This is a genomic window from Marinomonas communis (assembly GCF_004363305.1).
GTDB classification, from domain to species: domain Bacteria; phylum Pseudomonadota; class Gammaproteobacteria; order Pseudomonadales; family Marinomonadaceae; genus Marinomonas; species Marinomonas communis.
In genome coordinates, this window is sequence record NZ_SNZA01000004.1 from 230,687 (window position 1) to 346,029 (window position 115,343).

Genomic DNA, 115,343 nt, shown 5'->3' on the forward strand with positions numbered 1-115,343 from the left:
TGTGTGGTCGCTCGCCCATCAATCCCATGATGACCGCATGGTCTGTGCCATGCCCTTTTCCAGTCGCGCTTAATGAACCATATAGCTCTACCAATACACGAGCGGTGTCTTCCGTGAGTTTTCGCTCTAACAACGCTTGGGTAAAATCGGCTGCAGCGGCCATGGGTCCCACGGTATGGGAGCTAGAAGGGCCAATGCCAATTTTAAAAAGATCAAATACGCTGATAGACATAACGCCTCCAGAAAGTTTCCAATTGGAAACAAGATTAACAATAAGAAACAAATACAGATTTTTTAATGTAATTACAAGTATTTGTACGCCTTATTCAGTTTCGCAAGTTGCAAAACTGGTGTGAGCGAGAACGGGAAGGATGTGCGGAGTGGAAATTAGAAGTTGGATAGCGCCATAGCGCTATCCAAGTACGTACTTATCGTCCAAAAACAACCGTTCGCTTGCCATTCAAGAAGACACGTTTTTCAACGTGGCATTTGATCGCATTAAACAATGTTATACGTTCGATATCTTGCCCTTTTGCGACCAAATCTTCTGGATAATGCGCATGATCCACTGTTTGGATACCTTGGGCGATGATTGGGCCTTCATCAAGATCATCGTTTACATAGTGAGCCGTTGCGCCAACCATCTTCACGCCCTTTTCCCATGCTTGGTGATAAGGACGAGCACCTTTAAAGCCTGGTAACAATGAGTGGTGAATGTTGATCGCACGACCATCTAAGTACTGACACATCTCCGATGAAAGTACCTGCATGTAACGAGCTAATACCACTAGCTCAGCATCATACTCTTCGATTAACTCACGTACCTTAGCCTCTTGCTCAGGCTTGGTATCGGCCGTAATAGGCAAATGGTAGTAAGGAATGTTATGCCACTGTGCCAACGACTCTAGATCTGGGTGATTGGAAATGATCACGGGCACTTCGATGTTTAACTGCCCGGTACGGTAGCGGTACAACAAGTCATTCAGACAGTGGTCGTACTTAGACACCATAATCGCTACACGTGGACGATGGTTCGGTGCTGTCAGCTCCCACTCCATTTCGAATTGCTTAGCGCGGGCAGAAAACTCCGCAGTAAACTCTTCTGGAGTAAAGTCAGCTGATTGCGGGAAAAACTCTACTCGAATGAAAAAGCGATTCGCTTCACGGTCATCGAACGAATGAATCTCTTCCACGTAGTTCCCAGCTTCCGCCATAAAACGAGTGACCACATCAACGGTACCAATCACACTTGGGCAGTTTGCAGTAAAGATCCATGGTTTTGTTGTTGCTTTCATAGGATGTTCTCTCTAGAAGAAGCCGATCCGCATGGCGAATCGGCTGGTATGGAGGGGAAGGAATTACGCTTCAACCACTAAGCCGTATTCGCGGCTAGCATCTTGAATCCATAACCATAGGTAGTCAGAGAAGCTACGACGAATCACTAGCTCAAACGTCTCTTCACCGGAGCGGCGAATCACAGCAGAGCTTTTCGCAAAAACAGACGTGACAACCTTACCTACTGGAAATTCACTTGGGTGAAGATCGATCGGCGAAGATTTTTTGATGACATCTTTCGCATGCTTACCAGACAAAGTCACCAATGTCTGACCGCCACTCACGTTAACCACTTGGTAGTGGCCAATCATGTTCTGCTGGAACGCCGTTTCGATGTCAAATGCCTGCAAACCTGGCACTGTGATCAACCATTCGTCTGGAGAAATCCAACGTACTACAACATCGCCTTGACTAACGGATGTCAGCGGTTGGGTTGGCAAAGCCACACCCAACACTTTCTCAACGACGGACATTTGCTCTGCGTTGTCAGCATTCATACGCAGTGTGATATGTCCCAGCAACGCTTCTTCTTTGAAACTAACACCACCAGTGTTTGGGCCTTTCTTAGCGATGGTTGCTAAATCAGCGTGAAACAACGGTGATTGACCCACAATGGATGCATCAGGTAGCTGGTTCATGACTGATACCGTTGCTGTTTCATTTTTTACATCAGACATTTTGACGCTCCCCTTTTGGATCTAGGAAAATTGGGCTACAAATTTCGGCTTCAACGACACGACCATCAACTAATGGGTAGTACACTTTTTCGCCCATTTTTTCTAAACCGCCTTTTACAAAGCCCATCGCAATCGAGCGGCCTAAGTTAGCAGACCAGTAGCTAGACGTTACGTGACCCACCATCGGCATTGGAATTGGAGCGGTCGGATCGAATACACCTTGTGCACCTTCTGGCAACACAATGTTCGGATCAACAGTTTTCAAACCCACTAATTGCTTACGATCAGCACGGACACAGTCTTCACGTTTCATGCCACGCTTACCGATAAAGCTGAATGGCTTATTCATGGAAACCGCCCAACCCATACCTAAATCGTAAGGGTGAACAGAGCCATCAGTATCTTGACCAGCGATAATGAAGCCTTTCTCTGCACGAAGGATGTGCATGGTTTCCGTACCGTATGGTGTCAGGTTGTACTTAGCGCCATGTTCAAACAGTTTTTCCCAAACATGCAGACCGTAGTTTGCTTGAACGTTGATCTCAAAAGACAGCTCACCCGTGAACGAGATTCGGAACACACGCGCTGGAACGCCGGCAACAGTCATCGGTTTCCAGTCCATGAAACCAAAGTTATCTTTCGACACATCCGCATCCGTTAGCTCTTCTAGAAGCTTACGGCTGTTCGGACCAGAAATCGTCATAGTTGCCCAATGGTCCGTAACGGAAGTGAAGTACACTTCTAGTTCAGGCCACTCTGTTTGATGGTAAAGCTCTAACCAAGTTAGAACACCTGCTGCACCACCAGTAGTTGTGGTCATCAAGAAGTGGTTTTCACCAAGACAAGATGTCACACCGTCATCGAATACCATGCCGTCTTCTTTCAGCATTAAGCCGTAACGACATTTACCGACTGGCAATTTCGCCCACGCGTTTGAGTAAACACGACCTAGGAATTCACGTGCGTCTTTACCTTGGATGTCGATTTTACCCAGTGTAGATGCGTCCAAAATACCAACCGATTCACGTGTTGCTAGACACTCACGATTCAAGGCTTCTTGCATTGACTCGCCCGCTTTCGGGAAGTACCAAGGACGTTTCCATTGACCCACATCCTCGAACTTAGCACCTTGCTCTAGATGCCACTTATGCATCGCACTGTAACGCTCAGGATCAAACAACTCTTTGCAATCACGGCCTACGATCGCACCGAATGTGATCGGCGTGTAGTTAGGACGGAAGATGGTTGTTCCTGTATCAGGAATGGTTTGGTTCAATGCGCTGGCTGCGATTGCCATACCATTGATGTTACCCAACTTACCTTGGTCAGTACCAAAGCCCATCGCCGTGTAACGTTTCACGTGCTCGATCGACTCAAAGCCTTCGCGACACGCAAGCTCAATGCCCGCTGCAGTCACATCGTTTTGGTAATCAACAAACTGCTTAGGCGCTTGTGATGTCGGTTTAGTGTGTGGAATATGGTAAAGCGCCATGGCTTTTGATTCAGACACTTGTGCAGACTCAGGCAATGCCACTTCAGCTTTTGCTAGGCCAAGCTTTTCTAACGCGTCTTGACCAGCTTGCAGACCTTCAGACAAGGCATCAGCGGTTGTGTAGTGTCCGTTGATCGCACCCGCAGTCAGTTGCTGCTGTACGGTTTTACCTGGAACAAAACCAATCGCAGAGTCATCCCAAACTGGGCGAGAACCCGTGTGACAAGATAGGTGCACAACTGGACTCCAACCACCTGAAGAAGCAACAGTGTCTGCGCTTAGCTTCTTAACAGAGCCAGTCACTTTAGAACCGTCTTCACTGATAGAGGCAACCGATACACCGGATACGCGTTTGCTGCCTTGAACGTCAATCACTGCAGAGCCAGCCATCACAGTGATACCACGCTCACGAGCTGCATCCACTAGAGGGCCAGTTGGGTTCTTACGAGTGTCCACAATGGCTTGTACCTTGCGACCCGCATCATGCCAATCCAATGCCGCATGGTAAGCATTGTCATTGGTTGTCATCAGCACCAACTCATTACCTGGCACAACGCCGTAACGGTTAATGTAAGTGGAAACCGCATTCGCAACCATGACACCTGGTACGTCGTTGTTTGCAAACACCAATGGACGTTCGTGAGCACCGGTTGCTAGCACTACCCATTTTGCGCGCACACGGTGGTAACGAGCACGAACCTGACCATTCGGCGCACGGTCCGCTAGATGCTCCGTCATGCGTTGGTGAATCGTTAGGAAGTTATGATCGTGGTAACCATTCACAGTAGAGCGAGGTAGCACCAAAACATTTTCGTTGGCTTCTAACTCTTTCGTGACGCTCGCCACCCATGCTGAGCCCGCTTTACCGTCAACCGTTTCTTTGCTGCTTAGTAGACTGCCACCAAACTCGTTTTGTTCGTCAGCGATGATAACGCGAGCGCCACCACGTGCCGCCGCCAAGGCAGCCATTAGACCCGCAGGGCCTGCACCGACAACCATCACATCACAGTGCTGGTTCATCTTGTCGTAGATATCTGGATCGTATTCTTTAGGAGAACGACCTAGACCCGCCGCTTGGCGAATAACTTTTTCATAGGTTTCCCACATAGACTGTGGGTACATGAAGGTTTTGTAGTAGAAACCTGGTGGCATCATTTTACCACCTACTTTTCCTACTAATCCCATCAAGTCCATTTCAACATTTGGCCAACCATTGGTTGAACCTGCAACCAACCCAGAGAACAACTCTTGCTGCGTTGCACGAACGTTCGGCACCTGAGTGGCTTCAGTCGCGCCCAATTGCATGATGGCGTTTGGCTCTTCTGCACCCGCTGCCACAATACCGCGAGGACGGCTGTATTTGAAACTACGACCAACCAGATCAACACCGTTTGCCAACAATGCTGACGCTAGGGTATCCCCAGCAAAACCTTTAAATTGCTTACCGTTATAGGTAAATGTCAGTGGCTTAGAACGGTCAATTCGGCCACCGCTTTGTAGACGATTTTTTTGAGACATGATCCGCTCCCTTTACTCAACCACTTTTGGCTGCTCGCCGATTTTGTAGACTTCTTTAATTTCATACGTTGCTGTATTACGAGTAACGTTGAAAAACTTACGGCAACCAGCCGCATGAACCCACAGTTCATGATGCAGGCCTTTCGGGTTCTTACGGAAGAACATGTAGTTACCCCATTCTTCATCAGTACAAGAATCAGGATCTAGTGGACGAGCGATATGCGCCTGACCGTGATTGTGGAACTCTTCTTCTTCACGGTGCTCACCACAATGCGGGCAATAAATAAGAAACATGTAATAACTCTCCCGTTAGTGTGCTACGCCAGCAGCGCCGTGCTCATCGATAAGCGCGCCGTTGTGGAATCGGAACATAGAGAATGGCTTCGCCAATTCGTGCATTTCGCCTTTCGCAAGAGACGCCGCAAAAACGTTGCCTGACCCTGGTGTGGCTTTGAAACCACCCGTACCCCAACCACAGTTGAAGAAAAGGTTTTTAACTGGGGTTTCCGAAATGATCGGACAAGCATCAGGACATGTATCCACGATACCGCCCCATTGACGGTTCATGCGCACACGGCTAAAGATCGGGAACATTTCAACAATCGCTTGAATCGTGTGTTCGATCGTAGAGTAAGAACCGCGCTGGCCGTAACCTGTGTAACCATCAATACCCGCACCGATCACCAAGTCACCTTTGTCTGACTGAGACGCGTAACCGTGTACATGGTTAGACATAACCACTGTGTCTAGGATTGGCTTGATTGGCTCAGATACCAAGGCTTGCAATGGGTGAGATTCCAGCGGTAATTCGAAACCTGCCTTAGCAGCCATCACGCCAGAGTGACCCGCTGTGACACAACCTACGCGATCGGCTTTGATATCGCCGTAACGATCGGTTTTAACACCCACAACCGTGCCATCTTCAATAATGAAATCGACTACTTCTGTTTGCTGGATTAAATCCACACCGCGCATGTCTGCACCACGAGCAAAGCCCCATGCCACAGCATCGTGACGAGCAACACCCGCACGTGGTTGCCAAGACGCCCCCATGACTGGGTAACGAGCATTGTCAGAGCAATCAAGGATCGGCACGATCTCATTCACTTGTTTCGCGTCCAAGACTTCGCCGTCAATACCGTTTAGACGGTTCGCATTTACACGGCGTTCGATATCGCGCATGTCTTGCAGTGTGTGACCTAAGTTCAGACAGCCACGCTGAGAGAACATCACGTTGTAGTTAAGATCTTGAGATAGACCTTCCCACAACTTCATCGCGTGCTCGTATAAATGCGCCGCTTCGTCCCAAAGGTAGTTTGAACGAACGATTGTCGTATTACGTGCTGTATTACCGCCACCTAAGTAGCCTTTCTCGATCACCGCAACATTCGTGATGTTATGCTCTTTTGCAAGATAATAAGCTGTGGCTAGACCGTGACCACCGCCGCCGACGATGATGACATCGTACTTTTTCTTCGGTGTCGGGTTGCGCCAAACCCGTTGCCAATTTTCATGATGGCTTAGACTGTGCTTTAACAAGCCAAATCCGGAATACTGCTGCATTGTGTCAGCTCCTTATCATGGCAGACCTTCTTGGGACTGCATTACAAAGTGGTAATACTAGCGATAGACTGGGTAGTCGGCGCAAAGCGCGTTTACTTGCTCTGTCACTGCGTTGATCGTATGAAACTTATGTTCAGTCGATTCTGGAAAGCGGAAGACAATCATCACTTCAACGTAACTCACGCGCATTGACACAATGCTTGAGTACTTACAACAGAAAGAACCAGCGGAAGACCAGTAGTGAATAAGGAGACGTTGAAGCACTCCTGCCAAACCAGAAAAACCAACCTACGCCACCTATACTATGAAACCCCCTCAGCGGTAACTTTTTTGATTGCGTCAAATAGATGGTTATTTACGACACCTAAAATAAACGTCGTAAAACGACATAAAAGCAGTATTTTTGAGCGCCCTTGAGTCAGTCTTTTCATAGAGTTATGCGTTTGAGCCTTACCTTAGTGCTCGCTTTCACATACACTTGCACAATTGCTGCAACACTATTCGTACAGGAACCCTCGTTCACCATGACGCAATCTGTTCAAAAAAAGCACTTTAGCCCCTCTCATGCAGACCACAATCATGCTCATGTGATCACGCCTGACCAGGATAAAGCTCCGATCATGATTGGCTTTGTGCTACTGGAGCATTTCTCTATGGTGGCTTTTACAGGCGCTGTCGATGCCTTGGTAACGGCGAACTTAGTACAAACGGAAAAGCTGTTTGACTACGCGACCCTAAGCCTTACAGGATCGTCAGTTGTCAGTGATTTGGGGATTGAAATTGCGACAGGCAGCAGTGTTGAAAAGGCTCTTAACGCATCAAGTCAGTTGTTCGATGTATTAATCGTATGTGGTGGTTATCGTTGTCAATTGGCTGAGCAACCAGCGTTAACGGAGTACCTTAAAAATCATCAAAAGAATGACGCGTACTTGGGCGGATTATGGAATGGCTCCATTGCCTTGGCCCATGCTGGTTTAACTCAAGGACGACGTATCGCCGTTCACCCTGACAATCACCCTTATGTGAAAGAGCATTTCCAAGACACTGCTATAGCCAAAGAAACATCCATCATTGACGGGTCGATTTTAAGCTGCTCTGGACCTGTGAGCGCTCTAGGAATGATGCTTTCTTTGGTCGAAGACATGCAGGGGAATCGTATTGCACGAGCGGTGAAAGAGATCCTGACCTGTGATCAGCTCGCGGAAAGTCCCATCACCCCGATCCCACAACCGACCGATGAAGCTAAGTACCCAGATGCGCTTAAGAAAGTATTAGAGCTGATGCGTAGCAACATCGAAGAACCTTTAACTCTTGAAGAGCTATTACATTACGCTAGCGTTTCACGTCGTCAGCTTGAGCGCTTGTTTCAGAACCATCTCGAAACCAGCCCATCACGTTATTATCTTGAACTGCGCATCACCTACGCTCGTCGTTTGCTGCAACAGACCAACAAGCCAATTATTGAAGTCGCCATTGCCAGTGGCTTTGTCAGCTCTAGCCATTTTAGTAACTGCTTCAAAGACTACTTTGGCGTTGCACCCAGTAACTTCCGCAAGAAAACCAGCCAAGCGTAACGCTTATTTACCAATAAAAATGGCCTCGAGTAGAGGCCATTTTCACATCTAAAGTAAGTGATGACTTACTCTACTTCAATCACTTCGTAGCTATGAACAATGTTCACACCACCACGCTCAAGCATAAGAGATGCTGAGCAGTACTCTTCCGCAGACAGTTTTACCGCACGCGCCACATGACTTTCTTTGATCTTGCGACCCGTTACGACAAAGTGCACACGAATTTCAGTAAATACAGAAGGCACTGTGTCTGCACGATCCGCATCAATCTGCGCCACACAAGACACAACATCTTGGCGCGCTTTTTTCAGGATATTGACCACATCGTAGGAAGTACAACCGCCTAAACCGGCAAGGATAAGTTCCATCGGGCGAGGGCCTGCTGTTTGATTGCCATCGATCTCTACTTTAAAGCCAGAGCCCGTTTCAGCAGTAAAATGTACGTCTTCTTGCCAAGCTACACTTGTTTTCATAGCGTTCTTCTCTCAAATCTTATTTAAACAATTCCGCCAGTTTTTCGCCCGGATTGTCTGCTTTCATAAAGGCTTCGCCCACTAAGAAAGCATGAATATTGTTTTCACGCATCGCCGCTACATCGTCTTGAGTATGAATGCCACTTTCAGTCACGATCAAACGATCTTTTGGCACATCATTCATCAATTCAAATGTATGCTGCAAACTCAGTTCAAAAGTATGCAAGTCACGGTTGTTAATACCTAACAACTCAGTCTCAGTGTACTCTAATGCCAGCTCTAACTCAGCGCGATTATGCACTTCTACTAAGACATCCATAGATAGGTCACGAGCCATCTGATCTAGTTCACGTAGTTCTTTGCCAGATAGGCAAGCAGCAATCAACAAAATACAGTCGGCGCCAATCGAACGCGCTTCCATCACTTGGTAAGGGTCAACAATAAAATCCTTACGAATCACAGGTAGTGAACAGGCATTGCGTGCTTCTACTAGGTAATCTTCGTGACCTTGAAAAAAGTCTTGGTCGGTCAATACAGACAAACACGCTGCGCCGCCCTTTTCATAGGACACAGCAATATCTTTTGGAGAAAACGGATCGCGCAAAATACCTTTACTTGGAGAGGCTTTTTTCACTTCCGCAATCACCCCCGCTTTACCCAAAGCAATTTTGCTGCGTAGGGCTGCGGCAAATCCACGAGTTGGATTGTGAGCGTTGGCCGCTGCAGCAGCGATTTCAAGATTAGCAAACGGTGTACGAGCTTGTCGTTCAGCGATTTCCTCGTACTTACGCGCCACGATCTTTTTTAAAATTGTTGGAGTCTCGACTTGCATAATAGCTCTCTATTTTAGTTCGCTGTTTCTGTTGTATCAGGCATGTAGCAACGGGAAAAACTCGCTAATTCTTGCAGTTTGATCTTAGCTAAGCCACCACAGATCACATCTTCTGCAATCGCAACACCTTCTGCTAACGAGTCCGCTACACCCGATACATAAATCGCGGCACCTGCGTTTAGGGACACAATATCGCGCGGTGCATTTTCTTTGCCCTTACCTTCCAGTGCCGATTTCAGCATTTCAAAGCTTGCATCAGCATCCTCTGCCTGTACTAGAGATAAAGGCTGACGCGCCAACCCAAAGTCTTCCGGAGTGATCTCGTACTCTGAGATTTCACCATCTTTTAGCTCTGCCACGTAAGTTTTGTCAGAAATACTAATTTCATCCAACCCGTCCGCAGAATGCACCACCAATACATGGCTGCTGCCCAGCGCCTTTAAGGCCTCAGCAATAGGACGTACCCACTCTTTGGCGAACACCCCCATCACTTGACGTTTTGCACCAGCAGGGTTGGTCAACGGCCCTAATAAATTGAAGATGGTACGGGTGGCCATTTCTTTGCGAGGTGCGATCGCGTACTGCATTGCAGAGTGATAGTTTGGCGCAAACATAAAGCCTAGACCCAGCTCTTGTACGCTGCGTTTCACTTGCTCACTGTTCAAGCCTAGGTAAACGCCAGCCTTTTCTAACACATCGGCACTACCAGATTTAGACGATACAGAGCGACCACCGTGTTTCGCAACGTGTGCTCCAGCACCCGCTGCAACAAACGACGCTGCGGTAGATACGTTAAACAAATTGCCTCCATCGCCACCGGTACCACAGGTATCAACGATTTCATCACCACCTAGGTCAACCTTAGTGGACAGTTCACGCATCACTTGAGCGGCGGCAATAATCTCTTCTACCGTCTCACCTTTCATGCGTAAGCCAATTAAAAACCCGCCAATCTGTGCATCGGTTGTTTGGCATGTCATGATACTCATCATCACATCACGCATTTCATCGCCAGTTAGGTCTTGTTTATTAACCACCTTGGCAATCGCTTGTTTAATATCCACCAGCCAACTCCTAATGTTTGAAAAAGTTGTCTAACAGAGCGTGACCATGCTCTGTCAAAATCGACTCAGGGTGAAACTGCACCCCTTCAATGTTCATACTTGTGTGTCGTAAGCCCATGATCTCATCCAACTCGCCTTGATCATTTTGCGTCCACGCCGTTACCTCTAGACAAGCAGGTAAGGTCTCTTGCTTCACTACCAAGGAATGGTAACGTGTCGCATTATAAGGATTAGGCAAATCACGGAACACACCAATCCCCTTATGGTACACCTTTGAGGTTTTGCCGTGCATTACTGTTTTGGCTCGAATCACATCGCCACCAAATACTTGGGCAATACTCTGATGCCCCAAACAGATACCTAACACTGGAATGCTGCCAGCAAAGTGCTCAATTGCTTGCAAGGAAATGCCCGCTTCATTTGGCGTACATGGCCCTGGAGAAATGACAATATGACTCGGCGCAAGCGCCTCAATATCTGCAATCGTTAAGGTATCGTTACGACGAACATCCACCTCATAACCCAACTCACGAATGTACTGCACCAAGTTGTAGGTGAAGGAATCGTAGTTGTCTATCATCAGAACCATAAATCACTTAAACCACTGATAAGTAAAGCTTTTAAAAAAATCGGCTCAATGGTTTCCGGTGCTAAATGAAGCACACCTAATATGGAGGGAATTTGAGCTCGGACAATACTACATGATTGTCAGAATGAGCGCTATTTTGTGGCGCGACAAGAACATTAGAGAAAGCGCCAGACCTAAACCCAGCGCTTTTGAATGATCGTTTAATCGAAGCTTATAAGTCCAATTCGATCAGACCGCCGGCCTCTTTAGCACGGGAGCAGCAGGTCAGCATTTGTTTGCCTTCGGCTTTTTCTTGTTTGCTTAGAAAGACATCACGATGATCTATCTCTCCACTGATAACATCAGTTAAGCAAGTTCCACAAACGCCTTCACAGCAAGACACTGGAACAAAGATAGCGTTCTCGTCTAGCACATCGGTAATGGACTGATTCGCAGCCACATCTAGCACTTGCCCAGTGCTGGCCAGCTTGATTTGGAAGGCATGATTGTCCCCATGATCCACATCCATAGCAGGCGCAGCGAAGAATTCACGATGCACTTTCTCTTCCGGCCAGCCTAACGCTTCTGCATGTTCCAGCACACTGGCAATAAACTCTGCAGGACCACAGACATAGAGATCCGAGTCGGCCACATGCTGACTCAATACCGATTTAATATCCATGCGGCCCGAGCTTTGGGGTTCACTACTGAAATGGAAATGCATTTTATCAGCAAACGATGCTTGCTTAAGCGTTTCACTGAAAGCGGCCGTACGCGGTGATTTGCCACAGTAATGAAACTCAAATGGCGTGCCTGCGCATTGCAGGGTTTGCGCCATTGGCAATAGCGGCGTCACGCCAATACCACCGGCGATCAACAAAGATTTGGCTTCTTTATTGCGTAGCGGAAAGTGGTTCTTTGGCTCGCTAATCTGCACCACATCACCGATGTTTAAGCCATGCACTTCTTCTGAGCCACCACGGGATTGCGGGTCTTTTAGCACCGCGATCTCGTAATAACGAGGATCCGACTGCAAACGACACAAAGAATACTGACGCAATAATCCACTTGGTAATTTGATATCAATGTGTGCCCCAGCCTCGAATGGCGGTAACGCTGCCTCATTGGCTTTACCTAGCACCAGACGCACCACAGCAGCGGCTTCGTCGACTTTATTTAAAACTACGACTTCTATCATGACGTCACCTTAGAATGAGATCGTTTGCAGAGGAGCGTCTTTGGATGTCATCTGAACCGCAGTTTCCGCTTTGATAATACGTTCGATCACGCGGCGGGATTGCACGCCTCCGGCGTCGATATTGAGTTTTAACAAGTCGTAATCAGGGAAGGCTTTTAGGTTGGCTTGCTGACGCTCTAACACTTCTAAGTCTTCTTGGAAGATACTACCCTGACCTTCACGGATTTTATCGGTCAGCGCCGCATCGTCGGCTTTGAAGTTACGCGCCATGCCCCAGAAGTACCACATGGTGTCTTCGGTTTCCGGAGTAATAAAGTCCACTACGATGCTGCTGGCTTTTTTATCTTTTGGCGCATCAAAACCACCATGACCTTCTAGGGCGACACCCACATCGATCATGACATGAGAAGGCGGTGTAAAGCGACAACGCTGCCAACGATCCACTGGCGCGTCTTTGGGTAAGCCATTAGCTTCTAGCGCCAATTGCCAGAATGGCGGTGCGGTGATGTTTTCCATAGTGCGGCTGGTAATCACTTCATCGCCATTTACTTTCGTATCCACTGGCGATTCATCGATTTCTTTCTGACCGATACTGGACGCATGCACGTAGGTTTCGTGAGTAAGATCCATTAAGTTATCGATCATCAAGCGGTAATCCGCGTGAATGTGGTAAAGACCACCACCGTAGGCCCAGTCATCACTGATGGCCCATTCTTGCACAGGAATCAAACTTGCATCCGCTAATTCTTGGTCACCAGGCCATACCCAGATAAAGCCATAACGCTCTTCCACTGCGAATGACTTCATACATGGAAAACCTTGTACTCGTTGTAGAGGCATTTCTTTGGTTTTGCCATCAGCGCCCATTTTCAAACCATGGTAACCACAAACCAGTAAGCCATCCTCCACATAACCTAACGACATGGCGGCACCACGGTGCGGACAAAAGTCCCTCACTGCGGCAATTTCATTTTCCGATGGACGATAAAAAGCAATGCTTTCGCCACATATTTTGCGGCCTAATGGCTTCTCGGTGCCAATCTCTTCCGACATGGCGGCCACATACCAAGTGTTCTTTGGAAACGTTTGCTGGCTCATGGATTTCTCCTAATTGTGTTATTTTTGTTCTTTAATGGATCCAATATAGCCTAGCAAGGCCCATTTATCTCATTAAAAAAACACATAATGGATCCAATAAATAGATTTTAAGCTAAAATCCGGTTATTAAACTCATTATATAGCCACTAATGGATCCAATAAGGCGAGTCGGCATCTATGAAGAAAAACCAAACCAATGTCTTGAGTGAGCTGCGTCAGATGATTTTAGAAGGCGCTTTAAGCGCAGGGAGTCGTATCGCAGAAGTTCCTACCGCTGAAATGCTAGGGGTTTCACGCACACCGGTTCGGATCGCATTTCGAGCATTAGAGCAAGAAGGTCTACTCACCAAACTGGCTGGACGCGGCTACGAAGTGCGCTCCATTTCTGTTGAAGAAATTATGGGGGCGGTAGAAGTACGCGGAGTACTGGAGGGACTGGCAGCACGCCAAGCCGCTGAGCGCGGCTTGTCTCTAGAGCATCAGCAAGCGTTAGCATCGTTGCTCGAAGAAGGCGATCAAATTCTAGATGTTGAATCTCTGCAAGAGGCAGATCTTGAACGCTATCAACAAATGAACAAGCGCTTTCACGATATTGTCATTGAAGCGGCGCATAATCCCGCTATCCAAGCTGCACTGAGCCGTAATGAACACTTGCCGTTTGCCTCTTCCAGCGCCCTGGCCTTCGACAAAAAGCATATGCAGCGTGAAGCTAGGCGATTCCAGTTTGCACATCAACAGCATCACCATGTTTACCATGCCATTGTGAACGGACTCGGCACGCGAGCGGAAGGCATTATGAGAGAACATGCCAATGCCACACTGGGTTATGTACACCAACCTAAAGATTCTGACAGCTTAACTGTGATTACTGAGCGCAAACTTTAAATTAAGCCATAATTTTCTCTGGTTAAGCTCTGTTTGTCGCTCTTAGTTCATTGATTATAAAGACGAATTCACTCACACTGAAGCAACTATCTAAGACGTATAAGGGGCTCAATTGTGTCCAACCCAATTGCAGAATTGATTGAGTTATTAACTCAAGAAAATATTTCTAACCAAGACATCAACCAAGCAATCAGTTCAATGCCCCCTGATGATGTGGCCTTGGCCTTAGAGTCGATTCCAGTTTCTCAACGTCGCTTTGTTTGGGACAGCATCAAACAAACCAACCGCCTTGATATTTTGGTTGAGATGCGTGGTGAATCCCGCCTGCTACTTCTTAAAGAGCTAAACGACCTCGAAATTGCCGAGTTATTTTCTGATGTGGATGCAGAAGATCTGTTGGAAATTGCCGACTCTCTGCCAGATCCAATGATCGAAATCGCGCTGCAAAAGATGGATGCCAAACAGCGCGAATACTACCAACAAGGTGTGACTTACGAAGAGGACGAAGCCGGTCGTTGGGTTGATCATGAATTAATTGTCGCAGCTCAAACAATACGCGTATCAGAAGCCATGCGTTTATTCCGTCGCGTGTCTGCGCCCTACTCTGACACCCTTTATTTGGTAAACCGAACGGGACGCTGGGTCGGCTGTGTCCATCTTCGCTCTATTCTAAATGCTCAGCCACATGAGCCAGTCTCTGGATTTATGGAAGAAGAATACCCATTTATCGACGCGCAAACGGATGTAGTCAAAGCAGCAGACCTATTGGAGAAAAGTGAAGTGTCTGCACTTCCTGTACTCGATAGCAACCAATTGCTGGTCGGCCGCTTCCATGCGGGGCACGCTCTTGAAGCGCGCCGCTTAGAACAAGAAGCCGTACAAATGTCCAACACCGGTTTGGATGAAGACTCGGATCTATTCTCACCTGTACGTCGCAGTGCCGCATCCCGTGGTTTTTGGTTGGGCATTAACCTACTGACAGCGTTTATGGCTTCGGCATTTATTGGCCTCTTTGAAGCAACCCTAGAACAAGTGGTGGCACTGGCCGTATTAATGCCAATCGTTGCTTCCATGGGGGGTATCGCTGGAAGCCAAACTTTAACCCTGATAGTTCGTGGTTTGGCCCTAGGCCAGATTACCAGAGCCAACTTTAGTTCACTGCTAAAGAAGGAGCTTCAAGTGGGTGGTTTAAACGGTATTGTCTGGTCACTGTGTATCGGTGCTGCGGTGTTGTTCTGGTTCCAAAGCCCGATGCTCGGTTTCACAATTGCGATGGCTATCGTTATTAATATCTTAATGGCTGCACTTTCTGGCGTCATAATTCCAGTCGTTTTAGATAAGCTTAAAATCGATCCGGCCTTGTCAGGTTCCGTGATATTGACCACGGTGACAGACATCGCCGGGTACATTGCATTCTTAGGCTTAGGCACACTGCTACTACTGTAAACAAGGATTCAATACATGACTTGGGAAACCATTCAGCCTTACCTCGGTCTGGGCGACAATCAAATGCACTGGATCGTAAAAATCTTTATCGTCGTTTTTGCGACACTATTAATCAACTTTGTTGTTAACCGTATTTTGATGCGTGTAGATGACAAACTACAGCGCACACGCAACCCTTGGGACAACATGATCGTAGAAGCCGCCATGCCGCCACTGCGATTATTTATTTGGTTGATTGGTTTAAGCATTGCAGCCGAAATATCAGACACCCAACTGGATGAAAACTTCGCAGCGATTGTTCTTAAGATCAGAGAAATAGGTGTTATTGCCATTATTGCTTGGTTCTTGCTGCGTTGCGTCAAAGGCATTGAAAATGCCATGACATCAGGCCGCGCTACCAAACAACCTGTTGACTATACGACTGCCAGTGCGATCAGTAAGTTACTTCGCGCAGCGGTCATTATTACTTCCGTGCTCGTTATTCTACAAAACATGGGCTACAGCATCTCCGGTGTCCTCGCTTTTGGTGGTATCGGTGGTATTGCCGTGGGTTTTGCCGCGAAAGACTTACTGGCCAATTTCTTTGGCGGTTTGATGGTATATTTGGACCGTCCTTTCAAGGTCGGCGACTGGATTCGCTCTCCGGATCAGAACATCGAGGGTACCGTGGAGCACATTGGCTGGCGCCAGACTCGAATTCGTACCTTTGATAAGCGCCCTCTATATGTGCCAAACGCAACCTTCTCGACCATTTCCGTAGAAAACCCATCACGCATGTCACACCGTCGAATCAATGAAACAGTTGGCGTGCGTTACAGCGACTTTAGTAAGCTGTCTGAGATTCTAAGTGAAATCAAAGACATGGTTGGTCAGCATGAAGAAATCGACAGTGACGAGATCTACATGGTGAACTTCAACCAGTTCGGCCCATCTTCTCTAGACTTCTTTATCTATGCCTACACACGCACCACAAACTGGGCGAAGTACCACGAAGTCAAACAGGATGTTCTGTTCCAAGCGATGCAGATCATCGAAAAACACGGTGCCGAAGTGGCCTTCCCAACTCGTACTCTGCACTTATTCAATGAGAATGCACCAACATCAGAGTTTGAAGACCTAGATGGTCAAAGCGAGAACGCTGCACCGAAAACTGAGAAATCTTAACGAAAACTAAATGCTTAAAAACGCCTGCTTCGAATGATCGAAACAGGCGTTTTTTATGGAAATAATTCAATCTGGTGCAAGCCACAGCGCGCCATTGACGACTTTACTGGCCACCTTGGTCAGCGAATCCCCTTCGCAAGGCCCTCGGTGACAAAAGCCCGATTGAATATCAAACAAAGCGCTATGTTGACTGCATTGAATATTTTGCCGTTTGCTATCCAAAAAGGCATCCGGCATCCATTCTAATGCCACACCAAAATGTGGGCACTGATTCACATAGACATACACATCGTCTTCATCAGCAATACAGAAATAACGCATACCCTGAAACCGAAACCCTAGGCCTGTTTCACGAATCCGCAACACATCGATATTGGTGGGCAGATATTGCACCATACTCAAGCACTCCAAGTAGCCCCTAATCCCATAGAATTAATGTCGTACAATAAAGATCTATACTCGACCCACAGATCATTACGGACCTAAAAAAGCCCGATCCTATGTCTACATAAGATCGGGCAAGTAACATAGTCATCTCGAGTGGAATGCTATGAAAAAACATTTTCAGACAGGTCTGTTCCGGTCACAGACCTGACTGATAGCCTCTTAGTTGCGGGCAGCGTATTGCGCTAAGTTAGCAGGCGTTACTAATTCAAACGGCACCCACACTTTCTGCTCCACCTTCTCACCATTCATCAGCTTTTGCAGTGTTTCTACCGCCCCGCGACCTTGTGCAGCGGCATTCTGGAAGACAGTGACATCCAGTTCGCCTGCTTGCATAGCCGCCAGTGCATCCGCGGTAGCATCAATACCTGCTACGACAACTTTATCCATATCCATACCAAAAGCCTTCATGGCTTGAATCGCACCGATAGCCATTTCATCGTTATTAGCAATCACCGCATCAAACTCAATGCCAGCGGTTAGCCAGTTGGTCATCAGATCGTTGCCTTTCGTTCGCATAAAGTCAGCAGATTGCTCCACGACAATCTCCAAACCTGAACAAGCGGGTGTTTCCAACACATCATGGATGTCTTTAGTTCGTTGCTGAGCTGCGTTATCCCCTAATGTGCCCATCATCACGGCGACCTTGCCTTTACCATCTAGCAAACGACATACTTCTTCTGTTTGAAGGGTGCCAGACTCAAGTTCATTTGAGGCGACAAAGGCTTGGTTTTCAGGCAAGAAGTCAACATTAATAGGACGGCGACCAACATATACTAACGGGATGCCAGCTTCTTCAGCATAGTCTGTCATCGCCTGAGTCGCATCCGAATCCACAGTATCAACGATAATGCCGTCTACCCCTGAAGCGATAAAGTTTTGAATTTGGTTCAACTGCATACCAATTTCATTCTTAGCATCCTCCATTTGCACCTCAAAGCCCGATTCATTGGCCGATTTTTCCAAACTGTTGCGCAGCACAGAGAGAAACAAATCATCAAAACTGAACAGGGTCACGCCAACCCGAGGCGCATCAGCCGCCATCACGGAGCCAGAGATCAGAGAAGCAAAGACAGCACTTAAAAGTGTTTTTTTCATTTTTATTTTCCTTTATAGCATTGTTTTCAAAATTATCAGCTGTTGCTGAATCAGGGGTAAAACACAATATTCTGAGCCGCCTTAGCGGCTTAATGTCGCTTTCAAAGCATCGATGGATGTCTCAATCCCAGCGTCAACGGACATGGTCAAATCTTCCATTTCAAGAGACACCCAATCGTTGTATCCCATCATGCGCACTACTGAGAAAAACTCTTTCCACCATTGCATATCTTGACCACAACCGACGGCGACGTAGTTCCAAGCACGGTTAGCAGTATCTTCCACCACTTTGGTTTCCAATAAGCCATTCACATCCGCTAGACCTCGCTCAATACGTGCATCTTTACCATGCACATGATGAATGGCATCACCGAGAGCACGGGCGGCCGCAATCGGATCCGCGCCCATAAAAATCAAATGACTTGGGTCGAGGTTCAGACCAATGATCGGACCTACTGCATTACGTAAGCGAAACAAGGTTTCAGGATTCCAGACCAACATGGAGGAAAAGTTTTCTAGGGCGATTTTTTCTACCCCATGTTGTTGCGCGTGTGCTGCCAGCTCTTTCCAAAATGGAATCGCCACATCGTTCCATTGATAATCTAAGCGCTGTTGTAAAATCGGTGGCCAGCTAACTGTGTAGGTAATCCAATTAGGCACTGTATCTTCAGGGCTGGCGGGTGGTAGGCCACTCATCATGACGATTTTTTTCACCCCCAAAAGCCCCGCTAGTACCATGGTGTCAAACGCGGCTTTTTTGTGAGCCTGTCCCATTGGACTTGGATCTAACGGATTACCCGAGACATTGAGCGCAGCAATGTTCAGTCCGCGTGAATGAATAGCACTTAAAAAGGCTTCGCGCTTTGCTTCACTGGCAATTAATTCATCCATACGCACATGCGGTGCAGGAGACCAGCCGCCGGTGGTCATTTCCACCCCTTCGACTCCCAGTTCAACCAGACGATCCAGCATGGCTTCGAATGGTAGATTCCCCAAACTATCAGTACAAAAAGAAAGCTTCATAAAACACCCCTCTCAATTAACGGTAAAATACTGGACGCTCTGGAATATTGATTGGCTCGATGTTGCCAGAATGCTTCGCCGCTACACAGGCATCGGCCGTGACGGCTACAATAAAGCCATCCCAAGCACTCGGACCATCCACACGCCCAACACTGGTGGCATCAATCCATTCTTGTAACTCCACATCAAATGCTTCAATAAAGCGCAGCTGCCAATCCACAATGATGTTCCGTGTGAACTTGCCATCGTGGCGCAACATGACATCACTTGGCTCAGGTAACGCAGCAGTACCAGATTCACACACCACATGGCATTGAATGTCATAGCCATATTGGGCATTTACGAAGCTTTCGATATTGATCAAGACGCCCTGCTTGGTTCGAAGCAAGACAACATGAGGATCTTGTAGACTGTCATCACACAGACGAGTTTTTCGAGGAAGGATCACTTGCGCTGACACATAGTCATCGTTCAATAACCACTTCAGCACATCAAATTCATGCACTAGGGAATCGCTGATCGCCATGTCCCCAGCAAACCCTGGTGCGGCTGGCGCTCGGTGGGCACAATTCAAAATGAGTGGGTAACCTAGTTGTTCACTGTCTAGAACACTTTTTAGTTGGCGATAGCTTTTATCAAAGCGGCGCATAAACCCCACTTGAACCAGCTGCTTTCCATGCATCATCTCTGCTTCAACAATCGCTCTACAGCCTGAAGCCGTGACCGCTAACGGCTTTTCGCAGAACACATATTTACCGGCTGCAATGGATGCCAACACAAACTCTTCGTGGGTCGGTCCCCAAGAAGTAACTAGGATCGCATCCACATCTTGCGCACGAATCAGCTCAATACCACTTTCATAAAATTTTGCCGAAAGATTGTGTTGCGCGAGAAAGGCTTCGGTATGTTCACGATTGACATCGTTGACCGCGACGACTTTAGCGCGGCTAAGCTTCTTTTCAATTCGCAGAGTGTGCTCTTTACCGATGGCACCAATACCAATGACGCCGAGACGAAGTCCCATAGTTTCACCTACCTATGATGTATTTGATTTATTATCTATCATAAATTGATATTAATTAGGCGCTTCAAAATAGCAGGAGGAGGGACACCGAACGATGCGATAAAACAGAATGCAAGGATTCAGACTGACGCATTTTTCCGGATTAAAGCTACACATAGCGGTAACTTAATGCCTTTTACTCTTGTTATTTTTAGGCTCTGATGGAATATTTGTTCCAAAGCAGTGGAATGCAGTATCGAAGAAAGCAGCAATAACACAAAGAAAACAGCATGATCTAATATCAAAAACATCATAAGTCGAGCTGAGAAATGATAGAAACCATCAAAAATAATAACAGCAAGGTGACTCTTCAGGATATCGCAAACGAAGCCGGTGTCGGCGTAGCGACGGTGGATCGGGTCATTAATGGCCGCGCCAAAGTCAGTGAAAAGACCATGAAAAAAGTCCTCCAAGCCTCACAAGCTCTGGGATACCACGGCCATAACCTAATCAAACAACGGGTAGGACAAGATCTTGAGGAGCTGACGTTAGGATTTATCTTGCAGCGCCGCGAGAGCTACTTTTATCGTGAGCTGGCGGCAGAAATCGAGCGAGGTTGCGAGGCCATCAAACATAAAAAAATCTCCGCTAAAATCGAGTTCTTAGATGACTTAACCCCCCGATCACTGGCTCAAACGATTGAAAAACTCGGTGCACAGGTTAATGCTCTGGGGATTGTGGCAGCGGATCATGCCAAAGTGAATATTGCCGTTGAGAGTTTACAAGCCACAGGCAAGCCTGTATTTACGTTATTGAGTGACATAACCGCCAGCAGTCGCGCCGGCTATGTTGGCATTGATAATCGTGCGGCAGGACGCACGGCAGCCTGGGCCATTACGAAACTGGCAAAACAGCAAGGCAAGATTGGCATCATTATGGGAAGCCACCGCTACCTATGCCAGGAACTGTGTGAAATCAGCTTCCGCTCCTATTGCCGTGAAAACGCCCCACAGTTTCAAATCGTTGAATCCGTTGTCAGCTTAGAAAATAAAAGCCTAGCGGAAGATGCCACCCTTGAGCTATTAAAACAAAATCCTGATCTCGTCGGGCTGTACTGCGCTGGTGGAGGTGTGGAAGGTGTACTTGATGCGCTGGAAGGCATGCCTCTCGCAAAAGACATGATCGTGGTCGCCAACGAGTTAACCCACGCCACCAAAGTCGCCTTGATGGATGGCATTCTCAATATGGTGATCTCTCACCCACGAGATCGACTCGTGAAAGCGTTAGTCGAACAAATGATTGCCGATACGCCCAACCTTTCCGGTCGCCCACAAGCGGTGCTGTTACCTTTTGATATCCATATTTCTGAGAATATCTAGCTTCTACTCTTTAGTTAACCATCGTAAAGGCTCATATAGGGCATTCCGCCTTGCCCTATATGAGTATCCACTAGTCAGTCCATCACGGCATTGCTGAGGGACATATTATGGCGGCCTTCCCTCATCCGGTGCAGCGCATCTCGGAAGAGTTGATCGACGTCATGCTGACCTTGGTTCAAGGCCATAACCCAATCGGTATACAGCAACGTTTAGTCCCTTTTGAAGTCATTACGCCTGAGAGTATTTGGAATTAAGCAAAGACAACACAAATGAAATAAATATTCCAAAATTTAATTGTTATAGAATATCCGATAGTTTAAGGTTAGTGGTAGCAAACACATTCTTCATATACGACAAAAATAAATGACTAGGGATGCCAGCATGCCAAATCTTCTATCCAAAAAAACGCTGTCTTCTGATAGCACCATGACACAACACATCACCCCAGAATCCGCCAACTGGCAATACGTAGGTTTTCAGGCACACACCCTAAAAGCGGGCCAAACGTTTGCCATGGAAACTCAGGATAACGAAGTCTGTGTCGTACTACTAAGCGGTAAAGCAAATGCGGCAACCGCTGATCAGAGTTGGGAAAACATCGGCGAGCGTGAATCAGTATTTGATCAAAAAGCTCCTTACGCTGTGTACGCCCCAGCACAAGATCGCATTGAATACACAGCACTGACGGATATTGAGTTAGCCGTTTGCCAAGCACCAGGCAAAGGCAATTACCAAGCGCGTTTAATCACGCCTGCTGATTGCCAATTTGAAACCCGAGGTGTGGGTACCAATACTCGCCATGTGTGTAATGTGTTATTTGGCAACTTGGCTGCTGACAGTTTGTTGGTATGTGAAGTCATCACTCCAAGCGGAAACTGGTCAAGCTATCCGCCACATAAGCACGATCAGGACGCGGCGCCAGCGGAAACACAGCTGGAAGAAACCTACTACCACCGAATCGATCCACCGCAAGGGTTTGTGTTCCAACGAGTCTACACGGATGATCGCAGCCTAGATGAAACCATGTCTGTAGAAGACGGGGATGTGGTGATGGTGCCAGAAGGTTACCATCCTGTCGGCGTACCGCACGGTTATCAGTCTTATTATCTGAACGTGATGGCGGGACCATCGAGAAACTGGATTTTCCACAACGATAAAGATCACGAGTGGATCATCGAGCGAGATAAAGAGGTTTTGGCCAAGCAAAAAAGTGCCTAAAACGTTACGCTAAGTAGACTCAACTCCAAATAGCATTACTCTGATAAAAGTTACCCTGATAAAAAATGCCAACCATGTAAACGTGGTTGGCATTTTTATTGTTTACTCCATAGCGCTGCCGCTTAACTCTTTAGGGGCAACTGCTCGCGTTTTTCTAGTTCGTGGGCCAGACCAATTGATAACGCTTGAGCTAATACTAACGATGAAGACAACGAGCGAAACGAGTCGATTTCAGCTTCTTTTACCACAAAGGATACCGTCGCTATCGACGCAAGTGGGCTGATTTGGTTATCAGTAATCACGATCAAAGGAACGCCTTTTTCAGCGGCCGCCTTGGCCACCACCTGAGTTTCTTCAGCGTAGGGGTGGAAACTTACCGCAATCAGAACATCGTTTTCGTCTAATGTACTGGCTTGCTCCTTATACATTCCCCCAACGCCATCCACCAAATATGCCTTGCGATCAATATGACGAAGTGCATAAGCGAAATAGCTCGCTACCACAAAAGCTCGACGCACCCCAACGATGTGAGCGGCATGGGCGTTGGCTAACACATCAATCGCACGCTCTAGCTCTTCAGTAGAAATAATCTCGGCTAAATGTTGCAGCGCCAACACATTGGCGTCAGAAAAGCGCTTTAACAGTCGGTAAGGAGATTGATCAGAATCATTCGTTCCTAAAGCATCCCGTGCCATACGGATGCGATCTTGATAGTTTGGCGACTCTTCCATCAGGTTCTGCTGAAACAGCTTTTGCATCTCGGTAAAGCCACTGAAGCCAAATGAGTTGGCAAAACGAACCCATGTAGATGGATGCACGCCAGCTTGTTCGGAAAGCACCGCGACCGTACCAAATGCCACATCACTTGGGGAATCAATCACAAACTCAGCCACTTGGCGTAAACGCTTACTTAAATTAGGATGCTCACGTTTAATGGTTTCTTTGAGCTCTGATAAAGACTTTGGCGTAAGATCTGACATAGGACACTCACTTTATTATCATTATTAGAGTCACCTGATCAGGGGCTTCAGATGGTACTCTAGTCCGTTTCGAACAACGGAAATGAATGGGTTGCATTTTTAGAATAAAAATTCTAACTTACTTCTCTATACCGTGTCTATTTTGTTGCAGACTAAGTACTCACTTATCTTATAGTACCGTTGAAGCAACAGCTTTGTGCGTGTGTGTCAATTTAAATAACAATAGGAATCACAACGTGAACGATGCCGAACAGAACTTTTTCCGTCCCAAATGGCGACGTGTCGCTATAACTATTTTTTGTGCTGGTTGGAGCGCGTTAGAATGGCTCACTGGCAACCCTTTTTGGGGCGTTATTTTTACCGCCATGTTTTTCTACTGCCTATGGAAGTATTGGTATACCTTCGACGAAAACTCCTCTGCAGAATAACCAACTCCTGCTCTACTGTTCACCTTTCAACTAGGCTTGGTGTATGTCAAATCGCCCCACTATTGAAGATTTAGCGGCTGCGGCGGGTGTTAGCACAGCCACCGTGGATCGAGTACTGAATAAACGCTCAAAAGTCAGAGAAGTGACCGCTCAGCGTGTCTTATTAGCTGCTGAAGATATCGGTTATCATGCCGCTGGCTTGCTAAAACAGCGCGTCCGAGAGTCCAAACCCAGAAAGCGCCTTTCTATTCTGTTGCAACGCAGCAATGATGAATTCTATGTCGCATTAGGCAAAGCCATTGAAGCAGCCTGCAGCCGTGCAACCGACTTTGTTTTTGAAACAACGATCCGCTTTATGGATGAGGTGTCACCGGAATACATCACCGAACAGCTGGAGCGAGAAAGCCAGCACGCTGATGCGATGGCTGTCGTCGCCCTCGATCACTTGCTTCTCAATCAAGAAGTGGAACGTATTACGGGGCAAAACATTCCCGTACTGACACTGCTCTCGCCGTTGTCTACCTCTACTTGCACACGCCATATCGGCGTCGATAACCGCAAAGCGGGGCGTACTGCCGCGTGGGCAATCAATCGCTTAGCAAAACCTGGGGACGTGGGCATTTTGCTCGGCAGCCACAGCTACTTAAATCAGGACATTGCGGAGATCAGCTTTATCAGTTATTTCCGCGAAATTCAGCATGACTTCAACTTGTTAGCGCCCCAAGTCAATCTAGACGATAACCAGCTCGCCTATCAAGCCACCAAAGACTTGATCGCACAAGCTCCAAACATCAGCGCGATTTACAGTGCTGGAGGCGGAGTGGAAGGTATTATTAAAGCCATTCGTGAAGCGCAAAAAGCCCAAAGCATTACTTTAATTTGTAACGAACTGATGAGTAGCACACGCCTTGCCCTAAGTGATGGCTGTATCGATATGATCATTGCCACACCAGTCTCCAAGATCGCTCAAGCAGTGGTTGAGACCTTTACGCAAGCCCTCTCTCAAAAACACATCACGCCTCAGCCAGCGCTTCAACTTACCGTTGAGTTGCACGTCGCTGAAAATTTATAAGCGTTTATCTAGCTCCCCTACTCCAAACCTAACATTTGTGATGACTCCATAAAAAAGGCCAATCGCTCAGAGCGATTGGCCTTTAAAAGGATGCCTGGATGGAGCATCGCTAAGTGGATTTCTTCAGTTTACCCTGACGATGTTGGTCAACGATTACTGCAACAACGATGATGGCACCCTTGATGATATCTTGGTAGTAAGCATCGATTCGTAGGAAAGTGAAGCCTGACAGCATCACACCTAGAATCAAGGCACCAATCACGGTTCCCGCGATGCGACCACGACCACCAGACAAAGACACACCACCGATAACGGCAGCCGCAATGGCATCTAGCTCGTACATCAAACCCATACCAGCTTGTGCTGTTTTGATACGGGCAATGGCAACCATCGCAGCCAAACCTGTTAGCAAACCGGCAATGGTGTAGACCTTGATAAGGTGCATGTCGATGTTGATACCCGATACACGAGCGGCTTGTGGGTTAGCACCAATGGCGTAGGTGAATTTACCAAAGCGGGTGTAGCGCATCACGATGTGGAAAATAACCGCTACTGCAAGGAAGATTACAACAGGCATCCAGCGATCTAGAGCATTACCCAGTGCAGCGAAATCTTTTGTGAAACCCGATACAGGGCTACCATCTGTGTACCAGCGAGCGATACCACGAGCCGACACCATCATCCCAAGTGTTGCAATAAATGGTGGTATTTTCGTCTTGGTAATCAACCACCCGTTGATAAAGCCTGCCAACGCACCAGCACCTAGACCAACGATTAACGGCACAACAAATGGCAAGTCAGTCAGTGTTGGAAAGATCACCTTTGGCCAAGCACTGGTCTGGGCAAAGGTGGCAGCGATCATGGCGGTCATAGCAACAACGGAGCCAGAGGATAAGTCGATCCCCCCGGTAATGATGACCATGGTGACACCAATGGCAATAATACCGATTACGGAAACCTGCAATACGATGATTTGGATTCGGCTCATGTTCATTAGGAAGCTTTGTCCAACAAACATCCAGCCCAAAATTTCAAACATAACTGAGATACCCACCAATACGGCGAGGATACTCAATTCTGGTGGAAGTGGTTTTTTCTGCTTTTCTGCCCCAGTGTCTACCGCGGCAGGCTTAACTGTGTTGTCTAAAGTAGTCATATCAATCTCTTATTCTTGTCATTAAAAACTATTTCGCAGCCAGACTCATGACGGACACTTGGTCCGCTTCATCACGATCAAGGATCCCAGTACAGCGACCTTCATGCATAACCAGCACTCGGTCACTCATTCCCAATACCTCAGGTAGCTCAGATGAAATCATGATCACAGCCACACCTTTATGGGCTAATTGAGAGATCAAGGCGTGAATTTCAGATTTCGCCCCCACATCGATACCGCGGGTAGGTTCATCCAAAATCAGAATTCTTGGGTGGGTTAGCAACCAACGAGCAATCAATACTTTTTGCTGATTACCACCGGATAAGTTTTCGATCACCTCGTGCATACTTGGCGTTTTCACACGAAGCTTTTTACACAACTCAGCAGACTCTTTTTCCAAAGCCGCATGATCGACAAAACCGTTATTCACATAGTTATCGTGTAACACGGCTGACTGAACGTTTTCTTGAATATCTAACGGCAAGAAACACCCTGTTTCCTTGCGGTCTTCCGTTAAGAATGCCATGCCCTGTCTGATCGCATCGTGCGGGTTCTTGATATTAACTTCTTCACCTTCAATGAAGATCTGGCCAGACGTCGCAGGTGTCACACCAAAAATCGTTTCGGCAACATTTGAGCGCCCTGCGCCAACCAATCCTGCCAATCCAAGAATCTCGCCTTTGCGAACATCAAAGGAAATGTCATGAAAGACGCCTTCTAGGCTAAGGTTTTTAACGGACAATAAGACATCGCCAATCTCAACTTCTTCCTTCGGAAACATTTGTGAGACTTCTCGGCCCACCATCATTTTGATGATGTCATCACGGGTCACTTCAGAGGAAAGGTGCGTACCAATGTATTTGCCATCACGGAACACTGAAAACTCGTCCGCAATTTCAAACAACTCGTTCATTTTGTGGGTGATGTAAACGATACCAATGCCGCGTTTGCGTAGGTCACGAATAATCTCGAAAAGGTGCGCTACCTCGGTTTCAGTGATCGCTGATGTTGGCTCATCCATGATGAGTACGTCAGAGTTAAATGAAACCGCTTTCGCAATTTCAACCATCTGACGGTTCGCCACCGACAATGTTGAGATTTCAGCATCAGGGTTTAAGCGGATGTTAAGTCGATCAAACAGTTCGACCGTCATGCCACGCATTCGATCATGGTCAATCAGGCCAAAACTGTTGCGAGGTTCACGACGGATCCAGATGTTTTCCGAAACCGTCATGGAGTTCATCAATAACAGCTCTTGGTGAATCATGGCGACACCAGATTCTTGAGCTTTAAGAGGAGTTTCCAAGGTGACCGGCTCACCACGAAGGCGCACCTCTCCTTGGTCGGGTTGATAAATACCAGCGATTACCTTCATCAAGGTTGATTTACCCGCACCGTTCTCACCCATTAGAGCGTGAACCGTACCAGGCCGAATCTTTAACTGGACATTATCGAGTGCTAATACCCCAGGAAACTCTTTGCGCACGTCTACGACTTCTAGGACGTACTCTGAGCTTTGTGCCTGGGGACTTACGCCACTCGTAGGCATGGCTTCCACCACTGCTGCGCTACTCATAACGCAATCCCTCCTCTTGTTATTTTATTTTTACATCGGGTTAAACAATTACTTTAAGTAATTGTTTAGATTTTCAGGTGTTACAAGCTCAAACGGAACCCATACTTTCTGGTCCACATCTTCGCCTTTAGCAAGTTTCACTGCCGCATCAACCGATCCTCGACCCTGACCTTCAGCGCTTTGGAAAACCGTCACATCTAAGTCACCTGCTTTCATCGCTGCTAGAGCATCAGTTGTCGCATCGATACCTGCAACAATTACATCGTCCATTGAACGACCATCTGCTTTAAGTGCTTGAATCGCACCTATGGCCATTTCATCATTATTTGAGATCACTGCATCAAATTGGATGCCTGCAGAAATCCAGTTCGTCATCAAGTCGCTACCCAGAGTGCGCGACCACATACCTGTTTGCTGCTCTACCACCTTAAGGCCAGAACATTCAGGTGTTGCAATCACATCATGGATATCTTGCGTGCGTTGCAAGGCCGCCTGGTTAGTTAACTCACCCATCATGACAACAACGTTACCTTTACCGCCCATCAAGCGACAAACCTCTTGTGTTTGCAAGGTACCGGAGACTCGCTCATCGGATGCGACGAACGCTTGGTTATCAGGAAGTAAATCAACGTTGATTGGTTGGCGGTTAACGTAGATAAGTGGAATGCCAGCCGCTTGTGCGTCATCAGAGATGGAAATGGTGGCATCCGTATCCACAGGGTTAACGATGATGGCATCAACGCCAGAAGCGATGAAGTTTTGAATTTGGTTTAGCTGTGTACCGACTTCGTTCTTGGCATCTTCGATTTGAACATCAACGCCCTGCTCTTCTGCAGCGGATTGAATACCGTTACGAAGGGTCGTCAAAAAGTTGTCATCAAAAAGTGCCATAGACACACCGATGGTTAAGTCCGCTGCGTGAACAGAAGACATCATCATGCCAGATGCTAAAGCCGTAAGAGCTAGTTTTTTCATTGTGCGATTTCCTCGAAAAATGAACACTGAGTGTTCTATTTGTTTTTATTGTTTCCGGTAAAACGCGTCTAAGCATGTTGCTTAAACAGACGAAATGTTTGTTTACATTTCGAATACGATCGTTCTAAAAAAATTACCATTTAGAACATATGTTCCAATTTGGACTGATTCAGGATTTTTGTCAAGGGATTGGAACAATCATTTAACGTGTTTTTTTCGCAAATACGTTTTTGATGTTTTTTGATAGAAATTGATGTTATCACGACATCATTAGATTGACGTTAAAAAATCATCCTCGCTAGTATCAATCACGAAAAATAATTCTAAAAACCACTTTGCGTAAAACATGATCAGTCGAAACATGGTTTACGCGCCTTTATCTAGAGGTGAACAATATGTCTATGCAACCACGCTTTGGCTTAAACCACATGGTCTGCCCATCTTTTACTGTGTCTGAGTTTCTTGACCTATCAGGCAAACTCAAAGCACAGACAGTTGAGTTTCGAAACGACGTGGGTGACAACAGCCTGACGGACCTAGACACCGCCCTCAAAGCAGGCCAACAAGCCAAAGAGCTAGGTATTCGCGTCCTTTCTATCAACGCCCTTTACCCTTTCAATGTTTGGAATGACGAACGCGAAGCTCAAACTCGCGAGTTGGCTAAGCTTGCTCAAGCCGCTAACGCAGAAGGCCTAGTCTGCTGCCCACTCAACGACGGCACAGCCGTCAGTTACGAAGATCTCAAATACGCTCTTACTGAGCTTGCCAAAGTATTGAAAGAATTTGATTTACACGGCTTTATCGAGCCACTTGGCTTCCCTATCTCATCTCTTCGTTCTAAGCGCCTTGCACTGCAAGCTATTGATGAAATCGGTGAAAGCGAGCGTTTCTCACTGGTACACGACACCTTCCACCACAAAGGTGCAGGAGAAGACGAGTTTTTCCCTGAACGTACTGGCCTAGTTCATATCTCTGGTCTTGAAGACGACATCACCTTTGAAGACATGCTTGATGGAGATCGAGTTCTAGTGGGTGAAAAAGATCGCCTTAGCAATGTAGAACAACTTCGCACTCTGCTTGATGCAGGCTTTGACGGCCCTGTTTCATTTGAACCGTTCTCTGAAAAAGTGTGGAACTTGCAAGACATCGAAGGTGCCGTGCAAGACAGCATTCAATACGTGAACAAAGCGCTGGCGTAAGCGTCTCTGTGGAGGAAGTCTGATGAAAATTGCACTAGATCCGTATATGCACCGCCACTTGTCTTTGGAACAGCTGTGCCGTGCGACCAAAGAAATGGGGTTTGACTACATTGAAATGTCACCACGAGATGACTTTGTTAAATGGTGGACCCGCCCACGAGTTTACCCAGAACGCTTGGCCAGTTTCAAAAAAGCCATGAAGGAATACGATGTTGGCTTGGCCACCATTCAACCCATGTACCGCTGGTCGAGCCCTTACGAGGACGAGCGCCAAGTGGCCATGGATAACTGGAAACGCATGATTGAAATTGCAGTGGAGTTAGACAATCCATTGTTAATTTCTGAATTTGGTCGTGGTGGTTCACCAGAGCGTTCTAACGTGGACCGTCAAGGCATCCACACACCAGAAGCCTGTGAAAATGCGTTCTGGCGCTCCATGGATGAATTGGTGCCGATTCTTGAGCGTGAAGGCTTGGTGTTAAGTGTTGAGCCACATCCAGAGGATTGGGTGGAAGAAATGAGTCCCGCCATCGAGATCATCAAAACCATCAATTCGCCAGCGTTAAAAGCGTCTTACATCGCGCCGCACTCGTTTTACTACGGGGACGATTTGGCTGAGACCATTAGCATGACCCAAGGTGAACTCGTGCACGTTCGTGTGGCCGACACCTTTAACCATAAAGGTTCGTCACAGCTGCGCTACATCGTCAACCCACCAGGCTCAAACGCCCGAGTGCATCAGCATTTGGACATGGGCGAAGGGGAAATCGATTGGGATGTGTTCTTCAAAACCCTGCATGAGATTGGCTTTGACGGTGTGCTATCCAGCTGCGTCTTCGCCTGGGAAGAACGCGCCGATGACTCCGCCCGTTTTATGCGTGATCGAATGCAACATTACATCAATAAATACTGGGGCTAAGGCACCACTTACCTTAAATAAACAAGAACAATTACAGAGGATACATTCATGACTATTAAAATCGGTGTCATTGGAACAGGCGCTATTGGCGCGGACCACACTCGTCGCATCACCCAAACATTAGTTGGTGCAGAAGTGATTGCCCTAACCGATGTCAACGCAGACAGCGCACACAAAGTAAAATCCGACCTTGGCCTAAACGCTGAAGTGTACGCAGATGGACATGAGTTAATTGCCAACAGCGGTGTTGATGCGGTACTCGTTACTTGCTGGGGGCCAGCGCATGAAGAATTCGTAGTTGCAGCAATCAAAGCAGGCAAATACGTATTCTGTGAAAAGCCGTTAGCGACCACAGCCGCAGGCTGTCGCAATATTGTTGAGGCCGAAATGGCCGCGGGCAAGAAACTGGTTCAAGTGGGCTTTATGCGTCCATACGATTCGGGTTACAAGCTATTAAAAGAAGCCATTGATGCAGGCGAAATCGGCGCACCACTGATGATTCACGCAGCTCACCGTAACCCAACTGTGCCTGAGCAATACATCACGCCAATGGCCATTCATGACACGCTTATTCACGAGCTTGATGTGTTCCGTTGGTTGCTGGATGACGACTACGTCTCCGCACAAGTGGTTTTCCCACGTAAGTCAAAACATGCCCACGACCAAGTTGCCGACCCACAAATTGTCATGCTGGAAACTAAAAAAGGCATCCGTATTGACGTAGAGATTTTCGTTAACTGTCAATACGGCTACGACATCCAGTGTTCAGTAGTCGGTGAAGAAGGCATCGCCAACTTACCAGAACCGCAGGCATTGACTCTGCGTAAGAACGCACAACTAGGCCAAAGCATCTTAACCGACTGGAAAGATCGCTTTATCGCAGCCTACGATGTTGAGCTACAGGACTTTATCGATGGTGTGGCAACTCAAAACTTAACCGGACCAAACTCTTGGAGCGGCCTTGCTGCAGCAGTCTCAGCGGACGCCTGCGTGAAAGCTCAAGAGTCAGGCTTGATTGAGCCTATTGAGATGCCAGAAACTCCAGAGTTTTATCGTTAATATTACCCACTGGAATGTTATTTGTTCTAAAGGCTGCTTTCGAGCAGCCTTTTTTTGGAATAAATATTCCGTTCCATTTCATAAAGAAATACTGTCGGCACAAACAAAAACAATTAAGACATTGATTTAATTGAAAAAAATAAACAAATAAGTCTATAAACAAAACCTGAAAAAATATTTTCCAAACAATTGAAAAAATAGAATTTTTATTCTAATCTAGACAACATACTTACTAACAATAACAAATGATCACACTGTCTTACTCAATGGGCAGTTCAAGGATCAGACAATTTAGCTGACACGGGAGAATGAGCACCATGCCCAGCGATAAAAACTTAGATCTAATCTGTCTTGGTCGCGCTGCAGTCGATATTTATGCAGAGCAAATTGGCAGTCGCCTAGAAGACGTTTCAAGCTTTGCTAAATACCTAGGTGGTTCCTCTGGAAACATTGCTTATGGAACAGCTCGCTTGGGTCTAAAAAGTGCCATGCTAACTCGTGTGGGCAATGAACACATGGGCCGCTTCGTAAAAGAAGAACTGGATCGTGTGGGTTGTGATACCAGCCATGTTGTTACCGACGAACAACGTCTTACCGGTTTAGTTCTCCTAGGTATCAAAGACCAAGACACTTTCCCTCTTATTTTTTATCGCAACGATTGTGCAGACATGGCGGTTAGCCCAGAAGACTTCGATGCCGACTTCATTGGGTCAGCCAAAGCTCTTGTGATTACCGGCACCCATTTCTCAACTGAGAGCACTTACGCCACCAGTAAACAAGCTATTCAATACGCTAAAGAACGCCAAACTAAGTGCGTGTTGGATATCGACTACCGCCCTGTTCTTTGGGGATTAACCAACCCTGGCGATGGCGAAACACGTTTTATTTCGAATGAAGCGGTCACCACACACCTACAAGGTATTCTGGGCGATTTCGACCTTATCGTTGGCACAGAAGAAGAAGTTCACATTGCAGGTGGCAGTACCGACACGATTACAGCATTGAAGAAAATTCGCGAGCTGAGCAACGCAACGATTGTTCTTAAGCTTGGCGCGCAGGGCTGTACCGTAATAGAAGGCAGCATCCCTGCTAATGAAGATGACTTTGTGGTTCACACTGGCGTACGCGTCGATGTACTCAATGTTCTAGGCGCAGGCGATGCCTTTATGAGTGGTTTTCTTCGCGGTTGGATTCGTGGCGAAACACCAGAACAATGCTGCAACTACGCCAATGCCTGCGGTGCTTTGGTTGTTTCTCGTCATGGTTGCGCTCCGGCTATCCCAAGTGCAGAAGAGCTGGATTACTACCTAGAGCATGCTCACGAGATCCCACGTCCAGACCTGGATACAGAGCTGAATCACTTGCACCGAGTTACCACTGAACGTTTGCCATACGACTGGCAAGACCTATGCATTTTTGCCTTTGACCATCGTAAACAACTGTTCGATATGGCCAAAGAAGAAGGCGTTGATCCAGCGAAAATCAAAACACTTAAACGACTATTAGTAAAAGCTCTTGAAGCGGGCGTTAAAGAAATAGGCAGCAGTCAATACGGCGTTCTCATTGATGGCACCTACGGTCAAGATGCTTTGAATGATGTCACAGGCAAAGGTATGTGGATTGGTCGTCCAGTAGAACTACCAAGTTCTCGTCCTATCGAACTAGAAGGCGGTCGAAGCATCGGCTCACGTTTGAAGTCTTGGCCAAAAGAGCACATCGTCAAATGTTTAGTGTTTTACCACAACCAAGACGAAGCAGAACTGCGCGCAACACAGGAACGCCAAGTGATTGAGCTTTACCAAGCCTGCTGCGCGTCGGGACATGAATTGTTATTAGAAATCATTGCTCCACGTGACAAAGAACACGACGAATCCGTGTACACCGAATCTGTACAGCGTTTTTACAACCTAGGTGTGAGGCCAGACTGGTGGAAGCTACCGCCACAATCACCAAGTAACTGGACGTCCCTCACTCAGATTATTCAGCAATTCGACGCTCATTGCCGAGGCGTAGTGATGTTGGGGCTTGATGCGCCAATGGACGAGCTGAAACAAGGCTTTGCTAACAGCGCAGGCTTCGACATTGTAAAAGGCTTTGCCGTTGGTCGCTCTATCTTTGGCGCGCCTAGCCGCGAGTGGTTAGCTGGACGCTTTAATGACGAGCAGCTAATCGAAGCATGTGTATCAAATTATTTAGAGTTGGTTTCCTACTGGAAAGACCGCCACTAACAGGAATGGCATAAAGGAATCATGATGAACACGATTAAATTGACCATGGCGCAAGCGGTAATTCGCTACTTAATGGCGCAAAAAGTAGAAACTGACGAAGGCATCAAACCAATGTTTGCCGGTGTGTGGGCGATCTTCGGTCACGGCAACGTAACAGGCATAGGTGAAGCGCTTTACCACGTAAAAGATCAGCTACCAACTTACCGAGCGCATAATGAACAAGCGATGGCTCACGCTGCCATCGCCTTCGCTAAAACTAAAAACCGTCAACAAATGATGGCTTGCACCGCTTCAGCTGGACCTGGTGCAGTCAACATGGTGACCGCTGCGGCGGTGGCTCATGTAAACCGTATTCCTGTGTTGTTCTTGCCAGGTGATACATTCGCTACGCGCATGCCAGATCCAGTGTTGCAACAAGTGGAAAATTTCCATGATCACACACTGACGTCTAATGATTGCTTCCGTCCTGTAAGCCGCTTCTTTGATCGTATTACACGCCCAGAGCAGCTTTTGACTTCATTGCCACAAGCCATGCGTGTTTTAACTGATCCGGTTGAATGTGGCCCTGTGACACTTGGTATGCCGCAAGATGTACAAACGATGGCGTTTGATTTCCCAGAGTCGTTCTTCGAAGAGAAAGTACACCGTTTGCGCCGCCAAGGACCAGATGCCTTCGAATTGGCTCAAGCCATTGAGCTAATCAAACAAGCCAAAAACCCAGTTGTGATTGCAGGCGGTGGCATTCATTACTCTGGTGCTCTTAGTGAGTTTGATGAGTTTGTCAGCGCCCTGAAATTACCTGTGGGTGAAACACAAGCGGGTAAAGGTGCTCTACCTTGGGATCATCAGCAAAACATGGGCTCAATCGGTGTCACCGGTGCGGGATCCACAAACCGTCTATGCGCTGAAACCGATTTGATCATTGCTGTTGGCACACGCCTTGGCGACTTTGCTTCGGGCTCTCGTTCTCTGATCAACCCAGAAGCGAAGTTGTTATCTCTGAACGTTGCTTCGTTTGATGCAGTCAAACACAAAGCCGTCTCTTTGGTCGGCGATGCTAAGTTGACCTTGCCGATGCTGACTCAGGCACTTTCAGGCTATGAAGCGGCCGGCGCTTGGGTAGACCGTGCAGAAACAGAACGTCTGGCATGGCATGCAGCGGTTGAAGATGCCACTCGCGATCGCGGCACTTCCCTTCCGAGTGATGGCGAAGTCGTTGGTGCAGTGAACCGCTCGGCTGGTGAACAAGACATCGTCGTGTGTGCTGCTGGTGGCTTACCAGGTGAGTTGCAAAAACTATGGCGTACTCGATACAGCCGTGGTTACCACATGGAATACGGCTACTCTTGCATGGGTTATGAGATCGCTGGTGGCGTTGGTACCAAAATGGCCGCCCCCGATTCCGAAGTCTATGTCATGGTGGGCGATGGTTCTTACCTGATGATGAACTCAGAAATTGCCACATCGGTGATGTTAGGTTTGAAAGTCATCTTCGTGGTGCTCGATAACCGCGGTTACGGCTGTATCCATCGCCTACAACAGTTCTGTGGTGGACCAGGCTTCAACAACATGCTGGAAGACTGCTTAACCACAGAAGAAGGCGCACCGAAAACCGATTTCGTGGCCCATGGCAAAGCCCTTGGTGCTAACGGTGAGAAAGTCACCACCATCGAAGAACTTGAGGCGGCTCTGGTTCGCGCCAAAGCCTCTCCTATTAGCTATTTGATTGAGATCGACACAGATCCAACCATCGTCACGCACAGCGGTGGTCACTGGTGGGATGTCGCCGTTGCGGAAGTGTCTGAACGTGAACAAGTTCGAGACGCACGCAAAGTCTACGAAGAGCATAAAGCTCGCCAATTTAAAAACCTTTAATGCCAACACTTTTTTGAGCGGAGAATAACAATGAGCGTTCGTATCGGTATTAACCCACTTACATGGACCAATGACGACCTACCTACTTTAGGGGCAGACACGTCACTCGAAACCTGCCTAACAGAAGGCAAACAAGCAGGATTTAGTGGTTTTGAATTGGGTCAAAAATTCCCACGTGATCCAGAAGTGCTTGGTCCAATCCTGAAAAGCCATGGTCTAGATCTAGTCTCTGGCTGGTTCAGTGGTGAGCTACTTTCGCGCAGTGTCGAAGAGGAAATTGAGGCCATCAAACCTCATTTACACCTACTAAAAACACTTGGCGCAAAAGCCATGGTGTACTGTGAAATCACAGATTGCATCCATGGGCAGATCGATACTCCACTATCACATCGCCCACGCTTAACCGAAGCGCAAATCGCAGACCTAGGTAAGAAGCTTACACTGGTAGCTGATTTTACTCTTTCTGAAGGAGTTCAAATCGCCTACCACCACCATATGGGTACAGTGATTCAAACCGAAGAAGAAGTTGCGCTGCTAATGAAATACACCGGCCCATCGGTAGGTCTGCTATTAGATACCGGCCATATGACCTTTGCCGGAGGTGATCCGTACGCAGTTCAAGAGCGCCATGCTGATCGTATCGTTCATGTGCATTGTAAAGACATGCGCAAAGAGATTTTAGCGGATGCGCTAAACCGCGACCTTCCATTCTTACGTGCCATGCTGAACGGCGCGTTCACGGTACCAAGTGATGGTTTTATCGATTACGGCCGTTTGTTTAAACAGTTGAAAGCAAGCAATTACTCTGGCTGGTTAGTGGTGGAAGCGGAACAAGACCCTGCGGTTGCACACCCTCTGACTTACGCCACCAAAGGCGCCGAAGGCTTAAAACGATACTGTGAAGAAGCTGGCTTAGATCTAATCGACTAATTTCGTGAAGGTCGCCTGTCGAGTCAGGCGACAACAACAAAAAGGTAATGCAATGAATACGTTAGGAAACTTTATCAATGGCCAGCATGTGGCTAGCCAAAGCGGCCGTGTTGGCCCTGTTTACAACCCAGCAACTGGCGAACAGAGCTTAAACGTTGCCCTTTCCAGTGCAGACGAAACTCGTGACGCGATTGCAGTGGCACAAACTGCCTTTGAAACTTGGCGTAAAGTTACGCCACTTAACCGTGCCCGTGTTCTTTTTAAATACAAAGCACTGCTTGAGCAACACGCAGATGAAATTGCTGAAATGATCACTAAAGAGCACGGTAAGGTGTTCTCTGATGCGAAAGGTGAGCTAACTCGTGGCCTTGAAGTGGTTGAGTTTGCTTGTGGCATTCCTCACCTTCAAAAAGGCGAGCACAGCCTAAACGTTGGTCGTGGTGTAGACAGTATGTCTTTGATGCAACCACTTGGCGTTTGTGCCGGTATCGCTCCGTTTAACTTCCCTGCCATGGTACCAATGTGGATGTTCCCTGTTGCCATCGCATGCGGAAACACATTTGTTATGAAGCCTTCTGAAAAAGACCCTTCTGTGCCACTACGTTTGGCTGAGCTACTTACTGAAGCAGGTCTTCCTGATGGCGTATTCAACGTGGTTAACGGTGATAAAGAATCTGTCGACGTTCTATTAACTGACGAACGTGTACAAGCAGTGAGCTTTGTCGGCTCGACCCCAATCGCAGAATATATCTACGCAACGGCATCAGCTCATGGCAAACGTGTTCAAGCTTTAGGCGGTGCGAAAAACCATATGATCGTTATGCCTGATGCCGATCCATCTCAAGTCGTTGGCTCACTAATGGGTGCTGCTTACGGTTCTGCTGGTGAGCGTTGTATGGCCATTTCAGTTGCGGTGTGTGTTGGTGACGAAGTAGCAGACAACTTGATCAGCAGCCTAAGCCAAGAAATCGATAATATGCGCGTTGGCCCAGGCCTTGGTCTGCCAGAAGAAGCACACATGGGCCCTGTGATTTCGAAAGAGCATTGCGCAAAAATCAAAGACTACATCGGTGTGGGTATTGAAGAAGGCGCCACCATCGTGCGTGATGGCCGTGACTTTATCTACCCAGGCCATGAGAACGGCTACTTCGTAGGCCCAACGTTATTCGATAACGTGAAAAAAGGCATGCGCATTTACGAAGAAGAAATCTTCGGCCCTGTGCTATGTGTGGTACGCGCTAACAGCTACGCGGAAGCGGTTGAAATGATCAACTCCCACGAATACGGCAATGGTACCTCTATCTTCACCCGTGATGGCGATACAGCACGTCAATTCTGTGAAGAAATCCAAGTGGGCATGGTCGGTGTTAACGTGCCAATCCCTGTACCCATGGCATTCCACAGCTTCGGTGGTTGGAAGCGCTCACTGTTTGGCCCACTGCACATGCATGGACCAGACGGCGTACGCTTCTACACTCGCATGAAAACCGTGACAGCTCGCTGGCCAACAGGTCTTCGCGCTGGCGCTGAATTCTCAATGCCAACCATGAAGTAATACCCACTAGCAGCACTCATTGCGAGTGCTGCACAATTTCTGTGAAGCACTATCAAGTAACCTGATCTCTGGCCGAGATGCTCCGTCGCACGCTAGTTAACCGTCACTCTCTGCTGGTTAGCGACTCTTGCCCACCGCCCCCGGTGGGCTTTTTTATCCCAGCGCTAAGACCTGTTATCTTACATTAGCAATTCAGCAAGATCGTCGATCAGCACGTCGGCTTCTAGTTCTTTGAGGTCGACACCGTGGTTGTAACCGTAAGTGACTAAGGCGCATTTGAAACCCGCCGCTTTCGCCGCACGGTAGTCCGCCAGTGAATCCCCTACCATCAAGCACTTCTCAGGAGCCGCTTCGATGTCTTCCATACAATGCAATAGCGGCAATGGCGACGGTTTTTTCTCTGCCAATGAGTCACCGCCTAACATCCAACTAAAGTAAGTCGAAATGCCAAAATGATCCAACAAGGGCTTGATAAACAGGCTCGGCTTATTCGTAATCAAGGCCACAGGCACTTTCTGATATTTAAACGCTTTTAGGATAGATTCCACATTGGCATACAGCGTTGAGCTACCAGCTAAGTTGTCAAAGTACTCTTTTAAAAACAACTTATAGCCTTCTTCAATACGCTCTGCTGGCAGGTTAGCCCACTCCATAGCTTGTTGCACAAGCTTGGCAGAGCCATAACCTACCCAGCCTCGAACACGCTCCTCACCTGCTGGAGAAGCGCCCATAGCAACTAGGCTTTTATCCATCGCTGCTGCGATATCAGGCACGCTATCCACTAACGTGCCATCCAGGTCAAAGCAAACTAACTCAGGCCAACCTTCGAATAAGCGCTTTAAGTGTTTCGGCGTTTTCATCGCTTCACACCAGCGAGCTCAGCACGCATCTGATCGATCACCGCTTTGTAGTCTGGTTTACCGAAAATCGCAGACCCTGCCACGAAAGTATCGGCACCGGCTGCTGCACACTCGGCAATATTTTTCTCGCTCACACCGCCATCGACTTCCAGACGAATATCGTAACCGCTTTCATCGATCAGGCGACGCGCTTCGCGAAGTTTATCAAGCGTGCCAGGAATAAACTTCTGGCCACCGAAACCAGGGTTCACAGACATCAGTAGAATCATATCGACCTTATCCATGACATATTTCAGATCATCCAGAGGCGTCGCTGGGTTAAACACAAGGCCAGATTTACAGCCACCATCACGGATCATCTGTAATGAACGATCAATGTGTTCGCTACCTTGTGGGTGGAAAGTAATGTAGCTGGCGCCCGCTTCAATGAAGTCACCAATCAAACGATCAACGGGTTTCACCATTAAATGAACATCAATGTCCGCTGTCACACCATGTTTACGCAGCGCCTGACACACCATCGGCCCAATGGTTAGGTTTGGAACATAATGGTTGTCCATAACATCAAAGTGAACGATGTCCGCTCCGGCTTCCAGTACGTTGTCTACTTCTTCTCCTAAGCGCGCAAAATCAGCCGCTAAAATAGACGGTGCAATAAGAAAGTCTTTCATATTTGTCTCCGGCAGTGACAGAATGTTGTTTGCGCAATATTCTAACAAGGCCCATTGCATAAGTATTGGATTCAATGAAGAAAATAACGCTAACCACTTGTTTGCTCATACTGACGTTGCAGAACGTTTGGGCAGAAGGTGAAGAGGAAACCAGTAGCACCGCTCCCGCCGTCACGCAAAGCGATGTACCGCGGGTAATGCCAACGCCGCAGCAAACGAGAATTGCGGGGTTGATTGAGCGCCTAAGTACTAACCATGCCCATGAGATAGAAACCTTAGAAGCGGATGGTGAGTCTTTCCTTGGGTTATTTCGCGAAGCGGAAACAGCAGATCCCCAAGGTTGCTTAATCCTATTACATGGGGATCATGGCCACCCTGATTGGCCACAAGTGGTGTCCCCCCTTCGCGAAACGTTACCACGACATAGCTGGTGTACATTAGCCATTGAAATACCAGATATGGGTGGTCGAGCCACCCCCGTACAAGTCGCCCAAACAACTAGCGAGGGGACCAGTGACACTGATGAGAGCATTGCCAATGCAGACGCATCGACATCAGCTGAACTACCGAATGAGGCGCAAGTGTTCGCACGCATCGATGCCGCCATAGCTTTAACTCAAGAAAAGGGCTATAACCAAGTGGCTTATTTAGGCTACCGCAGTGGTGCCGCCTATGCGCTGCGCTACGCTGCCGAGCGAGGCACCACTAGTCAGGCACTTGTTTTAATTGAACCTAGAAGCACCACAGCCCTCAGCGGTTTCCAGTTGGCCCAAAACATTGAACGCTTAAGGCTTCCGACGTTGGACTATTATTTTGATCGAACCAATGTCGATGCGCGTTTTGCACGCCAACGACTGGCCGCAGCTAATAAGCGCGGCAATCAAAGAGCCCCTTATATACAAATTGATGCACTGCCCGATGCCCGCTTTGATCCCACAGGTAACAAGCGTCTGACACAACGGGTGTGGGGCTTTTTAAAGCAAAACACCCTCCAGTCCAATCAGCGCAAAACCTTACCTGAATTCGAAAAATCTCTTTTCTATGAAAGCCCTTTGGACTAAAAAAATGGGGAGCCGATTGGCTCCCCATTTTCTTTTACCCATGCTGACTTAGGCAGTCTTACTTACGGGATTTCTTAATCATTTCATAAGCCGACTGAATTTCTTGCGTACGCTCTTTTGCAAGTTCAATCATTTCTTCTGGTAGACCTTGCGAGCTCAGTTTATCAGGATGGTTCTGGCTCATCAGGCGACGATACGCTTTCTTAATTTCCGCATCGCTCATACTCTCATTGACTTCAAGGACTTCATAAGCCGCCTTCAAAAGATCGGGAGAAGATTGTCCAGATGCTTGTTGCTGATAACCTTGATGGAAGTGTGCCTGACGCTTAATTTGCTCATGAATACTGTTGTACTCTGCCTCGGACATGCCTAGTTGAGCACAGATCTGTCCCAGCAAAGATTTCTCTTCAAGCGATAAATAGCCATCTGCATAAGCCGATAACAGCAATACTTCAAGCAATGAACGGCGCAACATGCCAGCGCCCACAACACGGCTAAAACGTTGTAACGCAGCATCAACATTAAAGTCTGGCGCTTTACCTTGATTAAACAGTTCTTGAGCTTGACGCTGCGCATCGGGTGATAGACGTAGACGCTGCATCACAGCTTTAGCTAGCTCAATCTCTTCTTTAGAAACTTGCCCGTCAGACTTTGCCAAACGCCCCATAAGTTGGAACAGTGTTTGGAAAAATACTTGCTGTTGTTCGAATAAAGACGCTCCAGTTCTGCGCCCGCCCATTTGATTTCCTTTGGCTCGATCGATCAACAAACCTACGAAAAAACCGCCGACTAATCCAAAAAAGCCCGCGAACAACAAACCAACGATCGCCCCAACCCATTTCCACATAAAGATATTTCTCCAGAATCGGTAGCCCCTTAGGGGCCGCATAGATTATTATTTGTCGCCAATATGGACCGACATGTGCCGCGCCTATGTTCGCGCTAGCACGTAATAGAGATTTAGTATACTCCGCATGCCAAAGCATTTACGCTCTTACGCGCTATTATTTCAAAGTCTTTTCATCTTGCCTATGGCTGAGGCAAATGAATGGGACTGGGTACCAAAAGAATCGCTTAGCCCTTCTCAGCAAGCGACGTTAAGTCAATACTGTCGCGGTGCTTACATCGACGGCTGGCAAGCAATAGATGATGAAAACACCCATTTGCTAGCAGACATGATTTATCGCGATGAGCAAGGCACTTTGTATATGGAAGGGGCTGCAACCCTTCGACAGCCTCTCTCGGAACTGAATGCAGATCTAATTGAAGGTGTGCAAAATGAGTATTACCAAGCAACAGGGGATGTTTCCCTTCGAGCTAGCGGTCAGCTGATTCGCAGCGACAGCGCCTATATGAGTACAGCCAAAGGCAATCAAAGTGCTCAGTTTGAAAATGCCAAGTTCCTTGCGCACGACAGCCGCATTCGTGGTGAAGCCAGTGAAATCGCTCGTTCAAAAGACGGTCTCATTTTTATTAAAGAAGGCTTTTACACGACCTGTGAGCCAGGGCAAGACAGCTGGACTCTTTACGGTTCCAGCATTGAATTGAACCCTGATAGTGGCTTTGGTACTGCCAAGCATGTGCAGATTCGTGTTCGTGATATCCCGGTATTTTATTTCCCGTGGTTGCGTTTCCCGCTAGACGATCGTCGTCAATCCGGTTTCTTATTTCCAAGTTTTGGCTTTAGCGGCAAAAGCATAACCCTCTCAACGCCTTACTACCTGAACCTAGCTCCAGATTACGATGCTACCGTGACCCCAAATTTGGTCATCCCTGTCGCTGGATCGGATGAGGCAGATAAAGATCAGTACGGCCAAGGCCTAGATATCGAAATTCGACACCTAAGCCAATATGGTACAACTGTCTTCGAACAATCAACGTTCTACGATGAAAATGGCGATGAAGGCACCTTACGGGCATTACGCAGCAACCAGCAGCTGACTGAGAATCTAAATGTTGGCGTTAACCTTGAAGATAACCCTACGGAAAACCGTGAGCCAGAAGTTAACAATACCTCGATTCAAGAAAAAGATAACTACGAGCGCAGCACCTATGCTCGCTACGATTTGGGGAACTTTAGTTCCAACGTACAAGTTCGACGCTATCAAACCCCTGACCCAACCGTTGATCAACCTTTAGAATGGATGCCTCGGGTAAGTGCTTCCTATCGTTATGCGGATACGCGTTATAGCTATCAACCTGATGTAGAATTCACTGACTTCTACGAGCCAGATGAAACCGGTGAAGATGGACAGCGTTTGGCCCTGAACCAAGACTTTAACGTGCAATTCGGTAATGCTTGGGGTGACATCACTGCAGGTATGCTGCATCAATACCGCAACTATTCACTGCACGACTACGATAGTCGTCAAGACAGTGATGCCGAAGTAAATCATCTAACCTATTACCTAGATACCAGTGTGGTATTTGATCGTTCGTTGGAAAATCAGTGGCGTCAAACATTGGAGCCAAGGGTGCAATACCTTAATGCGCCTTATCAAGATCAGTCAGACATCCCTGACTTCGATGCAAATGAGATGGACATGACCTACGCTCAAGCTTTTTCTCATCGTCGCTTCAGTGGTAACGACCGCATCGGTGATACCGAGCAAATTGCACTCGGTCTTGAGAGCCGCTTCTACGATAGCAACAATGTTAATCGCTGGACTCTACAAGGTGGCCAGGTGTTCTACTTGGCAGATCGTAAAGTTGGCCTAGAGGGAGATACTGGCTCAGTTGTGGATGACAGCAGCCACAGCGCCGTACTTTCTAGTGCCACTTACAATGGTGACCGTTTTACGTTAGCCAACCACTTAAACTATGATTTTGATGACAATCGTGTAGATCTTGCGCAAACCGCACTGAAATACAAGCCAGACAGTGGCATTGTTTTCAATCTTAGTTTTTCATATCTATACGATGAAGATGAGACCGACATGACCAAACAGTCTGGTTTCGGTGCCATTATCCCGATTAACGATAATTGGCATTTCTTCCATCAACAATCCTACGACTGGGTCGAGCGAGAACACACCGCTCAAGTAGCAGGATTAGGCTATGAAAACTGCTGTATAAAAACCTCCTTCAGTTATCAACGCTGGCGCGATGATGATGGTATTTTTGACGAAGGAGTATTCATACAATTTATTTTACGCAGTCTCAGCGGCGTAGATCAGACGAATTCTGATCTAACTACCATTGCTGATGACTATTGGAACCAAGGCAAGGTCGGATATTAATGATGTATAAAAAGCTTATTTGTTCACTGTTAGTGACGTCTGCAGCATGGTCTGTAGCACCTGTTTCGGCAGAGCCTGTAAAAATTGACGGTCTAGCGGCAGTAGTTGATTCACGCCCTATTCTAGACAGTGATGTCACCGCCCGCTTCCAAGTGGTAAAAGACCGCGTACCTGGCGGCGTGCTGACTGACAGCGTTCACCGTCAGATTGTAAACCAGTTAGTCGAAGAAGCATTACAAGTGAACTATGCGCGTAAGCAAGGCATTCGTGCTAGCACCCAAGAAGTAGATAAAGCAATCTTGACGGTTGCCGGCAACTTCAATACTGACCTAGCTGGATTACGAAGCATCCTAGCAAACCAAGGCGTTGACTATGGTCGTTACCGTCAACAAATTGAGAACGAGCTGCTTATCAGCAAAGCTCGTCAGCAGGTTGTACAGTCGCGTATTACAGTCACTGAGCAAGAAATCGATGACTTCTTACAGAATCAACAAAGTAGTGGTCAAAACCAAGCTGAATTCCGCTTACGTCACATTGTGATTAGAGCCAGCGATGTCGCACAAGCTCGTACTAAGATCGAAGACATTGCGAGCAAAATCTACACTGAAAAAGACTTTATCGATCAAGCGATTGCTCAGTCAGAAGGTCAGTTCGCGATCCAAGGTGGTGATTTAGGGTGGCGTAAAGCAAATGAGCTACCACGACTATTCACTCAAGCGATCAATAAACAAACTCAGGATGGCCTAGTAGGACCGCTACAAAGTAATGCTGGCTTCCACCTACTTTGGGTAGTTGATAAACGCTCACAAGACGTGGCATACCAGCAAGAAACCAAGGTTAGCCATTTGCTACTGCGTCCAAATGAAATCCGCGATGATGAGCAAACTCGTGCTTTAGCTGAGCAGCTTTATCAACGCCTTGAGCAAGGTGCTGACTTTGCTGACATTGCAAAACAATACAGCGAAGATCAAGGCTCTACCTTGCAAGGTGGTGACCTTGGCTGGGTCACACCAGGAACCATGGTGCCTGAGTTTGAGGACATGATGAATAAAACGGAAGTTGGCGATATTAGCGCACCTTTCCGCTCTCAGTTCGGCTGGCATATTCTAGAAGTGGATGGCCGTCGTCAAAACGACATCAGTGATAAAGTGAAACGTCGTAATGCTGAGCGTGCCATCATGGCGCAAAAACAAGATTTCGTCTTGGACACATGGTTATCTGAACTACGTGCCGATGCCTTCATCGACCGTAAAGACGACTAAATTTAGGAGTATTACGTGAGCCCTCGCATTGCCATCACATCTGGCGAACCGGCTGGTATTGGCCCAGATATTATTCTGAGCGCGTTGCAAGACAACTTTGCTGCGCAATTGGTCGTCGTCGGAGATCCAGAGCTCTTTCGGCAACGAGCACAACAGCTTGGCTTAGAGTTGGAGATTAAAGTTTGCAGCGATCTCACTCAGATCACTGATCATCAAGCTGGGCAAGTGCAAATTCTGCCAACCTTGCTGGGCTCAAACGTGGAATGCGGCAAGCTCGATGTAGCAAACGCTCCTTATGTACTAGAGACGTTACGAATCACTGGTCAAGGTTGCCTAGATGGCGACTTTGATGCAGTGGTAACACCGCCTGTACACAAAGGTGTGTTGTGCGAAACAGGAGTACACTTTTCGGGACACACCGAGTTTTTCCAAGACCTTTGTGACAGCCCGCAAGTCGTAATGATGCTTGCCAGTCAAGCTATGCGTGTTGCATTGGTGACGACTCACCTTCCCCTAAAAGACATTCCAGCAGCCATCACGCCTGATACTATTAGAACCGTTACACGTGCTTTGCATCAGGATTTAAAAACACGTTTCGGCTGCGACCAACCACGTATCTTGGTATGTGGTTTAAACCCTCATGCTGGTGAAGACGGCCACCTTGGCCGTGAAGAGATAGAGATCATCACTCCAACGCTCAACGAGCTACGCGAAGAGGGAATGAATTTGATCGGCCCACTGCCTGCTGACACCTTGTTCCAGAACAAGTACCTTGAACAAGCAGACTGTGTGCTGGCCATGTATCACGATCAAGGCTTACCTGTGTTAAAGTACTCAGGATTTGGCAATGCGGTGAACATCACCCTTGGCCTACCGATTATCCGAACTTCCGTTGATCACGGAACGGCTCTCGATCTTGCGGGAACCGGACAAGCAAGTGATGGCAGCTTGAAGGTTGCCATTGAAAACGCCATTACCATGGCAACTAACGCCCAAAAAAGACATTAAATGAGTAAATCACATCCCCATAAAGCCCGTAAGCGCTTTGGCCAAAACTTCCTTCATGATGTCGGCATTATCCGCCGTATCGTCGCTTGTATTGCACCTAAAGAGGGCCAGCGCGTTGTTGAAATCGGCCCAGGTAAAGGTGCACTGACGGAAGGTATCATCAGTGCTACGAAACGCATGGATGTGGTGGAACTAGACCGCGATTTGATCCCTATTTTGCGCGTCAATTTATTCCGTTACCCAGACCTAAATGTGCATGAAGCCGATGCCATGAAATTCGACTTTTCCAGTCTGGCGCAGGACGGCAACATTCGCGTAGTGGGTAACCTACCGTACAACATTTCAACGCCACTGATCTTCCACTTACTCAGTTTTGCCGAGCAAATCGATGACATGCATTTTATGTTGCAAAAAGAAGTGGTCGACCGCCTTGCGGCACGCCCAGGTGACAACCTATACGGTCGTTTAAGTGTGATGGCGCAGTACTATTGTCGCGTAGAGTCTCTGTTTATTGTTGGACCTGAGTCTTTTGACCCGCCACCAAAAGTAGATTCGGCAATCGTTCGTATGGTGCCTCATAAAACGCTACCTTGTGTCGCTCAAGACCTAAAAATGCTTGAAGACATGGTACGAATTGGCTTCCAACAGCGCCGTAAAACGCTTCGCAACAACTACAAAGGGGTCCTCAATGACGAGGAGTTTGCAGCCTTAGACATCGATCCAAGCTTACGCCCAGAACGTTTGGATGTAGACGACTTCGTCCGTATTGCCAACCTTGTGAGCAAAAGAGGCTAATCATGCTGCCTGAGCAAGACATTATCGTCACAGTCCGTACGGAATACTTATCAGAGCAATCCGTGCCTGAAGATGACCGCTATGTATTTGCCTACCACATTACCATGACCAACTGTGGTACTGAGAGCGCTAAACTTTTATCACGCCATTGGATTATCACCAATGGTGATGAGAAGGTTCAAGAGGTCAAAGGTGCCGGCGTAATCGGTGAATACCCTCTGTTAGCGCCTGGCGAATCCTATGATTACACGAGTGGCACAGTTATTGATACGGTAGTAGGTGTAATGCATGGTAGCTACCGTTTTCAAAGTGAGGACGGTAGCGAATTTGATGCACCGATCCCACCGTTCACGTTAGCGGTACCCAATAAAGTTCACTAAGGCGAAATATGGCAACTTACGTCATCGGAGACTTGCAGGGTTGTTTTACTCCCCTCCTGAAACTCCTTGAACAAATCCAGTATGACGATCAGAACGATACTCTTTGGTTTGCAGGCGACTTAATAAATCGCGGCAAAGAGTGTCTACAAACGTTGCGCTTTGTTAGCTCTCTAGGGGAGAAAAGCAAAGTTGTGCTGGGTAATCACGATCTACATTTGTTAGCCGTTGCCCATGGTTTTGCTACGTTAAAGCGTGGTGATACCTTAATGAACATCCTGCAAGCCAGCGATCGTGACGAACTGATGACGTGGCTAAGGCAGCAGCCTCTGGCTCACTATGATCCTGATTTTAATGTGCTGATGACCCATGCTGGGGTTCCGCCATGCTGGGATATAGAAGACGTTCTTCGCTACAGCCATGAGGTTGAAACCGTATTGCGTTCAGAGCAACTGGAGGAATTTCTTCAGGTCATGTATGGTAATAAACCGGATACATGGTCAGAGTCACTTAACGGTATGGATCGCTTAAGAGCCATCACCAACTACCTGACCCGTATGCGTTTTTGTCGTGCTGACAGCAAGCTAGATCTAAAATCCAAAGAAGGGCCGGAGAGCGCCCGTCAAGGGTACCAGCCCTGGTTCACCTTCCCTAACCGACTACCACAAGACACACGTGTCGTATTCGGTCACTGGGCAGCATTAGAAGGCATAACTCAAACGCCTAATGTCCATGCATTGGATACTGGTTGCGTTTGGGGTGGAGCCCTGACAGCTTTACGACTGGATGATAACCAGCGTTTCAGCACTCCTTGTAACATTAATTGAGAGAACCATGAGCACCTATTCTTGTATCGATATCAATGATGCCCTTCCCCTACTAGAAAACAATGCCATCGTCGTCGACATCCGCGATGCGGTGAGTTTTCAAACCAGCCATATGAACACTGCTATCAACCTGAACAACGATAACGTTCAAGCGTTTATTGAAGAAAGCAATAAAAGCCAAGCTGTGATTGTCTGCTGCTACCATGGCAACAGTAGCAAAGGCGCAGCGGAATTCTTAGCCAGCCAAGGCTTCGAAGAAGTTTACTCATTAAATGGCGGCTTTAGCCAATGGAGCGCCATGTTCCCTGAGCAGTGCGAGCAAGGTTAATGCTGCCAAAAGCAACGGTCTACCTCGTTGGTGGCGCAGTTCGAGACGAGTTACTTGGCCTACCAGTGAAAGACAAAGACTGGGTTGTGACGGGCACCACCCCAGACCATATGTTGCAGCAAGGTTTCCAACAAGTTGGTAAGCAGTTTCCAGTCTTTCTTCACCCTAAAACCAAAGAAGAATACGCTCTGGCTCGCAAAGAGCGTAAGCAAGGTATTGGCTACACAGGTTTTGTGTGCGACTTTGCCCCTGATATTCGCCTAGAAGAAGACCTCGAGCGCCGGGATCTAACCATCAACGCCATTGCCAAAACAGATGATGGTGTCTTAATTGATCCTTTTCATGGCCGACAAGATCTTGAAAAACGGGTGCTACGTCATGTATCGGATGCCTTCATTGAAGACCCGCTTCGAGTACTGCGCGTGGCACGATTTATGGCGCGCTTCGCGAGTTTTGGCTTTCACATTGCACCGGAAACAAAAGCTCTGATGGCAGCCATCGCAGAATCAGGTGAGCTCAACAGTTTGACACCTGAGCGTGTTTGGCGTGAAACCGAAAATGCCCTACAAAGCGACCATGCCCAAGTATATTTTGACGTTTTGCAAGAAGTCGGTGCACTTGAGCACCTGTTCCCTAAACTGGCATACCATACAAAGCAACTTGCAAAACAATGGGACAAGCATGCTCGCTGGAGCTTAATCACCGCTGAGACACCTGTCGCAGCGCTGACCGAGCTTAACGCCTATTTACGAGCACCTAACCAATTCAGCTGGTTCAGCGAACAAAGCCGATTGTTTATTGAAACCAATACATTGCCATTGGATAGCGTGACTTGGGAAGCTTGGTTAAGCAGTGTTGCAGCGATCAAGAAGCCCCAGCCATTTGAAAAACTCATCAGCATTTTGGCCCATTTGACCGAAACGGAAGCAAAACATTGGCTAGCCCTTCGCGCCAGCATCGCGAAAGTTAATGCACAAACTTTAATGAAGCAGGGATTTTCTGGGGCAGAATTGGGACAAGCATTAAAACAAGCACGGATTGAAGCCATTGCAAAGCTTAACAATCCGCTCCTGTTAAAAGTCTAACTAGGCGCTACGGCGAATCTTTACACCAACGGCGCGGGCAGCAGGCACCGCGCCAGGTTTGCGCAATGTCATAGTGATTGAGGTAAGACCGAATCGATCAATCAGGAGCGCACACAAGCGTTCAGCTAACGTTTCAATCAACTCAAATTGGTGCTCTTTACAAAAGCCAGTGATGGCATTTGAAATCGCTTCATAATCCAATGTCTTGTTAATATCGTCATTGGCGGCGGGCACACGATTGTCGTGCTCCATCTCCACGTCAAATACCAAATCTTGCCAGATTACCTTTTCCCAATCGTACACACCGATAACCGCCTTGGTGTGTAGACCTTCAATAAATACAATGTCTTGCATGATTAAACTTCCTCAGTAATATCAGGCAAATCTGACAATGGCCAGCGAGCGCGAATCGATAAATTCAATGGGGAGCTCTGCCCTGCCAATAATCGCTGAGCGCCGGCATAAGCAATCATGGCACCGTTATCAGTACAAAACTCAGGACGGGCATAAAAAACACTTGAGTTAATTTTCGCCAATTGAGTTTCCAACTGACTTTGTAATCGCTTATTCGCGCTTACGCCACCAGCAATAATCAGTTGCGTCAGACCTTCTTGCTCAAGTGCTCGACGACACTTAATCACTAAGGTATCAACGATGGCTTGCTCAAATGCCAAAGCGATGTCTGCTTGGAATTGATCATTGAAACCATCACGATCCAAAGCATCGTGCACAGCGGTTAGAAAGGCTGTTTTTAAGCCACTAAAGCTAAAATCCAAACCTGGACGGTCTGTCATCGGGCGCGGAAACTTAATCCCTGCATCCGGATTACCAGTCTGAGCCAGCTTCGCAATGTAAGGGCCGCCCGGATAGGGCAAGCCAATCATCTTCGCGGCTTTATCGAATGCTTCACCAGCCGCATCGTCTAAAGACTGACCTAAGAGCTTGTATTGGCCAATCGAATCAACGCGCACTAATTGCGTATGACCACCCGACACCAACAAGGCAATAAATGGCATTTTAGGCTGTTTTTCTTCCAGCATCGGCGCCAGCAAGTGGCCTTCCATGTGGTGAACACCTAGAGCCGGAATGCCTAAGGAATATGCCATAGAACGACCGATAGTCGCCCCCGCCATCAGCGCCCCTACCAAGCCAGGACCAGAGGTGTAAGCCACTGCGTCCAGATCAGACTTTTTCAGGTTAGCGTCCGCCAACACTTCATCGATCAAAGGTAAGGTTTTGCGCACGTGATCACGTGAAGCTAATTCCGGCACGACACCGCCGTACTCCGCATGCTGTGCAATTTGAGTGTAGATCTTATGGGTCAGAAGACCTTTATCAGTATCGTAAATGGCGATACCGGTCTCGTCACAAGACGTCTCTAAGCCTAAAACTTTCATGGTATTCCTACGCTGTTCGCTAATGCAGTCATTGTACCTCAAACTGCGTAGACAACGTAGAGAGTATTGCTGTAGATAACAAAGCAAGTAAGGAAAGCATTAGACAATGGCAGGGCAATTACTGTACAATGCCGCCCGATTTGATCGTTTAATTAAAAGGCAGGTGATTTTTTCCCGTCCCTCTCCCTATTAAGACTCTATAATCAGAGCTAGGGATCACTAAGTTTAGGGGCACCCAAAGAAAATTTTTGTACAACATTTGGGTACACACACTGTGAAAGCCGCACATTACGGCTCGTACCATTTTATTTTATGTTGAAAAATCGGTATGATTCGCGCCGTTTTGTGTATACAAACGACTAAATTTTTTATAGGTAAATAGATATGCCAGCAGTTAAAGTTAAAGATAACGAACCATTTGACATTGCACTACGTCGCTTCAAGCGTTCTTGCGAAAAAGCAGGTATCCTAGCTGAAGTTCGTCGCCGTGAGTGCTACGAAAAACCAACTACTCTACGTAAGCGCGCAGCAGCTGCAGCTGTTAAGCGTCACGCTAAGAAAGTATCTCGCGAACAGAAGAAATTCCAACGCCTGTACTAAGCAATTGTTCATTGCTTAATTTTAAGCAATACCGATTGCAGTAGAGTTGAAAAGCTTTACGATAAGAAATCGGCTAGTTCTATAACTAGCCGATTTTTTTTGTTTCAATAACACGATTGCCCATTCCTGAGGAAGACAACCATGTCAGAATTGAAAAAATTGATCTCCGATACTCTTAAAACATCTATGCGTGCCAAAGAAAAAGAGCGCGTTACCATCATTCGTTCTATCCAAGCTGAAATCAAACGTGTAGAAGTTGATGAACGTATCGAAGTGGAAGATGATCGCGTATTGGCAATTCTGGATAAGATGGTTAAACAGCGTAAAGACTCTTTCCAACAGTTCACTGACGGTGGCCGTGAAGATCTAGCGGAAATCGAAAAGAAAGAGATGGACGTTATTGCAGAATTCTTACCGCAACAACTTACCGAGGAAGAAGTAACCGACATCGTCAAAGCAGCCATTGCTGAAACAGGCGCCACCAGCATGCAGCAAATGGGAGCTGTAATGGCAATTGTTAAACCACAGGTTCAAGGCCGTGGTGACATGTCAGTTGTTAGCAAACAAGTTAAAGCGCTACTAGGTTAATACCAAGACCATGGCGGGACGCATACCGGATCAATTCATTGATGAGCTATTGGCTCGCACCGACATCACAGATGTGGTTGCGTCTCGTATCACCTTAAAAAAGACCGGCCAAAACTACTCCGCTCTTTGTCCGTTTCATAACGAAAAATCCCCTTCTTTTAGCCTTAATCCAAATAAGCAGTTTTACTACTGCTTTGGTTGTGGTGCGGGTGGCAATGCCATCTCCTTTGTCATGGAGCACGACCATCTAGATTTCGTTGAAGCGATTGAAGTACTGGCCAAAGACGCGGGTATGGAAGTACCACGTGAACAAGGCGTTCCAGACCGTTATGAGCAAAACAGTGAATTACTCAAGCGTTTAAGTGAGTGCGCGACCTACTTCCAAGAGCAACTCACCCAAAGCCCACACAAAGACAAAGCACGCCATTACCTAGCCAATGAACGCGGCTTAACAGGGCAAATTGCTAAAGTTTACGGCCTTGGTTTTGCGCCACCAGGCTGGGACAATTTACTGAAAAAGCTGGGCACACGTGCCGAGCAACAAGAGCAGCTACTGCAAGGCGGTATGCTGATCGAAAAGAAAGAACAGGCAGGACATTACTACGATCGTTTTCGTGATCGCATCATGTTCCCGATTCGGGACACTCGCGGTCGCGTCATCGCCTTTGGTGGGCGAGCTTTTGGTGATGAGAAGCCAAAGTATTTAAACTCACCAGAAACCCCTGTTTTCCATAAAAACCTTGAGCTCTATGGTCTTTATGAAGCCAAGCAAAATACCACAACGCTAGACCATATCATCGTTGTGGAAGGCTACATGGATGTTATCGTACTGGCACAGTACGGTATCACCAATGCCGTGGCGACTCTTGGCACTTCGGTAAACAGCCAACACTTCAAAAAACTGTTCAAACTGGTCGATAAAGTCACACTCTGTTTTGATGGCGACAAAGCCGGTCGCGCGGCCGCCATCCGCGGATTAGAAGCGACGCTTCCAGTTATCCAGAATGGTAAGCAGGTGCGCTTCTTATTCTTACCGGAAGGAGAAGACCCAGACTCACTGGTTCGTAAAGAAGGCGCCGAAGGCTTCCAGAATCTATTAGAAGATTCCTCTTCCCTAGCGCACGTGTTGTTTGAGCACGCACGTTCTTTGGTGACTTTGGCCGATGAAGAAGGCGAAGCACAGTTTACCCAGAATGCAATGTCACTTATTCAAAGCATTCCAGCGGAAGCAACCTTACGTTCATTATTAATCAAGCAGTTATCAGAGCAGTCAGGTCTGAGCTCAGACACATTAGCTGCAGCGGCCCCAGCAACAAAACAATACGACCATTCACAGCCAAGCCAATACGCCCCGCAAGCCTCTGACAACAATCATTACGATGATTATGGCTATGATCAAATGGACGATGGCTATGCACCACATGGCTACGATGATGCGGGCTACCAGCCCTACCCTGACGATGGTCAAATGGTGCCTACTCAAACAGCACAGACCAAAAAGCCAGGCTTTAACAACAAAGGCTTTAAGGGCAAGAAGGGACAAGGCCAATGGAAAGGAAAGGGTAAGTGGCAAGACCAAGAAACCTTTGCCCCACTCTCTATGCAGCCTAAATTAGGACGGATTGCTCATGCCACTTTATGTCTACTGATGCATCCAGCCATTGCTCAAGAAGTGGATGTCCCAGACCCACTGTTGTCAGGTGAAACACCTGATCGCCAAGCTTTTAGTCGTGTTTGGCGTTATTTCTCTAAGCACCCAAGTCACAATACTGGCCACTTCCTTGTTCAAGAGAAAAATCAGGCCTTACTTGATACTGTCTACGCCCTATTAAATCATCCTGACGCCACGACGAAACAAAAAATCGTCAACGCAAAACAGGAAGTTGAGGACTGGATTACACTGCAATCTGAAGCCTTAGGATTAAATTCTAGTATCCAACGGTTGAAAAGCCGTGGTAATGACGCCATAAACAATCCTGAAACACAGCAAGAACTCCGTGCTTTAATGGAACAGTTGCGCAGAAAGAAATCAAAATGATTGACTAATTATTGCCCAATTGTCGAGAGAATATCTGGATAAAATCCAAGTTTTTTGTTATAATACGCGGCTTGCTAATCTCCCAAACGAATTTCTAAACGATAGGTTGTCGAATGCCAGACACTCAACAGTCACGTCTTAAAGAGCTGATCGCCAAAGGTAAAGAACAAGGTTATTTAACTTTTGCCGAAGTTAATGACCACCTACCTGATGACCTTTCTGACCCAGAGCAGGTTGAAGAAATCATTGCCATGATTAATGACATGGGCATCGTGGTTTCTGAATACGCGCCTGATAAAGAAAGCCTTCTGATGGAAGAAGGTGATTCAACAGATGATGATGCTGCAGAAGAAGCAGCCGCGGCACTAGCCGCAGTAGAAGGTGATGTGACCCGCACCACCGACCCTGTACGAATGTACATGCGTGAAATGGGTACCGTTGAACTGCTTACTCGCGCTGGAGAGATCGCTATCGCGAAGCGTATCGAAGAAGGTACTCGTGAAGTGATGGCGGCATTGTCGTACTTCCCTGGTGCGGTAGATTTACTACTCGACACTTACGACAGAACACTGGAAGAAGAAGGTCGCTTGAGCGATATCTTCAGTGGCTTTATCGATGGCGATGGTGAAGAGCCAGTTTTCGAAGAGCTTGAAGAAAGCGTTGAAGAAGAAGTCGAAGAAGACAGCGATGACGACTCTGACGGCGATGACGACAGCGATGACGATGAAAGCGAAACAGAAAGCGGTCCAGATCCAGAGGAAACTGCATTACGTTTTGGTGAAATCCGTCGTGTGTACAAAGAACTTCTAGTTCTGCTTGAGCAACATGAGCGCGGTACGCCAGAAGTGGCGGCTAAGCAAGAAGAGCTAAGCATCATGTTTGCACCGATCAAGCTAGCACCAAAACTGTTTGATGATCTAATCGATCGTATCCGTTCTCGCATGGACAAACTGCGTGAGCAAGAGCGTTTGATCATGCAACTTTGTGTGCGCAAAGCAATGATGCCTCGTACAGAATTCTTGAAGCGTTTCCCTAACAATGAAACGAACCCTAACTGGATTCAAGAGTGCATTGATTCAGGTGCATCATACGCTGATGGCCTTCGTGAAAACGAAGCAGAATTTATGCGTTGCCAGCGTAAACTACGCGGCATCGAAAAAGACACTGGCTTATCAGTGGCTGAATTGAAAGAAATCAACCGTCGTATTTCTATCGGTGAGACACGTGCTCGTCGTGCTAAGAAAGAAATGGTTGAAGCAAACTTACGTCTGGTTATCTCGATCGCTAAGAAATACACCAACCGTGGTCTACAGTTCTTGGACTTGATCCAAGAAGGTAACATCGGTCTGATGAAAGCAGTAGATAAGTTCGAATACCGTCGTGGTTACAAGTTCTCGACCTACGCAACTTGGTGGATCCGTCAGGCCATCACGCGTTCGATTGCTGACCAAGCACGTACCATTCGTATTCCTGTGCATATGATTGAAACGATCAACAAGTTGAACCGTATCTCTCGTCAAATGCTTCAGGAAATGGGCCGTGAAGCGACGCCAGAAGAGTTGGCTGTGCGTATGGACATGCCAGAAGACAAGATCCGTAAAGTACTGAAGATCGCTAAAGAGCCGATCTCTATGGAAACACCAATCGGCGATGATGAAGATTCGCACCTAGGTGATTTCATCGAGGACGATGGCGCAGTATCACCAAGTGACACCGCAACTATCGAAGGTCTAAAAGAATCAACGACTATGGTTCTTGCAGGTCTAACCGCTCGTGAAGCAAAAGTACTGCGCATGCGTTTCGGTATCGACATGAACACTGACCACACTCTTGAAGAAGTGGGTAAGCAGTTCGACGTAACTCGTGAGCGTATTCGTCAGATCGAGGCTAAGGCTCTGCGCAAACTGCGCCACCCAAGCCGCTCTGAGCATCTACGTAGCTTCCTAGACGAGTAATTTTTTACTCTCGCAAAAGCATATTAAAAGCCCCAATCGTTATTGCGATTGGGGCTTTTTTATTGGCCATCACTTTGTATAAATTTGTTGTGCTACTTAGCGCTTGTCGCATTTTTGTCATACACTCAAAATACTCTCAAATGAAACGGAGGCACTTCCTGATAAGAATATAAGTACACAGTGAATGGATTTTTATCTCTATATAGAGGAGAGAAGTACTATGGAAAAGATCTATGTGTTAGATACCAACGTTTTACTTCATGACCCAATGGCCATTTACGCCTTTGCGGAACACAAAGTCGTCATCCCTATGACGGTGCTCGAAGAGTTGGACGAGATAAAGGATCGTAGAGATAAAGACGTCAGCCGAGAAGCACGCCTAGCCATCAACATCATTGATAAAATCGTCGGGGATGCCAGCCCAAAAGAATTGCAAAATGGCGTTCCAATTCATTCCCCAGATTGCGAACAAATCAGTAAAGGCAATGGCACTCTGGCCATTTATCCAGACCAACAAATCACGCAACTGGACAATGTCCCCTTCTTAAATGGCAATCATAATCACGCCAACGACAATCGCATTATTAACGTTGCACTAAGTCTTCAAGCCACCAACCCAAGAGCCAGCGCCTGCCTTGTGACCAAAGACATCAACATGCGTATTAAAGCCAAAGGTTCAGGCTTAGAGCGCGTAGAAGATTATCGCAAAGACAAAGTGCTAGACGACGTTGACCTACTGAACAAAGGTTACGTCAGTGTTGAAGGACACTTCTGGGATAATATTTCCAATGTCTCTACAGAAACCCACGGCGTTCATACGGTCCATAAGATTTCCAAAGCAGAGCTTCCAGAAGAGCTTTATTTAAATATGTTCGTGATAGACGACGATGAGTTCAGTGGCTTTGTAGTGAATATTGATGACAACCACGTGTACTTACTCGATATTAATCGCTCAAGCTTAATGCACCAATCTTTCTGGGGCATCACTCCTCGTAATCTAGAACAAGCCATGGCGTTTTATCTTCTGCGTCACGACAACAGTGACATGATGATTATGACGGGGCCGGCAGGCTCTGGTAAGACACTGTTAGCGCTTGCTTATGGTCTTCATGTGACCATGGAAGAAAAACGCTTTAATAAAATTATCGTCGCGCGCTCTACACCGCCTTTAGCCGAAGACATTGGTTTCTTACCCGGAACCGAGGAAGAGAAAATGGCTCCTTGGCTGGCAGCTTTTGACGATAACCTTGAAATTCTGCACGGAAGCGATGAGCACGCCGTCAGCAGCATTGACTACGTCAAACAAAAAGCCAACATCCAGTTCAAATCCCTAAACTTTATGCGTGGCCGTTCATTCAATAACGCGTTAATCATTGTCGATGAGGCTCAAGGCCTAACGCAGTTTCAGTTGAAATCCATCGTCACTCGTGTGGGAGCGAACTCAAAAATCATCGTTTTGGGCAACCTTGCCCAAATTGATAATAAATACATCACCCCACTTACCTCAGGTTTAACCTATTTGGTAGAACGTTGTAAGGCCTTTAAATACACCAGTATCATGCATGTGAATGGCATCGAACGAAGCCGTTTGGCAGAATTTGCCGAAGAGAATTTATAAACTCTCATTGGGATCATCAAATCAACAGGCAACAAAAAGCGGCTAAAAAGCCGCTTTTTCATACCCTAAACACCGCTACTGTAAAGCTCACAACGACTAAATCATTAACCTAGTGTCGCTAGGATGTCTTTTAGTTTTGCAGACAACTCTTCGTTGACCAAAACACCTTGATCCGTATCGAAGTTGTCGTTAAATGAAGGCACGGACAAGCTACCTTTTAAATCCATTGCGAAGAAGCCCGCTGAGTTCACCGCGCCCGCCAACACGTTTCCAGCACCACCAGGTCCTGGAGACGTTGCCAATAAAACGGTTGGTTTGTTTTGGTATACCTTCATATCGATTCGAGACGCCCAGTCAAATAAGTTCTTGTACACTGCGGCATAAGAACCGTTGTGCTCGGCAAATGAAATCAGCACTGCATCCGCTGCACCAATTTTATCGAAGAACTGTTGAGCCAACGGATGCATACCGTTTTCCGTCTGGCGCTCGATACTGTAGAGCGGTAATTCGTAATCGTTTAGATCCAGCACTTCAACTTCAGCACCCGTATTTTGCGCCACGATGTTGGCTGCGTGAGTCACTAGTTGTTTGTTGATTGATGCTTTGTGGTTCGTTGCAGCAAAGGCTAATACTTTCACAGGTAATCCCTCAGATGTGTTGTAAAAATAGTTATTAACAATGGACCTTAAACATAGCACGCTTTTAAGGATCAAATATGGCAAAAGAAAACCAGATAGTTAATGGATTATTTACTTTAATGCAAAAGTAACCGCCGCACCCGCATGAATCTCAGTGGTATCAAACAACGGAGTATCTGTATCAGCCTGGGTGACCAGCATGCCAATTTCAGTGCATCCTAGTATCACCGCTTCAGCGCCCTGCTCTTTTAATGCTTCAATAATGCGTAAGTATTCTGCTTTTGAGGCATTCGTTGTAATGCCAACGCATAGCTCTTGGAAGATCACTCGGTGAATCAGAGCTCGATCTTCTGCTTTGGGTACCAATACTTCCAGATCGTGCTGCTCACTTAAACGGCCTTTATAAAAGTCTTGTTCCATAGTGAATGCGGTCCCCAGCAGCCCGACTCGTTTAACGCCTGCTTGCTTTAAAGCCTCACCGGTGGCATCTGCGATATGGATAAGTGGAATGGAAATCGCATCATCAATGTCCTCTGCCACTTTGTGCATGGTATTGGTACAAATTAGCAGACAGTCCGCTCCCGCTGCTTCGACTCCTTGGGCAGCTTGAGCCAGTATCTCTCCTGCCTTGCGCCAGTCTCCGCTTTGTTGGCAGGCTTCAATTTCAGCAAAATCCACACTATTCAGAACCAGCTTGGCAGAGTGAAGACCGCCTAGGGCTTCTTTCACACCCTCATTAATGGCCCGATAATATCCCTGTGTGCTTTCCCAGCTCATACCACCTAGTAATCCGATTGTTTTCATTCTGACTCCGTTTCTCCCATTAATTGTTCCACTTTGACCTTAGCTTTTTCTTTGACACCCTCATCGATTAAAGAAGCCACGGCAATCAAGGCACTGCTGATCAAACTGATGTCATCACTGTAACCGAAAAATGGCGTCAAGTCGGGGATCACATCAATCGGCGTGAGCAGATACCCCAACGCCCCATAGATTGCTGCTTTTTGTGCCAGGGTACAGTCCTTATGTTGGGTGGCGTAATAGAGGCTGAATACTTTCTCTAATCCCGCTCGTCCGATGCGATTAGCATAGCGTTTACATTTTTGCCAAAAGTTGAGCTCATCATATTTTACCGCATACTCTTGCGCTGCTTGCTCTAGAGAAATAGGTTCTTCGGCGATAAAGTCGCGATTCTTGTCCTTAGACTCTGCGCACTTTCGAAATTGAAATCGACTAAACTGCATAGCCACCTCCTATTTTTCGTTGATATATTCAGCCTGACATACTCTCTGTGAAAAGCCATAGATAAGCCTATCAATTCATAAATTAAGCCCGTTTTTTTCCTCATTTAACTCGGCATTAGAGTCCATTAAATCCGCCAAACCAAGCATGAAAATGGTATAATTTTCAGTCAATCAGAAGCCCCTAAGGACCCTCTTCCGCTTGGCTTTATTTTTTTCTTGGAAGGCCCGTCAATGATTCCAAACCAGCTAAATATTTTTAACACGGTGGTGAAAAACGGCAGTTTCTCCAGTGCAGCAAGATTACTGGGCGTGTCTTCGGCCGCCATCAGTAAATCCATTTCGCAGCTTGAGAAAAACTTAGAATTGCGACTTTTCCATCGTTCTACTCACTCCCTCACCTTGACCGAAGACGGTCAGGAACTCTACAAGCGCACCGGACATTTGATAGAGCAACTTGAGGATCAAATTCGTCTCAGTACCGACAAGCAAAAAGCCCCACATGGACGTTTGAAAGTGAATCTTCCGGACAGTTTTGGACGCATGTTTGTACTGCCGTTAGTGCCTGATTTTCTGAAGAAGTACCCTGATATTGAGTTGGACTTAAAGTTTGACGACCGTATGGGAGATCTCGTTAAAGAAGGAGCCGATGTTGGTATTGGTGTCTTAGGCAATATCGATAGTGCCCTGATTGCTAGGGAGTTTTACTCACTACAACCAGTACTGGTAGCCAGTCGTGAATACATCAATAAATATGGCGAACCTAGCTGCCCGCAAGATCTGCTACAACACAACTGCATTGCCTACCGTTCAGACACCACTGGAAGAAAGAAAATCTGGAATTTTCGAATCGACGGTGAGCAAATTCAAATGGAACCGGAAGGCAACCTGATCGTCAACAACCTCTCTGCTGCCATGACCGCCGTGGAGATGGGTGTCGGTATTGCCGCCGTTGGCGTCGGCAATTATGAAACATGTCTAGAGCAAGGTGGTTTTCGTCGTATTTTGAAAGACTACGAAGCCGATCCAATCCGCGTCATGATTTACTATTCTTCACGACATTATCTACCTGCCAAAACCCGTGTGTTTATTGATTACATGCTGGCGAATGTAAAAGACCAGTGTCCTCATGAACTCGAAGATATGATTCACAATCTATAACAAACAAAAGGGGGCTCCTAAATTGGAGCCCCCTTTTGCAAAGTCGTCACTATTCTTTTGACTAGGACTTCTTTCGTTCCAGAGCGGTCATGGCCATATAGAAAACCGGTGTAAACAATAAACCAAACACCGTAACACCAATCATGCCAGAGAATACAGCCACCCCCATCGCCTGACGCATTTCTGCACCTGCGCCGGTAGCCAACACCAATGGCACCACGCCTGCGGTAAACGCAATGGATGTCATAAGGATCGGACGCAAACGCAAACGACAGGCGGCCAGTATCGCTTCCAAGCGAGACTCACCCTGATGACGTTTATCACGCGCAAATTCAACCATCAGGATGGCATTTTTACTGGCTAAAGCAACCAGTACGATTAAAGCTACCCGAGTGAAAATGTTGTTGTCCCCTGAGGTTAACCATACACCCGCTAAAGCAGATAAAATGGTCATCGGTACAATCAAAATGATCGCAAGCGGCAGCGTGAGACTCTCGTACTGTGCTGCCAGCACCATAAACACAAGCAGTACCACCAATGGGAAGATATACACCATGGTATTACCTGCCAATATTTGTTGGTACGTCACTTCTGTCCATTCAAACGCCATGCCTTTATCAAGCTGCTCATTTAGAATTTTCTCAATGGCCGCCTGTGCCTGATCCGAGCTGTAACCGGGCGCTGGGTTACCATTTAACTCAGCAGTAGGGTAACCGTTGTAGTGCATCACACGATCCGGACCAATGGTTGGTTCCACAGTTAGAATCGAGCCCAACGGCACCATCGCTCCGGCATTATTGCGGACCTTTAAGCGCAAAATCTGCTCAGGGTCCACCCTATGTTCAGCTTCAGCTTGGGCATTTACCTGATAGGTTTTGCCAAATAGATTGAAATCGTTGACGTACGCTGAACCTAAATAGATCTGCAGCGTTTCAAATACCTGATCCAACGGAATGCCTTGCAATAAGGCCTGCTCGCGATCCACTTCAATGTCCATTTGCGGCACCTGAATACGAAAGCTTGAGAACACGCCAGTTAAGGCTGGATCTTGGTAAGCCGCATTCATTACTTTTTGCAGATTGGCAAACAAGGCATCAAAGCCTAAGCTGGCACGATCTTCGATCTGTAGTTTAAAGCCCCCAGTTGAACCAAGCCCCAAAATAGGCGGCGGAGGAAAGATCGCCACAAACGCCTCATCAATAGTGCTGAAGCGGCCATTCAATTGACCTGCAATGGCACCAGCAGACAATTCTGGCGCTTTACGCTCAGCAAACTCATCCAGTGTCACAAAGACAATGGCACTGTTTGAACTGTTGGTAAAACCATTCACAGAAAGGCCAGGGAATGACACGGTCTGCATGACACCAGGTGTCGCCAATGCGATTTGTTCCATTTCACGTACCACGGCTTCTGTTCGGTCTAAACTTGCCGCGTCTGGTAACTGAGCAATCGCAACCAAGTACTGCTTATCCTGAATCGGGATAAAGCCGCCTGGCACCTCATCGAATAATTTGAACGTGCCGCCAAGCAAGCCCACGTATACAACGCCAACCACCACACCTAAACGGATCAGTTTTTTCACACCTTTCTCGTACACTCGCCCACCACGATCAAATAGGCGGTTAAACGGTGTAAACAACCAACGACCAAATATGGCGTTCATCATACGTGTTAACGCATCGGGGTTGGCATCATGAGAGCGCAGCAAAATAGCGGATAACGCAGGCGATAAGGTTAGTGAGTTAAACGCAGAAATCAGCGTTGAAATCGTAATCGTTAGTGCGAACTGTTTATAAAACTGGCCACTTAAGCCCTGTATAAACGCCGTTGGAATAAACACCGCACACAACACTAAAGCAATGGCTATGATCGGTCCGGTGACCTCACTCATGGCTTGTCGAGTGGCAGCCACAGGCGACAAACCATTCTCGATATTACGCTCGACGTTTTCCACCACGACAATGGCATCATCCACCACGATACCGATGGCTAGAACCAAGCCAAACAAAGACAAGGTGTTGATTGAGACCCCAAGCCACTGCATGACGGCAAAAGTACCAACTAAGGAAACAGGCACGGCAATTAATGGAATGATCGAGGCGCGCCATGTTTGTAGGAATAGAATCACCACAATTACGACGAGGACAATCGCTTCCAGTAACGTATTGATCACCGCATCAATGGAACCACGTACAAAGACTGTTGGGTCGTAAGCGATTGCATAGTCTACCCCTTGAGGAAAACTCTGGGACAACTCTTCCATTTGCGCTCGAACTTGGTTCGACAACTCAATGGCATTCGAACCTGGTCGTTGAAAAATAGGAATGGCGACCGCAGTTTGGCCATTCAGAAGCGCACGAAGAGAATAGGAATCTTGCCCAAGCTCGATCCTAGCCACATCTTTTAGACGTGTGATAGCACCATTATCATTGACTTGAACGATGATGTTTTCAAATTCATCAATGCTTTCAAGGCGACCTTTCACATTCAATAAGATTTGGAATTCACTGTCGTTTGCAACGGGTTGAGCACCTAAACTGCCCGCAGCGACTTGCTGGTTTTGTTCCCTAACGGCCTGCACCACATCACTTGGAATCAAGTCACGGGAAGCTAAAGCATCAGGATCAAGCCATAAGCGCATGGAGTATTTACCACCACCGAACATCTGCACATCGCCCACGCCCGGCAAACGCGCCAAAGCGTCTTTGATATAAATATCTGCGTAGTTTGATAGATAGCTAATATCGCGATCACCCTCAGGCGAGAACAGGTGCACCACCATGGTTAAGTTAGGCGACGATTTCTCGGCGACCACTCCAAGTCGCTGCACTTCCTCGGGTAATCTTGGTAAAGCACTGGAGACACGGTTTTGCACTTGTACCTGAGCACGATCCAAGTCCGTTCCCAAAGCGAACGTCAGGGTTAGAGTCATGCGACCATCAGTCGTCGCTTGAGAAAACATGTACAGCATGTTTTCCACACCATTCATTTCTTGTTCCAGAGGCGCGGCAACGGTTTCAGCGATGACTTTAGGGTTAGCACCAGGATAGTTGGCCGTCACGACTACAGTCGGTGGGACAACTTCTGGGTATTCACTGACAGGCAACTGAAATAGGGAAATGCCGCCGCCGATCAGAATCAGCAAAGACAGCATCGCCGCAAAAATAGGTCGACTGATAAAAAAGTGACTGAATTTCATGTTAGAAAAGCTCTTGTTACGCCGATGGTTTAGCGGATGCTAAGGCCAACTCAGCCGTTTTAATCGACACATCCCTAGGAGCAATGGTCATACCTGGTCCAACGCGAGCTGGGCCGTTAACCGCGATGCGCTCATTAGGCTGTAAGCCAGATTCAATCACTCGTAAATCCCCTTCTCTGCGGCCTAGCTGTACTTGGCGGTATTCCAAAACATTGTCTTGATTTACAACCAGTACAAAACGATTCTCTAGATCGGTTCCGACGGCGCGGTCTGGGACTAAAATAGTTGGCTGGCTAGCCACTGCTTGCAGCTGGATACGTGCAAAGGCCCCAGGGCGAAGCGCGTCACTGTCTGACTTAAACAAAGCTCGAACACGCAGCGTACCGCTCTCAACATTGATCTGGTTATCAATGAAGTCTAGGTAGCCCTGATACTCCGTCTGAGCTTGACCAGACAGCATCATCGTTGCTTTGGTTTGACCGTCGGCTTTGACTTGAGAGAAAGCACTGTTCCAAGTGCGCTCGTCCACATCAAAGTACGCATACAACGAGTCTGTCGCGACTAACGTCGTTAGCACACTTTGACCCGCTTGAACGTTGTTACCTGCTGTGATGAAAGCATTGGAAACTTGCCCATCAATCGGCGCACGTACTTCGGTAAACTGCAGGTTTAAAAGAGCCGCTTCCAATGCAGCCTGCACGGAGGCAAGTTCGGCACGACGTTGCTGTGCAAGGGAAACTCTCGACTCCGCTTGCTCCGCTGACATCGCGTTACGGCCTTGTAAGCTTTTGGCGCGATCTGCTTCGGATTGCGCTTGGCTTAAAGCCGCTTGCGCGCGATTCAACTCTGCGGTCAAGCGAGCAACTTCAGCTGAAAAGGGTCGCGGATCGATTTTGAACAATAGGTCACCACGTTTAACGCGACTCCCTTCTTTAAACGACACCGCATCAATGACACCTGACACACGCGGACGTAAATCCACCTGCTGGGGCGATTCTAGACGTGTGGTAAAGGTGTACTCAGGACTGTATTGGGCATAGACCACTTTTGCCACATCAACAGGCTGAGCTGGGGGCTGCGTTGCAACCGTTGAATCCGCCTCAGCCGTGCAGCCAACTAAGACAGTTGCTAAAAACAAGACAGAAAAAATTCGCAAAGACATGTACCTAACTCCCGTTGGTCACGATAGCTTCAAAAGAAAGTCGGCAAGTATCTACGAATGGCTTTTAACTCTGTAGCTAGCACCAAGTTGAATTGGTTTAAACCTAAAGTTAAAAGGAAAGTTAGCCAAAAGTGCTTGACCAGTTGGTCAGCCAATAACATAAAAAAATGGCGCTATCTCCAAGAGACAACGCCATTCAAGGTTGAGCAGATAACAGTCACACTATCCTGCCCCGGAGGTTTGATACATCAACTACTGCTGACTTGGGAAAGCAAACTGCGCCGCTTCATGGGAAGCGCGTTTCGGCCAACGTTGGCTAATGGCTTTCTTGCGAGTATAGAAACGCACGCCATCAGGACCGTAAGCATGCAGGTCACCGAACAAAGAACGTTTCCAACCACCAAAACTGTGAGAAGCTACCGGTACAGGAAGAGGTACGTTAACACCCACCATGCCGGCTTCCACTTCGTCGCAGAACAGTTCGGCCGCTTCACCATCACGAGTAAAGATACAAGTACCGTTGCCGTACTCATGTTCATTGATCAGAGCGATACCTTCTTCAAGGCTGTTCACGCGCACCACACAAAGCACTGGGCCAAAGATTTCTTCTTTGTAAATGCTCATGTCCGTGGTCACATTGTCGAATAGACAACCGCCAATAAAGTAGCCGTTTTCATGACCTTCTACTTTTAAACTGCGGCCATCAACCAACAAGTTAGCGCCACTTGCTACGCCTTCATTGACGTATTGCGTCACTTTCTCGAAGTGTTCTTTCGAAATCAGTGGCCCCATTTCAACACCCTCTTGAGTGTAGGCACCGACGCGTAACTCATGGATTTGAGGAGTTAGTTTGGCAATCAAACGATCAGCGGTTTCATCACCCACACACACGGCAACAGAAATGGCCATACAACGCTCACCACAAGAACCAAACGCCGCGCCCATCAATGCGCTGACAGCACCGTCCAACTCTGCATCTGGCATGACAATCGCGTGGTTTTTCGCACCACCTAGCGCTTGCACACGCTTACCGTTCGCTGTGCCTTGTGAGTAGATGTATTCCGCTACTGGCGTGGAGCCAACGAAGCTCATCGCTTTTACTTGTGGTGCTTGAATCAAAGCATCCACCACATCTTTGCCACCGTTGACGACACTCATCACCCCTTTTGGTAGACCCGCTTCGTCTAGCAACTTAGCGATGTAAAGAGTAGAACTTGGATTCTTCTCAGAAGGTTTTAAGATGAAACAGTTACCACACACAATCGCCAGCGGATACATCCACAGTGGCACCATCGCAGGGAAGTTAAATGGCGTGATACCTGCGACAATACCGACTGGTTTGCTGTCGCTCCAGGCGTTAATGCCTGGGCCTGTTGTGCTGGAGTATTCACCTTTCAAAAACTCTGGCGCACCACAAGCGTACTCTACGTTTTCGATACCACGCTGTAGTTCACCCAGCGCATCCGGCACGGTTTTACCATGTTCTTCGCTGATCATTTTAGCGATGGTGTCTTTATTGGCTTCTAACAGCTCTTTAAAACGGTACATCACACGAGCACGTTTTAGCGGCGGCGTTTTCTTCCAAGCGGGTAATGCGGCTTCTGCTGCGCGAATAGCTTGTTGTACTGTTTCTTGGTTACCCATTTCCATTAGGCACGTTACGGCACCAGTTGCAGGGTTAAAAACTTCAATTGTTTCGTTGCTGTGGCTAACCATTTCGCCGGCAATCAAATGCGTTACTGTTTCCATTGTGTTCAATACCTTTTCTTAACTCGTCAAAAATCAAATGTGTAAAACTTAATCCAAAGACTGCAATGTCTCGTGAACAGCGCTAAACAAGCGCTCTAAATCCTCTGCTTGGGCATTGAACGTTGGCCCAAATTGCAACGTGTCACCGCCAGCACGAACGTAGAAACCTTTGTCCCACAATGCCAACATCGCTTGGTAAGGACGGGCTGTTGGATCACCGTCTTTAGGCTGGATCTGCAATGCCCCCGCCAAACCGCAGTTGCGAATATCGACTATGTGCTTGGTGCCCTTGAGCGCATGAAGCTTGTCTTCGAAAATCGGTGCAAGTTCAGCTGATTGTGGAATCAAGTGATCGCGCTCTAAAAGATCCAGTGTTGCTAACGCTGCCGCACAGGCCACTGGGTGCGCTGAGTAGGTGTAACCATGAGCAAATTCAATGGCATGTCCTGCTAGATCTTGCTCCATAAAGGTTTGGTAAATCTCTTTAGAGGCAATCACCGCCCCCATAGGGATCGCACCGTTGGTAATCTGCTTAGCAGTGTTCATAATGTCCGGCGTGACACCAAAGAACTCAGCACCGGTCCATTTACCCATACGACCAAACGCCGTAATAACTTCATCAAAAATCAGCAAGATATCGTGCTGGTCACAGATTTCACGTAGACGCTGTAAGTAGCCTACAGGCGGTACAATCACACCAGCCGAACCAGACATTGGTTCAACGATAATCGCGGCGATGTTCGATGCATCATGCAATTCGATCAGCTTCAGAAACTCATTCGCTAGCGCCACACCACCGGTTTGTGCCATGCCTTTTGTAAAAGCAAGCTCTGGCTGTAGTGTGTGGGGAATATGATCGGCATCGAACAGCTGACCAAATGTTTTACGGTTACCGTTAATGCCACCTAGGCTAGTACCGCCAATGTTTACCCCATGGTAGCCGCGAGCACGACCAATCAGCTTGGTTTTGCTTGGCTTACCCTTGGCACGCCAGTACGCACGCGCAAGCTTCAACGAAGTGTCCGCACTTTCAGAGCCGGAGCCAGTGAAGATCACGTGATCAAGGCCTGCTGGGGTTTTGGCAACAATGCGCTCAGCCAATTTAAAAGACAGCTCATGACCGAATTGGAACGCAGGCGAGTAATCTAATGTGCCTAATTGCTCAGCGACAGCTTTTTGAATTTCAGCGCGAGAGTGACCGGCACCACAGGTCCATAGACCAGATAAAGAGTCGTAGATATCACGGCCATCTTTGTCTTTAAACCATGAGCCTGAAGCCTGCGTGATGATACGAGGCGTCTGATGAAATTGACGGTTAGCCGAGAACGGCATCCAGTGTGCGCTAAGGTCAGCCGACTCACCATTTGAAAATTGAAACAGACTCATTGTGAAACACTCCGTAAGTTGGTATGGCTATTTTTTCTCACGGATTTAAGTTAAGTTAAATACAAACTTACTACACTCAGGTTAAGCAAATGCAAAACAAAAAGAAGCGCGCCATCATTAATCAAATTACCGATTTTGATATCAAGCTGATTCGTTTGTTTAAAACTGTGATTGAGTGTGGCAGTTATACCGCAGCAGAATCGATTTTAGGCATCACCAAGTCAGCTATTTCTATTCAAATGAGTGACTTAGAAAAGCGCTTAGATATGAAACTCTGCCATCGAGGCAGAGGTGGCATTACTCTTACTGAGGAAGGTGAGGCGGTGCTCAATCTGGCGGAAGTGCTCTTGGCATCGATAGAGCAATTCCGCAGTGATGTGAATCAGATCAACAATGATCTACGTGGCGATTTAAACATCGCGTTGGTAAATAACCTCGTCACACAACCGCATATGCGGATCACACATGCGCTGAAGGATGTGCGTGCTTTGAGTGATAAAATTAACATCAACATTACCATGTCCACACCGAGCGACATTGAGAAAGGCGTGATCGATGGTCGCTTTCACGTAGGAGCAGTGCCTTCTACCAATAAAGTGTCTGGGCTTGAGTATCGACCCCTTTACACCGAGCGTTACTATTTATTTTGTAGCGACCAACACCCATTGTTCATGCAACCGCAACCTGACCAGTCCACTTTGAACCACAGCAACACAGTGGTAACCAGTCACCGCATGACCCCAAATGCCATCGCAATGCATCAAAAGTTGAACTGCTGTGCAACGGCATCAGATCACGAAGGTATCGCTTTCTTGATACTCACAGGGACTTACATCGGCTTTTTGCCAGAGCACTACGCAGAATATTGGGTATCTAAAGGTCGTATGAAAGCCTTACTGCCCCAGCAATACTATTTCGAGTCAGAAATTAACCTCACCACAAAACGTGGTGCTCAGTTTAACCAAATATTAAATCAGTTCTTAGAATGTGTTGGCGCAGACTAATGGCTGGTTTGTAATAGCCAGCTAATAAAATTGATCAAACGCAAAATCAGCAAACAAGATGCAAATCAATAACGAGAATGATTTGCATAAAAACCAATCCTAATGTTTAATGGCGCCGTTTTTTAGTTTTCACACGCCAATAGGATTAGGATCATATGAAAACCTTTGCTCTAGCCGCCCTAAGTGCCGCCTTGATAAGTGGTGCTGCACAAGCCGAAATGACCACTATCAAGGATGTTTTAGGCCGTTCCGTCGACATTGATGTTCCAGCTCAACGTGTGGTCTTAGGTTTCTATGCCGAGGACTATATGGCCATCGGTACAGAGCAAGCCTTTGACAACGTAGTCGGTATCTCCCGTGATACATGGGAAGCATGGCGCCCAGCGAGCTGGAAGCTTTACACAGACTACCGCCCTTCCCTAAAAGACATCCCAGACGTGGGTGAAATCGAATCGCAAACCTTCTCTGTGGAAAAAGTACTCAGCCTCAATCCTGATGTCGTACTGCTGGCTGATTGGCAGTACAAAGGCCTAGGTATGGACGTTGATACACTGGAAGATGCAGGCATTCCAATCGTTGTGGTGGATTACAATGCGCAAACTCTTGAGCGCCATTTACAAAGTACACACATCATCGGTGAACTAACTGGCCAAGAAGCTCGAGCAGATAAAATCGCTGACGAGTACGAAACTCTGGTCACGAATATCCACACTAAGATTGCAGACGCGGGATTGAAGAAACCACGCACTTATATCGAATTCGGTAACCAAGGCCCAAGTGAGTACTCATTTACCTACGGTAAAAACATGTGGGGTGCCATGGTCTCTAGCGCAGGTGGCGATAACATCGCTGCACCGTTTGTGGAATGGTGGGGGCCGATTAACCCTGAACAAGTGATTGCCTCTAACCCCGAAGTGATCTTTATCGCAGGTACCGAAAGCGGTAAAAAATCAGACGCTATGGTGATGGGCCAAGGCATTGATCGTAAGGTTGCGCTACAGCGTCTTGCAGGCTTTACCAAACGCCCTGGTTGGGAAGACCTAAGTGCTGTTAAGTCTCAGCGCGTATACGGTATTTATCAAGGTGCTTCACGTACCATTCTTGACGGTAGCATGCTGCAATTTATCGCCAAAGCTCAATACCCAGAGCTGTTTGCCGACCTAACGCCTGAACAAAACTACCTAGATTTCTACCAGCGTTACCTACCTGTGACGCCTTCAGGAACATTTGCTGTCAGCCTGACGAAATAAGCCCTGTTCACAGCATTTTCCTAACACTCGATAGTGTCTAGTCTTTGACGCTATCGAGTGTTCCATCAAAAATTTCTGATGAGGTTAAGAATGTCCAAAATACTTTCTCTGTTGTGTCTGACGCTGCTCTCTTCTTTCGCCTCTGCCAAAGATTGGCAAATCCAAATGTTAAACTACGGTGACGCCGGTTCCATGGTATTTGAACCCAGCTACGTCCATGCTCAAGTCGGTGATACCGTCACCTTTGTACCAACCCAATCGGGTCATAATGCCAAATCCTACGTGGTTCCTGAGCAAGCCAAACAGTGGACTAGCCCGCTCAATGAGACCTACACGTTACCCCTTTCGCAAGAAGGGATTCACCTGTATTACTGCCCGCCACATTTGATGATGGGTATGATTGGGGTTATTCAAGTTGGAAACGCGAGTAATATCGACGTCATTGAACAAAAGTACCCACGCTTACGCTCTAAAATTGCACTATCGTCAGAGCGTGCTGATGCCATCGTTGCACAGATTAAAAATTAAGCGTTTCACTACTTAAACCACATCGACTTTATCGTTAGAATGAGCCCCAAACATTCCAGTGAAACAGAGAGTACGAGATGAAATACTTGGTAAAGTTGATTCGCAATCTTTTAGGCGGTCTTATTGTATTGGTCGATGTGGTAACGCGTGGGAGCAAAAAGAAACGTCCTGAGGCAGAACAATTAGCGGTCAACGAAGCGGCTAAAGACCTAACTTTATACCAATTCACAGCTTGCCCGTTTTGCACTAAAACTCGACGCGCCATGTACAAGCTCAACCTTCCTATTGAGAAGCGCAGTGCTTCTGAAGGCTCTCCTTACCGTGAAGAATTGCAAGCTGGCGGCGGTCAAGTAAAAGTCCCTTGCTTACGTATTTCAGAAAACGGCAACGTCCAGTGGATGTATGATTCTAAAGAAATCATTCGTTATCTTGAAAGCCGCTTTGCCTAACGATCTACTTACTTATGAAACGCTTTACTAAGCGGACCTTGGTGCAAACATAATAATGGCCATCCCCAGCACAGCGACTAAAGATCCAACAACATCCCATGTGCTGGGGCGAATACCATCCACCAACCAAAGCCACATCACCGCACTAAAAATGTAGACGCCACCGTAGGCCGCATAAACACGCCCTGAGGCCGTTGGATGAAGCGTTAACAACCAAGCGAAGGCCATCAGACTCAACGCAGCAGGCAACAACAGCCAAATGCTTTTCCCTTCACGCAGCCATAAGTAAGGCAAATAACACCCTACTATTTCGGCCAACGCTGTGATCAAAAATAACCCTAATGTTTTCAATTCAGGCATGTGACTCATCCTTTAAGTGTGTAGCCTCTATTATCGCTTGAAGTATTTTCAGAGCAAAAAAATGCCCCACGAAAATCGTGAGGCACTTTTATAGCTCAATAAAGATGAACAATTACTGCTGAACAGACTTCGCTAGCTCAGTAATCTCGTCCCATTTACCTGCTTTTACTAGGTCAGTCGGTACGATCCAAGAACCACCCACACATAGCACGCTGTCTAGGGCTAGATAGTCTTTAAAGTTTTTCTCATTGATGCCACCTGTTGGGCAAAAACGGATTTGCGGCAGTGGGCCTGAGAATGCTTTAAGGGCTTTCACACCACCATTCACTTCCGCTGGGAAGAATTTGAAATGGTCGTAGCCGTATTCAAGGCCTAGCAAAATATCAGAAATCGTCGCCACAGCGGGTAGATAAGGAATATCGTATTCTTTGCCTACTTTTAACAGATCAGGCGTTAACCCTGGGCTGATAATAAACTGAGAACCCGCTTCAACGGCTTGAATGTATTGCTCACGTGAACAAACCGTTCCAGCACCAACAATCGCTTCTGGTACTTCCTTACGAAGAGCAGTAATCGCTTCCAACGCTGCTTCCGTACGAAGTGTTACCTCAAGAACTGGAACGCCACCTGCAACCAACGCTTTACCTAGGTTTACCGCTTGTTCTACATCGTCTACAACAATCACTGGAACAACTGGTGTGGCAGTCATGACTTGAGCTGCTGTGTAAGTCGTCATAGGTAAATCCCCTTTTGCTTAATAGTCGTGCCAATTACGGCCATCTTTAATTGGTAATGCCATGGACGCAGCTGGCCCCCAAGAGCCTGATGCGTACTCTTTTGGACGCTCGCTGGTTTGGTTCCAAGCGGCCATGATGCCATCTACCCATTTCCAAGCCGCTTCTACTTCGTCGTAGCGCATGAACAACGTTGCATCATCGCGCATTACATCAAGCAACAGACGCTCGTAAGCTTCTGGACTACGTTTATTTTGGAAGGCTTCACTCAAACTTAGGTTCAAGTCTACTGGCTGAAGGTTCATACCTTCACCGGCACCCGGTACTTTATTCATAACCGTTAGCGAGATTTTCTCTTCTGGCTGAAGACGAATGATCAATTGGTTACGCTGTAGCTGACGGTTACTTTCATCATTAAAGATGCTGTGTGGAATCGCTTTGTATTGAATCACGATTTCAGAGTAACGCTGACCTAGACGCTTACCGGTACGAAGGTAGAACGGAACACCGGCCCAACGCCAGTTATCAATATCAGCTCGAAGCGCCACGAATGTCTCTGTACGAGATTCAGGGTTTGAGCCTTCTTCGTCAAAGTAGCCTTTTACTTCTTTGCCGTTAATCATGCCTTTCGCATACTGACCGCGTACGGTTTTCGTGTAAGCGTTGGCACCTTCGATCGGACGCAGAGCTTTCAATACTTTGATTTTTTCATCACGTACTGAGTCAGCATCGTTACGACCCGGAGGCTCCATCGCCACCAAACATAGCAATTGCACAAGGTGGTTCTGAACCATGTCACGTAGCGCACCTGCTTTGTCGTAGTAGCCCCAACGGCCCTCTACGCCTACGGTTTCTGACACAGTGATCTGCACGTTGTCGATGTGCGCACTTGACCAAAGCGGTTCAAACAGCGTGTTACCGAAGCGTATCGCCAATAGGTTTTGTACTGTTTCTTTACCAAGGTAATGGTCGATACGGAAAATTTGCTTCTCGCCGAAGTTCTGCGTCACTTCATCGTTAATCGCACGGGAAGACGTCAAATCACGACCAAGAGGCTTCTCAAGTACCACACGCATACGCTCTTCATTTAAGCCATGGTTGGCTAAAGAAGAACAGATAGAACCAAACAAGTCTGGTGAAGTTGCTAGGTAAAACACCACATCTTTGTCGTCAGAGCCTACACCGTGATCGTTGAAACGAGCAAAGTCTGACTCTTGTTGAGCGTCTACAGAAACATAGCTCAAACGCTCTTTGAAACGTGGCCAAGTTTTCTCATCGCCAATACTTTTCGGTACGAATTCGTCTAGCGCTTCACGAACCTTTGCTTGGTAATCTTCAGCACTCATATCACGACGTGATGCGCCGATGATGCGAGTATTCTTCGCCAGCAGACCGTCTTGGTCCAAATGATAGAGAGCTGGAAGAAGCTTGCGCATGGCCAAGTCGCCACCGCCACCAAAAATCACCACATCACAGGCTTTTAAACTTGCCTTCATCATTTTCTCTCCGGTTCAGTTAGGCTTGATTGACAAGATACGATGCGTAGTTAGCACATCCCATCAGCCCAGGGTATTCAGACATTACAACAAAGGTAGGAATAGGTGATACAAACGCTTTCATACGACCTTTGTCTTGCATCGCGTCGCGGAACGCGCTGCCTTTAATTTGTTCAAGATAACGCGGCACAATGCCCCCAGCGATGTAAACACCACCACGTGTTTCAACAGATAGGACAAGATCCCCTGTCACACGTCCAAGGAAGGTAAAAAACTGATCCAATGTGGCCTCTGCCAGTGGATCATTACCTGCTTCAATCGCGGCGCCAATTTCTGGTGCTGTTAAACGCTTTTCAATGCCTTGGCGGTGGGCCAAAGCTTCATAAATATTTTCCAGTCCCATGCCTGACAGTACACGCTCCGCTGAGACACGTTTATGACGCTCTCGTAAAAAGCGCAAAATATAATCTTCTTGGTCATTGCACGTGGCTAGATCAACGTGACCACCTTCACCAGGCAAGACAATGTTGGCACCATTATCTTGTGGTACGACACACGCCACTCCCAATCCGGTTCCAGCACCCAGCACCCATGAAGCGGCCTTCGGGTCGATCTCAGAAGGCTCACCAATTTGGATCAGCTCTTCCTTCGGGATGACCTCTAGACTGTGACCAATCGCATCAAAGTCATTAAGTAAGGCGATTTTCTTGTCGTGACCGAAATGGTCTTGGATCTCTTGGCGAGTGAAGTGCCAAGGATTGTTTGAGAAACGGATAACGTCTTGGTTAACCGGGCCAGCAATCGCTAGCACAATGGCATCGATAGAATCGAAGTTTACACTACATTGATCAACATAAGCGGACACAGCATCAAAAAACGACTGGTACTCTTTGCAAGAATAAACACTTACTTCTTGCGGCAGATATTGGTTGATGGGCACTAAGGCAAAACGTGCGTTCGTCCCTCCCAAATCTGCGATCAAAGCATGAGACATAGTAAACCTCTTTGGAGTTTTAATTTTTTTGAAATTTTACAACGAAAAAGCGTGTAAAAACACCAGAAAACAAAAATAATCCCGCCGCAAGTGTAATTTAATTACATATCAGCGAATTTTATTCAGAAATTTGAAGACTTTCGTAGGAACAGATCGCTTGCGATTGTTTTTGTAGTTATAGAGGCGTTCGTCCGCTAATTTCAGCAGATGTTTATAACTGGTCGGTGCGTCAGATAAAACGCTTGCTCCGCCGTAGCTGACGGTAATGGGAACTAAGTTGTTTTTGTAGCGCAGTGGGTTCGATTGTAAATAATCATGAATCGACTCAGCAATACTCATTGCTTGATCATAGCTCTTGCCCGGCATCACAAACACAAACTCATCTCCCGCAAAGCGGAACGCTAAACCTTGTTTATACACATGCTTCAAAAGACGTTTCGCTATGTATTCTAGCACTTCGTCGCCACAATTGTGGCCTAAAGTATCGTTGATCGACTTAAATGCATCACAATCTAGAAAAACGGCGGTTAAATCGCGGTTTTGCCCCTTACAACGGGCAAATTCACGCTCTAGCATTAACTCGAGTTGGCGTCGATTTAACAATCCCGTTAATGGATCTCGGGTAGCTAGGTATTCTAGCTTCTCCCTTGCGGTCACGTTACTTAGGCAAATAGAGATTTTGATTGAGAGCTGATCCAGTAAAAAGGTGTCCTTTGCACTAGGATCGTAACGAGCGGGATCTTGATCGGCCTGACAAAACAATCCGACTAACTCACCATCAATTGTTAAAGGAGAGACTGCCACCGAGCCAATGATGGAACGGTAAGCTTGAGGAATAACTTCCCAATAGCGGCCAATATCTTGATTCACTAACACGGTCTTGTTGCCAACACCAATGGCATCGATCATGGCACTGCGTCGGGTGAACAGCACTCTGTCTTTTAGGCCGGCAGTTTTTTCTAAAGTTTCCACCAAATGTGATAGCGGTGCTTCGTTGATCAAGTTGACCCATACAAACGGCACATTGAACTGCTTTTGCACTTCTTTCGTCAGTGTCGATACAAATTGATCGCAACGCCCAATAGACAAAATGCAGCGTTCGATGTCGAAAAACTTCATCGCAATCTGCTCATTATGTCTAACGTTCTCGATCAGCTCATCAATAGTATGCATCCAACCAACCTAATCAGTGTCTCAGCGTGAGGCGTCTTGCCAGATAAACACGATCCTTTTGCATGTGTCTAGTTTTTGCGCAATGTGTTTCGATATTCAATACTCTTATAAACGTTCTGTCTATGAAAAACTTTAGCTTAATTTGCTGACTTTATTAAAGTTTCTTATAAAAAGCCGATAACCACTCTAACAGTCAGATGTGAACATTATGAATATTAGAGACGTTTTAGAGACCCAATTAACCCATGAGGTGAAAGCTGGTGGCCGAGTTTCCGGTAACGCCAACTTTGCGCTGTTCATGAGTCTCTTTACTCAACCAGGCCCTAGTATTCGTAATCAAGAAGATACTCTGAGCAAGCATGAGCCTCATGCCGTCACTCGCCCCATTCAATTCTCAGGTAACATCGGAGCCAACCCGACTGCAAATTTAGCCCTGTTAAAAGCACTCAGTCACGAGCCTCTCGCTCAAGGTAACCTCGCAGCCTACGATGCCGTTGCGGCGGTTGATAACCTGATCTCTACACAAGCCTAACCAACAGACTCACCACATACGGCAAAGATTTGACTCCAAGCTCGGCCGTGTTCCCTCGATGCCCGAAGATACGCCTGCCAAGCACTGTCAGAGTTTTGATAATCAAATTGATGGATAAAGGCGCGCCATTCAGGGCTATTTATTGGACTCTGTACGCCCAAAGAATGGATCAAAGGTAAAACCTGATAAGCCACTTTATTGATACGCGCCATGTAAGGTTGCAGCACCTTAATATAATGAGCTTCAAACTGCTGCTTTAAAAAGTTCAGTGGCGGGCCACAAACTGCTTGGCTCTGGCTCAGCGGCGCTAGAGCTTGTGTGATCTGGTCAAGATAATCATGCAAATGCACCACACTAAATAGCAATTTCCCTAAATACTCACTTTCATAAATAGCCTTCATGTCGGCTTCAATATCTGCACTACGAATGTTGGGCACATCTTGTAAGTGAGTTTGGATTTGATTTAGGTGCTGTAAAGCGGCAATCAGTGCCTGATATTGAGAAGACTCTGGAGACAAGGGTAAATAGCCATTGGCCAAACTGAAAAACGTTTGCGTCTCTTCCCCAGCCCACAACACATTTGAAAACGTCAGCGGTAACTCATTTTGCTTAGTTTGCGCCACATCTAAGAGCTTGGTACGTAACTCCATATCATCGATTTCACAGGTACGTATCGCCCGAATGATGTCTAGCTCATAAATAAAGCGCTGGCTTGTGGCCATGACACGGCCCAGTATACTATTGCGCTGTCCGGCCACCGCACCAACATCACATTGCTGTAATGACAAAAACTCTAATAAGCCTACATCAAACTGACTCAGCGCTAGCTGTCGATCTCTTAAGGCTGGCAAAGGTAGCATAGAACTCGTGGAGCCCAATTCGATCTGAACAAACTCAGATCGATTCAAATCCTTGACGTAGTTTTCTAATAAACCTTCTGGCGCAAAACGGCGGTCGCAACTAACGAGCAGAACCCCTAGAAGCAGTAATACCACTGATTTACGAGAGAGCAGTAACCTCATGATGAATACTCTACTAATTCAAAAGCGTGAAGAGATTTCAGAAACACGTGTTGCAAAAATGGTGTTTCCGAGCACAACCAACCACTATGACACTTTATTTGGCGGTGAAGCTTTAAAATGGATGGACGAAGTGGCTTACATTGCAGCGACCCGTTTCGCCCGTAAACAAGTTGTTACGATCTCAACGGAGCAAGTGGATTTCAAACGCCCTATCCCTTCAGGCATTCTAGTCGAACTTGTTGCGCGTGTAATTCACGTCGGCCGCACTTCATTAAAAGTGGAAGTAAACATTTTCCTAGAAGAGCTTTACAGTGATAAGCGTGAGAAAGCCATCACAGGCGTTTTCAACTTTGTCGCCATTGATGAAAACAAACGTCCAACGCCTATTTTTGAAGGTAACGATTAGTTCGAACTTTCGAATTTTTCGTTCTAATCCGAAGAAATGCGGCCCAACGTCGCTAATCTTTCGGAGACATCCGACGTGGCTGATCAACCGGCTCTAAGACAACATCTGAGTGCAGGAATTCAGCTGCGGCGGCGGAACCTTCTACCTTAACAGCACTGCGCTCAAGCATTTCCGCTTCATAGGTATTAAGTACTGCTTGTCGAAGCCCTTTGTTGCGCCAAACGTCTTCAGACCAACAGCCATTAGTAATTTCTCGTGCCAAAGATAAGGCATCCAAAATCGCTTGGTTAGCGCCTTGACCTTTAAACGGTGTCATCGGATGTGCGCCATCGCCAATTAACGTTGCTTTGGAGCTATTAGCAAAGTGCTCAGGCGTTAGCAGTTCACGATCATAAACGGGGTAACCGGATACCAGCTCAGCTGGCGTAGCGGCTAATATCTCAGGGATTGGAGAATGCCAAGGTAAGCGTCGAATCGCCTCCGCTTTGAGGGCATCAGAACCTTGTTCACTGAGCGCTTTGGCCTCATCATCGTCCATACGGAAACTGAGCTGCCACATAACGGACTCGGCATTAAACGGCATCATATAGATACGGTCATTACCATTGGCTGTTTGGAACACGGTGGCACCGTCCAACAGTTCTGACTCTAAGTCTCCCAATAAAGATAGTGGGCAAATTCCCAAGACCACCATGCAATTCAGTGAGCGCAATGGCGTCACCTCATCGCCTATGATGCTCTGGCGCACGACACTACGGATACCATCAGCACCAACCACTAAGTCTGCCTCAGCGTATTTTTGTTCACCGTTTACCAAAAAAGTCAGCTGCACCTTATCCGATCTAATTTGATCAAACGAGACCAATTGGTGCCCCCAATGTACCTCTTCAGAACCGCCTAACTGTTCCATCATCTGAAAACGCAAAGACTGGCGAGCAATATGAATATTGGAACGCTTCGGGATCGCACTCGGTTGCCCTTCAAGCCAGCGCCGCATTCCCCATTCAGCAACGACTTTACCTTCAGTGTTGTGCACCATGTGTCTTGTCGAGACAACACCTTCCTCTAGCTCGGTAATACCTAATCCGGAAATAGCGCGACTGGCTTGTTGTAGGGTTAAGCCATACCCTTGCGATCGAGCATCAAAGCTGATGTCACGCTCGTAGAGCGTAAAAGGAATGCCGCGATGCTTACAGGCAACCGCTAAAGCCATACCGCCAATGCCTGCGCCAATAATAGCCACTTTAGGAAGACTTTCATTTACAGGGAGCGCCTCATCCGACAACACTATTCCCAAGCCAGAACAACTGGCACACATTTCTAAATGACCTTTGGGCTTCACCGGCTCTGGATGCTTCGAACTGTCATTCCTAAACGCCTCTAATGCCTTTTGGTACTCTAGGCGAACCTTCTTACGAATACGGCGGCTTCTTTTGCCCCGTCCCAAACAGTCACTGCACATCACCCAAAATTTGGTTTGCTTATCTAAGTTACTCAACTCTAACTGCCCAATATCCAGATCATTTCATTAAACGCCTTAGCGTACCTCTTAAGCTTTATTAATAGAATGTGGTGAATCATGCTTTATCGCTCATGCATGGCTTTTACGGTGTCAGTTAACCAATCCATAAACACCACTACTCGTTTTGGCAGTAAACGCCTCGAAGGATACAACATAGAAATGGGCATAGAGGCTGGACGAAACTCTGGTAACACTTCAACAAGCTCACCACGGTCCAGCTCGTCTTGAACTCCGTGTTGTGGGATTTGAACGATCCCTAGCCCTTTTAAACAGCAGGCTCGATAAGCATCCGTATTGGTCACTGTTATGGACGTCGGCATGGAAATAAACTGAACACATTCTTCATTAACATACTCAAAACCACGAGGTACATCACTGCCACCTGGTAAATACTCAATCAATTTATGCTGCGATAAATCATCCAGTGTTTCTGGTACACCAAACTGATCTCGATAGGAGGCACTGACGCAATTCAACATTTTAAATTGCCCTAATGGCCGCGCCACTAGAGCACTGTCCGTCAGCTGTCCCGCACGAATTAAGCAATCAATACCATCTTTGATTGGATCAACTCTCTGATCGCTGGTTTGAACCTGTAAATCGATCAAAGGGTATTTATCTAAAAATTCAGGTAAACGCGGCAATACCACCGACATAAAAAAGCGGTTAGCCATGTCTACTTTTAAAACGCCACGTATGACCTCGTTTTCCGTTTGAAATTGATTTTCTAAGCAATCCAATTCATTCAGAATACGCAGGCACTCTGGATAATAGCTTTGCCCAGCAGAAGAAAGTGTTACCCGTCTGGTACTGCGGTGAAAAAGGCGAACACCTAAGCGTTTCTCCAAACGCTGAACCGAGCTTGAAATGGCAGATTTGGGTATATTTAACCGCTCAGCACTCTCGGTAAAACTCCCTGTCTCAGCCACCACAATAAAACGCCGCATGGCTTCAAGTGTATCCATAGCATCTCACCAATTGTTCACATTGTACGAACAGTTAAATCAAATTTAACATGTTTATCAAGAACAAATTGATCTCTATTCTGAACACATCATTCAACGGAAAAGAGATTAAAGAAATGAATAAATTAGCTTTAATTACTGGGGGTAGCCGAGGTATCGGAAGAGACTGTGCATTAGCACTGGCTAAAAATGGCATCGACATTGTGATTACCTATAACAGCCAATTTGATACGGCTCAAACTGTCGTGACTGAACTCAGAGAGCTTGGAGTAAAAGCATCAATGCTACAGTTAGACACCACTCAAACAGACAGCTTCCCTATGTTTGTGGATCAATTGAAATCGGAACTGGCTTCTTACTTTAACCGCAACTCACTGGACTACTTATTGAACAATGCAGGTACTGGGTTAGGCAGCAGTATTGAAGCCACCACTGAAGTCGAATTCGACACCATGTACCAAATACATTTAAAGGGCCCTTTTTTCTTAACCCAAGCTCTACTACCTTATATGGTTGAAGGTGGTTCCATTCTCAACGTTTCATCAGGCTTAACACGCTTCTCTTTACCAGGTAGCAGCGCTTACGCGATTATGAAAGGTGGCGTCGAAGTGATGAGTCGATACTTTGCCAAGGAATTTAGCCAGCGACAAATCACTGTCAATACGATCGCCCCTGGCGCCATTGCGACGGACTTTAGAGGTGGCGCTGTTAGAGATAACCCTGAGTACCACAAGATGGTATCCAACATCACTTCTCTTGGCCGTCCCGGCCTGCCTGAAGACATTAGTGCAGTTGTTGCATTCCTGTTAAGTGATCAAGCCCATTGGATTACCGGGCAAAGAATCGAAGCCTCTGGCGGAATGTTTTTGTAACTGAGACGGTATTTAAATCAGGCTGATCGAATTGCAAGAGCAGCCTGATTTCGAGGGCCTCGCTTTCATCTAGCATCATCCAAGTCGAATTATGATAGGCGATCTGCCACCTTAAACTTAATAATGAACTCCACTCCTTTGCCTTCTTCGCTGTGACAAACAATGGAACCACCTAGGACATTAGTAATGATGTTATAGGTAATATTCAGCCCAAGACCTGTACCACCGGCGCCACGCTGGGTAGTAAAGAAAGGATCAAATATCTTTGAGATGTGTTCCTTGCTGATGCCTTTGCCATCGTCTTTGTAGTTCAACATCAACTCTTTTTCACCAACTGACGAGACCGCAATATGAATGCAGCCTGTTTCACGTTCTTTAAAACCATGATTAACCGAGTTCACGATTAAGTTCGTCAATACTTGGGAAAGCAATCCAGGGTTAGTCAATACAAACACATCCTCAGCACACTCAATCGTTACCTTCGCACTCGCTTTTCTGAGCACTGAGGCTAAGCTAAAGACCACTTCTTCAAAGTAATGCTTGATATTAACCTGTCGGTCTTCTTCACTTGTTTGGTCAACGGCGACTTGCTTGAAGCTTCGCACAAGGTGCGCAGTACGCTCCAAATTTTTCTCAACAATACCTGCAATTTCTTTAGCGCTATGGATAAAGTCTTCGAAGTCATTTTCCGTCAATGTGCCGTCTTGGTAACGTTGACTGATGCCATTACATTCTTCTACAAGCTGTGACACCCCTGTTAAACCAATGCCTACTGGTGTATTAATTTCGTGCGCAACACCTGCAACCAATGACCCCAAACTGGCCATTTTCTCTGATTCAACCAATTTATCTTGAGTTTGTTTAAGGTTTTCAATGGTTTCTTCCAGATGTGCATTTGAAGCATTCAACTGCACATTGCGCTCGCTTATTTCAAGCTGCAGAGCTTTCTTCTCTGAAATATCTCGGGTAATGGCGTAGAGCACTTCTTTTTCATCCAACATAATTTTCGTCAGAATCACCTCGCCCCAGAACTCACTGCCGTCTTTTCTGAGATGATTCCACTCAAATCGCGCAGAGCCTTGTTCAAAGGCGCTCGATATACGACGCTCTGCCGCACGCTCGACTGGTTCATTGTCTTCTTGAAGACTTGCAGACACTTGGATGGGTGTCAGACCGACGACCTCTTGCTTATTGGCGTAACCAAAAAGCTCCAAGAAGGAGTTATTGCAATCCAAAAATAAACCATCTGCAATGATGCTTAGGCCGTCTTTAGACTCCTTAAATAACGTTTCAAAAGATTCTTTTTGCTTTGCAATCTCAAGTTGCAACGCTTTTTTCTCAGAAATATCTCGCGTAATGGCATACAGTACGTCGGTGTCTTTGACGTTAATTTTGAACAAGATGATATCTGCCCAAAACTCACTGCCATCGAGCCTTCGGTGCATCCACTCAAAACGAATGGTCCCTTTGGTAAACGCCGTATTGATGATTTCAACCGCTTTTTCGGCCGACGCCCTTCCATCTGGTTGATACTCTGGAGATAAGTCTATCGGCGTAATACCAACGATTTCTTCTTTCGTAGCAGCACCAAATAAATGGGAAAATGCTTTATTACAATCGAAATAGCTCTCAGTGGTCAGCAAGCACAGACCATCTTCTGACTCGTTGAAGAGTGTTTCAAAGGTTTCTTTTTGGATTTTTGTTTCCAGTTCGAGAGATTTCTTTTCGGAAATATCCCGCCAACTTGTATGTATTACAACTTCGCCATCCAGCACCATCTTGGTTAAAATCACTTCAACCCAAAACTCGTCGCCATTAAGCTTTTTATGGACCCACTCGAAGCGCACACTGCCATGGTCATAGCACTGCTGAATCATATCAATGCTTTTTTCTAAGGAAGTTCGACCATCTGGCTGCCGCTCTGGTGAGAATTGATCTGGAGTGCGATTGATAAACTGATCTTTATGCTGTGCGCCGATCATATCTAGAATAGACTGATTGCAATCGACGAATACATCCCCTTTAAATATCGCTAAACCATCTTTTGAATCTCTAAATACCGTTTCAAAACCATTATTATGAGTAAACGTTTCTTTCATCATGAATACTTCCGCTCTGTTCATATGAAAAACGTACTCTGCATTCCTTAAACAATTTTCAAAGCTTAAAGTACGTTTCTAAAGACATAGAATTAAAGCTAGCAAAGACGTTCAAAAGTGCCAGAGACAAAGTCAATACCGAAACACAATAAGGTTATTGGTAAAAATTGAATTAGAACTAAAGTCGATGGCATGTCAGTAGGGATTTTCTTTACCTAGCCGTGTTAAAATATCCGAAACATCACCTCCCTCTAGTAAAGGATCGTCCATGACTTCGCCGAGCAGCCAGTCACCTAACGTTATCGTTGTTAGCAACTCTTCTGACAACCCTTTTGCCATTGATGTCGCATATGCGATGGGCCAGCATGAAGATATCGCTGATATCATCAGCATGAAGCAATTTATGAACTCCGAATTTTGCCCGCGTTTTATCTCGGACGAAGCGGACTTCGAGAACATCGGACGTAAGCTCGAAGGTAAGTCAGTGGTGATTGTCAGCACGACAAGCCATGTACAAAGCCGCCAAGAATTAGCTATGGCGAACTTCATCATTGCTCGTGCGGCAAAAGAAAACGGCGCAGCACGTGTTGTCCTAGTCGAGCCAGATTTGTTCTACAGCGCTCAAGACCGCGGTCCGAGCAAAGATCTGGGCAAAACTAGCTTTGAACGTGACATTAAGGACATCAAGAAATTTGATGGCCAACCATTCACTGCAAAGCTGTACGCACAAATGCTGAAGCTGTCTGGTGTTGATACGGTCATGACGATCCACAACCATTCAGACTCTGTACAGCAGATTTTCAATGAAGTGTTTGACGGTGATTTCCATAACCTAATCCCATATGGCATCTACGCTCACTACCTTCTAAATTCTAACATCCTAAGTTACGGTGAAGAGGGTGAAGGCCTAGTACTGTGTGCACCGGATAAAGGTGCTCGTGATTTTGTTAAACAAATGTATAACACGCTTGGTCTAACGAAAGCGAAGTTCATCATGTTGGACAAAGAGCGTACTGCTGAACGTAAAGTTGAAATCACGCTACACAAAGAGAGCGAGCACACTTTTGAAGGCCTAGACGGTGCAAGCATCGTTCTGTTCGATGACATGGTGCGTACAGGTTCGACTATCATCAAATCTTGTCAGTTCCTGAAACAGATCAACCCAGAGCGCATGGTATTTGCTGTGTCACACTTCTACGCTAGTAACGAAGGCCGTGAGCGTATGGCGCACCCTGCACTAGGTGAAATCTTAACGCTGAACACATTACCAACGATCCTAAACCGCGACGAGCAAGGCCGTCTACGTAAGAAGATGGTGGTTCTGAAAGTTGAGAAATGGCTTGGCCAAGAGCTTTGCAAAATCCTAGGTTTGCCGCAAAGTGAAGAGCTGAACCCATACAAGATCGACATGTCTTCTAAGAACCCACGCTTTAAGCGCAAAATTTGGTTCAGTGAAGAGCTTCACGACCTAAATAAAGACGACTAAATCCATCTCTTACTAAGCCCGTTCTAAACGGGCTTAGTATTTTAGTGTGATATAAACTCCCTCAATCACGCTATTTCAACCTTTCCCGAGAACAGCGCTGTTGCGCTATAGATATAATCAAAACTATATTTCATCCTCTTTATGTCTTTTTTTACAGATAAAAAGGCAAAAATCAGCATTTATATTTGCGTGACCACCACGAAAGATAAACTCCAAATGGTTTGTGGTAGCTTACGTCATCGAAATCATTTGGTTAGCATCATTGTAAAAGGAGTCACCGAGGTGAATTTACGTTCTGGAATTATGGTGGGTATGTTATTGGCTACGAGCAGTCTACCCGCCCTTGCCGCTACATTTGAAGTCCCTAGAAACTTTGAAATCATGTATGTCGATCTTAAAAGCCCAGGCAGCTTTGGGGGAGACTTTAAAACCGACATCGAGGCTGGTAAGCGCCAAGTGGTCGTTCGCTTTAACCAACGTATTGGTGGTGGCGGTAATGCTGAGCAGTTTCAGTCAGAACCTATGGTAATAGAGGTCGATGTTGCCCAAGATGCTGAAATCATGCTTGAAGCGCCCTACTTTTTCCGTAATAACGATGCAGCAGCCTTCGCAAAAAAACCTGAAATCACTTTGGTAAACGAAGCGAGCGATGCCAAACTCGATTACGAGGTACGTATGTTACCAAAGCAGTCAGGCGTACAAATGCTGCGAGACTACAAGCGTGAGATCCGCGAGTTTTCAGCCACTTATAAAACTCCAGCAGTAGACACCCCTACACCAGCAAGTGAAACCGTTGCGGCAACAGAAGAACTAGAAATGTTGAAATTCTGGTATAACAAAGCAGATGCTAGCACGCGCAAAGACATGCGCATCTGGATGGTCGATCACTCTCATCAGGCAAAAACAGAGAGCACAGCTTTTGAAATGCTCGGATTCTGGTTTGAAAAGGCATCAAAGAATGACCAAAAAGCTTTCCAAATCTGGCTCCTAAACGAATAATCGTTTCCTTTAAAAGCCATGTGGACTGAATAAAATCGGCCCACATGGCTTCTCCCGCGACTTCTGTTTTCCGACTGCAATATATTGCTCTTAGTAGAAAACCTTTCAAAACAAAATACAAAAATGATTCTCAAATATTATTGAGAATTATTTACATATCAGATACTTATAATAACCTATCCTTTAAACGTGCATATTATTTCGATTCGCCTACTATAATTACGGGTTTATTTTTTTTAATGATGGTGGGTATTAACTTTGTGTCATTAGTTTCCATTGAGCTATTTGCCGCTTTTTAATATCTTGTTAATCAACCATAACCGGATCGGAATGAGAAATTGGCGCTATGAGTTACTATACTGACTATTTAAAAGAAATTGAGGTTCGCAAGAACGAACTAGGTCTTGCACCAAAACCAATCGACGGTGCTGAATTGGTATCTGAAATCATTGAGCAGATTAAGGATACGGCTAACGAACACCGTGAAGACTCTTTGAACTTCTTCATCTACAACACTCTGCCAGGTACCACACCAGCAGCGGTTGTAAAATCTGCTTTCCTTAAAGACATCGTTCTTGGTGACGAAGTAGTTGCTGAAATCTCTCCGGAGTTCGCTCTAGAACAGCTTTCTCACATGAAAGGCGGCCCTTCTGTTGCAGCACTACTAGACGTGGCTCTGTCTGATCACGCACAAGCAACAGCAGCAGGTGAAGTACTTAAATCTCAAGTATTCCTATACGACGCTGACTACGACCGTCTGTCAGCTGCTTACAAAGCTGGTAACGCCATTGCAAAAGACGTTCTTGAAAGCTACGCGAAAGCAGAGTTCTTCACGAAACTTGACGATATCCCAGAAAAAATCGACGTAGTGACTTACATCGCAGCGGAAGGTGATATCTCTACTGACTTGTTATCTCCTGGTAATCAGTCACACTCTCGTGCTGACCGTGAACTGCACGGCCTATGCATGATCAGCCCAGAAGCTCAAAAAGACATCGTTGAGCTAGGCAAAAAACACCCGAACGCTAAAGTGATGCTAATCGCTGAGAAAGGCACAATGGGCGTAGGTTCTTCACGTATGTCTGGTGTAAACAACGTTGCACTTTGGGCGGGTGAAAAGACTTCTCCATACATCCCATTCGTTAACAACCGTCCAGTGGTTGCTGGTACGAACGGTATTGCTCCGATCTTCCTAACGACTGTTGGCGTAACTGGTGGTATCGGTCTTGACCTTAAAAACTGGGTTAAGAAAACTGACGAGAACGGTAATGTGGTTCGTGACGAAAACGGCGACCCAGTCCTAGAAGAAGCTTACTCTGTTGCAACGGGCACTGTTCTTACTATCGATACTAAAGCTAAGAAGCTTTACAACGGTGACAAAGAGCTTGTTGACGTATCTTCTGCGTTCACACCACAAAAAGTGGAATTCATGAAAGCAGGTGGTTCTTACGCGGTAACATTCGGTAAGAAACTACAAACATTCGCAGCAGAAACACTAGGTATCGAAGCGCCAGCTGTTTACGCACAAAACAAAGAGATCTCTATTGAAGGCCAAGGTCTAACGGCAGTAGAGAAAATCTTTAACCGCAATGCGGTAGGTGTGAAATCTAAAACACCACTTCACACTGGTTCTGACGTTCGCGTTAAAGTGAACATCGTAGGTTCTCAGGACACAACTGGCCCAATGACTTGCCAAGAGCTTGAGTCTATGGCGGCTTCTGTGATCTCTCCTACTGTTGACGGTGCTTACCAGTCAGGCTGTCACACTGCGTCTGTATGGGACAAAAAAGCTCAGGCAAACATTCCTAAGCTAATGTCTTTCATGAACAACTTTGGTGTTATCACTGCACGTGATCCTAAAGGTGTTTACGCGCCAATGACTGACGTAATCCACAAAGTATTGAACGACATCACAGTTGACGATCGTGCGATCATCATCGGTGGTGACTCTCACACTCGTATGTCTAAGGGTGTCGCGTTCGGTGCTGACTCGGGTACGGTTGCCGTTGCTCTAGCAACAGGTGAAGCAGAAATGCCAATCCCTGAGTCTGTTAAAGTAACCTTCAAAGGCCAAATGAAGCCATACATGGACTTCCGTGACATCGTACACGCAACTCAAGCGCAGATGTTGAAGCAGTTCCAAGGCGAAAACGTATTCCAAGGCCGTGTCATCGAAGTGCAAATCGGTACATTGCTTGCTGACCAAGCCTTCACATTCACAGACTGGACTGCAGAAATGAAAGCGAAAGCTTCTATCTGTATCTCAACTGATGAAACAATGATCGAATCTCTAGAACTTGCTAAGTCTCGTATCCAGATCATGATCAACAAAGGCATGGATAACGAAGCAAACATGCTTCAAGGTCTGATCGCTCTTGCTGACAAGCGTATCGCTGAAATCAAGTCTGGCGACGCGCCAGCGCTTGCTCCAGATGACAACGCTAAATACTACGCAGAAGTTGTGGTTGATCTAGACGCAATCGATGAGCCAATGATTGCAGACCCAGATGTAAACAACGAAGACGTATCTAAGCGCTACACGCACGATGTGATCCGTCCGACTTCTTACTACGATGGCCGTAAAGTTGACCTAGGCTTCGTCGGTTCTTGTATGGTGCACAAAGGCGATATTCAAATCATCGCTGCCATGCTACGTAACCTTGAGAAGAAAGGCCCTATCACATTCAAAGCACCGCTAGTTGTTGCGCCACCAACGTACAACATCGTTGATGAGCTAAAAGCTGAAGGCGATTGGGCAGTACTTGAGAAATACTCTGGCTTCCAGTTTGACGATGTGAACCCTAAAGAAGCAGCTCGTAAGCAATACGAGAACATCATGTACCTAGAGCGTCCAGGATGTAACCTATGTATGGGTAACCAAGAGAAAGCAGCACCTGGTGACACGGTTCTAGCAACTTCTACTCGTCTGTTCCAAGGTCGTGTAGTAGAAGATACTGCTGAGAAGAAAGGTGAGTCACTACTAGGTTCCACACCTATGGTAGTTCTATCTTGTATCCTAGGTCGTTTCCCATCTCTAGATGAGTACAAAGAAGCGGTTGCTGGCATTAACCTAACGTCTTTCGCTCCACCAAGCGAAGATCTAAGCGTTAAAGGCGGCGACATCGCGATCACGCCAGTAGCGTAACCCAAGCCTTAGTTTCGCTAACTAAATAAAAAGCCCTGACTCAATTGAGTCAGGGCTTTTTTATTGTTGTCGGCAATGACATTAATCATTACCCAAGATCATATGGAATTATTGCTGACGTGGTTGCAGCGATAACTTGCCCTGTTCAATCGCCATATTAAGCGGCACACTTGACAACAAACGCACTACGTCGTTGCTAGTATCTAAGGTATAAACTGGGTTTGATGCTAAGTAACCATTAATCAACATCATCACTTCATTGCTCAACGGAGCAAGGTTGCCTTTATAACCACCCGCATCAATAGTGCTGTCTAACAGTGCTAACGAACGTACGAAGATCGCTTTTTTCTCACTGTCGTAATACGGCGTCCCTTCCAGCTCTAAATTTAACTTCGCAGGATATTGAAAGCCAAATACGCTGATATTTGCCGTTGCCTCTGTGCCAAGCTGCACCACATCACGCCCTTCTGGGCCGATGTCTACAGACATATCATCCACTGTTAAGGTCAAAGGAATGCCACCAATATTGGCATTGGTTTGAAGTTTAGCCAGTTGGCTGTCTAATGCCTGCTCTAACTCTGAGTTAGAAATAGAGTAAGTGGAAAGTTGTGAGAGAGTGGCACAACCACTCAAAATAAGTGTGCAACACACTGCTAGAATTGCTTTCATCATAAGCTCATTATTAGTAATTGAAACCATCAGTGTAGCGTGTAATCCGGCCCTCGAAAAACGAAGACTCCGATCATTTCCAGCTTTTACTCGATATTTTCATAGAAAGATAACCGTAGGGCATTTCGGATTCATCAGGGGGCAGATCCCTATAGGTAATTCAGTTTCCCATCACTGATATCTGGCAAGGCGATTCATCAGGGGTCAGATCCCTGTACGTAATTAAGGTGCCTATCACTGCTATCTGGCAAGGGATCTGACCCCTTTATTGATTGGATACAAAAAAGCCCCACTCATTTGAGCAGGGCTGTCGTTTTTTCGTGTGAAGATCGATTAGCGCTTAAAGCTCAATGTTAGCGATATCGTCTTGCTTAGGCATGGTCACAGATTCATCACCCGCTGGCGCAACGGTTTGCGGCGCCTGAGGTAAATGAAGCTTCAGCGATTGGCTTGTATAAGTCAGCTCTTGATGAGTCGCTTCAACATTGCCGTTTAGCTTAGTGCCGTATGAAGGAATGATTTCTTTCAGTTTCGCATTCCACTCACCTGCTACTTTATCGGCAAACACTTCTTCTAGAACATTCAACATAATTGGCGCCGCCGTCGAAGCACCTGGAGAAGCACCTAATAGCGCAGCAAGGCTAGAGTCCGCAGACGATACAACTTCTGTACCAAACTGTAAGCGACCACCCTTTTCTGGATCTTTCTTGATGATCTGTACACGCTGCCCAGCTGTGATCAGTTTCCAGTCTTCTTGTTTAGCCGTTGGGTAGTACTTTTTAAGCTCAGCGAAACGATCTTCATCCGTCAGCATCACTTGCTCAATCAAGTATTGAACCAAGTTGAAATTATCTAGGCCTACTTGCATCATTGGCACAACATTGTCAGTAGTCGTCGCACCCAAGAGATCCCATAGGGAACCATTTTTCAGGAATTTCGTAGAGAACGTGGCAAATGGGCCAAACAGCAACACTTCTTTACCATCGATACGACGTGCATCCAGGTGCGGCACAGACATCGGAGGAGCTCCGACTTCGGCTTGTCCGTATGCTTTATTCACATGCTGCTTAACAACCTCTGGGTTGTCTGTTACTAGGAACTGACCGCCGACAGGGAAGCCACCGTATACATCACCTTCTGGAATGCCTGAAGCTTGCAGCAGTGGCAATGACGCACCACCTGCGCCGATAAAGACAAACTTAGCATCAACCGTACGTTCTTTCTCACCGTTCGCTAAATCTGCAATAGTAACCGTCCAGCTCTTATCTGCATTCTGCTTAAGACCGCGCACTTCACTGCTTAATTGCAGATCAAAATTATCTTTCGTCGTAAGGCTTTGAACCAGCTGACGTGTGATCTCACCAAAATTCACATCCGTACCGATAACAGAGTGAGTCGCAGCAACCAACTGGTTAGGATCACGCCCCTCAATCAGCAAAGGTGCCCACTCAGCGATTTGAGCTGGATCTTCGCTGTAATCCATACTCTGGAACAAACTATGTTTTTGCAATTCGGCATAACGCTTACGTAGGAAGTTTACGTTTTTATCACCCCATACAAAACTCATGTGGTTCACAGAACGAATAAAGGATTCTGGATCATGCATAACACCGTTATTCACTTGATACGCCCAGAACTGGCGGCTGATTTGAAACGCTTCATTTACCTTAATGGCTTTATCAACATTGATGCTACCATCTGGCATTTCAGGCGTGTAGTTCAGCTCCATTAACGCAGAATGGCCTGTACCAGCATTGTTCCAACCATTCGAACTTTCTTGCGCCACACCATCAAGACGCTCAATCATCGCCATTGACCAGTTTGGCTCAAGCTCTTGTAAATAAGTGCCTAACGTTGCACTCATGATGCCGCCACCGATCAGTAACACGTCTACTTGTTCATCTTCCGCGTGTGCTGGCGTCAGTACAGTTGCCACACTTACCCATAAGGTTAGCAGGGCTAATTTGATTTTCTTCATTTAGATTTGGCTCTATGGTAATTATTGAGCGAGAGATGCGAGCATCAAGAAATCACGCATCCAGTGCTGATAGATATAGGAACTCAGCCCAGCTGACAGTCATGAAGACCGAGCTGAAAGCTTGGGGGCTATAAATCGACGCTAAACTAACATTGCGTTAGATCAGTGAAAATCTTTGGTAAGAAGAGAAGGTTTTGAGCATTTTAATTGGTTATGTAAGTTTTTGTAATGAAAAAATCTCGCTAATTCCCCTGATCGATTTTATCCATCGACGACTTAGACTCCGGCTATACGCGACATCTTTTTAGGCCACACTATCTACTGTCACAAGGTCGTTAATACATACTCCCCTCAAGGTATACGAGCTGGTAAGATTTAGTCGAAAAAACGAAAAACCTCTAAAAACAATAAAAGTGACGTCAAAATCATAGAAAAAATCATTAAAAACTACTCTAAAAATCGATCTAAATCTCGCATCAAAAACAGCTTCGGTAAACTCAACCGCCTCTATCTTCCTTTACTAAAAGCGCTCTGGTATGTCGTTTTTGGGAAAAGCTGATTTTCCCCATCGTTGAAATCTATTTACTCATCTTATAGTCTTTTTTTAATTAAACGTTTAATTAAAAAAACTGGTGGGTGTATGAATCTCCTTTTATCGTCCGGTCTGATTTTCTCTTTTGCCGCTATCGCGGTCATTCTACTGAAATGGTGGAATATAAAATGTGTTGGCGTGACGCCAGTGCATACTCTGACCTTTATCGCAATCCTGTTCACATCCGGCTTAGATGTGGGCTTGATCATGTTTCCCCTTACTGAGTTTGCAGGCTATGCAAACCTAACAGAGAGTCCTGAATACAGTTTCGCCAATCCGCTAGCGATTGAGTTCGGCTATTGGGCCTTTTTGATCTGGGGCTTCTACTTCTTAACTTGCTTTTACTTCTGCATCATCGAGCCAAGAGTGAAATTCTTTGAACTACCACTGGTGAAGCTGATCAATAACATCGTCATCATTGGCACCTGTGCATTCACCGCTTACTTACTACTTGTGAACTTGCCTTGGTATTTGCCTCAAATTGGCGATGGTGAATCTGTGGTACCCACCTTCTACTTGATCGTTTTGGCTTCGATTGCTTTGGCAGTGTATTCAAGCAGTAGTATGAAACTGTTACGACTCTTAAGCTTAGGCTCTAGCTTTCTGTTTATCGCATTAATCGTGATTATGTGGTTTAGAGCTTATATGACCGATAATGGCCATCCAGAAGATTTCCTTAGCAATGCAGGATTGATCAGTGAATACTTCACGAACATTTATCAATTTATGTTACCGCTAAATGACTACCACGCGTTCTACCTATTCTGGTGGTTCTCTTGGAGCATCATGATTGGACAGTTCACAGCACGTTTTGTCAGCGGCATTCGCACTTGGCAATTACTGTTGGCGATGATGGTCTTCCCATCCATTGCCATCGGGGTCTGGTTCACCATCCTTTATCACTATTACACAGAAGGGTTACAGATCGCTGGCTTTATCAATGTCATGATGATTGTAGTGGGAATTTTAATGGTGGTGAACTCATTGGATTCACTGATCCGTCTCTACACTGATAACCTAAACCTAACCGTAGAACGCTTTGGTCTAATCCCTTATATCTTAGGTAACTTGGTTCTGATGTGTGCCTTAACACTTTTATTCCAACTCGACTTCCTGAAAATCGAGTGGGTGGGTGCCCTAGTGATCGGCCTATACTTTAGCTGCTTTATCTACATCATGTTGAAAAAGCGCCATGAAGTGGCAAGCATTAAAGGGCCTTGTGAAGAAAATACTCTAGACTTTGAGAAAGTGGAATTGACACGTTAAGCTTCGTAGCTCCCTGCTAAGCCTAGTTTATAGGGCAGGCACATAGCCTGCCCTACTCAACGAATTGTTCACTATAGTCATAAGTCGCTCTTGCTCTATTGCTGTAGTCTAATTAACTCCCCACATACGTAAAAATCACCCATCCCAGACTGGCAAGTACAACTGGATAGGAAATGAAATTCAAGCAATTCCAAAAGATAGCTTTTGCATTCAAGGCAAGCCACTTATGTACTTCAACATCATAAAATTCTGGGAGTTCTAATTGCGCTCGATAGTAGTCACCACGGAACTTATAAATCGCGCTTTCCTCATAAAGCTTTAACAAAGAGTTATATTCATCCTCATACTTAAGGTAATTTTTCTCCTCCAGTTGCTCTAGCTTGTTGTAGTAATCCTCAAAAAGACGATCAATGACCTTCATTTCTAATTCAAAGAACTGTGACGAATATGCGTCCATCTTCGCAGAAAAACCTGCATAATCCTTTTTATATAATAAAAAAGAGTAAACCATCACAACACACAAGTAGAAAGACTGTATAAGCCCAATGTCTTTGGCGTCAAAGCCCCCACCAACTGAATAGGCCTGCATTAATGATAAAGCAAGCACCCCCAGACAAACGAGAATAATCGTATAAGCCGAATACTTTGCATGCACCTTTAAGCGCGTAGAAGCATGAAAACTAGTCTTTGAAATCGTCCGCATCTTATTGCGAAGATCTCCGAAGCGATCACATAGGTTATCAAAACGCTCTTCCGTATCCATTACAGCTCCAGTACATCAAGTGAAGGGCTAATTTACCATAGCTCTCAAAGCATTCTATATTTAAAAAGATATATAAATTAATAACCTACGTAAAACTTGGCCGTCTGAAACATTCGATTTATGGCGGATCTGAGGCTGTACTATGATCGAACTGGAGTAGATATTAAGAGTTTCAGGCTTTTAATGGACAATGCTTTCTTTGCTGCGAACTAGCTAAACGTTTGAACATACAAAGCCTCGACTTTGTCTCTAGCCCACTGGGTCTTGCGCAAAAACTTCAACGCAGACTTTATCGAAGGGTCATTCGCAAAACAGTTCACGCGAATGCGATCGTAAAGACCATTCCAGCCATAGTGCTCGACTAAGCGCGTCAGCACTTTTTCTAATGACAGACCGTGCAATGGGTTGTTAGGTTGGTTCATTGGGGATTCCTGATTTGAGTAGGGAGGGAGTTTAGCAGTTTTTTAGGGAAGTGGGGGTTGCAAGTTGGATCGCCGATGCAATCGCCTCGTACAAGGGCTTCAGTTAAGGGATCCACTCAAGGGGTCAGATTCCTTCTACGACGATATTACTCGTGTCTATCTGCCGATTTTTATAGGTAAGGAATCTGACCCCTTTCTCTACAAAAGCAGCCAGCAAAAACCGCGGGCAATAAAAAAGGAGCACCGAGGTGCTCCTTTTAGGAAGTTAATGCGAAGTTAAGATTAGCCAGCTACGAATGCTGCTTTTTCTTCTTCAGTTACTTCTTTGATAGATAGCTTGATACGGCCACGTGCGTCTACGTCAAGAACCTTAACGATTACGTCTTGGCCTTCTTCTAGTACGTCTGCAACTGCACGGATGCGCTCTTCAGCGATCTGAGAGATGTGTACTAGGCCATCTTTGCCTGGAAGAATGTTCACGAAAGCACCGAATTCAGCTAGGCGAACCACTTTACCTTGGTAAAGTTTGTCGACTTCTGCTTCTGCAGTGATTTCATGAATACGAAGCATTGCCGCATCAGACGCTGCTTTATCAGGCGCGTAAATACGTACAGTACCGTCGTCGTCTAGGTCGATAGAAGCGCCTGTGTCTTCAGTGATAGAACGGATAGTTGCGCCGCCTTTACCGATAACTTCACGGATCTTCTCTGGATCGATCTTGAATGTCGCCATAGATGGTGCATTCGGAGATACTTCTGGACGAGCGTAACCAATTACTTGAGCCATTTCACGTAGGATGTGCTTACGTGCTTCCATCGCTTGAGTTAGAGCGATGTCCATGATCTCTTCGTTGATACCTTCGATCTTGATGTCCATCTGTAGCGCTGTGATACCTTCTTCAGTACCCGCTACTTTGAAGTCCATGTCACCTAGGTGGTCTTCGTCACCTAGGATGTCAGTTAGGACTGCAAAGCCGTCGTCTTCTTTAACAAGACCCATTGCGATACCCGCAACTGGCGCTTTAAGAGGAACACCAGCGTCCATCATAGATAGAGACGCACCACATACAGACGCCATTGAGCTTGAACCGTTTGATTCAGTGATCTCAGATACGACACGGATTGTGTATGGGAATTCGTCTTCAGAAGGAAGAACCGCTTGTACACCACGACGTGCTAGACGACCGTGACCGATTTCACGACGACCTACACCGCCCATACGACCACACTCACCTACAGAGTAAGGAGGGAAGTTGTAGTGCAGCATGAAGCTGTCTTTAGATTCGCCCGCTAGACCGTCAGCGATCTGTGCGTCACGGCTTGTACCTAGTGTACAAGTAGCGATGGCTTGTGTTTCACCACGTGTGAACAAAGCAGAACCGTGAGTTTTCTTAAGCATGCCCACTTCAACGTTGATGCCACGAACAGTTTTGTTGTCACGGCCGTCGATACGTGGTTTGCCGTCGATTACGCGACGACGTACGATGTTTTTCTCAAGCTTGCCGAATACTGCAGACACTTCGCCTTCTGAGTATGGGCCTTCTTCAGTAACAAGCGCTTCGATTGCTGCTTGACGAACTTCGCCAAGTTTCGCGTAACGGTCCATTTTCTCAGAGATGGTGTACGCTTCTTCGATTTGCGCAGCGAAACCAGATTTAACCGCTTCAACTAGGTCAGCGTTTGCTTGTTCAGCAGACCATTCCCAACGTGGTTTGCCAGCTTCTGCTGCAAATTCGTTGATCGCTTGAACTGCTGTTTGCATTTCTTTGTGTGCGTAAAGAACTGCACCTAGCATTTCATCTTCAGTCAGCTCTTGTGCTTCAGACTCAACCATTAGTACTGCGTCTTTAGTACCCGCAACCACCATGTCTAGTAGAGATTCTGCTAGCTCAGAGTTTAGTGGGTTAAGCATGTAACCAGACTCATCGTTGAAGCCTACACGTGCTGCACCGATTGGACCGTTAAATGGGATGCCAGACACAGCTAGTGCTGCAGAGGTTGCAAGCATTGCTGGAATGTCAGCGTCTAGGTCAGTGTTAGTCGACATTACTGTACAAACAACTTGTACTTCGTTCATGAAGCCTTTAGGGAACAGTGGACGAATTGGACGGTCGATTAGTCGAGACGTTAGGGTTTCTTTTTCAGAAGGACGGCCTTCACGCTTTAGGAAACCACCTGGGATTTTACCTACTGCGTAAGTACGCTCTTGGTAGTGTACAGATAGAGGGAAGAAGTCTTGACCAGCGTTAGCGCTTTTTGCGCCTACCACTGTTGCAAGTACTTGTGCATCGCCCATTGTACATAGAACAGCACCTGTCGCTTGACGTGCGATACGGCCTGTTTCTAGGGTAACTTCTTGATTTCCGTATTGGAAAGTTTTAGTCGTAATACTCACTCGTATTCCTTAACTTATTTTTTGTAACTTTCTCCCAAAGACAATCTTTAGTAGCCAGTACTCAGATGTATTCTTTTGGCTTCGTTTGAGTGTACGAAGAAAAATACATGTGAAGTACAGGCTGTCCCTTGGGAGGCCTTTAAGAAAAAAGGGCCATATCTCTATGGCCCTTTCTCTGTCTTAGCGACGTAGACCTAGCTTTTTGATCAAGCTAGTGTAACGTGCTGCGTCTTTACGCTTTAGGTAGTCCAGCAGCTTACGGCGCTGGTTTACCATGCGGATTAGACCGCGACGAGAATGGTGGTCGCCTTTGTTTGCTTTGAAGTGACCTTGTAGACCTTCGATGTTCTTAGTTAGCAATGCAACTTGAACTTCTGGTGAACCAGTGTCGCCTTCTTTAGTTTGAAACTCTGCAACCAATGCTGCTTTTTGTTCTGCAGACAATGCCATAATCTGTATCTCCGATAATAATATGCAATTAAAAATTCAGGGTGGCCGAGCATATTTTCAGTCATCCTAAGGCTGAGTATTCTAGCACTATTTTTTGGCTAACTCACTCGTATTTACCAATCGATGCGGCTTAATTTTGCCTTTTTTCACTTCGCCTAAGCCCATGAAAGCACGTGTGCCATCCACGTATAGACGCAGTAATTGACCTTCATCAAAACCACGTGTGTCGTTTAGTAATCTACCAAATACTATATCTTTGGATTCTTGCACTGACATGACAACTTCAGGCAAATGCAGCACAGCTGTATCAGAGCCCATCAGTTGTTGGTCAAGAATACCCTCACCTTGCTCAGCTAAGGCTTCAAACTCTTCAATGGTCAACATATCCGCTGGATCATAGCCCGCTGTCGACACTCGATGCAGAGTCTTAAGGTGCGCACCGCAGCCCATCGCTTCACCGATATCCTCACCAATGGTGCGAATATAAGTCCCCTTGGAGCAGCTAATGTCCAAAGTTAAGGTGTTTTCACTGCGCTCTAGCACCTGCAAGTTTGAGATAACCACTTTGCGGCGTTTACGCTCAATGGTGATGCCTTGGCGTGCGTATTCATACAAAGGTTTACCTTCATGCTTCAACGCAGAGTACATCGGTGGAACTTGCTCAATCTCACCACGGAAACGGTTCAGTAGCGTCTCTAATTCATCATCAGAAAGCTGCGGTACGGTTTCGTTAGTCAGAATGTCACCTTCTTTATCACCTGTGGTGGTACGAATACCCAGCTCAATACAAGTGATGTAACGCTTGTCGGCGTCGAGAAGGAATTGCGAGAATTTTGTGGCTTCGCCTAAGCACAGTGGAAGCATGCCAGTGGCAAGTGGGTCAAGTGCCCCCGTGTGTCCGGCTTTGGCAGCACGGAACACACGGCGAACTTTTTGTAACGCTTGGTTAGAGCTAAGACCCAGAGGTTTGTTTAGTAGCACAACGCCATCAATGGCGCGCCATTGCGTTTTACCCATGGTAAGCGCTTACTCTTCTTCTGAATCTTGGTTCTTACGCTGATCTTTCTGAACAGCTTCTTCAATCAATGCAGACATCCGTGCACCGTTTACAACGCTTGCGTCGTAATGGAAGCGCAGGTGCGGCATCACACGAAGCTTAACTTCTTTCGCCAGACGATGACGTAAGAAGTTTTTCGCGCTGTCCAAAGCCGCTTGGTTTTCCGCCAAGCGCTCTGCATTGTCATCCAAGCCTAATACGGTGTAGTAGATATCCGCGTAGCCCAAGTCTTTTGCGACTCGGACTTCGTTGATCGTTACCATGCCTAGGCGTGGATCTTTCACTTCAAATTGAATAAGGGAGGCCAGCTCCTTTTGGAGCTGATCACCAATACGACTAGTACGACTAAATTCGCCTGCCATCTTGCTGCCCTATATTAAAGTGTACGAGCGACTTCGATAGTCTTGAAGACCTCGATCTTATCGCCTTCTTTCACGTCGTTGTAGTTCTTAACGCCGATACCACATTCCATACCTTGACGGACTTCGTTCACAGCGTCTTTGAAACGACGTAGAGACTCTAGTTCACCTTCGAAGATAACCACGTTGTCACGTAGGACACGGATCTTCTCGTTACGGTAAACCGTACCTTCAACCACCATACAACCTGCAACCAGACCGAACTTAGGTGAACGGAATACGTCACGTACTTCAGCCGTACCTACGATTTCTTCACGAAGGTCTGGTGTCAACATGCCTGATAGGGCTTGTTTCACATCGTCGATGATGTTGTAGATAACGCTGTAGTAACGAAGGTCTACGTTTTCACGCTCGATAAACTGTTTCGCTGAACTGTCTGCACGAACGTTGAAACCGAAGATTACTGCGTTAGAAGCAAGCGCTAGCGTCGCGTCAGTTTCAGTGATACCACCAACACCGCTTGATACTACGTTTACTTTTACTTCGTCGGTGCTCAGTTCAGTCAAAGACTTGATCAAAGCTTCCAAAGAACCACGAACGTCGGCTTTTAGTACGATGTTTAGTGTGCCAACTTCGTCTTGGCCCATGCTAGAGAATAGGTTCTCAAGCTTAGCAGAGTGCTGACGAGCAAAGCGTACTTCACGGTATTTACCTTGACGGAAGTTAGCTACTTCACGAGCTTTACGCTCGTCGGCTACTACGATGAACTCTTCACCCGCATCAGGCGTACCGTCAAGACCTAGGATCTCAACCGGGATAGATGGGCCAGCTTCGTTGACTGTCTTACCGTTTTCATCAAGTAACGCACGCACACGACCCATTTGTAGGCCAGCTAGCACGATGTCACCTTTCTTCAGTGTACCGTTCTGTACAAGAACAGTTGCTACTGAACCACGACCACGATCTAGACGAGACTCAACAACCACACCTTTACCTGGTGCACTTGGTACAGCTGTAAGCTCAAGTACTTCTGCTTGCAGTAGAACGGCTTCTAGAAGCTCGTCGATACCTTGGCCAGATTTCGCTGATACACCAACGAATTGAACGTCACCGCCCCACTCTTCAGGAACCACTTCTTGTGCAACCAATTCGTTCTTAACGCGGTCCACATCAGCAGCTTCTTTATCGATCTTAGTCATAGCAACAACCATTGGAACGCCCGCTGCACGAGAGTGCTGGATCGCTTCAATAGTTTGTGGCATTACACCGTCGTCTGCCGCACACACTAGGATTACGATATCCGTCGCTTGTGCACCACGAGCACGCATCGATGTAAACGCAGCGTGTCCAGGTGTATCAAGGAAACTTACCATACCGTGGTCAGTTTCTACGTGGTAAGCACCGATGTGCTGCGTGATACCACCAGATTCGCCCGCTGCAACGCGAGTTGTACGAATGTAGTCAAGTAACGATGTTTTACCATGGTCAACGTGACCCATTACCGTTACAACTGGTGCACGCTTGATCGCTTCACCTTCGTAATCGATAGAGTCGATCATGTCGTTCTCTAGGGCGTTTTCATCGATGTACTTAACTTTGTGACCCATTTCTTCAACCACTAGAGTGGCTGTATCACGATCGATCGTTTGGTTAATGGTCGCCATTGCGCCCATTTTGAACATTACCTTGATCACTTCTGCTGCTTTGATGGCCATTTTCTCAGCCAATTCTGCAACCGTGATGCTCTCAGGTAGTGCTACTTCGTGAATGATTGGAGCCGTTGGCTTCTGGAAGCCGTGCTCTTGTTTAGAAGGCTTCTTAAGCTTGCGCTTACCGCCGCGACGAGAAAACTCATCATCGTCATTCATTGAAATACGACCACCACGCTTCTGATCAGCGCGACCACGTGGCTTATTATCATCTTTACGATCGTTGTGCTTAGGCGCAGCTTTTTTGCCTTTTGGTGCAGGGCTGTTTGACTTGCCTTCACCAGCTGCTGGAGAAACCTTACGATTGGTTTTGGTCTCTTTCGAATTATCCACGAGTTTATCCGCTCCCATATCGGAGTCGTTTGGCTCCGTTTGCTGTGCCGCTCGTTCCGCTGCTTCACGCTCTTGCTTCAAGCGCTCTGCTTCTTTGCGAGCTTTTTCTTCAGCTTCAGCTTTCGCTTTCGCTGCCTGTTCGGCTTCAAGTTTTGCCGCCTCTTCGCGAGCTTTCTCAGCCTCAATACGTGCCTGTTCTTCTGCTGCGCGCTGCTCTGCTAGCATTTCTTGCTGGCGTTTAAGCTCATCATCAGCATCCGTACGTTTCACGTATGTGCGTTTTTTCTTTACCGCAACATTGACTGTCTTGCTGCCTGCGCCGCTAGATAGCGTACTTTTAGTACGACGTTGAAGGGTAATGCGTTGCTCGCCCTCTCCTTCCGTCGATTCACCATGTTGGCGCTTTAGGTAGTTTAACAGTATTTGCTTCTCAACATCAGATACTTCTTGGTCCGCACTGCTATGTGGTAGACCAGCATCTTTCATCTGAGCTAATAGTTTCTCGACTGGTGTGTTAACCAGTTCAGATAATATCTTAACGGTTTGAACTGTCATTAAGTTCCCCCTTTTTACTCAGATTTTATTCAGATTCAGCAAACCATGGTGCACGCGCCGTCAAAATTAATGCTGCAGCACGTTCTTCGTCCATGCCATCAATCTCAAGTAACTCATCAACTGATTGCTCTGCTAAGTCTTCCATTGTTACAACGCCTTTCGACGCTAGAACCAGCGCTAGGTGATTATCCATGCCTTCCATCTCTAGCAAGTCTTGTGCAGGTTGAGCACTCTCTAACTGCTCTTCCGCTTGCAGTGCTTGGTTCAACAACGCTTCTTTAGCTCGTGTGCGTAGTTCGTTTACTAAATCTTCATCAAATCCGTCGATATCTAACATTTCTTCCATCGGCACATATGCAACTTCTTCAATTGTTGCAAAGCCTTCTTCTACTAGCTGAATCGCTAGATCGTCATCGATGTCCAATGCAGAAACAAACAAGTCAATCAGTTTCTGAGACTCTTCCTGTTGCTTCGCTTGAGCATCTTCAGCAGTCATTACGTTCAAAGTCCAGCCAGTTAAAGCTGATGCTAGGCGAACGTTCTGACCATTACGACCAATCGCTTGAGCTAAGTTGTCGCTCTTCACAGCTACGTCCATAGCATGAGAATCTTCGTCAATCACGATTGAGTCAACTTCAGCAGGTGCCATAGCATTGATAACAAGTTGCGCTGGGTTATCATCCCAAAGCACGATATCAACACGCTCACCATTCATTTCGTTAGAAACAGCTTGTACACGTGCACCACGCATACCAACACAAGCACCGATCGGGTCAATACGACGGTCGCTTGTCTTCACAGCGATTTTCGCGCGTAGACCAGGATCACGGGCTGCGCCACGAATTTCGATCACTTCTTCAGCGATTTCAGGCACTTCAAGACGGAACAATTCCACCATGAACTCCGGAGAAGTACGTGAAAGCACCAACTGTGAACCACGGTTGTCTTCACGAATTTCCTGTAGCAACGCGCGAATACGATCATTTAGACGGAATGTTTCACGGTTGATAAGGGCGTCTTTTGGTAAAGATGCTTCAGCATTTTCACCTAGGTCGATGATCAGGCTGTCACGAGTCACTTTCTTAACTTGGCCGTGAACTAGCTTGCCAACTTTGTCGCTGTACATTGCAACCATTTTTGCACGTTCAGCTTCACGTACTTTTTGTACGATTACTTGCTTCGCAGTTTGCGCAGCGATACGACCAAACTCTTCTGATTCGATCTCTTCCTCGAAGATTTCACCTGCACCTAGTGCAAGTCCCATCTCTTCCATATCATCTGTTGTTAATTCAGAGTCTGGTGCAGAGTAGTCTTCATCAGCAACGATATCCCACTGACGGAATGTCTTGTAATCACCTGTACGCTGATCAATGGATACACGTACTTTTGCTTCGCCTTCAAAACGACGTTTTGCAGCGCTTGCTAATGCAGTTTCTACGGCTTCAAAGATCACCTGTTTTGGCACATCTTTTTCGTTTGATACCGCTTCTACTACCAAAAGAATCTCTTTGCTCATCCTTTTAGCCTCTCTTCAAAGGTTGAATAAATTAAAACTGAGGAACAATGTTTGCTTTTTCAATCAACTCGATTGGCAGCAAGTACTCTTCGTTATCTACGAGCAGCACCACTTCATCACCTTCAATGCCGGTGAGCTGACCTTTAAATTTGCGGCGCCCGTCGAACGGCACACGCAAGCGTAATGACACAACCGATCCCATAAAGCGCTGGTACTGGCTGAGTTCAAATAGTGGGCGATCTAAACCAGGAGATGACACCTCAAGGTTATATTCACCAGAAATAGGATCTTCAACATCCATGATCGCACTGACTTGGCGGCTCACGGCTGCGCAATCTTCTACATCAATACCTTTCTCGGCGTCTGTTTCGATAAACACACGTAGAACAGAGTCCTTGCCAAGAGAAAGATATTCAAGCCCCCAGAATTCAAAGCCCAAACCCTCTACTACAGGCCTGATAAGCTCTTCTAGTTGTGCAAACTTAGTAGACAAATGACTTCTCCGATAAAAAGCGTAGAAACAAAAAACGGGCACTAGGCCCATTTAACTGGAGTTCAGATAGCAAAAAACCCCATATAGGGGCCATCCAAACTCTAAGATCTTTTCAGACCTCAATCTCACCCATAAAAACTGAATAAGATTAGGTTGGTTGCGGGAGCCGGATTTGAACCGACGACCTTCGGGTTATGAGCCCGACGAGCTACCAGACTGCTCCATCCCGCGTCAACAATGCGACATATTCTACTACAATAATGCGCCGCACTCAAGAATGGTGCCGATGGCCGGACTCGAACCGGCACAGCCGTAGGCCACCACCCCCTCAAGATGGCGTGTCTACCAATTCCACCACATCGGCAAATTTCTAGATGTAGAGTTAATCTACAGAAGGAATATCCTGATTAGCTGAAGACTCACCTGCATCAATCTCAGGCATATCCACAGTTTCTTCAACTTGTGATGCATTTGGAACGTATTCCAAACCACCGCTAACCGTTTTAGCTTGCTCGCTTGCAAAAAACGCCAAACCAAAACTAGTTATAAAGAATACTAATGCAAACACTGCAGTCAACTTACCAAAGAAGCTACCGCCACCTTGACTACCAAACACTGTTTGCGATGCACCGCCACCAAAGGAAGCGCCAGCATCAGCACCTTTACCCTGCTGTATCAACACCAACCCGATGATAGCAACAGCCGCTAATACATGAACAACTAAAACTAAAGCTTCCATTTTATTTACTTCGCAGACTCTATAATCGAATTAAATTCTTTAGCATCTAAAGACGCACCACCAACTAGGGCACCGTCTATATCAGGCTGAGCAAACAACTCAGCACTATTTGATGCTTTAACACTGCCGCCATATAGAATTGCAACCTTTTGTGCAATCTCTAAGGATTTCTCAGCAATGTTATCTCGAATACCTTTATGCACTTCTTGAGCCTGTTCTGATGTTGCCGATTTACCCGTACCAATTGCCCAAACAGGCTCGTACGCAATAACAACTTTATCGAACATCTCTACGCCGACCAATTCAAGTACAGCGTCCACTTGAGCGTTACAGACATCAAGTGTAGTGCCAGCTTCACGCTGTTCCAGCGTTTCACCAACACATAAAATAGGTGTTAGTCCTACTTCAAGCGTTGCCAAAACTTTCTTAGCCACTTGCGCATCCGTCTCTAGGAATAGAGAACGTCGCTCAGAATGCCCCAAAATCACATGCGAAACAGAAAAGTCTTTTAGCATAGCTAGACTTACTTCGCCTGTGTAAGCACCTGAAGCGAACTCCGAAACTGTTTGCGCTGCCAGCTTTATCTCTGAACCTTTTAGGGCATCTGAGACAACAGGCAAATACACAAATGTTGGAGCAATCACCACATCAACGGCATCGTTAGACTTTAAGCCTTTAACCAGTTCAACAACCGACTCAGATGAGCCATTCATTTTCCAGTTACCTGCGACGATCTTACGACGTGTCATAACGATACCCCTGATTTAGAGGCGCTTATTCTAGGGAATTGTCCATACTAGATCAAGCGCTATTTCCTGTTTTTAATTTAAGAATCAGCTAATTGCCATTCTTTTCTTTTGCAACTCGTTCCACTTCAGCGGCCAAATAATCAACTAACTCATCGACCATTTCTTGATCACGACCTTCCACCATCACACGAATTAATGGCTCTGTACCTGATGCCCTCAGCAGAACTCGACCAAGGCCATTTAACTTCTCATTTGCCATGGCAATCGCTTTTTGCAAAGCAGGCTCCTCTGCTGGAGCAAAGCGAGCTGCGACACGGACATTTTTAAGCTTTTGCGGGAACTTGATTAAGCCTTTGAGCAGCTCATGCAAGCCTTTACCTTCTTCAACCATGGCACGCAAAACTTGTAGAGCAGCAATAATGCCATCTCCCGTTGTCGTGATATCTCGACATACAATGTGTCCTGATGGCTCACCACCTAACACCCAGCCATGCTGAATAAGCTTTTCATTAACGTAGCGGTCGCCCACTTTGGCTCGACTAAAGCCGATACCATTTTCTGAAAATGCCAACTCCAAACCAAAGTTACTCATGAGCGTGCCGACAACACCACCATTGAAACGGCCCGTATCCATTAGGTGATTAGCAATGATGTATAGGACATCATCACCATCACAAACTTTGCCAAAACGGTCAACTAGGATTAGACGATCGCCGTCACCGTCTAGAGCAATACCAATATCCGCTTCTTCAGCTAAGACATTCTTGCGCAGCAACTCAGGCTTGGTCGCACCACTAAATTCATTGATATTAAGCCCATCAGGGTTAACCCCCACCTCAACAACTTCAGCACCTAACTCAGAAAAAACACGAGGTGCCACGTGGTAGGTTGCACCATCTGCACAGTCCACAACAATCTTAAGTCCTGTTAACTGCATTCCAATTGGAAATGTCCCTTTACAGTACTCGATATAACGTCCAGCGGCGTCATCAATGCGTCGCGCTCGCCCAATCAGACTAGACTCTACAACTTGCATCGGCTGATCTAAGTAGTATTCAATTTTCTCTTCTAGCTCATCAGATAACTTACCACCTTGAGCCGAGAAAAATTTAATACCATTGTCAGTATATGGGTTGTGTGAAGCACTGATCACAATACCAGCACTCGCCCGAAACGTACGCGTCAAATAAGCGATAGCAGGCGTAGGCATCGGCCCAACCAAGCGAACATCAGCTCCAGCAGCCACAATGCCCGACTCTAGAGCAGACTCAAACATGTAACCCGAAATACGAGTATCCTTACCAATCAGGATTTTTTTATCGTGTTCTTTGAATACTTGGCCTGCCGCCCAGCCCAATTTGAGCATGAACTCAGGAGTAATAGGGCCTTCACCAACTGCCCCGCGAATACCATCAGTCCCAAAATATTTACGCATTATTACTCTCTTCAATTTGATGCATGACCTTCAACATATCCACATGAGGTTTCACATCGTGGACACGGAAGATTCGAGCGCCCTTTTGATAGGTAGAAGCATTTGCTCCCATGGTGCCAAACAAACGCTCAGAAACAGGCACCCCTAAAATGTCACCAATCATAGTTTTACGCGACACACCAATCAGCACTTCATGACCTAACGCCAATAAACGCTCCGTGTGCTTCAGTAAGGTCGTATTATGGACGAGAGTTTTACCAAAACCGATACCAGGATCCAAAATAATTTGCTCTTTCTGAATACCATTGGCGACACAAGCTTCGATGCGTTCAATTAAGTATCGCTCGACATCCAGCACCAAATCTTCATAAGCTGGTGATTCTTGCATTGTTTGCGGTGTTCCGCGCATATGCATTAAGCAAACAGGCAGCCCAGTCGCCGCAGCGGCTGCAAGCGCGCCATCCCGTTCTAGAGCTCTAACATCATTGATAAAGCCAGCACCCAGACTTGCAGATCCCGTGATGACAGAAGGCGTACTGGTATCAACAGACACAATGGTATCAAAGCGCTGCTTAATTGCTTCCACTACCGGTAGCACTCGATCTAACTCTTCTTGCTCGCCCACTACCGCCGCACCTGGGCGTGTCGACTCCCCGCCCACATCGATAAAGTCAGCGCCGTCTGCAATCATGGACTCAACCTGACGCATTGCGGCATCAAAGCTGTTGTGCTTGCCACCATCGGAGAAGGAGTCTGGGGTTACGTTTAAAATCCCCATAACGCGAGGAAGCGATAAGTCCAAAGACTTATCGCCAAAAACCATTACTGACATGAATGTATCACTTAGCTGAAAAACAACACTGACGAAGCTTACGCTTCGCCAGTTGGTTTTTGAGGAATTGGAGTTTCGTCTGAAGAATCAGAAGAATCCGTCATGGTGTCATTTGAACCAGAAGCTTGTTCATCAGAAGTTTGTGCCACTTCTTCAGCCTCAGGGTTTGAGCTGCTTCCACCCGCAGATGGATCAGACCAACCAGCCGGTGGGCTTGGTTTTTTACCATCCATGATTTCTTTGATTTGCTTAGCATCGATTGTTTCATAAACCATCAAAGCTTCAGCCATCATGTCTAGTTTAGAACGGTTTTCAATCAAGATATCCGTTGCCTTTTTGTAGCAACGATCAATGATGTCACGTACTTCAGCATCGATCTTCTTACCTGTTTCTGGCGAGAAGTAGTTTGCTTTAGCACCAGTACCACCACCTAAGTAACCGCCTTGTTCTTCCTCTTCATAAGCGAAAGCACCAAGCTCCTCAGAAAGCCCCCATTTGGTGACCATGTTACGAGCAATACTTGATGCACGCTCAATATCATTTGATGCACCAGTTGAAACACCATCAAAGCCATGGATTAGCTCTTCGGCAATACGGCCACCATATAAACTACACACCTGTGATTCAAGGCCACGCTTGCTTAAGCTGTACTTGTCTTCTTCAGGTAGGTACATCGTCACACCCAAGGCACGACCACGCGGAATAATGGTCACCTTGTAAACAGGATCATGCTCTGGCATTAGGTAGCCTACAATAGCGTGACCTGCTTCATGATAAGCCGTGTTACGTTTCTCTTCTTCCTTCATCACCATGGACTTGCGCTCTGCACCCATCAGGATTTTATCCTTGGCAAGCTCAAGCAACTCCATGTTAACTAGACGACGGTTTGAACGGGCAGCAAACAACGCCGCTTCGTTTACAAGGTTGGCAAGGTCTGCACCCGAGAATCCAGGCGTACCACGAGCAATGTTCTTTGGCTCAACATCGTCAGCCACTGGCACTTTGCGCAGGTGAACTTTTAGAATCTGCTCACGACCGCGAATATCCGGCAAGCCCACGGTCACCTGGCGGTCAAAACGGCCTGGACGCAACAACGCTGGGTCCAACACATCCGGACGGTTCGTTGCGGCAATTACGATAATACCTTCATTACCTTCGAAGCCATCCATCTCTACCAACAACTGGTTTAGCGTTTGCTCACGCTCGTCGTTACCACCGCCCATACCAGAGCCACGGTTACGACCTACCGCATCGATCTCATCAATAAAGATGATGCATGGTGCATGCTTTTTCGCCTGCTCGAACATGTCACGCACACGAGAAGCACCGACACCGACAAACATTTCTACGAAGTCAGAACCAGAAATCGTGAAAAATGGCACTTTAGCCTCACCAGCGATGGCTTTAGCAAGTAATGTTTTACCTGTACCTGGAGGTCCACACATCAAGATACCACGCGGAATTTTACCGCCCAAGCGCTGGAACTTACCCGGTTCACGTAGGAAGTCTACTAGCTCTTCAACGTCTTCTTTGGCTTCATCACAACCCGCCACATCAGCGAATGTTGTTTTAATCTGGTCTTCAGGCAGTAAGCGAGCCTTCGACTTACCGAAAGACATTGGACCACCTTTACCACCGCCACCGCCTTGCATCTGACGCATGAAGAAAATAAAAATCGCCAGAATCAGCAATATCGGGAAGCTTGCTACCAGTAATTGAGTCCAGATGCTTTGTTGCTCTGGCATACGGCCTTCAACGACAACATTATTGCTCAGCAAATCGTCCATAATCTTAGGATCGGCTGCTGCAGGACGCACGGTCTCAAAAGTATCACCACTGGTACGAGAACCACTGATGGTGTAGCCATCCACTACCACTTTTGCGATACGTCCATCATGAACCTCTTGTACAAATTCAGAGTAAGAGATTCGATTAGTATCCGCAGAGGTATTAAAGTTGTTAAACACTGTCAGTAACACGGCAGCGATCACCAACCACAATAAAATATTTTTAAGCATATCGTTCAAGAGCACACCTCTTAACGGTTAGAAGGCCAGATGTTGACATAACACAGGCGATATAACCTTTAATTTGTCGTCCTAGTAGTTGCTTTAACGCCAATACATCAAAGCGTAAAGTTTACGGGTGACATCAGAACCGAATGGCTCTGTATCGCTTCAAGCCCCTACTAATGATTCTTTTACATGGAACCTTAGCAGGAAATCATTCTGGGCGTAATACCGTCTTAACTATGTCAAGCAAAGAGACGGCATAGCCGCATCAAAAAGACACTTACACACTTACTATTGGGGCCTCATCTGAAATTACAAGATCTGACACCAGGTTTCCATTCAGTCAAAGTAGTTTTTCGTTATCTATGCGGCTTTTCAGTTCTAGCGCAGACGAATTTCATTAATATATCAAAAGCTACGTCTTAACGGATACATCCGATCACTGTAGAATTCGCTCAGCGGACCTTTGGACAAAGGTCTATCTGAAATGTTCCACATTTAAAATCGCATTTCCATACATTCATACGCGCTTTCATCATACCTAATTGCACCGATATTCCGCTATAATATCGCTTAACCGCTGAAGCCTCCAATAGCGAGGATCAACCAAGATGAGAAATTTTAATTATGAGTTTGACAAACGTACAAAAAAAGCAATACCGAAATATCGGTCACACGCTTAACCCTGTTGTGACGGTTGCTGGTAACGGCTTAACTGAATCAGTGCTAACTGAGATCGATCGCGCCCTAGAAGACCACGAACTAATCAAAGTTCGCTACAGCGTTACAGATCGTGAAGCACGTTACGAACTGATCGAAGAAACAAGCAAAGTATTGAAAGCACAGATTGTTCAAACCATCGGTAAAGTGGCACTTTTCCACCGCGCAGCAATTGAGCCAAATCCGAAGCTTTCTAACCTGCTTCGCTAAGAACGAAATCATTAAGGTCAGCCCTCCACACTGGCCTTAATACTCCCCCCCCTCCCCCTCCTGTATAGCAACGCAACACTAAACTATTGAACTTATACGTCGATAACTGTTTCTAAGTAGGAAAGAGACGACGCTATGATTTTTATCGACACGATTAACAAGCTAACACAGCTACCTGAGCGTGAAGAGCAAACCCATTTCCGTCGCAGGCGGAGCAAAGCTTCTCAGGATAGCCTTACCTTGAGCGAAGCCGCATCACATGTGCAGCAAATCAACCTATCCTATGAATATGCAACCGCTTTAACCCCAACAGACAGCATCATTGCCAATATGCTAGAAGCTGTTTTACAACAACTTGAACACCAACACGTTCATGTCGAGGCGTTAAGCCAGTTCGCACCAAGGGATAGCTCTTGGCAACTAACACTACAAACACCACCACTCAGCCAGAATGACAACACTCCGAGTTATGCTGACAGCGCCAAAGATTTAAAACATGAGAAGCAATTTAAGCGTATTGAACTGCATTTGCTGGGCAGTGACGGCACAGATAAACCCTGTTTATTAACTTTTATCCCTCATCACTTATCAGCGCCATTGCGGCAGGCATTATTCACTCTCAATCCAATGCAGAGCCTAACAACCCCCTACACTTCCAATGAACTGGATTCACTACCACAACACTGGCTGTTCGAAATTGATCAGGACGGCGAAAGTGAGCCGTTGACATCGCTTCATACCTCCGCCAAAGCTCAAACAATCCAGTACAACGGCTTACAGATTTGGTTTGAGAGACAACAGGATTCACTTCCATTGCTGATCAGCGACCAACAACTAGGCTACATTTACATAGGAAATTACGAGACTTACAGTGCTAGAGAAGATGAGCCCGAGGAACACGTTAACACCTCAGGCTCGTTAGATCTAAACGCTTAAATGACTAAAGCGCTTGGTTATCACGTTTTAACTTGCGTCGAGATAACCACCAAACAGACAAAGTGAACAGAGACACGATCAAGATAATGATCGTCGCCAGGGCATTGATTTTAGGGGACACCCCTAATCGTACCGAACTGAATACTTCAATCGGCAATGTCGTGGAGCCAGGGCCAGAGACAAAGCTTGCAATCACTACGTCATCCAAAGACAACGTAAAAGACAACAACCACGCTGATACCAAGGCAGGCATAATGATTGGCAAAGTCACCTGAATAAACGCCTTTAGCGGTGTCGCCCCCAGATCCATTGCGGCCTCCAGATAGGAACGATCCAACTCTTTCAAACGTGAGCTAATCACGACCGTTGCATACGCTGTACAAAACGTCGCATGGGCAATCCAAATGGTAAGCAGACCACGCTGCTGGGGCCAACCAATCACATCCGTCATAGAGACAAATAGCAGCAACAACGATAAGCCAATGATGACATCCGGCATAACCAGCGGTGCAGCCACTAAACTGTGTAGCAGTGAACGACCGCGAAAGCGACCAAAACGCGTTAACGCTACCGATGCCATGACACCGAGCAATACTGCCGTGTTCGCACTCCAAAAGGCTACCTCAAGACTGCGCCATACCGCCATCATGAGTCCCTCATCGCGAAACAGTTCGCCATACCATTTCGTTGACCAACCAGCCCAAACCGTTACGAGGCGCGACTCATTAAAGGAGTAGACGATCAAGCTCAGCATTGGCAGATACAAGAACGCCATACCAAGCCAGAACATAACCCCAGAAAAGCGAAACGACATTTTCATTTGCTGTCCTCCCACTCTTTCTCTTGATGCTTTCTAAACAAATGAATCGGAATCATTAGAATCAGAAGCATAATCAAAGCCAACGAAGAGGCTAAAGGCCAATCCCGGTTATTGAAAAACTCCTGCCACATGACTTTACCAATGACGATCGAGTTCGTGCCGCCCAGCAACTCAGGAATAACATATTCCCCCACCACCGGAATAAACACCAACATGCTACCAGCCACGATGCCATTTCGAGAAAGTGGGAAGGTAATATTCCAAAACGATTTTAAACGGCGTGCACCTAAGTCTTGAGACGCCTCAATCAAGCTGTAGTCATGTTTCACCAGATTGGCATAAAGAGGCAGCACCATAAAAGGCAAGTAGGCATAAACAATACCGATGTAGACCGCAATGTTCGTATTCAGAATCGCCAGCGGCTGATCAATGACCCCCAACCACAGCAGCACGTTATTCAACACACCGTTGCTTTTTAAGATGCCGATCCAAGCGTAGATTCTAATCAGAAAAGAAGTCCAAGAAGGCAACAGTATCAACAGCAATAAAATAGACTGCGTGCTCGATTTTGCTCTGGCGATGTAATATGCCATAGGATAACCCACCAGCAAACACAGCAATGTCGACAAAGCCGCCATTTTAAGGCTGTTTAAGTAGGCCGTAAGGTACAGGCTATCTTCCGTAAGGAATACGAAGTTGCCAAAGTAGACATGCAAATCAAACGCTTGATCCGCCATAGACAACAAAGCGGTATAGGGCGGAATCGCAATATCGGCTTCAGCAAAGGCTATTTTCAAGACGATCAGAAACGGCAAAGCAAAGAACAAACCCAACCACAGCGTTGGGACTGCAATCACCCATTTCTTTCCAGCGTCAGCATGCAGAGATAAACGAGCGAACAATTTCTTCATGGGCGCAATACCAGACCACTGTCCGCAGACCAATGCACGTAAACAGATTCTTCCCAAGTGGGCAGATCCGCAAAACGATCTGAGTTGATCATAAACGAATATACGATTTTACCGTTGTCTAAACGGATATGGTAAACCGAGTGCCCGCCCAAGTAGGCAATGTCATGCACGACGCCGTGACACCAATTGTACTGGCTATCAGGCTGCTCTCGAGAAATCATGGTTTTTTCAGGGCGCACAGCAAACACTACTTGCTTATCTTCAATCGCCGTTGTGACACCGTAAGAAACGTACATCGGCGTTGCCACCTCTGTCGTTTGAATGACTGCATGGTCCTGAGCATCTACCGTGATCGTGCCATGAAACAGGTTCATGCTGCCGATAAATTCCGCCGCTTGGAGACTGTTTGGTGCTTCGTAAATATCACGAGGGGTACCCGCTTGCACGATACGACCTTCTTCCATGATGGCAATGCGATTGGCCATGGTCATTGCTTCTTCTTGGTCATGGGTCACCATCACACAAGTCACGCCAACACTTTCAAGGATATCAACCACTTCTAATTGCATGCGGTTACGTAGCTTTTTGTCCAATGCCCCCATCGGTTCATCGAGTAACAAAAGCTTAGGTGACTTTGCCAAACTGCGGGCCAAAGCGACTCGCTGGCGCTGGCCACCCGACAGTTGCTCAGGTTTGCGTTTGGCGTATTTTTCCATGTGCACCAAGCGCAGCATTTGCACCACTTTGTCAGCGATTAGATTTTTCGGCATACGGTCTTGTTTCAAGCCGTAAGCAATATTCTGCTCCACCGTCATATGCGGAAATAAAGCATAGGATTGGAACATCATATTAATAGGTCGGCGGTAAGGTGCCAGCGAGACGATGTCCTCACCATCGAGGATGATTTGCCCTGAGTTCGGGGTTTCAAAGCCCGCGAGCATTCGCAATAGAGTGGATTTACCTGAACCTGAAGCTCCGAGCAAGGCAAAAATATCGCCTTTAGCAATATCCAATGAGACATCGTTCACAGCGACGACGTCATCATAGGTTTTAACAATACTTTTTATCTGAAGAAAATGGCCATCAGCACTGTCGCGCGAAAGACTCGGCTCAATCATTAAGTACCCTCAAGGCATGC

At 46.6% G+C, this 115,343-nt stretch carries 105 protein-coding genes and 2 tRNA genes (1 of these 107 cut by a window edge); 44 read left to right on the top strand and 63 right to left on the bottom strand.

Annotation, left to right across the window (positions count from 1 at the left end; translation table 11 throughout):
* The 7 genes from C8D85_RS12695 to C8D85_RS12725 form a co-directional block, all read right to left on the bottom strand.
* Nucleotides 1-232: the 5' end (the start) of an L-serine ammonia-lyase gene (locus C8D85_RS12695; protein WP_133563286.1), read on the bottom strand. Its footprint begins 1,148 nt before the window's first position; 232 of the gene's 1,380 nt are visible here — the first part of the coding sequence; the start codon lies at nt 230-232; its stop codon lies beyond the left edge, outside the window.
* Nucleotides 233-428: 196 nt separating this feature from the next.
* Nucleotides 429-1,295, bottom strand: coding sequence for a formyltetrahydrofolate deformylase (purU, locus tag C8D85_RS12700; protein ID WP_133563288.1), 867 nt, complete (start codon nt 1,293-1,295; stop codon nt 429-431).
* A 63-nt stretch (nt 1,296-1,358) separates the two neighbouring features.
* Entirely contained in the window at nt 1,359-2,012 is a 654-nt protein-coding gene (locus C8D85_RS12705) for a sarcosine oxidase subunit gamma (RefSeq protein WP_133563290.1), read from the bottom strand.
* Complete coding sequence (locus tag C8D85_RS12710; RefSeq protein ID WP_133563291.1) at nt 2,005-5,022, bottom strand: sarcosine oxidase subunit alpha; 3,018 nt, start codon at nt 5,020-5,022, stop codon at nt 2,005-2,007. The genes C8D85_RS12705 and C8D85_RS12710 overlap by 8 nt, the downstream gene beginning before the upstream one ends.
* A gap of 12 nt (nt 5,023-5,034) precedes the next feature.
* On the bottom strand, nt 5,035-5,316 hold the full coding sequence (locus tag C8D85_RS12715) for a sarcosine oxidase subunit delta (protein WP_133563294.1): 282 nt from the start codon (nt 5,314-5,316) through the stop codon (nt 5,035-5,037).
* A 15-nt stretch (nt 5,317-5,331) separates the two neighbouring features.
* Nucleotides 5,332-6,585, bottom strand: a complete 1,254-nt coding sequence (locus tag C8D85_RS12720) for a sarcosine oxidase subunit beta family protein (protein WP_133563296.1) — start codon at nt 6,583-6,585, stop codon at nt 5,332-5,334.
* Nucleotides 6,586-6,642: 57 nt separating this feature from the next.
* On the bottom strand, nt 6,643-6,849 hold the full coding sequence (locus C8D85_RS12725) for a hypothetical protein (RefSeq protein WP_133563298.1): 207 nt from the start codon (nt 6,847-6,849) through the stop codon (nt 6,643-6,645).
* 260 nt (nt 6,850-7,109) lie between these two features.
* Here C8D85_RS12725 and C8D85_RS12730 point away from each other — a divergent pair, with 260 nt between their 5' ends.
* Nucleotides 7,110-8,159: a GlxA family transcriptional regulator gene (locus tag C8D85_RS12730; protein ID WP_133563300.1), complete on the top strand. Its 1,050-nt coding sequence runs from the start codon at nt 7,110-7,112 to the stop codon at nt 8,157-8,159.
* A gap of 65 nt (nt 8,160-8,224) precedes the next feature.
* Here C8D85_RS12730 and C8D85_RS12735 read toward each other — a convergent pair whose 3' ends face one another.
* From C8D85_RS12735 to C8D85_RS12760, 6 genes are all read right to left on the bottom strand, one after another.
* Nucleotides 8,225-8,632, bottom strand: coding sequence for an OsmC family protein (locus tag C8D85_RS12735; protein WP_133563303.1), 408 nt, complete (start codon nt 8,630-8,632; stop codon nt 8,225-8,227).
* A 19-nt stretch (nt 8,633-8,651) separates the two neighbouring features.
* Nucleotides 8,652-9,464 carry an indole-3-glycerol phosphate synthase TrpC gene (trpC, locus tag C8D85_RS12740; protein ID WP_133563305.1) on the bottom strand — a complete coding sequence of 271 codons (813 nt, stop codon included), beginning with the start codon at nt 9,462-9,464 and terminating at the stop codon, nt 8,652-8,654.
* 14 nt (nt 9,465-9,478) lie between these two features.
* Complete coding sequence (gene trpD, locus C8D85_RS12745; protein ID WP_133563307.1) at nt 9,479-10,528, bottom strand: anthranilate phosphoribosyltransferase; 1,050 nt, start codon at nt 10,526-10,528, stop codon at nt 9,479-9,481.
* A gap of 10 nt (nt 10,529-10,538) precedes the next feature.
* Nucleotides 10,539-11,117: an anthranilate synthase component II gene (locus tag C8D85_RS12750; protein WP_133563309.1), complete on the bottom strand. Its 579-nt coding sequence runs from the start codon at nt 11,115-11,117 to the stop codon at nt 10,539-10,541.
* Between the two features lie 211 nt (nt 11,118-11,328).
* Nucleotides 11,329-12,294, bottom strand: coding sequence for a PDR/VanB family oxidoreductase (locus C8D85_RS12755; RefSeq protein WP_133563311.1), 966 nt, complete (start codon nt 12,292-12,294; stop codon nt 11,329-11,331).
* 9 nt (nt 12,295-12,303) lie between these two features.
* The gene (locus C8D85_RS12760; protein WP_133563314.1) at nt 12,304-13,392 is read right to left on the bottom strand and encodes an aromatic ring-hydroxylating oxygenase subunit alpha; all 1,089 of its coding nucleotides are present in this window, start codon (nt 13,390-13,392) and stop codon (nt 12,304-12,306) included.
* Nucleotides 13,393-13,569: 177 nt separating this feature from the next.
* Between C8D85_RS12760 and C8D85_RS12765 the strand changes: the two genes are divergently transcribed.
* The 3 genes from C8D85_RS12765 to C8D85_RS12775 all read left to right on the top strand — a co-directional run bounded on the left by C8D85_RS12765 (nt 13,570) and on the right by C8D85_RS12775 (nt 16,887).
* A complete protein-coding gene (locus C8D85_RS12765) occupies nt 13,570-14,277 on the top strand; it encodes a GntR family transcriptional regulator (protein ID WP_133563316.1) in 708 nt (235 codons plus the stop codon).
* A 114-nt stretch (nt 14,278-14,391) separates the two neighbouring features.
* Nucleotides 14,392-15,723 carry a magnesium transporter gene (locus C8D85_RS12770; protein WP_133563318.1) on the top strand — a complete coding sequence of 444 codons (1,332 nt, stop codon included), beginning with the start codon at nt 14,392-14,394 and terminating at the stop codon, nt 15,721-15,723.
* Nucleotides 15,724-15,738: 15 nt separating this feature from the next.
* Nucleotides 15,739-16,887, top strand: coding sequence for a mechanosensitive ion channel family protein (locus tag C8D85_RS12775; RefSeq protein ID WP_133563320.1), 1,149 nt, complete (start codon nt 15,739-15,741; stop codon nt 16,885-16,887).
* A gap of 66 nt (nt 16,888-16,953) precedes the next feature.
* Here C8D85_RS12775 and C8D85_RS12780 read toward each other — a convergent pair whose 3' ends face one another.
* From C8D85_RS12780 to C8D85_RS12795, 4 genes are all read right to left on the bottom strand, one after another.
* Nucleotides 16,954-17,283, bottom strand: a complete 330-nt coding sequence (locus C8D85_RS12780; RefSeq protein WP_211342195.1) for a Rieske (2Fe-2S) protein — start codon at nt 17,281-17,283, stop codon at nt 16,954-16,956.
* A 210-nt stretch (nt 17,284-17,493) separates the two neighbouring features.
* Nucleotides 17,494-18,429: a sugar ABC transporter substrate-binding protein gene (locus tag C8D85_RS12785; RefSeq protein WP_133563322.1), complete on the bottom strand. Its 936-nt coding sequence runs from the start codon at nt 18,427-18,429 to the stop codon at nt 17,494-17,496.
* An 81-nt stretch (nt 18,430-18,510) separates the two neighbouring features.
* Nucleotides 18,511-19,452, bottom strand: a complete 942-nt coding sequence (locus tag C8D85_RS12790) for a sugar phosphate isomerase/epimerase family protein (RefSeq protein ID WP_133563324.1) — start codon at nt 19,450-19,452, stop codon at nt 18,511-18,513.
* 16 nt (nt 19,453-19,468) lie between these two features.
* Nucleotides 19,469-20,476: a Gfo/Idh/MocA family protein gene (locus C8D85_RS12795; RefSeq protein ID WP_133563326.1), complete on the bottom strand. Its 1,008-nt coding sequence runs from the start codon at nt 20,474-20,476 to the stop codon at nt 19,469-19,471.
* 308 nt (nt 20,477-20,784) lie between these two features.
* Here C8D85_RS12795 and C8D85_RS12800 point away from each other — a divergent pair, with 308 nt between their 5' ends.
* The 3 genes from C8D85_RS12800 (at nt 20,785) to iolB (ending at nt 23,052) form a co-directional block, all read left to right on the top strand.
* Nucleotides 20,785-21,834, top strand: a complete 1,050-nt coding sequence (locus C8D85_RS12800; RefSeq protein WP_133563329.1) for a LacI family DNA-binding transcriptional regulator — start codon at nt 20,785-20,787, stop codon at nt 21,832-21,834.
* 107 nt (nt 21,835-21,941) lie between these two features.
* The gene (locus C8D85_RS18085) at nt 21,942-22,088 is read left to right on the top strand and encodes a hypothetical protein (protein WP_162847587.1); all 147 of its coding nucleotides are present in this window, start codon (nt 21,942-21,944) and stop codon (nt 22,086-22,088) included.
* Between the two features lie 127 nt (nt 22,089-22,215).
* A complete protein-coding gene (gene iolB / locus C8D85_RS12805; RefSeq protein ID WP_133563331.1) occupies nt 22,216-23,052 on the top strand; it encodes a 5-deoxy-glucuronate isomerase in 837 nt (278 codons plus the stop codon).
* A 122-nt stretch (nt 23,053-23,174) separates the two neighbouring features.
* Here iolB and C8D85_RS12810 read toward each other — a convergent pair whose 3' ends face one another.
* Nucleotides 23,175-24,032 carry a MurR/RpiR family transcriptional regulator gene (locus C8D85_RS12810; protein WP_133563333.1) on the bottom strand — a complete coding sequence of 286 codons (858 nt, stop codon included), beginning with the start codon at nt 24,030-24,032 and terminating at the stop codon, nt 23,175-23,177.
* A 236-nt stretch (nt 24,033-24,268) separates the two neighbouring features.
* Here C8D85_RS12810 and C8D85_RS12815 point away from each other — a divergent pair, with 236 nt between their 5' ends.
* On the top strand, nt 24,269-24,460 hold the full coding sequence (locus C8D85_RS12815; protein WP_133563335.1) for a hypothetical protein: 192 nt from the start codon (nt 24,269-24,271) through the stop codon (nt 24,458-24,460).
* Between the two features lie 43 nt (nt 24,461-24,503).
* The gene (locus tag C8D85_RS12820) at nt 24,504-25,532 is read left to right on the top strand and encodes a LacI family DNA-binding transcriptional regulator (RefSeq protein ID WP_133563337.1); all 1,029 of its coding nucleotides are present in this window, start codon (nt 24,504-24,506) and stop codon (nt 25,530-25,532) included.
* A 109-nt stretch (nt 25,533-25,641) separates the two neighbouring features.
* Here the strand turns inward: C8D85_RS12820 and C8D85_RS12825 are convergent, their stop codons facing one another.
* From C8D85_RS12825 to C8D85_RS12835, 3 genes are read right to left on the bottom strand one after another with little or no spacing between them, the layout of a single operon-like run.
* Nucleotides 25,642-26,688: an ABC transporter permease gene (locus C8D85_RS12825; protein WP_133563340.1), complete on the bottom strand. Its 1,047-nt coding sequence runs from the start codon at nt 26,686-26,688 to the stop codon at nt 25,642-25,644.
* A 28-nt stretch (nt 26,689-26,716) separates the two neighbouring features.
* Nucleotides 26,717-28,264: a sugar ABC transporter ATP-binding protein gene (locus tag C8D85_RS12830; protein WP_133563342.1), complete on the bottom strand. Its 1,548-nt coding sequence runs from the start codon at nt 28,262-28,264 to the stop codon at nt 26,717-26,719.
* 48 nt (nt 28,265-28,312) lie between these two features.
* On the bottom strand, nt 28,313-29,239 hold the full coding sequence (locus tag C8D85_RS12835) for a sugar ABC transporter substrate-binding protein (RefSeq protein ID WP_133563344.1): 927 nt from the start codon (nt 29,237-29,239) through the stop codon (nt 28,313-28,315).
* A 395-nt stretch (nt 29,240-29,634) separates the two neighbouring features.
* On the opposite strand from C8D85_RS12835, the gene C8D85_RS12840 reads away from it, so the two are divergent.
* The 7 genes from C8D85_RS12840 (at nt 29,635) to C8D85_RS12870 (ending at nt 39,004) form a co-directional block, all read left to right on the top strand.
* The gene (locus tag C8D85_RS12840) at nt 29,635-30,438 is read left to right on the top strand and encodes a TIM barrel protein (protein ID WP_133563346.1); all 804 of its coding nucleotides are present in this window, start codon (nt 29,635-29,637) and stop codon (nt 30,436-30,438) included.
* Between the two features lie 22 nt (nt 30,439-30,460).
* Nucleotides 30,461-31,357, top strand: coding sequence for a sugar phosphate isomerase/epimerase family protein (locus C8D85_RS12845; RefSeq protein WP_133563348.1), 897 nt, complete (start codon nt 30,461-30,463; stop codon nt 31,355-31,357).
* Between the two features lie 48 nt (nt 31,358-31,405).
* Nucleotides 31,406-32,416: a bifunctional inositol 2-dehydrogenase/D-chiro-inositol 1-dehydrogenase gene (iolG, locus tag C8D85_RS12850; protein ID WP_133563350.1), complete on the top strand. Its 1,011-nt coding sequence runs from the start codon at nt 31,406-31,408 to the stop codon at nt 32,414-32,416.
* 317 nt (nt 32,417-32,733) lie between these two features.
* On the top strand, nt 32,734-34,644 hold the full coding sequence (locus tag C8D85_RS12855) for a bifunctional 5-dehydro-2-deoxygluconokinase/5-dehydro-2-deoxyphosphogluconate aldolase (RefSeq protein ID WP_133563352.1): 1,911 nt from the start codon (nt 32,734-32,736) through the stop codon (nt 34,642-34,644).
* A 24-nt stretch (nt 34,645-34,668) separates the two neighbouring features.
* Nucleotides 34,669-36,519, top strand: a complete 1,851-nt coding sequence (gene iolD / locus C8D85_RS12860; RefSeq protein WP_133563354.1) for a 3D-(3,5/4)-trihydroxycyclohexane-1,2-dione acylhydrolase (decyclizing) — start codon at nt 34,669-34,671, stop codon at nt 36,517-36,519.
* A gap of 30 nt (nt 36,520-36,549) precedes the next feature.
* Nucleotides 36,550-37,449 (top strand): myo-inosose-2 dehydratase, encoded by a 900-nt coding sequence (gene iolE / locus C8D85_RS12865; RefSeq protein WP_133563356.1) that lies wholly within the window; start codon nt 36,550-36,552, stop codon nt 37,447-37,449.
* Nucleotides 37,450-37,501: 52 nt separating this feature from the next.
* Nucleotides 37,502-39,004, top strand: a complete 1,503-nt coding sequence (locus C8D85_RS12870) for a CoA-acylating methylmalonate-semialdehyde dehydrogenase (RefSeq protein ID WP_133563358.1) — start codon at nt 37,502-37,504, stop codon at nt 39,002-39,004.
* Between the two features lie 179 nt (nt 39,005-39,183).
* Here C8D85_RS12870 and C8D85_RS12875 read toward each other — a convergent pair whose 3' ends face one another.
* Both C8D85_RS12875 and rpe read right to left on the bottom strand, forming a co-directional pair.
* Nucleotides 39,184-39,864 (bottom strand): phosphoglycolate phosphatase, encoded by a 681-nt coding sequence (locus tag C8D85_RS12875; protein WP_133563360.1) that lies wholly within the window; start codon nt 39,862-39,864, stop codon nt 39,184-39,186.
* Nucleotides 39,861-40,535, bottom strand: a complete 675-nt coding sequence (gene rpe / locus C8D85_RS12880) for a ribulose-phosphate 3-epimerase (RefSeq protein ID WP_133563362.1) — start codon at nt 40,533-40,535, stop codon at nt 39,861-39,863. The genes C8D85_RS12875 and rpe overlap by 4 nt, the downstream gene beginning before the upstream one ends.
* A gap of 74 nt (nt 40,536-40,609) precedes the next feature.
* Here rpe and C8D85_RS12885 point away from each other — a divergent pair, with 74 nt between their 5' ends.
* Nucleotides 40,610-41,596: a DUF3530 family protein gene (locus tag C8D85_RS12885; RefSeq protein WP_133563364.1), complete on the top strand. Its 987-nt coding sequence runs from the start codon at nt 40,610-40,612 to the stop codon at nt 41,594-41,596.
* Nucleotides 41,597-41,654: 58 nt separating this feature from the next.
* On the opposite strand, the gene djlA is transcribed toward C8D85_RS12885, so the two are convergent.
* Nucleotides 41,655-42,443, bottom strand: a complete 789-nt coding sequence (gene djlA / locus C8D85_RS12890; RefSeq protein WP_133563366.1) for a co-chaperone DjlA — start codon at nt 42,441-42,443, stop codon at nt 41,655-41,657.
* A gap of 127 nt (nt 42,444-42,570) precedes the next feature.
* Between djlA and C8D85_RS12895 the strand changes: the two genes are divergently transcribed.
* From C8D85_RS12895 to C8D85_RS18210, 8 genes are read left to right on the top strand one after another with little or no spacing between them, the layout of a single operon-like run.
* Nucleotides 42,571-44,835 carry an LPS-assembly protein LptD gene (locus tag C8D85_RS12895; RefSeq protein ID WP_133563368.1) on the top strand — a complete coding sequence of 755 codons (2,265 nt, stop codon included), beginning with the start codon at nt 42,571-42,573 and terminating at the stop codon, nt 44,833-44,835.
* A complete protein-coding gene (locus tag C8D85_RS12900; protein ID WP_244937014.1) occupies nt 44,835-46,097 on the top strand; it encodes a peptidylprolyl isomerase in 1,263 nt (420 codons plus the stop codon). Before C8D85_RS12895 ends, C8D85_RS12900 begins: the two co-directional genes overlap by 1 nt.
* Before the next feature lie 15 nt (nt 46,098-46,112).
* Nucleotides 46,113-47,105 carry a 4-hydroxythreonine-4-phosphate dehydrogenase PdxA gene (gene pdxA / locus C8D85_RS12905; protein ID WP_133563370.1) on the top strand — a complete coding sequence of 331 codons (993 nt, stop codon included), beginning with the start codon at nt 46,113-46,115 and terminating at the stop codon, nt 47,103-47,105.
* Nucleotides 47,106-47,900, top strand: a complete 795-nt coding sequence (gene rsmA / locus C8D85_RS12910; RefSeq protein ID WP_133563372.1) for a 16S rRNA (adenine(1518)-N(6)/adenine(1519)-N(6))-dimethyltransferase RsmA — start codon at nt 47,106-47,108, stop codon at nt 47,898-47,900.
* A gap of 2 nt (nt 47,901-47,902) precedes the next feature.
* Complete coding sequence (gene apaG, locus C8D85_RS12915) at nt 47,903-48,280, top strand: Co2+/Mg2+ efflux protein ApaG (RefSeq protein WP_133563374.1); 378 nt, start codon at nt 47,903-47,905, stop codon at nt 48,278-48,280.
* Between the two features lie 8 nt (nt 48,281-48,288).
* Nucleotides 48,289-49,104, top strand: a complete 816-nt coding sequence (locus C8D85_RS12920; RefSeq protein WP_133563376.1) for a symmetrical bis(5'-nucleosyl)-tetraphosphatase — start codon at nt 48,289-48,291, stop codon at nt 49,102-49,104.
* A 7-nt stretch (nt 49,105-49,111) separates the two neighbouring features.
* Nucleotides 49,112-49,432: a thiosulfate sulfurtransferase GlpE gene (glpE, locus tag C8D85_RS12925; RefSeq protein WP_133563378.1), complete on the top strand. Its 321-nt coding sequence runs from the start codon at nt 49,112-49,114 to the stop codon at nt 49,430-49,432.
* The gene (locus tag C8D85_RS18210; RefSeq protein ID WP_133563380.1) at nt 49,432-50,517 is read left to right on the top strand and encodes a tRNA nucleotidyltransferase/poly(A) polymerase-related protein; all 1,086 of its coding nucleotides are present in this window, start codon (nt 49,432-49,434) and stop codon (nt 50,515-50,517) included. The genes glpE and C8D85_RS18210 overlap by 1 nt, the downstream gene beginning before the upstream one ends.
* Here the strand turns inward: C8D85_RS18210 and folB are convergent, their stop codons facing one another.
* Nucleotides 50,518-50,871, bottom strand: coding sequence for a dihydroneopterin aldolase (gene folB / locus C8D85_RS12935; RefSeq protein ID WP_133563382.1), 354 nt, complete (start codon nt 50,869-50,871; stop codon nt 50,518-50,520).
* A gap of 2 nt (nt 50,872-50,873) precedes the next feature.
* Nucleotides 50,874-51,914, bottom strand: a complete 1,041-nt coding sequence (gene tsaD, locus C8D85_RS12940; protein ID WP_133563384.1) for a tRNA (adenosine(37)-N6)-threonylcarbamoyltransferase complex transferase subunit TsaD — start codon at nt 51,912-51,914, stop codon at nt 50,874-50,876.
* 384 nt (nt 51,915-52,298) lie between these two features.
* On the opposite strand from tsaD, the gene rpsU reads away from it, so the two are divergent.
* The 5 genes from rpsU to C8D85_RS12965 all read left to right on the top strand — a co-directional run bounded on the left by rpsU (nt 52,299) and on the right by C8D85_RS12965 (nt 58,713).
* Complete coding sequence (gene rpsU, locus C8D85_RS12945) at nt 52,299-52,514, top strand: 30S ribosomal protein S21 (protein ID WP_055463821.1); 216 nt, start codon at nt 52,299-52,301, stop codon at nt 52,512-52,514.
* 141 nt (nt 52,515-52,655) lie between these two features.
* The gene (locus C8D85_RS12950) at nt 52,656-53,102 is read left to right on the top strand and encodes a GatB/YqeY domain-containing protein (protein WP_133563386.1); all 447 of its coding nucleotides are present in this window, start codon (nt 52,656-52,658) and stop codon (nt 53,100-53,102) included.
* A gap of 10 nt (nt 53,103-53,112) precedes the next feature.
* Nucleotides 53,113-55,140, top strand: coding sequence for a DNA primase (dnaG, locus tag C8D85_RS12955; RefSeq protein ID WP_133563388.1), 2,028 nt, complete (start codon nt 53,113-53,115; stop codon nt 55,138-55,140).
* Between the two features lie 113 nt (nt 55,141-55,253).
* Nucleotides 55,254-57,095 (top strand): RNA polymerase sigma factor RpoD, encoded by a 1,842-nt coding sequence (gene rpoD, locus C8D85_RS12960; RefSeq protein ID WP_133563390.1) that lies wholly within the window; start codon nt 55,254-55,256, stop codon nt 57,093-57,095.
* A gap of 220 nt (nt 57,096-57,315) precedes the next feature.
* Complete coding sequence (locus tag C8D85_RS12965) at nt 57,316-58,713, top strand: PhoH family protein (protein ID WP_133563392.1); 1,398 nt, start codon at nt 57,316-57,318, stop codon at nt 58,711-58,713.
* A gap of 104 nt (nt 58,714-58,817) precedes the next feature.
* On the opposite strand, the gene C8D85_RS12970 is transcribed toward C8D85_RS12965, so the two are convergent.
* From C8D85_RS12970 to C8D85_RS12980, 3 genes are all read right to left on the bottom strand, one after another.
* Nucleotides 58,818-59,351, bottom strand: a complete 534-nt coding sequence (locus C8D85_RS12970; RefSeq protein ID WP_133563394.1) for an NADPH-dependent FMN reductase — start codon at nt 59,349-59,351, stop codon at nt 58,818-58,820.
* A 111-nt stretch (nt 59,352-59,462) separates the two neighbouring features.
* Nucleotides 59,463-60,155: an aspartate/glutamate racemase family protein gene (locus tag C8D85_RS12975; RefSeq protein WP_133563396.1), complete on the bottom strand. Its 693-nt coding sequence runs from the start codon at nt 60,153-60,155 to the stop codon at nt 59,463-59,465.
* Complete coding sequence (locus C8D85_RS12980; protein WP_133563398.1) at nt 60,152-60,595, bottom strand: YkvA family protein; 444 nt, start codon at nt 60,593-60,595, stop codon at nt 60,152-60,154. The genes C8D85_RS12975 and C8D85_RS12980 overlap by 4 nt, the downstream gene beginning before the upstream one ends.
* A gap of 231 nt (nt 60,596-60,826) precedes the next feature.
* Between C8D85_RS12980 and C8D85_RS12985 the strand changes: the two genes are divergently transcribed.
* Complete coding sequence (locus tag C8D85_RS12985) at nt 60,827-61,753, top strand: LysR family transcriptional regulator (RefSeq protein WP_055463829.1); 927 nt, start codon at nt 60,827-60,829, stop codon at nt 61,751-61,753.
* Between the two features lie 61 nt (nt 61,754-61,814).
* Here C8D85_RS12985 and C8D85_RS12990 read toward each other — a convergent pair whose 3' ends face one another.
* From C8D85_RS12990 to aptA, 4 genes are all read right to left on the bottom strand, one after another.
* On the bottom strand, nt 61,815-64,952 hold the full coding sequence (locus tag C8D85_RS12990; protein WP_133563400.1) for an efflux RND transporter permease subunit: 3,138 nt from the start codon (nt 64,950-64,952) through the stop codon (nt 61,815-61,817).
* A 16-nt stretch (nt 64,953-64,968) separates the two neighbouring features.
* Entirely contained in the window at nt 64,969-66,114 is a 1,146-nt protein-coding gene (locus tag C8D85_RS12995; protein WP_133563402.1) for an efflux RND transporter periplasmic adaptor subunit, read from the bottom strand.
* 252 nt (nt 66,115-66,366) lie between these two features.
* A complete protein-coding gene (locus C8D85_RS13000) occupies nt 66,367-67,863 on the bottom strand; it encodes a CoA-acylating methylmalonate-semialdehyde dehydrogenase (RefSeq protein WP_133563404.1) in 1,497 nt (498 codons plus the stop codon).
* 48 nt (nt 67,864-67,911) lie between these two features.
* Entirely contained in the window at nt 67,912-69,249 is a 1,338-nt protein-coding gene (aptA, locus tag C8D85_RS13005) for an omega-aminotransferase AptA (RefSeq protein WP_133563406.1), read from the bottom strand.
* 89 nt (nt 69,250-69,338) lie between these two features.
* Here aptA and C8D85_RS13010 point away from each other — a divergent pair, with 89 nt between their 5' ends.
* The 4 genes from C8D85_RS13010 to C8D85_RS13025 all read left to right on the top strand — a co-directional run bounded on the left by C8D85_RS13010 (nt 69,339) and on the right by C8D85_RS13025 (nt 72,480).
* Nucleotides 69,339-70,253 (top strand): LysR family transcriptional regulator, encoded by a 915-nt coding sequence (locus C8D85_RS13010; RefSeq protein ID WP_133563408.1) that lies wholly within the window; start codon nt 69,339-69,341, stop codon nt 70,251-70,253.
* Between the two features lie 155 nt (nt 70,254-70,408).
* Entirely contained in the window at nt 70,409-71,503 is a 1,095-nt protein-coding gene (locus tag C8D85_RS13015) for an ABC transporter substrate-binding protein (RefSeq protein WP_133563410.1), read from the top strand.
* A gap of 90 nt (nt 71,504-71,593) precedes the next feature.
* Complete coding sequence (locus C8D85_RS13020; RefSeq protein ID WP_133563412.1) at nt 71,594-72,031, top strand: pseudoazurin; 438 nt, start codon at nt 71,594-71,596, stop codon at nt 72,029-72,031.
* Between the two features lie 77 nt (nt 72,032-72,108).
* On the top strand, nt 72,109-72,480 hold the full coding sequence (locus tag C8D85_RS13025; protein ID WP_133563414.1) for a glutathione S-transferase N-terminal domain-containing protein: 372 nt from the start codon (nt 72,109-72,111) through the stop codon (nt 72,478-72,480).
* Nucleotides 72,481-72,507: 27 nt separating this feature from the next.
* Here C8D85_RS13025 and C8D85_RS13030 read toward each other — a convergent pair whose 3' ends face one another.
* From C8D85_RS13030 to C8D85_RS13050, 5 genes are all read right to left on the bottom strand, one after another.
* Nucleotides 72,508-72,840 carry a YnfA family protein gene (locus C8D85_RS13030; protein WP_133563416.1) on the bottom strand — a complete coding sequence of 111 codons (333 nt, stop codon included), beginning with the start codon at nt 72,838-72,840 and terminating at the stop codon, nt 72,508-72,510.
* Nucleotides 72,841-72,952: 112 nt separating this feature from the next.
* Complete coding sequence (locus tag C8D85_RS13035; protein WP_133563418.1) at nt 72,953-73,576, bottom strand: bifunctional 4-hydroxy-2-oxoglutarate aldolase/2-dehydro-3-deoxy-phosphogluconate aldolase; 624 nt, start codon at nt 73,574-73,576, stop codon at nt 72,953-72,955.
* 18 nt (nt 73,577-73,594) lie between these two features.
* Nucleotides 73,595-75,070, bottom strand: a complete 1,476-nt coding sequence (zwf, locus tag C8D85_RS13040; RefSeq protein WP_133563681.1) for a glucose-6-phosphate dehydrogenase — start codon at nt 75,068-75,070, stop codon at nt 73,595-73,597.
* 19 nt (nt 75,071-75,089) lie between these two features.
* Nucleotides 75,090-76,064, bottom strand: coding sequence for a glucokinase (gene glk, locus C8D85_RS13045; RefSeq protein WP_133563420.1), 975 nt, complete (start codon nt 76,062-76,064; stop codon nt 75,090-75,092).
* A gap of 108 nt (nt 76,065-76,172) precedes the next feature.
* Nucleotides 76,173-77,237: a diguanylate cyclase gene (locus tag C8D85_RS13050; protein ID WP_133563422.1), complete on the bottom strand. Its 1,065-nt coding sequence runs from the start codon at nt 77,235-77,237 to the stop codon at nt 76,173-76,175.
* A 208-nt stretch (nt 77,238-77,445) separates the two neighbouring features.
* Here C8D85_RS13050 and C8D85_RS13055 point away from each other — a divergent pair, with 208 nt between their 5' ends.
* Nucleotides 77,446-77,769: a hypothetical protein gene (locus C8D85_RS13055; protein ID WP_133563424.1), complete on the top strand. Its 324-nt coding sequence runs from the start codon at nt 77,446-77,448 to the stop codon at nt 77,767-77,769.
* Here C8D85_RS13055 and C8D85_RS13060 read toward each other — a convergent pair.
* Nucleotides 77,766-78,791, bottom strand: coding sequence for a DUF3080 family protein (locus tag C8D85_RS13060; RefSeq protein ID WP_133563426.1), 1,026 nt, complete (start codon nt 78,789-78,791; stop codon nt 77,766-77,768). The two genes, C8D85_RS13055 and C8D85_RS13060, sit on opposite strands and share 4 nt — an antisense overlap.
* On the opposite strand from C8D85_RS13060, the gene C8D85_RS13065 reads away from it, so the two are divergent.
* Complete coding sequence (locus C8D85_RS13065) at nt 78,790-79,197, top strand: acyl-CoA thioesterase (protein ID WP_228189829.1); 408 nt, start codon at nt 78,790-78,792, stop codon at nt 79,195-79,197. The two genes, C8D85_RS13060 and C8D85_RS13065, sit on opposite strands and share 2 nt — an antisense overlap.
* A gap of 52 nt (nt 79,198-79,249) precedes the next feature.
* Here the strand turns inward: C8D85_RS13065 and C8D85_RS13070 are convergent, their stop codons facing one another.
* The gene (locus tag C8D85_RS13070) at nt 79,250-80,695 is read right to left on the bottom strand and encodes an FAD-dependent oxidoreductase (RefSeq protein WP_244937015.1); all 1,446 of its coding nucleotides are present in this window, start codon (nt 80,693-80,695) and stop codon (nt 79,250-79,252) included.
* Nucleotides 80,696-80,781: 86 nt separating this feature from the next.
* A complete protein-coding gene (locus C8D85_RS13075; RefSeq protein ID WP_133563428.1) occupies nt 80,782-81,684 on the bottom strand; it encodes a LysR family transcriptional regulator in 903 nt (300 codons plus the stop codon).
* Nucleotides 81,685-81,800: 116 nt separating this feature from the next.
* On the opposite strand from C8D85_RS13075, the gene C8D85_RS13080 reads away from it, so the two are divergent.
* On the top strand, nt 81,801-82,556 hold the full coding sequence (locus tag C8D85_RS13080; protein WP_133563430.1) for an SDR family NAD(P)-dependent oxidoreductase: 756 nt from the start codon (nt 81,801-81,803) through the stop codon (nt 82,554-82,556).
* A gap of 89 nt (nt 82,557-82,645) precedes the next feature.
* Here C8D85_RS13080 and C8D85_RS13085 read toward each other — a convergent pair whose 3' ends face one another.
* Complete coding sequence (locus C8D85_RS13085; protein WP_162847588.1) at nt 82,646-84,658, bottom strand: PAS domain-containing protein; 2,013 nt, start codon at nt 84,656-84,658, stop codon at nt 82,646-82,648.
* A gap of 265 nt (nt 84,659-84,923) precedes the next feature.
* On the opposite strand from C8D85_RS13085, the gene C8D85_RS13090 reads away from it, so the two are divergent.
* The 3 genes from C8D85_RS13090 to C8D85_RS13100 all read left to right on the top strand — a co-directional run bounded on the left by C8D85_RS13090 (nt 84,924) and on the right by C8D85_RS13100 (nt 90,285).
* Entirely contained in the window at nt 84,924-86,141 is a 1,218-nt protein-coding gene (locus C8D85_RS13090; protein ID WP_133563434.1) for a ribose-phosphate diphosphokinase, read from the top strand.
* Nucleotides 86,142-86,423: 282 nt separating this feature from the next.
* Nucleotides 86,424-87,140 (top strand): YccT family protein, encoded by a 717-nt coding sequence (locus tag C8D85_RS13095; RefSeq protein ID WP_162847589.1) that lies wholly within the window; start codon nt 86,424-86,426, stop codon nt 87,138-87,140.
* 346 nt (nt 87,141-87,486) lie between these two features.
* Nucleotides 87,487-90,285: a bifunctional aconitate hydratase 2/2-methylisocitrate dehydratase gene (locus C8D85_RS13100; RefSeq protein WP_133563438.1), complete on the top strand. Its 2,799-nt coding sequence runs from the start codon at nt 87,487-87,489 to the stop codon at nt 90,283-90,285.
* Between the two features lie 108 nt (nt 90,286-90,393).
* On the opposite strand, the gene C8D85_RS13105 is transcribed toward C8D85_RS13100, so the two are convergent.
* Complete coding sequence (locus C8D85_RS13105) at nt 90,394-90,957, bottom strand: YceB family lipoprotein (protein WP_211342197.1); 564 nt, start codon at nt 90,955-90,957, stop codon at nt 90,394-90,396.
* A 337-nt stretch (nt 90,958-91,294) separates the two neighbouring features.
* Nucleotides 91,295-92,932, bottom strand: a complete 1,638-nt coding sequence (gene mqo / locus C8D85_RS13110; RefSeq protein WP_133563440.1) for a malate dehydrogenase (quinone) — start codon at nt 92,930-92,932, stop codon at nt 91,295-91,297.
* 640 nt (nt 92,933-93,572) lie between these two features.
* Between mqo and C8D85_RS13115 the strand changes: the two genes are divergently transcribed.
* Complete coding sequence (locus C8D85_RS13115) at nt 93,573-94,790, top strand: BCCT family transporter (protein ID WP_133563442.1); 1,218 nt, start codon at nt 93,573-93,575, stop codon at nt 94,788-94,790.
* A gap of 112 nt (nt 94,791-94,902) precedes the next feature.
* On the opposite strand, the gene C8D85_RS13120 is transcribed toward C8D85_RS13115, so the two are convergent.
* From C8D85_RS13120 to ftsH, 16 genes are all read right to left on the bottom strand, one after another.
* The gene (locus C8D85_RS13120; protein ID WP_133563444.1) at nt 94,903-95,553 is read right to left on the bottom strand and encodes an SLATT domain-containing protein; all 651 of its coding nucleotides are present in this window, start codon (nt 95,551-95,553) and stop codon (nt 94,903-94,905) included.
* A 209-nt stretch (nt 95,554-95,762) separates the two neighbouring features.
* A complete protein-coding gene (locus C8D85_RS13125) occupies nt 95,763-95,975 on the bottom strand; it encodes a VF530 family protein (protein ID WP_133563446.1) in 213 nt (70 codons plus the stop codon).
* Between the two features lie 282 nt (nt 95,976-96,257).
* Complete coding sequence (gene pnp, locus C8D85_RS13130; protein WP_133563448.1) at nt 96,258-98,369, bottom strand: polyribonucleotide nucleotidyltransferase; 2,112 nt, start codon at nt 98,367-98,369, stop codon at nt 96,258-96,260.
* Between the two features lie 180 nt (nt 98,370-98,549).
* Complete coding sequence (gene rpsO / locus C8D85_RS13135; RefSeq protein ID WP_067206182.1) at nt 98,550-98,819, bottom strand: 30S ribosomal protein S15; 270 nt, start codon at nt 98,817-98,819, stop codon at nt 98,550-98,552.
* Between the two features lie 87 nt (nt 98,820-98,906).
* Nucleotides 98,907-99,836: a tRNA pseudouridine(55) synthase TruB gene (gene truB / locus C8D85_RS13140; protein WP_133563450.1), complete on the bottom strand. Its 930-nt coding sequence runs from the start codon at nt 99,834-99,836 to the stop codon at nt 98,907-98,909.
* 9 nt (nt 99,837-99,845) lie between these two features.
* On the bottom strand, nt 99,846-100,238 hold the full coding sequence (rbfA, locus tag C8D85_RS13145) for a 30S ribosome-binding factor RbfA (RefSeq protein WP_133563452.1): 393 nt from the start codon (nt 100,236-100,238) through the stop codon (nt 99,846-99,848).
* 14 nt (nt 100,239-100,252) lie between these two features.
* Nucleotides 100,253-102,832, bottom strand: a complete 2,580-nt coding sequence (gene infB / locus C8D85_RS13150) for a translation initiation factor IF-2 (RefSeq protein ID WP_133563454.1) — start codon at nt 102,830-102,832, stop codon at nt 100,253-100,255.
* 25 nt (nt 102,833-102,857) lie between these two features.
* Nucleotides 102,858-104,348, bottom strand: a complete 1,491-nt coding sequence (gene nusA / locus C8D85_RS13155) for a transcription termination factor NusA (RefSeq protein ID WP_133563456.1) — start codon at nt 104,346-104,348, stop codon at nt 102,858-102,860.
* Between the two features lie 31 nt (nt 104,349-104,379).
* Nucleotides 104,380-104,841 (bottom strand): ribosome maturation factor RimP, encoded by a 462-nt coding sequence (gene rimP, locus C8D85_RS13160; protein WP_133563458.1) that lies wholly within the window; start codon nt 104,839-104,841, stop codon nt 104,380-104,382.
* A 154-nt stretch (nt 104,842-104,995) separates the two neighbouring features.
* Nucleotides 104,996-105,072: transfer RNA gene (locus C8D85_RS13165), tRNA-Met, on the bottom strand.
* A 47-nt stretch (nt 105,073-105,119) separates the two neighbouring features.
* A tRNA-Leu gene (locus C8D85_RS13170) sits at nt 105,120-105,205 on the bottom strand.
* Between the two features lie 18 nt (nt 105,206-105,223).
* Complete coding sequence (secG, locus tag C8D85_RS13175) at nt 105,224-105,580, bottom strand: preprotein translocase subunit SecG (protein WP_133563460.1); 357 nt, start codon at nt 105,578-105,580, stop codon at nt 105,224-105,226.
* Nucleotides 105,581-105,585: 5 nt separating this feature from the next.
* A complete protein-coding gene (gene tpiA, locus C8D85_RS13180) occupies nt 105,586-106,329 on the bottom strand; it encodes a triose-phosphate isomerase (protein ID WP_133563462.1) in 744 nt (247 codons plus the stop codon).
* 88 nt (nt 106,330-106,417) lie between these two features.
* Nucleotides 106,418-107,764: a phosphoglucosamine mutase gene (gene glmM, locus C8D85_RS13185; RefSeq protein WP_211342198.1), complete on the bottom strand. Its 1,347-nt coding sequence runs from the start codon at nt 107,762-107,764 to the stop codon at nt 106,418-106,420.
* A complete protein-coding gene (gene folP, locus C8D85_RS13190; protein WP_133563464.1) occupies nt 107,757-108,596 on the bottom strand; it encodes a dihydropteroate synthase in 840 nt (279 codons plus the stop codon). Before folP ends, glmM begins: the two co-directional genes overlap by 8 nt.
* Before the next feature lie 38 nt (nt 108,597-108,634).
* Complete coding sequence (gene ftsH / locus C8D85_RS13195; protein ID WP_244937016.1) at nt 108,635-110,623, bottom strand: ATP-dependent zinc metalloprotease FtsH; 1,989 nt, start codon at nt 110,621-110,623, stop codon at nt 108,635-108,637.
* Between the two features lie 612 nt (nt 110,624-111,235).
* On the opposite strand from ftsH, the gene C8D85_RS13200 reads away from it, so the two are divergent.
* Nucleotides 111,236-111,538: a YhbY family RNA-binding protein gene (locus tag C8D85_RS13200; RefSeq protein WP_133563466.1), complete on the top strand. Its 303-nt coding sequence runs from the start codon at nt 111,236-111,238 to the stop codon at nt 111,536-111,538.
* A 135-nt stretch (nt 111,539-111,673) separates the two neighbouring features.
* A complete protein-coding gene (locus C8D85_RS13205) occupies nt 111,674-112,474 on the top strand; it encodes a hypothetical protein (protein ID WP_133563468.1) in 801 nt (266 codons plus the stop codon).
* A gap of 4 nt (nt 112,475-112,478) precedes the next feature.
* Here C8D85_RS13205 and C8D85_RS13210 read toward each other — a convergent pair whose 3' ends face one another.
* Genes C8D85_RS13210 through potA form a run of 3 tightly spaced genes read right to left on the bottom strand, consistent with a single transcriptional unit; the run spans nt 112,479 to nt 115,323 of the window.
* A complete protein-coding gene (locus C8D85_RS13210; protein ID WP_133563470.1) occupies nt 112,479-113,294 on the bottom strand; it encodes an ABC transporter permease subunit in 816 nt (271 codons plus the stop codon).
* Nucleotides 113,291-114,205: an ABC transporter permease subunit gene (locus C8D85_RS13215; RefSeq protein WP_133563472.1), complete on the bottom strand. Its 915-nt coding sequence runs from the start codon at nt 114,203-114,205 to the stop codon at nt 113,291-113,293. Before C8D85_RS13215 ends, C8D85_RS13210 begins: the two co-directional genes overlap by 4 nt.
* A complete protein-coding gene (potA, locus tag C8D85_RS13220) occupies nt 114,202-115,323 on the bottom strand; it encodes a polyamine ABC transporter ATP-binding protein (protein WP_133563474.1) in 1,122 nt (373 codons plus the stop codon). The genes C8D85_RS13215 and potA overlap by 4 nt, the downstream gene beginning before the upstream one ends.
* Nucleotides 115,324-115,343: the final 20 nt, after the last annotated feature.

Bases quoted from the DNA above. Each gene is read 5' to 3' on its own strand.
- C8D85_RS12870 (WP_133563358.1), top strand. From the start codon at position 37,502: ATGAATACGTTAGGAAACTTTATCAATGGCCAGCATGTGGCTAGCCAA.
- C8D85_RS13205 (WP_133563468.1), top strand. From the start codon at position 111,674: ATGATTTTTATCGACACGATTAACAAGCTAACACAGCTACCTGAGCGT.
- C8D85_RS12835 (WP_133563344.1), bottom strand. From the start codon at position 29,239: ATGAAAAAACTAGCTCTTACGGCTTTAGCATCTGGCATGATGATGTCT.
- C8D85_RS13085 (WP_162847588.1), bottom strand. From the start codon at position 84,658: ATGATGAAAGAAACGTTTACTCATAATAATGGTTTTGAAACGGTATTT.
- iolD (WP_133563354.1), top strand. From the start codon at position 34,669: ATGAACACGATTAAATTGACCATGGCGCAAGCGGTAATTCGCTACTTA.
- C8D85_RS12730 (WP_133563300.1), top strand. From the start codon at position 7,110: ATGACGCAATCTGTTCAAAAAAAGCACTTTAGCCCCTCTCATGCAGAC.
- djlA (WP_133563366.1), bottom strand. From the start codon at position 42,443: ATGTGGAAATGGGTTGGGGCGATCGTTGGTTTGTTGTTCGCGGGCTTT.
- C8D85_RS13120 (WP_133563444.1), bottom strand. From the start codon at position 95,553: ATGGATACGGAAGAGCGTTTTGATAACCTATGTGATCGCTTCGGAGAT.
- C8D85_RS13050 (WP_133563422.1), bottom strand. From the start codon at position 77,237: ATGCATACTATTGATGAGCTGATCGAGAACGTTAGACATAATGAGCAG.
- C8D85_RS12785 (WP_133563322.1), bottom strand. From the start codon at position 18,429: ATGAAAAAAACACTTTTAAGTGCTGTCTTTGCTTCTCTGATCTCTGGC.
- C8D85_RS12800 (WP_133563329.1), top strand. From the start codon at position 20,785: ATGATAGAAACCATCAAAAATAATAACAGCAAGGTGACTCTTCAGGAT.
- iolE (WP_133563356.1), top strand. From the start codon at position 36,550: ATGAGCGTTCGTATCGGTATTAACCCACTTACATGGACCAATGACGAC.
- C8D85_RS12875 (WP_133563360.1), bottom strand. From the start codon at position 39,864: ATGAAAACGCCGAAACACTTAAAGCGCTTATTCGAAGGTTGGCCTGAG.
- C8D85_RS13060 (WP_133563426.1), bottom strand. From the start codon at position 78,791: ATGAGGTTACTGCTCTCTCGTAAATCAGTGGTATTACTGCTTCTAGGG.
- potA (WP_133563474.1), bottom strand. From the start codon at position 115,323: ATGATTGAGCCGAGTCTTTCGCGCGACAGTGCTGATGGCCATTTTCTT.
- glk (WP_133563420.1), bottom strand. From the start codon at position 76,064: ATGTCTCATGCTTTGATCGCAGATTTGGGAGGGACGAACGCACGTTTT.
- C8D85_RS13125 (WP_133563446.1), bottom strand. From the start codon at position 95,975: ATGAACCAACCTAACAACCCATTGCACGGTCTGTCATTAGAAAAAGTG.
- C8D85_RS12990 (WP_133563400.1), bottom strand. From the start codon at position 64,952: ATGAAATTCAGTCACTTTTTTATCAGTCGACCTATTTTTGCGGCGATG.
- C8D85_RS12855 (WP_133563352.1), top strand. From the start codon at position 32,734: ATGCCCAGCGATAAAAACTTAGATCTAATCTGTCTTGGTCGCGCTGCA.
- C8D85_RS13115 (WP_133563442.1), top strand. From the start codon at position 93,573: ATGAATCTCCTTTTATCGTCCGGTCTGATTTTCTCTTTTGCCGCTATC.
- C8D85_RS13075 (WP_133563428.1), bottom strand. From the start codon at position 81,684: ATGGATACACTTGAAGCCATGCGGCGTTTTATTGTGGTGGCTGAGACA.
- C8D85_RS12750 (WP_133563309.1), bottom strand. From the start codon at position 11,117: ATGGTTCTGATGATAGACAACTACGATTCCTTCACCTACAACTTGGTG.
- C8D85_RS12715 (WP_133563294.1), bottom strand. From the start codon at position 5,316: ATGTTTCTTATTTATTGCCCGCATTGTGGTGAGCACCGTGAAGAAGAA.
- rsmA (WP_133563372.1), top strand. From the start codon at position 47,106: ATGAGTAAATCACATCCCCATAAAGCCCGTAAGCGCTTTGGCCAAAAC.
- C8D85_RS12965 (WP_133563392.1), top strand. From the start codon at position 57,316: ATGGAAAAGATCTATGTGTTAGATACCAACGTTTTACTTCATGACCCA.
- C8D85_RS13080 (WP_133563430.1), top strand. From the start codon at position 81,801: ATGAATAAATTAGCTTTAATTACTGGGGGTAGCCGAGGTATCGGAAGA.
- C8D85_RS12780 (WP_211342195.1), bottom strand. From the start codon at position 17,283: ATGGTGCAATATCTGCCCACCAATATCGATGTGTTGCGGATTCGTGAA.
- folP (WP_133563464.1), bottom strand. From the start codon at position 108,596: ATGTCAGTAATGGTTTTTGGCGATAAGTCTTTGGACTTATCGCTTCCT.
- rpsU (WP_055463821.1), top strand. From the start codon at position 52,299: ATGCCAGCAGTTAAAGTTAAAGATAACGAACCATTTGACATTGCACTA.
- truB (WP_133563450.1), bottom strand. From the start codon at position 99,836: ATGGGTAAAACGCAATGGCGCGCCATTGATGGCGTTGTGCTACTAAAC.
- C8D85_RS13015 (WP_133563410.1), top strand. From the start codon at position 70,409: ATGAAAACCTTTGCTCTAGCCGCCCTAAGTGCCGCCTTGATAAGTGGT.
- C8D85_RS12765 (WP_133563316.1), top strand. From the start codon at position 13,570: ATGAAGAAAAACCAAACCAATGTCTTGAGTGAGCTGCGTCAGATGATT.
- C8D85_RS12840 (WP_133563346.1), top strand. From the start codon at position 29,635: ATGTCTATGCAACCACGCTTTGGCTTAAACCACATGGTCTGCCCATCT.
- C8D85_RS13215 (WP_133563472.1), bottom strand. From the start codon at position 114,205: ATGAAGAAATTGTTCGCTCGTTTATCTCTGCATGCTGACGCTGGAAAG.
- C8D85_RS12810 (WP_133563333.1), bottom strand. From the start codon at position 24,032: ATGTCAGATCTTACGCCAAAGTCTTTATCAGAGCTCAAAGAAACCATT.
- C8D85_RS12755 (WP_133563311.1), bottom strand. From the start codon at position 12,294: ATGATAGAAGTCGTAGTTTTAAATAAAGTCGACGAAGCCGCTGCTGTG.
- C8D85_RS12980 (WP_133563398.1), bottom strand. From the start codon at position 60,595: ATGCAGTTTAGTCGATTTCAATTTCGAAAGTGCGCAGAGTCTAAGGAC.
- C8D85_RS12790 (WP_133563324.1), bottom strand. From the start codon at position 19,452: ATGAAGCTTTCTTTTTGTACTGATAGTTTGGGGAATCTACCATTCGAA.
- C8D85_RS12795 (WP_133563326.1), bottom strand. From the start codon at position 20,476: ATGGGACTTCGTCTCGGCGTCATTGGTATTGGTGCCATCGGTAAAGAG.
- C8D85_RS12900 (WP_244937014.1), top strand. From the start codon at position 44,835: ATGATGTATAAAAAGCTTATTTGTTCACTGTTAGTGACGTCTGCAGCA.
- glpE (WP_133563378.1), top strand. From the start codon at position 49,112: ATGAGCACCTATTCTTGTATCGATATCAATGATGCCCTTCCCCTACTA.
- rpoD (WP_133563390.1), top strand. From the start codon at position 55,254: ATGCCAGACACTCAACAGTCACGTCTTAAAGAGCTGATCGCCAAAGGT.
- iolB (WP_133563331.1), top strand. From the start codon at position 22,216: ATGCCAAATCTTCTATCCAAAAAAACGCTGTCTTCTGATAGCACCATG.
- C8D85_RS13010 (WP_133563408.1), top strand. From the start codon at position 69,339: ATGCAAAACAAAAAGAAGCGCGCCATCATTAATCAAATTACCGATTTT.
- rpsO (WP_067206182.1), bottom strand. From the start codon at position 98,819: ATGGCATTGTCTGCAGAACAAAAAGCAGCATTGGTTGCAGAGTTTCAA.
- C8D85_RS12985 (WP_055463829.1), top strand. From the start codon at position 60,827: ATGATTCCAAACCAGCTAAATATTTTTAACACGGTGGTGAAAAACGGC.
- C8D85_RS18210 (WP_133563380.1), top strand. From the start codon at position 49,432: ATGCTGCCAAAAGCAACGGTCTACCTCGTTGGTGGCGCAGTTCGAGAC.
- tsaD (WP_133563384.1), bottom strand. From the start codon at position 51,914: ATGAAAGTTTTAGGCTTAGAGACGTCTTGTGACGAGACCGGTATCGCC.
- dnaG (WP_133563388.1), top strand. From the start codon at position 53,113: ATGGCGGGACGCATACCGGATCAATTCATTGATGAGCTATTGGCTCGC.
- C8D85_RS12885 (WP_133563364.1), top strand. From the start codon at position 40,610: ATGAAGAAAATAACGCTAACCACTTGTTTGCTCATACTGACGTTGCAG.
- C8D85_RS13020 (WP_133563412.1), top strand. From the start codon at position 71,594: ATGTCCAAAATACTTTCTCTGTTGTGTCTGACGCTGCTCTCTTCTTTC.
- C8D85_RS13065 (WP_228189829.1), top strand. From the start codon at position 78,790: ATGATGAATACTCTACTAATTCAAAAGCGTGAAGAGATTTCAGAAACA.
- C8D85_RS12825 (WP_133563340.1), bottom strand. From the start codon at position 26,688: ATGACTACTTTAGACAACACAGTTAAGCCTGCCGCGGTAGACACTGGG.
- apaG (WP_133563374.1), top strand. From the start codon at position 47,903: ATGCTGCCTGAGCAAGACATTATCGTCACAGTCCGTACGGAATACTTA.
- C8D85_RS12895 (WP_133563368.1), top strand. From the start codon at position 42,571: ATGCCAAAGCATTTACGCTCTTACGCGCTATTATTTCAAAGTCTTTTC.
- C8D85_RS13000 (WP_133563404.1), bottom strand. From the start codon at position 67,863: ATGGAAACAGTAACGCATTTGATTGCCGGCGAAATGGTTAGCCACAGC.
- C8D85_RS12775 (WP_133563320.1), top strand. From the start codon at position 15,739: ATGACTTGGGAAACCATTCAGCCTTACCTCGGTCTGGGCGACAATCAA.
- C8D85_RS13105 (WP_211342197.1), bottom strand. From the start codon at position 90,957: ATGATGAAAGCAATTCTAGCAGTGTGTTGCACACTTATTTTGAGTGGT.
- C8D85_RS13030 (WP_133563416.1), bottom strand. From the start codon at position 72,840: ATGCCTGAATTGAAAACATTAGGGTTATTTTTGATCACAGCGTTGGCC.
- zwf (WP_133563681.1), bottom strand. From the start codon at position 75,070: ATGAAGGCAAGTTTAAAAGCCTGTGATGTGGTGATTTTTGGTGGCGGT.
- C8D85_RS13210 (WP_133563470.1), bottom strand. From the start codon at position 113,294: ATGAAAATGTCGTTTCGCTTTTCTGGGGTTATGTTCTGGCTTGGTATG.
- C8D85_RS13090 (WP_133563434.1), top strand. From the start codon at position 84,924: ATGACTTCGCCGAGCAGCCAGTCACCTAACGTTATCGTTGTTAGCAAC.
- rbfA (WP_133563452.1), bottom strand. From the start codon at position 100,238: ATGGCAGGCGAATTTAGTCGTACTAGTCGTATTGGTGATCAGCTCCAA.
- C8D85_RS12830 (WP_133563342.1), bottom strand. From the start codon at position 28,264: ATGAGTAGCGCAGCAGTGGTGGAAGCCATGCCTACGAGTGGCGTAAGT.
- C8D85_RS12820 (WP_133563337.1), top strand. From the start codon at position 24,504: ATGTCAAATCGCCCCACTATTGAAGATTTAGCGGCTGCGGCGGGTGTT.
- C8D85_RS13035 (WP_133563418.1), bottom strand. From the start codon at position 73,576: ATGACGACTTACACAGCAGCTCAAGTCATGACTGCCACACCAGTTGTT.
- C8D85_RS13100 (WP_133563438.1), top strand. From the start codon at position 87,487: ATGAGTTACTATACTGACTATTTAAAAGAAATTGAGGTTCGCAAGAAC.
- C8D85_RS12975 (WP_133563396.1), bottom strand. From the start codon at position 60,155: ATGAAAACAATCGGATTACTAGGTGGTATGAGCTGGGAAAGCACACAG.
- secG (WP_133563460.1), bottom strand. From the start codon at position 105,580: ATGGAAGCTTTAGTTTTAGTTGTTCATGTATTAGCGGCTGTTGCTATC.
- C8D85_RS13025 (WP_133563414.1), top strand. From the start codon at position 72,109: ATGAAATACTTGGTAAAGTTGATTCGCAATCTTTTAGGCGGTCTTATT.
- C8D85_RS12995 (WP_133563402.1), bottom strand. From the start codon at position 66,114: ATGTCTTTGCGAATTTTTTCTGTCTTGTTTTTAGCAACTGTCTTAGTT.
- C8D85_RS12920 (WP_133563376.1), top strand. From the start codon at position 48,289: ATGGCAACTTACGTCATCGGAGACTTGCAGGGTTGTTTTACTCCCCTC.
- C8D85_RS12845 (WP_133563348.1), top strand. From the start codon at position 30,461: ATGAAAATTGCACTAGATCCGTATATGCACCGCCACTTGTCTTTGGAA.
- C8D85_RS12950 (WP_133563386.1), top strand. From the start codon at position 52,656: ATGTCAGAATTGAAAAAATTGATCTCCGATACTCTTAAAACATCTATG.
- glmM (WP_211342198.1), bottom strand. From the start codon at position 107,764: ATGCGTAAATATTTTGGGACTGATGGTATTCGCGGGGCAGTTGGTGAA.
- C8D85_RS12760 (WP_133563314.1), bottom strand. From the start codon at position 13,392: ATGAGCCAGCAAACGTTTCCAAAGAACACTTGGTATGTGGCCGCCATG.
- C8D85_RS12720 (WP_133563296.1), bottom strand. From the start codon at position 6,585: ATGCAGCAGTATTCCGGATTTGGCTTGTTAAAGCACAGTCTAAGCCAT.
- trpC (WP_133563305.1), bottom strand. From the start codon at position 9,464: ATGCAAGTCGAGACTCCAACAATTTTAAAAAAGATCGTGGCGCGTAAG.
- folB (WP_133563382.1), bottom strand. From the start codon at position 50,871: ATGCAAGACATTGTATTTATTGAAGGTCTACACACCAAGGCGGTTATC.
- infB (WP_133563454.1), bottom strand. From the start codon at position 102,832: ATGACAGTTCAAACCGTTAAGATATTATCTGAACTGGTTAACACACCA.
- C8D85_RS13055 (WP_133563424.1), top strand. From the start codon at position 77,446: ATGAATATTAGAGACGTTTTAGAGACCCAATTAACCCATGAGGTGAAA.
- C8D85_RS12705 (WP_133563290.1), bottom strand. From the start codon at position 2,012: ATGTCTGATGTAAAAAATGAAACAGCAACGGTATCAGTCATGAACCAG.
- C8D85_RS13200 (WP_133563466.1), top strand. From the start codon at position 111,236: ATGAGTTTGACAAACGTACAAAAAAAGCAATACCGAAATATCGGTCAC.
- tpiA (WP_133563462.1), bottom strand. From the start codon at position 106,329: ATGACACGTCGTAAGATCGTCGCAGGTAACTGGAAAATGAATGGCTCA.
- C8D85_RS18085 (WP_162847587.1), top strand. From the start codon at position 21,942: ATGGCGGCCTTCCCTCATCCGGTGCAGCGCATCTCGGAAGAGTTGATC.
- C8D85_RS12710 (WP_133563291.1), bottom strand. From the start codon at position 5,022: ATGTCTCAAAAAAATCGTCTACAAAGCGGTGGCCGAATTGACCGTTCT.
- C8D85_RS12735 (WP_133563303.1), bottom strand. From the start codon at position 8,632: ATGAAAACAAGTGTAGCTTGGCAAGAAGACGTACATTTTACTGCTGAA.
- mqo (WP_133563440.1), bottom strand. From the start codon at position 92,932: ATGAAGAAAATCAAATTAGCCCTGCTAACCTTATGGGTAAGTGTGGCA.
- aptA (WP_133563406.1), bottom strand. From the start codon at position 69,249: ATGAGTCTGTTTCAATTTTCAAATGGTGAGTCGGCTGACCTTAGCGCA.
- rpe (WP_133563362.1), bottom strand. From the start codon at position 40,535: ATGAAAGACTTTCTTATTGCACCGTCTATTTTAGCGGCTGATTTTGCG.
- purU (WP_133563288.1), bottom strand. From the start codon at position 1,295: ATGAAAGCAACAACAAAACCATGGATCTTTACTGCAAACTGCCCAAGT.
- iolG (WP_133563350.1), top strand. From the start codon at position 31,406: ATGACTATTAAAATCGGTGTCATTGGAACAGGCGCTATTGGCGCGGAC.
- nusA (WP_133563456.1), bottom strand. From the start codon at position 104,348: ATGAGCAAAGAGATTCTTTTGGTAGTAGAAGCGGTATCAAACGAAAAA.